The organism is Rhizobium sp. 05L419, assembly GCF_056397845.1.
In genome coordinates this window covers 1-110,464 of sequence record NZ_JBFTOF010000009.1, presented here as the reverse complement: position 1 = coordinate 110,464, position 110,464 = coordinate 1, and the positions used below count along the sequence as shown (strand labels likewise).

Below are 110,464 nucleotides of genomic sequence, written 5' to 3'. Positions count from 1 at the left end.
GCGGCACAAGCCAGTAGGTTGCAAAACCGGCGGTGCAGGTAACATTCAGTACGGCGCCGCGGGCTCGCGCCGTAATCGCCGCCGTCGCCTCCCGCACCAGACGGAAAGCTGCCCTCAGCGTCGTAAAGTAATCGGCGCCTTCCACCGTCAGCGCCAGCGCGCGGGTCTTGCGCTCGAAAAGCTTCACGCCGAGCGCCGCCTCGAGATCGCGGATCTGCAGGCTGACCGCTCCCGGCGTCACGTTGAGCTCCTTCGCCGCCAACGTCATGCTGAGATGCCGGGCCGCCGCTTCGAAAGCGCGCAACGCGGAGAGTGAAGGAAGATAATCGCTCATGATTTAGCTCAGCTAAAGCGTTTGTCGAAAAAGACTCGTTTGCCGAGACCCGCTTCTCGAAATAATATCAGCAGGAAAGCGATCCTCAAAGGGATTCTTGAATAGCGATGCAGCGAGAATAATTCGGCATTCGCGGTGAACGCCGCGCAGCAATCGGGTGGCGCTGCCAGTTGCCGCGACGTAAGCCGTTTGCCTGTTCAATAGGGAGAAGGGTCATGCAACAGAAACAGATGGGTCTTGCCGAGTGGGGAATGTTGCTGGTGCTCTCCCTGCTATGGGGCGGTTCGTTCCTCTTCAACGGCATTCTGGTGAAGAGCCTGCCGCCGTTCACGATCGTGACCGGCCGGGTGCTGATCGCGGCGATCGCCCTCAACGTCATCGTCCGCGCGACGGGCCAGGTCATGCCGCGCGATGGCAAGTCCTGGGCCGCCTTTTTCGGCATGGGTATCCTCAACAACATGATCCCCTTCTGCCTGATCGTTTGGGGCCAGACGCATATCGCCAGTGGGCTGGCGTCCATCCTCAACGCGACGACACCACTCTTTGCCGTCGTCGTTGCGCATATGCTGACGGCGGATGAGAAGATGACCGGCAACCGTCTGCTCGGCGTGCTCGTCGGCTTCGCCGGCGTGGCCTACATGATCGGTTTCGATGCCTTGCGGGATCTGGGCGCCAACGTTCTGGCGCAGCTCGCCGTGCTGGGTGCTGCGCTTTCCTATTCCTTTGCCGGCATCTTCGGTCGCCGCTTTCGCCAGATGGGGATGGCACCGCTCATTCCGGCCGCCGGGCAGGTGACTGCGTCCACTATCCTGATGCTGCCGGTCGCCCTGCTGATTGATCGCCCATGGATACTGGCTGCACCCTCTGCCGAGACCTGGATGGCTCTCTTCGGTCTCGCGCTGCTATCCACGGCGATCGCCTACGTGCTGTTTTTCCGCATCCTGGCGACGGCTGGCGCGACGAACCTGATGCTTGTCACCTTCCTCATCCCCGTCAGCGCCATCCTGCTCGGCGCCGCCGTTCTCGGCGAGCAATTGCAGGCCAAGCATCTGGTAGGCATGGCGATGATCGCGATCGGCCTTGCGGCCATCGATGGGCGCCTGTTCTCTCTGGGGAAGAAGCGAACCGCCTGATTCAGAGCAATTCCGGCAAAAGTGCATAGCGGTTTTGCGAAGAGCGGAACTCTAGCAGGCGAGATCGGCAACGACCGAATCGAGGATCAGCATGCCGGAGGGCGTGCAGCGAAGCCGGGAATTGCCGATCCGCTCGATGAAGCCGTGTTCCAGCAGGAATTCCTCGCGCTTCGGGTCGGGATCACGACCCGAAAGCTGCTGCCAACGGGCAAGATCCACGCCCTCCGTCAAGCGAAGCCCCATCAGCAGCAGCTCGTCGGCCTGTTCGTCATAGCCGAGCTGTTCCTGATCCAGAACGCCGTGGCCGTCTCGTTCCACGAGGTCCAGCCAAGCCTCCGGCTTGCGCTCGGTGGCGGTCGCGATCTTCGCGGATCCGCGCGTCAGCCGCCCATGCGCGCCGGGGCCGATCCCGGCATAGTCGCCGTAACGCCAGTAGGTAAGATTGTGACGGCTCTCTGCGCCGGGGCGGGCGTGATTGGACACCTCATAAGCCGGCATGCCCTCGCTGGCGGTGATTTCCTGCGTCGCCTCATAGAGCAGCGCCGATTGATCGTCATCCGGCACGACCAGCTTGCCCGCCTTGTGCAGGCCGAAGAAGGGCGTGCCCTCCTCAATCGTCAGCTGGTAGAGCGAGAGGTGGTCGACGGCGTAGGAGATCGCTTCTCTAAGCTCGCGCTCCCATTCCGCCACCGTCTGGTTCGGGCGGGCATAGATGAGGTCGAAGGACATGCGCGGGAAGATGTCGCGCGCCAGCTTGATCGCTTTCAGGGCATCGGCGACGTCGTGCAGGCGTCCGAGGAACTTCAGGTCGCGGTCGTTCAGCGCCTGCACTCCGAGCGAGACACGGTTGACGCCGGCCGCGCGATAGCCGCGGAAACGCTCTGCCTCGACGCTGGAAGGGTTGGCCTCCATGGTGATCTCGATGCCATCGGGCATGTGCCACTCTTTGGCGATGCCGTCGAGGATGGCGGAAACGGTGGACGGGTTCATCAGCGACGGCGTGCCGCCACCAAGAAAGACGCTGGTCACCGTCTTCGGTCCGCTCAGTTGCCGCATGCTCGCCATTTCCTTCAGGAAGGCGGCAGTGAAGCGCTCCTGATCGACGGGTTGATGGCGGACATGGCTGTTGAAGTCGCAATAGGGGCACTTGGCCGCGCAGAACGGCCAATGCACGTAGACGCCGAAGCCGGGCTCCCCGGTGTCGGGCAGCAGTACGGCATCACGCATCAGGCGAGGGGAATCTAGATTATCCACGAACGGGACCTTACGCTTCCAGGCAGGTTTCGACAAAGAGTTTGAAGGCACGTGCACGGTGCGAAAGCGCCTGCGGCTTGCCTATGTTCCAGCCGTGCTTCTCCTCGCCGCTCATCTCGCCGAAGGTGATGCCATACCCTTCTGGCTGAAAAACGGGATCGTATCCGAAGCCCTGTGTGCCGCGCGGCGGCCAGACGACGGTGCCTTCAACCTCGCCGCGGAAAAGCTCGGTACGCCCGTCCGGCCACGCAAGGCACAGCACGCTGATGAAGCGTGCGCTCCGCTGTTCCGGTTTGGTAGCGCCTGCATCCTGCAATGCCTTCTCTACCTTCTCCATCGCCATGGCGAAATCGCGCGTGCCGTCGGGGGTCTCGGCCCAGTTCGCCGTATAGACACCCGGATCGCCGCCCAGTGCGTCGATGACAAGCCCGGAGTCGTCCGAAAGCGCCGGCAGGCCGGAAGCCTCCGCCGAAGCGAGCGCCTTGATAGTAGCGTTTTCCTCGAAGGTGGTTCCCGTCTCGTCAGGCTCGGCGAAGTTCAGGTCGGCGGCAGACTTGGCGGTAAAACCGAAGGGACCGATCAGATCCTGGATTTCCTTGATCTTGCCTGCATTGTGGCTGGCGACGACGATGGTCTTGGTCTCAAGCTTGCGCATTGGGTGTCCTATTCAATGCCCCAGATTCTGGCTTCGGCGCATTCCAGGCTGTTGCCTGCCGGATCGCGAAAATAGATCGACCGGCCACCCTGAGGCCAGCTTACCTCGGATTCGATCTCGACGTTTGCCGCCTTGAGCTGCCGGGCAATCACGTCGAGGTTCTCGGCCGAGACACGGAAGCAGGCATGGCCCGCACCCGTCGTGCCGTGCGGCGGAACCTGCAGTGCCCGCGCCTCAGGTGACTTGGTGGTTTCCTGCGGATTGAAGATCAGCAGGACGCCTGGGCCGCAGCGGAAGAAAACATGCCGGTTTGCCGCCCGCGTGATCTTGGCAAGTCCGAGAACGCCTTCATAGAAAGCCTCAGCCTTGTCGAGGTCGTCCGCATAGAGCGCCGTCTCCAGCATGCCTTCCAGCATGTCATCCATTAGGCGATGGCCTGCTTTTGCATCTCGACCAGTTCAGCAATGCCGGTTTTCGCAAGCCCCATCAGGGAGGCGAACTCCTCGTCGGTGAAAGGTGTACCTTCGGCAGTGCCTTGGATTTCGACGATGCCGCCGCCACCCGTCATCACGAAGTTGGCGTCCGTTTCGGCAGAGGAGTCCTCGATATAGTCGAGGTCGATCACCGGCTGACTGGCGAAGATGCCGCAGGAGATGGCCGCGACGTGATCCTTCAGAACGCGCTCCACCTTGATCATGTTGCGGCTTTCCATCCACTTCAGGCAATCGTAGAGCGCGATCCAGGCACCGGTGATCGATGCCGTGCGGGTCCCGCCGTCGGCCTGGATGACGTCGCAGTCGAGCGTGATCTGACGCTCGCCGAGTTCCTTGAGATCGACGACGGCGCGGAGCGACCGGCCGATCAGCCGTTGGATTTCCTGCGTGCGGCCGCCCTGCTTGCCGGCGGCGGCCTCGCGCTTCATACGCTCGCCGGTGGCGCGCGGCAGCATGCCGTACTCGGCCGTGACCCAGCCCTTTCCGGTGTTGCGCAGCCAAGGCGGGGTCTTTTCTTCAAGGCTTGCCGTGCAAAGCACATGCGTGTCGCCGAACTTCACCAGACAGGAGCCTTCCGCATGTTTGGAAAAATTGCGCTCGAAGGAAACCTTGCGCATCTGGTCGGTTTTTCTGCCTGAAGGCCGCATTCTATTCTCCTGGGGCGTAGCGCCGAAAACGGGAAACGTGTCCGGGCAACATCACGCGTGCTTTATGTTGTTGACCGCTTCTACGATTGGCAGCGTTCATTTGCAATTTCCCTTTTGCCACGGCGGGGAGATTGGCTATATTTTGCAGGATCATCATCAGTACAGGTGCGCAAGACTTAATGGAATTCAGGTCGACGTCGATTTCGGATGCCGTGGCTGCGCTGGATGAACGCTCGAAGGAAATCTTTCGCCGCATCGTCGAAGGCTATCTGGAGACCGGCGAACCGCTCGGTTCCCGCAATCTGTCGCGCATTCTTCCCATGTCGCTGTCCCCGGCCTCCGTGCGCAACGTCATGAGCGACCTGGAGGAGCTAGGTCTCATCTATTCGCCCCATGTCAGTGCCGGCCGGCTGCCGACGCAGATAGGTCTGCGCTTCTTCGTGGACGCGTTCATGCAGGTCGGCGATCTCTCAGCCGAGGACCGCGCAAATATCGATCGTCAGGTGCGCGCCGAAAACCGCGACAATCCGATGGAATTGATGATGAACGAGGCAAGCCGGATGCTGTCGGGCATTTCGCGCGGTGCCGGCCTCGTCATTACCGCCAAGAGCGACCCTGTGCTGAAGCATGTCGAGTTCATCCGCCTGGAACCGACCAAGGCGCTCGCGGTCCTCGTCGGCGATCACGATCAGGTCGAGAACCGCATCATCGAGCTGCCGGCCGGCGTCACATCCTCCCAGCTAACGGAGGCCGCGAATTTCCTCAATGCTCACATGAGCGGTCAGACCCTGCCGGAACTGCGCAACCAACTCGGTCGCCTCAAGGAAAATGTTCGCCACGAACTCGATGCGCTGTCGCGGGATCTCGTCGAGCGCGGCATTGCCGTGTGGTCCGGGAGCGCGGACGAAGGCAAGCCCGCGCAGCTCATCATCCGCGGCCGCGCCAACCTGCTCGAGGGGCTTGCCGGTGCGGACGATCTCGATCGCCTGCGCATGCTGTTTGACGATCTGGAGAAGAAGGACAGTTTGATCGAGCTGCTGAACCTGGCCGAAAGCGGCTCGGGCGTGCGCATCTTCATAGGTTCGGAAAACAAGCTGTTTTCACTGTCCGGCTCTTCGCTGATCGTCGCGCCTTACCGCGACGAAGACGACCGTATCGTCGGTGCCGTCGGCGTCATCGGGCCGACGCGCCTGAATTATTCGCGCATTGTGCCGATGGTCGACTATACTGCGCAGCTGATGTCGAGGCTGTCGCGTCCCGCGAAGTGATGCCGCCAAAGCTACTCGGCCAGCAGATCGCCGGAACCGCCCATCTCCGCAGGCATGTCCTTGTATTTCGGCAGGCCATCTTTCATGCGGAGCACCGTCTCTGCATAGTTGACGTGCAGCGACGGCTGATAGCGAAGATCGGGGATAATGACGGCATAGACATCTGTGACGCCCCACAGGGGATGCTCGGTATAGAGGTGTCCGCCGCAGAGCTCGCAGAATTTGCGGACGCTCGTATCCGACTTCTGGTAGCCCTCGACGTGCTCCCCGCCTTTTGTGACGCGCACGCTTTGCGGAGGCCACAGGGTAAAGGCGTTGACCGGGCCAGCCGACCATTGTCGGCAGGAATCGCAATGACAATAGCCCATCGCGACAGGCTCGCCGGATACGGTGATTTCAACGGCGCCGCAAAAGCACTTTCCAGCATAGCTCGTCTGCTCGGCCATCGTGGTATCTCCCTGAGCCGTTCGGGATGAATTTGCCACATATTAGGAGTTTAAAAAGTAGAGGACTTTGTCGTGACGAAGTCAAGCTGCAGCTGTGCTGCGGCGCCAGACGCGCGGCCGTTACCTGCGTTTCATAGCTTCTTCGTCACGCAGACTTGATTTTTGGCGGTCAAAGTTCGATATCGGGCACATCCAAAAGACACCAATCACCGGAGAACGTCATGACCGACGAGACGACGAAGAACGGACCTGACGCTGCCGCGGCTGATGCCGCAGTGGACACCGCGGCAAACGTCGAGAACGAAGCAGCAGCCGAAGCCGCGCAGCAGCCCAATGCGTTGGAGTTGCTGAAGGCAGAAAACGGCGAGCTGCGCGATCGTTATCTGCGCCTTGCCGCCGACATGGACAACCTGCGCCGCCGCACCGAGCGCGAAGTCAAGGACGCCAAGTCTTATTCGGTCGCAGGCTTTGCCCGTGACATGCTTGCCGTTTCGGACAACCTACGCCGCGCCATTGATGCCATTCCTGATGATGTGCGAGCTTCCGCGGATGCAGGCCTCGCTACGTTGATTGAGGGCGTTGAGATGACCGAGCGCTCGATGCTGTCCGCTCTCGAGCGCCACGGCGTTCGCAAGCTGGAGCCGGTCGGCCAGAAGTTCGATCCGAACTTCCATCAGGCGATGTTCGAGGTTCCGAACCCTGACGTACCGAACAATACGGTCGTTCAGGTCGTGCAGGCGGGCTTCACCATCGGCGAGCGGGTTCTGCGCCCTGCCATGGTCGGCGTCGCAAAGGGCGGCCCGAAGATCGCCGAAACCGAAACCAATTCGATTTTCGACCAGAAGGACGCCTGATTCCTCAGGCGTCTTACGAGACGTTTGTTCAGATGCGGGCGAAGCGCTCGATCAGCAGATCGAAGAAGCCGTCCGCATCGACATCGCGCATGACCGTGGCATTGCGCTTGCGATCGGTCACATGCCACCAGTCGACAACTGTCATCCCCACCGTCAGTTCAGACTTCACCTCGATCTCGACATTGCAGTCCCGCCCCTTGAAGAGTTCGGGTTTCAGCAGATAGGCAACGACTGTCGGATCGTGCAGCGGGCCGCCGTCCGAGCCGTATTTCTCGATATCGAAGCGTTCGAAGAATTCCAGCATCTCCACCATCGCAATGGCCGGGCGCGTGCCCAGGTCCGCCATGCGCTTGACGCGATCCTTGCGGGTCAGGAGCTTGTGCGTCACGTCGAGCGGCATCATCACGATCGGCACGCCTGAGCGGAAAACGATGTCGGCTGCCTCGGGATCGACGTAGATGTTGAATTCCGCCGCCGGCGAGATGTTGCCGCCTTCGAAGAAGCCGCCGCCCATCATCACCAGTTCGCGGATGCGGGCAATGATGTCAGGCGCCTTCTGGAAGGCCATGCCGATATTCGTCAGCGGTCCGAGCGTGCAGAGCGTCACGGTGCCTTCCGGCTCGTTGCGCAGCGTCTCGATGATGAAATCGACGGAATGCTGCGGTTGAAGGGGCATGACCGGCTCGTCCAAAACAGGACCGTCGAGGCCGGTTTTGCCGTGCACATGTTCCGCAGTCACCAGCTTGCGGGCGATGGGCCTGTCGGCGCCTGCAAAGACTTTGGTGTCCGTCTTGCCGCACAGCTCGCAGACGATCCGGGCATTGCGGCTGGTGTAGGAGAGCGGCACGTTGCCAGCGACGGTGGTGATGCCGAGCACCTCCAGCTCCTCCGGGCTGCCGAATGCCAGCATGATTGCGGCTGCGTCGTCCTGACCAGGGTCGGTGTCGATAATGATCTTTCTCGGGTCTGCCATTCCGCTCGTTCCATCCTCGTGGTGCGCGACGTCGTGGCATGCACCGTTTTTGTTCATGATCCCGTCGCAAATCGGCACAGCCGGCGCGGGGCACGTTTTGATGCGAGGCGGCGCGCACTTTGTCAAGGCAGGCAGTGTTGTGCGATCAAGGCTGCGCCTTGCGGGGGGCTTTCGCAATTCCCATATTGTCAGTAACCGGATGCTGCAATTCAGGTCCGGCAAGGTCGCTTGTATCGAGGACTTCGAAAACGATGAGCCGCATTACGCCTTTCGCCAGCCCTCTTCTTCTGGGCTTCGACGCCATGGAAAAGACCCTCGAGCGGATTTCCAAGGCGAGCGATGGATATCCGCCCTACAATATCGAACGCGTTGCCGCCGACAGCCTCTCCGGAGATCCTGAACGGTTGCGCATCACGCTGGCGGTCGCCGGTTTCGGCGAAGACGACCTCGACGTCTCTATCGAAGAGAACCAGCTGGTCATACGTGGCCGGCAGGTTGATGCGGGAGACCGTGAATATCTCTATCGGGGGATCGCCGCACGGCAGTTCCAGCGAACCTTTGTTCTGGCCGATGGCATGCAGGTCCTTGGCGCCGGATTGAAAAATGGATTGCTGTCCGTCGATCTCATTCGGCCCGAGCCGGCCCGTATGGTGAAGAAAATTAACATTTCGGTCTCACAGTAGGACAACAGCTCACGTTGAGCCGTTGGTCCCTTCTCTCGGAGGTACAGGAATGTTGATGAAAGAAGCCAATTCTCACCTGACCAAAACCGAACTTGCCGGCATAGGCAACGGCGAGGTCGCATACATTAGGAAAATTAGGTCCGAAGAAGTGTCCAAGTGCTTCCCTGAAGCACCGGATATCGATCCGAGCGTCGACCTCTGGGCGCTGTTCGGCGCCGACGGCACGCCGATCCTTCTGACTGACAATCGTTCCAGCACCTTCTTCAAGGCTGCCGAGGACGAATTGAAGACGGTGAGCCTGCACTAGGCAGGCACGCCGGAACAGATCCCTTCGCGCCTCCTGTGCCCAATGCTTGCCTATTGCAGTCGCTATGCGGCGACCGCAAGGGCAATGGAGCTGAACGGAGAGCGCGGTTCTGCCGGATATCGGCCGACCGCAGCGCCCGGACAACCTATACGCGCTTGAAGGTCAGATAGGCCGAGGATCGTCCCTCGCGCCGGGCTTTCGCCTCGTAGCGCGTGCTCGGCCAGCCCTCGTAGGGCGTCAGCCAATCGGCGGAGTTGGTCGCCATCCAGTCGAAGCCGCAATGATCCCGACACTTGAGAAGCGTCCAGTTTACGTAGGTGTCGATGTCGGAAGCGAAACAGAACAGGCCGCCTGGCTTCAACACGCGATGGAAGCGATCGAGGTTTGTCTTGGAGACGAAGCGACGCTTCCAATGCTTCCGCTTTGGCCAAGGATCGGGATAGAGTAAGTCGATCTGGTCGATCGAGCCATCTGGCAGCCAATCCAGCAGTTGCGTCGCATCGTCATTGTAGACGCGGATATTTCTGGCACCGGCATTGTCGACGCTCGAAAGCAGCTTCTGCATGGAGTTGACGAAGGGCTCGACGCCGATGAAGCCCGTGGTGGGCGTTTCCACCGCCCGGTGGATCAGATGTTCGCCGCCGCCGAAGCCGATTTCTAGGCGTAGACGGTTCGTCGGCACCGGAAACAACTCGTTCAGCGACTCCGGCGGAGCCGCCAAGAGATCGATGAGGAACGCCGGCAGCAGGGTGTTGAGCTTTTCCGCCTGTTGTCCGCGTAGAGCTTTACCCTTGCGACGACCGAAGAAAGCTTCGGTCGCGCGGCCGCGACGTTCCATATCCGTCATCGTTCTGCCCTTAAGCCTTTACAGCTTCCTTGAGCGCCTTCACGAGATCCGTCCGCTCCCACGAGAACGAGCCGTCGCGGCCCGCTTTGCGGCCGAAATGGCCGTAGGCAGACGTCTTCGCGTAGATCGGCTTGTTCAGGTCCAGATGGCGGCGGATGCCGGTCGGCGACAGATCCATCGTCTTTCGGATCGCCGCTTCGACCTGATCCTCGGTCACCTTGCCGGTGCCGTGCAGGTCGACATAGATTGACAGCGGTTGAGCAACGCCGATCGCGTAGGAGATTTGGATCGTGCAGCGGTCGGCGAGGCCGGCAGCCACGACGTTCTTGGCGAGGTAGCGGGCGGCGTAAGCAGCCGAACGGTCGACCTTGGTCGTGTCCTTGCCGGAGAACGCGCCGCCGCCATGCGGAGCAGCACCACCGTAGGTGTCGACGATGATCTTGCGGCCGGTGAGGCCGGCGTCGCCGTCAGGGCCGCCGATGACGAACTTGCCGGTCGGGTTGATGTACCAATTGCAATCGTCAGCGATCGGCAGCTCGCCGAGGGCTTCGCGGATATAAGGCTCGACGACGGCGCGAACCTTGTTGCTATCCCAGCTGTCATCGAGATGCTGCGTGGAAAGAACGATCGAGGTAACCTCGGCCGGCTTGCCGTCAACGTAACGCACGGTGACCTGGCTCTTTGCATCCGGGCCTAGCTTGGCAACGTCACCGTCGCCCTTCTTGCGGGCGGTGGCCAGCAGCTGCAGAATCTTGTGGGAGTAGTAGATCGGCGCCGGCATGAGGTCCGGTGTTTCCGTGCAGGCATAACCGAACATGATGCCCTGGTCGCCCGCACCTTCGTCACCCTGCTGGTCGGCAGCGTTGTCGACCCCCTGCGCGATGTCGGCAGACTGCGAGTGCAGCAGCACGTCGATCTTGGCGGTCTTCCAGTGGAAGCCGGTTTGCTCGTAGCCGATGTCCTTGATAGCGCGGCGGGCGGCGGCCTTGAACTTCGAAGGGTTGATGACGTCATGGCCATCCTTGTCCTTCTTCATCAGGCTGGGCGGCAGGCGGACTTCGCCGGCGATGACCACTCGGTTTGTGGTTGCGAGAGTCTCGCAGGCGATGCGAACGCCCCAGGGGTTCACACCCGTCTTTGCCGCTTCGCGATAGACCAGATCCACGATCTCGTCGGAGATACGGTCACACACCTTGTCCGGGTGACCTTCGGCAACTGACTCGCTGGTGAAGAGGTAATTGGCGCGCATCTCGGGATTCCCCTCAAAGAATAAAAGCTGCGTAGTTGGTACCCATTTCGCGTCGGAAAAACAAGCGCAGAAGGACATAAATATATCTTTATATCTGCCATATGGTGGCAAATCATGCCCGAAAAACGCAAAAAAGCGGCCTATCCGACCGCTTTCCCGTGGAGTCAGGTTTTTAAGGGTGCTTACTCGCTGTCGGCTTCGGCAGCCAGCGCCTTCACGAGTTCGACCACCTTGCGGCGAACCTTCGGATCCGTGATCTTGACGAAGGCGCGGTTTAGCTGAAGACCTTCGGAGGAGGAGAGGAAATCCACCACGTAGTTGGAACTCGAAGCCTCGGCCATGCCGGACACCCCACCGGACTGATCGCCCGGCGCATCTTCGAAGAAGAAGGAAACCGGCACATTCAGAATGCTGGAGATATTCTGGAGCCGGCTTGCACCCACGCGGTTGGTGCCCTTTTCATATTTCTGGATCTGCTGGAAGGTAATGCCCAGGCTTTCCCCAAGCTTTTCCTGGCTCATTCCAAGCATGGTCCGTCGAAGGCGAATGCGACTGCCAACGTGGATGTCGATCGGGTTCGGCTTTTTCTTGTTTTCAATCATGGTGCTGCCCTAACTATAATTTCAACCCAGTTCAAACCGGCATGCCCGAACCCATCCCCAAAACGCCACGTTGCAAAGTTTCTGTCATTCACCTTGAACCATACGTTAAGAGCGCCGATCCCAACCACTATGCAATTTTAGGGGTTTTGGGTCAATTCTGCTTGAAAACAAAACCAGCGCGCGAACCGGCTGCAATTGCAAACAGAAGTATCTCGATCAACCAGAAGTACGTCTGGCGAGAATGGGCAGGATTGCCTGCGGGCTGAAATCCATCAAGGGTTGCATCAATAAAGCCCGTTTCATTGAGGGCCAGACCCGCAATAATTTCCCCGCGCGGGTTTACCAGCGCGGAAATCCCGCTATTGCCGTCGCGAATCAGCGGCAGGCCGGTTTCGACGGCTCGAACGCGCGCCTGCAGGAAATGTTGGTAAGGGCCGGGTGTCGCGCCGAACCAGGCATCGTTGGTGATATTCAGTATCGCCGAGGCCGCGCCGATATCGCCGGTCATCTCGTCAGGGAAGATGATTTCGTAGCAGACGAGCGGGTAGAGTTTCAGGCCGCTCGGAAGCGTCAGCAGTTGGCGCGTGGCGGCGGCGGAAAAGCCGCCCGGCATCTCCACCACATTCTGTATGCCGAACTGGTCCAGCAGGCTCTCGAACGGCATGTATTCGCCAAACGGCACGAGATGCACCTTGTCGGAAGCGGCAATGATCTGCCCATGTCCGTCGATGACGTAGATCGAATTGTAGTAGCGTGGTGGATTTCCGGGCCCCATGTCCTCCGCCCGGACGGCGCCGGCGATCAGGACCTGGTTATCGTCCAGCGTATCGGCGATCTGGGTGAGCGCATCCTGATTGTCCGTCAGGATGAAGGGGATCGCGGTCTCGGGCCAGACGATGATGTCTGGCTTCCGGCCGCCCTCCCTGGGCGCTTCGACAGATAGCCTGAGGTGTTTCTCGAAGATCGCTGCGCGGTCGCCATCGGTGTCCATCTTGGCTGTCTGGTCAATCATCGGCTGCACCAGGCGAACGACCGGGAGCTTGTCGGTGGCCGGCACGGCAGGCCCGGGGCTGCCATATAGCACGTAGGCTCCATAGCCAAGATGGGCCGCAAAGAGCAGCAGGGCGAGCGGGACGCCGACTCTCGCCCCCTGCTTGGTGCCGAGCAGGGCAGGTGCCGCAAAAATGAAGACGGAGAGCGCTGTGATCCCCATGATGCCGATGACATGTGCCGACTGCATCATAAGCGGCACCGGCGTCATCCCGTAGCCGATGGCGTTCCAAGGGAAGCCGGTAAAGAGGACGCTCCTTGCCCATTCCAAAAAGCCGAAGCTTGCCGCCAGTGCCGCAATCCGTCCGACGCCGTCAGACCAGACGATGCGGGCGAGCGTGGCCGCCGCTCCGTAGAAGATCGCAAGAACGGCCGGAAGACCGAAGATTGCCAGCGGCAGCGCCCAGGCAAACTCCTCGGCATCAATCATCAGGGCATGGCCGAGCCACCAGAGGCCGGCGACGAAGTAGCCGAAGCCGAACAGCCAACCGGTGAGGAAGGAGGGCCAGAGGCGCCCGACAATGCTGCTGTTTGGCGCGGCGGCGGCTCCATCGATAAGCCACACCAGCAGCGTGAAGGAAACGAACATCGCCGCAAAGAAGCCGATCGGCGGGAGAGCCAGAACGCCGAAGGCCCCCGCAAGGACAGTCAGCAGCACCCTCTTGAAACCCCAGGCCAGGATGATCCTGTCCGCAAGCCGCTCCATGCCCACTCCATCAAGCCGCGAATCAACTGAGGTCGCAGTCTTTCAAAAAAGCCGCCCCTTGTCGTGGTTTGCGGCGATCAGTTTGTCGTGGGGAGTTCGGCTTGCCGGTCGTCGCCATGGTCGGACCCGGATGCCCCGTCGCCGTCCGCCTTGACGCGGCGGCGGATCGCCTGGCGTTTGCGGGTAATGCGGACGCGCTTGATACGACGGGGGTCGGCGTCGAGAATGTGGAATTCGAAACCCGGGAGCGCCTGCACGACCTCGCCGCGCACCGGAATGCGCCCAAGTTCGGAGAAGATCAGTCCTCCCAGCGTATCGACCTCGTCGACCTGCTCGGCAATGTCGAAATCCGGCCCGATGGCTTCCGCGATCTCCTCGAGCTCGACGCGAGCATCGGCGACGAACATGTCTTCGGAGACCCGCTTGAACATCACTTCTTCGTCATCGTGCTCGTCGTCGATATCGCCGACGACCATCTCGACGATGTCCTCGTGCGAGGCAAGACCATCAGTGCCGCCGTATTCGTCGATGACAAGCGCCATCTGCGTCCGGTTCACCTGCATGCGGCGTAGCAAGTCAGAGGCGAGCATTGATGGCGGTACGAACAGGATCTTGCGGATGATCCCGGCCTCGGCGACCGTCTTCTGCAGGTCGACACGGGCAAGATCGAAATTCGGTTTGGCCGAACGCGGCATCTTCTGAAGGTGCTCCGGCGAAACCTCGACGATCGGCTGCGCCGCCTTGGCGGCCTTCGTGCTGCCTCGGCGCTTGTTGCGCGCCTGCTTGGCGACGTAGGAGAGAAGATCGCGGATATGCACCATACCGCGCGGGTCATCCAGCGTCTCGGCGTAGACAGGCATGCGAGAGCGGCCGGATTCCTCGAACAGGATCATCAGTTCACCGATGGTGATGTTCTGGTCCACTGCCTCGATATCGGCACGCGGCACCATGACGTCGGCGACGCGAACTTCGCGAAAGCGCAGGATGTTGTGCAGCATCGCCCGCTCATCGGGCGAAAAGACGTCGCCCTCGGCGGCGTCGGTCATGAGCGCATCGGCAAGGTCCTCACGAAGGCGCGAGCCTTGCTGCGGCCTCAGGATGCGTGCTGCGCGCGACCAGAAGGATTGGGATCGTCCGGACTGCCTGCTACTACTGCCACCTTCGTCTGAGGAGGATTGGTCGGCGGCGTCCTTGGCCTCGGTGGCCGGTCTCGTCGTAAAGTCGCTCATGGTTCCATTTTAAGGTCTTGACCCTCGTATGGGTCAGATAGGCCGAGTATCGCCAGAATGCGAGTCTCCAGCCCCTCCATTATCTCGGCTTCGGCATTATTATTATGATCGTAGCCGAATAGATGCAAGAATCCATGCACCAGAAGGTGCGTCAGGTGGTCGTCGACGCTCTTTTCAAGGTCGACAGCCTCACGCTCCACGGTTTCCCTGGCAATGATGATATCGCCGAGCATCGGTCCAGGCACCTTGCCCGGCCGAACCGGAAAGGCCGGAAACGAAAGCACATTGGTCGGTTTGTCCTTGCCGCGCCATTCCGCATTGATGTCCTGGATCGACGCATCGTCGGTGAAAACGATCGAGACTTCGGGCACCATTTTCGGAAAGGGTTGCTTCTCTGTCTCGCGAAGATAGGTCGCCGCCGTCTCCAGTACACGGTCCGCCAATGCGTGCAAGGCATCTTCGGAGGGCCAGTTGCCCTCTTCGATGCTGATCTGGATATCGAGTTCCGCCATCAGTCCTGCCGGATGACCTCTGCGGTTTCCGTCGCATAGGTGGCGTCGTAGGCCCTCACGATGCGCCCGACGAGCGGATGACGCACGACGTCGGTATCCTTAAAGCGGACGATCGAGATGCCCTCGACGCCGTTCAGCAGTTGCAGTGCCTCGACGAGACCGGATTTGACGCCGCGCGGCAGGTCGATCTGGCTCGGATCGCCGGTCACGATCATGCGCGAATTCTCGCCGAGACGCGTCAGAAACATCTTCATCTGCATCGACGTGGTGTTCTGCGCCTCATCGAGGATGACGGCAGCATTTGCCAGCGTACGACCGCGCATGAAGGCAAGCGGTGCGATTTCGATGACGCCGGCGGTAATCGCGCGGTCGACCTTGTCGGCCGGCATCATATCGTAGAGCGCGTCATAGAGCGGACGGAGATAGGGGTCGACCTTCTCCTTCATGTCGCCCGGCAGGAAGCCGAGGCGCTCGCCGGCTTCGACGGCCGGACGCGAAAGGATGATTTTCTCCACCACGCCACGTTCCAAAAGCTGGGCGGCGTGCGCAACGGCGAGATAGGTCTTGCCGGTACCGGCCGGACCGACGCCGAACACGAGCTCGGCCCGCTCGAGTGCCCTGAGATAGGCATCCTGGGTCGGCGTGCGGGCGATGATGGTCTTCTTGCGCGTAGAAACCTGGGCCATCGTCAGCTTGGCCTTCTTCTCCATCGTCGGCAGGCTCAGCTGATCGTCGGCGGCGACCGCCATGCGAATTGCGCCTTCGACGTCGGAACGTTCCACGCTGCCGCCCTTCTGGAGTTTCTCATAGAGATAGTCGAGCGTACGACGCGCCTGATTGGTGGTGACGATGTCCCCGGAGATGACAACGGAGTTGCCACGCGCTCGCGCGTCGATGTTCAGGCGCTCTTCGAGGAGCTTGAGGTTCTGGTCGAATTGACCAAACAGCTCGCTGGCGAACCGATTGTTCTCGAACGTCAGAATAAAGTGATTGGCGTCGCTCGCGATGCGTGGGTGGCGCGGTGAAGAAGAAACCAATTCTTGTCCGTTCAAGCGGTCGAGCTCCTTGGGTTAGACCTCAGCCTTTGCAATCTCGGCAAACAGGCTGTTGGTTCCGGTTCCGGTGATTCGCACTTTAATAATGTCACCGATTTGTGAGGCTTTTGCATCAACATTCACGGACTGAAGCCAAGGAGAACGGCCGATAAGTTGTTCTGGCATGCGGCCGGGCTTTTCAAGCAACAGTTCGATCGTCTTTCCGACGCAGGATTCGGCAAATTCCTGCTGCTGCTTCAGGAGAAGGGCCTGCAGGCGTTCGAGCCGTTCTGACTTGATCTCTTCCGGCACCTGATCCTTCAGTTCCGCACCGGGCGTACCCGGTCGAGTCGAGTATTTAAAGGAGAAAGCCTGTGCAAAGCGCACCTCTTCTACCAGGCGGAGTGTATCCTCAAAATCCTGCTCTGTCTCCCCCGGAAAGCCGACGATGAAATCGCCCGACAGTGCGATATCAGGACGAGCCGTCCGGATGCGCTCGATCAAGGTCAGGTATTCGGCTGCCGTGTGACGCCGGTTCATCGCTTTAAGGATACGGTCCGAACCCGCCTGAACCGGCAGGTGCAGATAAGGCATCAGCGCCCGCAGATCGCGATGCGCCTCAATCAGGCGATCGTCCATGTCGCGCGGATGACTGGTCGTATAGCGCAGGCGCGCAAGGCCGGGGATTTCGGCCAGCCGATAGAGCAAATCGCCAAGCGTCCACTCCTGGCCGTTGGACCCGGCGCCGTGCCAGGCATTAACGTTCTGGCCGAGCAACGTGATCTCGCGCACGCCGCCTTCGATGAGCCTCTCGGCTTCTTCGACGATCTGGCTCACCGGGCGCGACACTTCCGAGCCGCGCGTATAGGGCACGACACAGAAGGTGCAGAACTTGTCGCAGCCTTCCTGCACCGTCAGGAATGCGGTGACGCCGCGCGAGCGGATCCTGGTCCTGTCCGCGATCGGCAGATGCTCGAACTTGTCTTCGAGCGCATATTCGGTATCGACGATGCGCTGGCCTTCCTTGGCGCGGCGCAGCGCCTCTGGCAACCGGTGATACGTCTGTGGACCGATGACGACATCGACGGCTGGCGCGCGACGGAGAATTTCCTCGCCTTCGGCCTGCGCAACGCAACCGGCAACGCCGATCAAGAATTCGCGGCCCTCGCTGGTGCGCTTCTTTTTCATGTCGCGCAGGCGGCCGAGCGCCGAATAGACCTTCTCCGCCGCCTTCTCGCGGATATGACAGGTGTTGAGCAGTACGAGGTCGGCCTCCTCCATATCCTCGGTCGGCTCGTAGCCGTCGCGGGCAAGTGCATCGCTCATGCGCGTCGAGTCATAGACGTTCATCTGACAGCCGTAGGTCTTGATGAAAACCTTGCGGCTGTTGCTGCCATCGCGGAGATCGGTCTCCGGGGGCGAATGAAGGGCGCTGTCGTGGGTCATGGCGCGCTATTTAGTGGTTTTTGACGCGCGAGAAAAGGAAATCTTATCCCGCCTTCCAATGGCTTTCCATGTACATACGAAGAACGGCGTTCATCCGGGTCTGGTAGCCGCGTCCCTGCGATTTGAACCACTCCACGACATCAGCGTCGAATTTGGCGTTTACGGGGGCTTTTGGGGGCGGCATGCCAACGACAGCATCTGCCCATTCTGCCGCCGTATTGGAAGGATTTTCAGCGTCATGCTCTGCCATGCGCTCAATCTCGTCTTCCGTGAGGGCAGCCACACGCGCCCGATCCGTGCCCTTATTGATCGTGGATTTTGTCATAGTAGACTTTCCTTCCTTCACGACTTGCCTGGCGCACCGAGGCGAGGTTGTATTTTGCCGCCGCGTGGCGTGAAGGTGACGTTTGATCATACGATTCTTGAAATCGACCAGCGAATTATAACGCAATTCGCCATAGTCATGCGGACGGTCTTGGCGCGTGATCAGAAAACGATCGTCGAAGACCTCGTCGATATCCACAAAATCATAACCATGATTGGCGGCGTTCAATCCCTGTTTGCCATCGTCCCAGGTACATCTTGCAGTTTGTCCATCAACGAAACCTACACAATTATGTAGATTTCGCGATCCATGCTAGCTGGTAATTTTCCGCCCGCGCAGCGCCGCTGCCAGCATGCCGCGGATGCGCCGCGCGATCGCTGCGCTTGCGTGTTTGCGATTGGTATCCGGGCCGTATTCGACCGCCTCGCCAAAGCAGACATCCACCTCGAATGCGCCACATCGCAGCACATCCTTCAGGTGCGGCAACATCTCGACATCGCCGGGCCACGATGCCAGGGGGCGATGATACCGCCCCATCGGCAGGCCGTGGACGCCGGTATAGGCGACCGCAACGGGCTGAACGATGACGATGCCGGTTGGCGATGCCGGCACAGCCATCGCCGCCGCGCCGAAGAGCGAGGATTTGACGTCGAGTAGGCGGTTGCCGTCAGACGTCGTGCCTTCCGGAAAAAGCACGACGATCTCGCCATCCGCCATCCGGGCGGCGATCTCGTTTGCCTGGTGGCCGGTCCTGCGCTTTTCCTCGCGGACGACGAAGACGCTTTTCTGAAGCCTGGCAAGCGTCCCGAAGATCGGCCAGTCTCGGACCTCGACCTTGGCGATGAAAGCGACGTCGGCGACCGCCGAGAGCACCATGATGTCCATCCAGGAGGAGTGGTTGGCACACAACATCAAGGGTCTGTGCGTTTCCATCTTGCCGTGGACACGGATGCGGATGCCGAGACAGTAGCAGACGATGCGGTGCCAGATGCGCGGCAGCCGGCGCCGGAGCTTCCAATCGAAGCGCAGGGCCATCAGCTGCCAGGGCATGAGCAGGAGGCTGGCGACAAGGATGACGATACCGGCAAGGGCGACGCGCAGCCCGGCGATCAACTCGAACACTCCGCGGCGGCACTCATGAGCTCAGGGTTCGTCCTTCTTGAGCGGAATGCCGTAGAGCTCCAGCCGGTGGTCGACCAGCTTGAAGCCGTGCTCGCGGGCTATCCGCTCCTGGAGCGCTTCGATCTCGGGCGAGCGGAATTCGATGACGACTCCGGTCTTCAGATCGATCAGGTGGTCATGGTGTTCCTCCGGCACCGTCTCATAGCGCGAACGGCCGTCACGGAAGTCATGGCGGGCGATGATGCCGGCATCCTCGAACAGCTTGACCGTGCGGTAGACCGTGGAGATCGAGATCTTCGCATCGACCTTCACCGAGCGGCGATAGAGCTCTTCCACGTCGGGGTGATCTTCGGACTCTTCGAGAATGCGCGCGATGACGCGGCGCTGCTCGGTCATGCGCATGCCGCGTTCTGTGCAAAGCTCCTCAAGGGTCTTGGCCACGTCAGTCATGAGCCGCCTTCCGATCGTCAACGTTCCGCAACGGAACTAGCGAAGAACGCGCTTCATGACAAGCGCCGTGGAAACGGCGCCGTTCGCATCCTTGTAGTATCCACGACGTTCGCCCACCTTCTCGAAGCCGAGCTTGCGGTAGAGGCCGAGCGCGGCGGCGTTTCCGTCGTCGACCTCAAGGAACATGCTCTCGCCACCGCGCAGCTTCGCCTCGCGCATCGCTGCCTGCATCAGCCGCCAGCCGAGACCGGCCCGCGCCACCTTCGCCTGCACGGCGATCGCCAGGATTTCCGCCTCGCCGGCGACCTCGCGGGCAAGGACGAATCCCGGCAGCGGCTTCTTCAGGAAAGCATTGGTCTGGCGTGCCACGAAGCCGAAGACATTGCCTTGCGTCAGCAGGCTGTAGAACTCACCATCGCCCCACGGGCGGGCAAAGCGTTCGCCATGCAGGACCGCGACCGAGCGGCAGTCGTCGCTGTCCATCGCGACGATTTCGAATTCCGGCTTCAGCGTCAGATAGGATTCCAGCATGGTCATACTCGCGCAATCGCGAACCCGGCCTGCGGCTTGGCGTCAGGTCCGCGCAGATAAAGAGGTTTCGGCTTTCCGGAAGAGGTCTCGGCGGCAGCGCCGAGGCGCGCCACGATGGAAATCGGGCAGTGATTGGCGTGTTCGCCGGTCGCGTCCGGTTTGAGCAGTGGGGTCGCCGAGCCGGCAACAGCACCATCGAATTCCGCGGCAAACGCCTGCGCTTCCTCGATTGTCACGGCACGCGCCTCATCAATCGGGTTCCCGCCGGAATCGAAGGTTTGCAGATAGATCTCGTTGCGCTTGGCATCCATCGCAGCAAGCACCGGTTGGCCCGGCGACCGTTGCCGTTCCGCCTCCGCCATGACCGCGAGCGTCGTCACGCCAACGGCGGGAACAGCGAGGGACAGCGCAAACCCACGGGCAGCTGCCACGCCGACGCGAATGCCGGTGAAAGAGCCGGGTCCGACCGTGACGGCGATGCGCTCGACGGCGGAAAGAGTGATGCCCGCCTGGTCCAGCGCGCGATCTACGATCCCCATCAGATGCTCTGCATGCCCCTTGCCGATCATGTCCGATGCCTCCCCCAGCACCGTATCCCTGCCGCTGTCATAGAGAGCGGCAGCGCAATCCACACCTGCGGTGTCGAGCGCCAGTATGATCATGGCATCAATTTCCGAATAAAGCGTTCCTGACTGTCCATACATCGTGGCACCGCGTTTGCAAACGCTGCGCCATGGCGATTTCAGGTCCAGGTCGTCAGACGGCTTCGACTTCCTGCACTTCCGGAACGAAATGACGCAGCAAATTCTGTACGCCGTGCTTAAGCGTTGCCGTCGAGGACGGGCAGCCGGCGCACGAACCCTTCATGTTGAGGTAGACCTTGCCGTCCTTGAAGCCGCGGAAGGTGATGTCGCCGCCATCCTGGGCGACGGCCGGGCGGACCCGCGTTTCCAGCAGTTCCTTGATCGTCAGGACGATCGATTCATCGCCCTCATCGAAGAACTCGCCACCGGCATCGAGATCCTCGGAAAGGATGGATGCGTCACCCATGACCGGCTTGCCGGACATGAAGTGCTCCATGATCGAGCCGAGAATCGCTGGCTTCAGGTGCTGCCACTCCTGATCTTCCTTGGAAACGCTGATGAAGTCGTAGCCGAAGTAGACGCCGGTCACACCGGGGATTTCGAAAAGACGAGCGGCGAGCGGCGATGCCTGGGCCTCGTCAACGCTGAGGAACTCGGCAGTGCCGCTTTCCATGACGACCCGGCCCGGCAGGAACTTCTGCGTGGCGGGATTCGGCGTGGCTTCGGTCTGAATAAACATCTCGTTCTCCGTGCGGCAGGCATTTCGCCCGGGCCGTCTTTAGAATTCTTCAAAAGAGAAAATAAGCCGATTGGCGACTCTATTCAAGAGACCTGCACTCAAGAAAAGACGTCATGCCAGCGCGTCGAGTTCCTCGTCCGTCAATGTATCGGGAAGCACGGTGACGGGGATGGGAAAGGCAGCGCCACGACCGGCGACGGACGAAACCAGCGGTCCCGGCCCCTCCTTCGCGGAGCTGGCGGCAAGGACGAGGATCGCGATATCCCGGTCTTCCTCGATTTCGGCGTTGATCTGCTCGGCCGCACTTCCTTCGCGGATGACGATCTCCGGCTCGATGCCGATCGTCTCGCGCACCAGCTGCGCCGATTTCGCAACGACCGCCTCGGCTGCCTCCCGCGCCTCGGCCCGCATGATCTCTTCCACGCCCAGCCACTGCTGAAAGTCGCCTTCCGGGATCACGTAGACGAGCACGAGGCCGCCATTGGAGTTTTTCGCACGCCGGCCTGCATAATGGACGGCGCGCTGGCATTCGGGCGTGTCATCGATGACCGCCATGAATTTGCGGCGATGGCCTTCGAGCCGGGAGAGTCGTTTTGATACCATGGCGCAGACTCTGACACGCGATCCTGAGAATTTGCAAGTCCTCGTTTTGCCCCGATCGTTCGCCGGGAAAGCGAAGGGATCAGGCGGGCACGAGGCCATAAAGCAGCATGATTTCCTTTACATGCTCGATGTCGGGCTTGCCGACGACGTTCATCGCCGAGGCGATTTCTTCGAAGTAGCGACGGCCGATCAGTCCGGGTGTCATGGTGATGAGGACACGGGCGGTTTCAGCATGCAAATTCTCATGGATGTGTACGAAGCCGCGTGGAATGAACACCGTCTCACCCGGGTGCACCTCGTGCTTCTTCCCGTCGATGGTGGTCGTCATCGTTCCGGATATTCCGTAGATCACCTCGTCCACTTCGCGGTGGAAATGCGCAACCGGCACTCTGGCTTGCGATGGCACGACGAACTCGAACATCACGAGGCTCTCCGAACTCTGATCCTCGTCGATCAGGAACCGGACTTCCATGGTGCCGATTTGGATGAGCCTGCGATCACGCATCAGAGCCTCCAACGGGTGCGATGAGAGTACGCTGAGGTCCCCGGTTCGACAAGTGCGGGCGGCCTTGGCCGCCCGCACAAAGTATCAGTAGAGGAAGCCGACGATGTCGCGGACTTCCTTCATGGTGACTTCGGCGCGTGCCCTTGCGCGCTCGCCGCCGTTGCGCAGGATCGCGTCGATGTGGCTCGTATCGCTCATCAGGCGGCGCATCTCGGCGGTGATCGGTGAGAGAACGGTGACGGCCAGATCGATCAGTGCCGGCTTGAACACCGAAAACTGCTGGCCGCCGAATTCGGCGAGCACTTCCGCCTTCTTCCTGTCGGCGAGCGCTGCGTAGATGCCGACGAGATTGTCAGCCTCGGGGCGACCCTTCAGGCCGTCGAGCTCCCCAGGCAAGCCTTCCGGGTCGGTCTTGGCCTTGCGGATCTTCTTCGAAATCGCGTCCTCGTCGTCCATCAGGTTGATGCGCGATAGATCGGACGGATCGGACTTCGACATTTTCTTGGTGCCGTCGCGCAGCGACATGACGCGCGGGGCAGGACCATCGATGAGTGGCTCCACCATCGGGAAATACGCATGCACCGGTTCGTTGCCAACGGTGATGTCGATGCCGTAGCCTGCCTTGCGGATGTGCTCCGCATAGTCGAGGTTGAATTTCATCGCGATGTCGCGGGCAAGCTCCAGATGCTGCTTCTGGTCGTCGCCGACAGGAACATGGGTTCCGCGGTAGACCAGAATGTCGGCGGCCATCAGGCTCGGATAGGCGTAGAGGCCGAGCGAGGCCTGCTCGCGGTCCTTGCCGGCCTTGTCCTTGAACTGCGTCATCCGGTTCATCCAGCCGATGCGCGCGACGCAATTGAAGATCCAGGCCAGCTCCGCATGCTGCGGCACGGCCGATTGATTGAAAACGATATGCTTTTCCGGGTCGATGCCTGACGCGATGAAGGCGGCTGCGATCGAACGGATCTGGTTCGGCATGTCCTCGTGCACCAGCTGCGCCGTCAGCGCATGCATGTCGACGACGCAGTACATGCAGTCGTTGCCGTCCTGCAGCGCCACGAACTTGCGGATCGCGCCGAGATAATTGCCGAGATGGAGATTTCCTGTCGGCTGGACGCCGGAGAAGACGACTTTCTTGAATTCGCGCATTCTGTCCTCGATTAGGCTTGTGGAGGGCCCCAGGGCCAACGGCCCATGTTGCTAACGTCGCGGCTTATGCACGTGGGAGGGGCAGCAATCAAGGGGCTCTCAGTGGTTGCCTGTCAGCCGGGACATTGCTCCACGCGCACCTCATCCTTCACGCGGCCTCGTCGCCCGTCGTTTGACCATGCCTGCTTATTCGGACCGGCCGCTGAAAATTGCCGCGTAGGAGTAGAGTTATATGGCGCTTCCCCTGGGGACCTTTTGTGCCGCATTGGCACGTCCAGAGCTCAACTCGGCGAAGCACGCCTCCGTATCCGGAGGGAGACCAACTCCTGCGAACCCCGAGAGAACATACGTCGTTCTCCCACACCCAGCGCCGATCCCGCCTCGCCGCAACGCCTTGCGGTGTATCCGATGCCGGGACGGGGTGATTTTAGATGTGGGTTCGGCGAGCGGGGACAATCGCGGCAAATTTCCGCTAAGCCACTGACTTTGCTCATCTGCGCTAACATCTTCATCCCCTTGGTCGCTGAGATTGCTCATCTGCGCGAACACCAACATCCCACCTCCTTCCCGTCACAAGCACAGGAATGAGGGCAGGAAAGTGGAGGTGTCGCGGTGAAGGAGGGGCACCGGTGACGCCTAACGGTGTATCCGAAGACGGAGCGGAGAAGATCGGTTTGAATTTTTCTGTGAATTTTCTAATTCAATTTTAATTGTTCGGTAATTTATACTTCTTTTTAGGTATATTGAATTTATCAAATCGACGTAAATAAGGGGGTAGACGACTTGTAGTCGGTATTAAATTTCACAAAAAGGCCATTTTTTGGGAATGCGTTTCCGTCCGCAAATATGAGCATCGGACTTTGCCGATGCCGTTCTCGGGGGAAATAACCATGCACACTGCATTTTCCATCGCGATTGCCGGTCTTTTCAGCCTTTCCTGCTTTGACGGCGCTGGTGCCCAGAACGTGCGTAAACTTTCTATCGGACCTCTGAAAAATCCGCAGGCCGTTGCCTACACCTTGCAAACCGTCAGCGTGCGAGCGAGTTGCTTTCCGCCGCAACTGAGGGGAATTTTAGTCTATATCGCCATGAGGACAGGGCGCCGGCCGCTGGTCACATCGGGCTTCCGACCGCATTCGGGACGGTCGCATTCGCAGCACCGCAACTGCGCCGCCGCCGATATCCGCGTACCGGGGGTCTCCGATCGAACGATCGTCGCGATCGCTGCCGAGGCGCCGGGCATCGGCGGCATCGGCCGCTACTGCAACGGGATCGTTCATGTCGATGTCGGCCCGAAACGGCGGTGGGTTTACTGCTAGGGCAATTCCAGAAAAAGCGCGTAGCGGTTTTGCGTACGGGTATCCGGCTTTCGCGCTAAATCCAGCTATAAACTCATGATCTAGATCAGGATTCAGATGTCAGGTCGATCAGGCCTGACATCATCCTGTTCTAGCCGTCGGTCTTTACAGCGGGCTTGCGGTTGAGGTTGCGCCGGATCATGCCGAGGTTTGCGCCGCCGATCAGGAACGCGGTCGCGAAATAGACGACCATCGCAATGGCGATCAACAGGCCGAGCGTGCCGACCTTCGTCAAAAGCGATGCGCTGGAAGCGAGCGACGGTTCCCAGCGGTGCTGCAGATACATGATCACCCCGCCCATGACCGCTGCCGAAACGACGAGAAGGGCGGCGCGGCGCGCAAGCGCCCCTTCCCAGGCGAGGTGGCCGCGACGCAACAGCGTCCCGAACAGCAGTACGGTGCTGATCCAGCCTGCCGTCGCCTCGGCAACGGCGATGCCGGGTGCGCCCAGATGCGGAAACAGCGTCAGTGCCGTGGCGCAGTTGACGGCGACGGCGACGGCCGAAAACCGCATCGGCGTTTTGGTGTCCTCGCGGGCGTAGAAGCCCGGCTGCAATGCCTTGATCAGCACGAAAGCGGGCAGGCCGATACCGTATATCGCCAGAATGGAGCCGACGATCGCGGTGTTTTCCTGATGGAACGCGCCGCGCTCGTAGAGCACGCGGATGATTTCGTCGGAGAGAATCCAGAGCGCGAAGGCCGCCGGGATCGTCAGGAACAGGACGAACTCGATCGAGCGGTTCTGCAGGTTTCCCGCCTCGCGCAGATGGCCGCCCTTGAGCGCCCGGGCGAGTTCCGGCAAAAGCACCACGCCGACGGCCACGCCGACGACGCCGAGCGGAAGCTGATAGATGCGGTCGGCATACTGCAGCGCCGCAATGGCGCCCTCGCGGCTGGACGCGATTGCCTGGCCGATCATCTGGTTGATCTGCGTGATGCCGCCCGTGACAGCCGCCGGGATAGCGAGGATGAGCAGCCGTTTGACGTTGGGCGTGAAGCGCGGGAAGCGAAGCCCGATGCTCATGCCCGCGTGGAGGACGCCGAAATAGACGACCGCAAGCTGCAGCACGCCCGCTATGAGCACGCCCCAGGAGAGATACCACGCGGTCGCCAGCGGTTCCGCGCCGGTGTAGAGCGCATAGAACAGCGCGCCGATCATCACGACGTTGAGGAAAACAGGTGCAATCGCCGCTGCGAAGAAATGATGCAGCGAATTCAGCATACCGCTCATCATCGCCGTCAGCGACATGCACATGAGGTAGGGGAACATCACCGCCGCCATGCGCACGGTGATGTCGAACTTATCAGGATCGTTGGTGAAGCCCGGCGCGATGACAAAGCGCACCAGAAGCGGCATCGCCAACTCCATGACGATGGTGATGAGCAGCAGCACCGAAAACAGAACGCCGAAGACTTCCTCGGAAAACCGCTTGGCCCCGTCGATACCGTTCGCCTCGATTTCCTTGGCAAACAGCGGCACGAAGGCGGCGTTGAACGCGCCCTCGGCAAATAGCCGGCGGAACAGGTTCGGAAAACGGAAGGCGGCATAGAAGACGTCGGCCATCGGGCCGGTGCCGAGCGCGGCCGCCATCAGCGTTTCACGGGCAAAGCCGAAGATGCGGCTGCCGAGCGTGGCGCCGCCGACGGTGGCGAATTTCTTGACAAGGCTCATGCGTACAGGCTCATGCGGTTGAATCCGCTTTCTTTTCAGTCGGGTCGCCGCTGCGTTGCGTGGTCGCCGGCGCGATGATGCCGGAGGGCATGCGCTCGCGCAGCTCGTCCTGCTCCTCAGCCATGACGGCCTTCATCCGTGCGGTGATGTTGGATCGCTTGCTGTCGCCGGAAATCTTCTGGCCGACAAGGTCGGTGACGTAGAAGGTGTCGATCACCTTCTCGCCGAAGGTGGTAATGCGAGCCGACTGGATGTCGAGCGACAGGTCGGAAAGCACGGCGGTCACCTCGGACAGCAGGCCCGGCCGGTCGAGGCACTCGATCTCGATGACGGTGAACTTGTTCGACAGGCTGTTGGAGATGTTGACCGATGGCGGAATGACGAAGGCCTTGCTCTTCCTGCGGTTCTTTGCGCGGGTGGCAATCACCTCGGGCAGGCGCTTGCGGCCGGAAAGAACGTCCTCGATCATCCGCCCGATGGTGCCGGCCCGACGCAGCTCGTCGGCGTCGTCCTTGAACTCGCGGCTGACGTGGATCGTATCAAGCGCGCGCCCGTCCGAGGTCGTGAAGATCTGCGCATCGACGATGTTGGCACCGGCGGCAGCGCAGGCGCCGGCGATGACGGCAAGCAGGCGCGGATGGTCGGGCGAGAGCACGGTGATCTCGGTTATGGCATGGAAGCTGTCGGTGCGCACCATCGTCGCCAGCGCCTGGCCCGACTTGTCCGCCTGGCGGATGAAGCCGGCGTGACGCACCTGGTCTTCCAGCGGCACCGAAAGCAGGTAGGGCTGGTAGTGCAGCGCGCTGTAGGTCTTGCGGTCCTCCTGGCTCCAGTCGGACAGCGCGTTGAACAGCGCTTCGGCCGCGGAGTTGGCACGCTCCTTGCGGGAGACCTCGGAGAATCCGCCGGCGAGCAGTAGCTCGGTCTCGTAATAGAGCGTGCGCAGAAGCTGGCCCTTCCAGCCGTTCCAGACGCCTGGACCGACGGCGCGTATGTCGCAGATCGTCAGGATCAGCAGCATCTTCAGCCGGTCGAGCGACTGCACCCGGTCGGCGAAGTCGGTGATCGTCTTGCGGTCGGTGAGGTCGCGGGTCTGGGCGACCATGGACATCGTCAGATGTTCCTCGATCAGCCAGACGACCGTCTCCGTCTGTTTCTGCGACAGCCCGAAGCGGGCGCAGAGTTTGCGGGCGACGCGCGCACCGGCGATCGAATGATCCTCCTGGCGGCCCTTGGCGATATCATGCAGCAGGACGGCGACATAGAGTGCCTCGCGGTCTTCGATCCCGGGCATCAGCTTGTTGGCAAGCGGGTGCAGGTCGTCGGCATTGCCCTTGTCGATCTCCGACAGAACGTCGACCGTGCGGATCAGATGCTCGTCCACCGTATAGTGGTGGTACATGTTGAACTGCATCATGGCGACGATCTTGCCGAACTCGGGGATGAAGCGGCCGAGCACGCCGGCCTCGTTCATGCGCCTCAGGATCAGCGCCGGATCGCGCTTGGAGGTGAGGATCGACATGAAGAGGCGGTTTGCCTCCTCGCCTTCCCGAAGAGCACTGTCGATCAGGCTCAACGACCGCGTGACGCGCTTCAGCGCATCCGGGTGGAACTCCAGCCCGTTGATATCGGCAACATGGAACAGGCGGATGATGTTGACGGGATCGTGCTTGAACACGTCGGGGCTGGCGAGCGCGATGCGGCCGCGATCCTCCATGAAATCGGTGCTGCCGGCAATCTTGCGGCTGCGATGGGCAAAGCGGCTGATGACGCCCGACAGCCCAGGCGTCGACTTTGCCTGCTGGTCTTCGAGCGCCGCGCAGAGGATGCGGGTGAGATCGCCAACGTCCTTGGCCACCAGGAAGTAGTGTTTCATGAAGCGCTCGACGGCCGAAAGGCCGGGGCGCGAATGATAGCCGAGGGCTTCGGCGATCTCGCGCTGGATGTCGAAGGAGAGGCGTTCCTCCGCCTTGCCGGTCAGGAAATGCATGTGGCAGCGCACGGCCCAGAGGAAATCGTCGGCCTTTTCGAACAGCCGGTATTCATGCTTGGAGAGAACGCCGACAGCTACGAGCTCGGCCGTGTCGCGGACGTGGTAGTAGTATTTCGAGATCCAGAAAAGCGTGTGCAGGTCACGCAGTCCGCCCTTGCCCTCCTTGACGTTCGGCTCGACGAGATAGCGCGTGTCGCCAGCCTTGCGGTGGCGCTCGTCGCGCTCAGCAAGCTTGGCGGCGATGAATTCGGGGCCGGTGCCAGTGACGATTTCCTTGTCGAAGCGCGTTTCGAGGTCCGTCTCCAGCGACTTCAGGCCGCAGATGAAACGCATCTCCAGGATCGCAGTGCGGATCGTCATGTCGGACTTGGAAAGCGCGATGCATTCTTCCAGCGTGCGGGTCGCATGCCCGACCTTGAAGCCCATGTCCCAGAGGACATAGAGCATAAACTCGACAGCCTTGTGGGTTTCTTCCGCCGGCTTCGGCTGGAACAGGAAGAGAAGGTCGATGTCGGACCCGGGCGCCAGCGTATCGCGGCCGTAGCCGCCGACGGCTGTCACCGCGAACTTGTCTTTCTGTGCCGGAAAGACATACGCCGTCGCGAATCCGTAGAGAACGGTGATGATCTGGTCCTGCAGCCAGGAGATCCGGCGCGCACAATTGAGGCCGCTGCCGTCGACGGAGAGGAGTTCCCGCGCCTTGTCGCGACCTTCGCTGCTTGCCTTCTTGAGAATGGCGAGCAGATCCGAACGCATGACATCGGGCTGGTGCCGATTGGCCTCGGCCACGGCGTCGCACATCTGTCGCAGATAGGCCGCGTCGAGGATATCTGAGAAATCGATGGTGCTCGTCATCGCCATGCGCAGGGCGGCTTCCTGTTCGCGCGGCGCGACCGCGTTCTGGTCCGCCTCTCGTTTCGTCTGCATGCGCTATAGCCTCTTTACCCCGTGTTTGACACGGGCTTTCATACTGCAAGAACCTTTAATTTTGGCGAAAAGGTGGTGTCCTCCTCCGTCTCGGGGAGAAGGCGGCCACGTCACCGCGATCAGGCCGCGAATTGTGCCTTCATGGAATAGAGGACCTGGCGTGTTTCGCTGGCGATTTCGTCGAGGGTCTGCTTGTCGCATTCGCGGTATCCGGCCTTGGCAATCGCCAGCGCGAGATCGGAGATGACGGCGCAGCAACGGGTAATTTCCAGCATTCCACAGGGCGAGGCCCATCCGCGTGGATTGCCGTGCTCGTCTGCAAGCCGTAGCGCTTCGACGGCAGTGAAGATGTTGGCGAGAATCTGCGTCTCATGCAGGAGGCGGTCCAGGAACATCGTCTAACCCTGCTTCAGCTTCTTCTTCAGATCGTACAGCGCATCCAGCGCCTCGCGCGGCGTCATGTCATCCAGGCTCATGCTTTTCAGCGCTTCGTCGACTTTCGACGGCCCGCGTGCAGCGTCTTCGCGCCGCACCGCCACCTGGAACAGCGGCAGGTCGTCGATCAGCTGGCTCGCCGGGTTCTTGCGGTCAGCATCTTCGAGCCGGGTCAGCACATCGCGGGCGCGCGCCACGACCGAGGCCGGCAGACCGGCGAGACGGGCGACCTGGATGCCGTAGGAGCGGTCGGCCGCTCCGGGTCCGACCTCATGCAGGAAGATGACGTCGCCGTCCCACTCCTTCACGCGCATCGTCGCGTTCGACAGCCGCGCAAGCTTTTCCGAAAGTACGGTCAATTCATGGAAATGTGTGGCGAAAAGTCCGCGGCAGCGGTTCGCTTCGTGCAGATGCTCGACCGAGGCCCAGGCGATGGAAAGGCCGTCGAACGTCGCAGTCCCACGGCCGATTTCGTCGAGGATGACAAGCGACCGCTCGGTCGCCTGGTTGAGGATCGCCGCCGTCTCGACCATCTCGACCATGAAGGTCGAGCGCCCGCGCGCCAGATCGTCGGACGCGCCGACGCGCGAGAACAGTCGATCGACGATGCCGATATGGGCTGATGCCGCAGGCACGAAGGATCCCATCTGCGCGAGGATCGAGATCAGCGCGTTCTGCCGCAGGAACGTCGACTTGCCGCCCATGTTGGGACCGGTGAGCAGCCAGATTGCCCCGTCCTTGCCGTCGGCAACCGGCGAGAGGTCGCAATTGTTGGCAACGAACGGACCGGAGGACTGGCGACGCAATGCCTGCTCGACGACGGGATGCCGTCCGCCCTCGATCGCGAACATCTTTGAGCCGTCGACAACCGGGCGGCAGTAGGCTTGCTCGTCTGCCAGCAATGCGAGCCCGGCTGCGACATCGACGATGGCGAGTGCCCGGGCGCCTGTCTTGATCGCCTCCGCTTCGGCAACGACGGCCGACGTCATTCGGTCGAAGGCCGCGAGTTCGATGGAAAGCGCCCGATCGGCTGCATTGGCGATTCGGCTTTCGAGATCCGCAAGCTCGGTCGTCGTGAAGCGCATCGCATTCGCCATCGTCTGGCGATGGATGAAGCGGGCCTTGGCTTCCTGTGTATCCGTCATCGGCCCGGCATTGCCGGCGGTCACCTCGATGAAGTAGCCGAGCACATTGTTGTGCTTGATCTTCAGCGACTTGATGCCGGTCTCGTCGGCATACTGCAGCTGCAGGCCGGCGATCACCCGGCGCGATTGATCGCGCAGTGCCCTGACCTCGTCGAGCTCGGCGCTGGCGCCGTCGCGCAGAAAGCCGCCGTCGCGTTTGAGAAGCGGCAGCTCGTCGCCCAGCGTTTCAAAAAGCAGTTGCGACAGATCGGATGGCAAGGCGCGCAGCCCGCCCAGCGCCTGCGCCAGTTCCTCCGGCAGCAGCGCGCCGCCCAGCAGCTCGGCCACGTCGGCAGCGGCCATCAAGCCCTGGCGGATCGCCGCCAGATCGCGCGGTCCGCCGCGATCGAGCGCAAGGCGCGATAGCGCCCGCGGCATGTCGGGCACATGCTTCAGATGATCGCGCAGGTCGCCGCAGAGCGACGGCTCCTCGATGAGGAAGCCGATCGAATCCAGCCGCTCGTTGATGCGGGCGGGATCCGTCAGCGGCGACATCAGCCGCTCGGCGAGCAGCCGCGCCCCGCTGCCGGTGACGGTGCGGTCGATCGCCTTCAGCAGCGAGCCGTTGCGATCGCCGGACAGCGTCCGGGCAAGCTCGAGGTTCGCGCGCGTCGCCGGATCGATGAAGAGGGTCGAGGCCGCACTTTCCCGCTCCGGCTTGCCGAGCGGTGGCCGTTCAGCGATCTGCGTCTTCTCGACATAGGCGACGGCCGCGGCAGCCGCCGCGAGCTCGGCTCGCGAGAAAGTGCCGAAACCGTCTAGCGTCGAGACGCCGAAGTAGCGCGCAATGCGGCCCTCCGCCGTGGCGCTGTCGAACAACACGGAAGGCTGCGGAACGGCCGTGCGCCCGAGAACGTCGAAGACCGGCTTCAGCTCGGGATCGTGAAACATCGTGTCCGGCAGGATCAGCTCGCGCGGGTCGATCCGCAGGATATCGGCCAGCAGCCGCGACGCCTCGGTCTCTGCGAGGCGGAAGACGCCGGTGGAAATGTCGATCCAGGCCAGGGCCATCAGCGGCTCGGACGCGCCGCGAATCCGGGTAAGCGCCATCAGATAATTCGATTCCGAAGGCGAAAGCAGCTTTTCCTCGGTGATCGTGCCCGGCGTCACCAGCCGGACGACGTCGCGCTTGACGACCGATTTGGCGCCGCGCTTCCTGGCTTCCGCCGGGTCCTCGATCTGCTCGCAGACCGCGACGCGGAAGCCGAGCCCGATCAGCTTCTGCAGGTAGTCGTCGGCCGCGTGCACGGGAACGCCGCACATGGGGATGTCCTGCCCCATGTGCTGGCCGCGCTTGGTCAGCGTGATGCCGAGCGCGCGGGATGCTTCCAGTGCATCCTCGAAGAACAATTCGTAGAAGTCGCCCATGCGGTAGAACAGCAGCGAGTCAGGGTTGTTGGCCTTGATCTCGATGAATTGCTCCATCATCGGCGTCGCCGAGGCGCGACTTTCCTCCGTTGCGAGCTCGGCAGCCGAAAAGGCTTCGTGTCTGGAGTCCATTCGTTCGTTCACGGAGGTGCAGTTTTTCCCAAAAAAGAGGTGCCAACCCTATCCGCCCGCCGCTATAGATGACAACCGCGATTGAGGAAGAGCAACGCGTCACCCACAGGACGTTGGAGGAAAAATGCCCGATACCGAGAAGAAGCAACGGCCGCTGGCGTCCGTGACCGATAGCGAAGCGCTCGAATTTCATGCGATGGGACGGCCGGGGAAGCTTGAAATCACCCCGACCAAGCCGATGGCGACGCAGCGTGACCTGTCGCTTGCCTATTCGCCTGGCGTGGCCGTTCCGGTGAAGGCGATCGCCGCCGACCCGGCGACCGCCTACGACTATACGACGCGCGGCAACATGGTGGCGGTCATCTCGAACGGCACGGCGATCCTCGGCCTCGGCAATCTCGGGGCATTGGCGTCGAAGCCGGTCATGGAAGGCAAGTCGGTGCTCTTCAAGCGCTTTGCCGACGTCGATTCCATCGATCTCGAAGTTGATACGGAAAATGTCGACGAATTCATTAACTGCGTGCGCTTCCTCGGCCCGTCCTTCGGCGGCATTAATCTCGAAGACATCAGGGCGCCCGATTGCTTCATCATCGAGCAGCGCCTGCGCGAACTGATGGATATCCCGGTTTTCCACGACGACCAGCACGGGACCGCGATCATTGCCGCGGCCGGCCTTATCAACGCACTGGAATTGACCGGCCGCGACCTGAAGACGACCAGGCTCGTCTGCAACGGCGCAGGGGCCGCTGCAATCGCCTGCGTCGAACTCATCAAGGCATTGGGCTTTGCGTCCGAGAACATCACGCTCTGCGACACCAAGGGTGTGATCTATCAAGGCCGCACCGAAGGCATGAACCAGTGGAAGTCGGCGCATGCGGTCAAGACCAAGGCGCGGACCCTCGAGGAAGCCATGAAAGGCGCCGATGTCGTCTTCGGCCTCTCGCAGAAGGGTGCCTTCTCCGACACGATGATCCGCTCGATGGCCGAGCGGCCGATCATCTTTGCCATGGCCAATCCCGATCCGGAAATCACCCCTGAGGAAGTGGCCGGCATCCGCGACGATGCCATCATGGCGACGGGCCGATCCGACTATCCGAACCAGGTCAACAATGTCCTCGGTTTCCCCTATATCTTCCGCGGCGCGCTTGATGTCCGCGCCACGACGATCAACGACGAGATGAAGATCGCCGCCGTCAAGGCGCTGGCCAGCCTGGCGCGCGAGGACGTTCCCGACGATGTCGCAGCCGCCTACCAGGGCAATCGTCCGCGCTTCGGCGCGCAGTACATCATCCCGGTTCCCTTCGATCCGCGGCTGATTTCGGCGATCCCGGTCGCGGTTGCACAAGCTGCGATCGACAGCGGCGTTGCCCGCAAGGTGATCGCCGATATGGCCGGCTACGCCCGTGAACTCTCGGCCCGCCGCGATCCGATCGCCTCGACGCTGGCAAGCCTCTACGAGCGTGTGCGCCGCCGCCCCAAGCGGCTTGTGTTTGCCGAGGCGGAAGAAGAGCAGGTGATGCGCGCGGCGCTCTCCTATGCCAACCAGGAACTTGGCACGGCGATCCTGCTCGGCCGCGAGGACCTGATCCGCGCGACAGCCGAGCGCGCCGGCATCGATCTCAACCGCCCCGGCCTTGAGATCGTCAACGCCCGCATTTCGACCCGCGTCGAGGCCTATATCGATTATCTCTATGCACGCCTGCAACGCAAAGGCTACCTGCATCGAGATGCGCAGCGCCTGATCCATAACGACCGCAACCATTTCGCCGCCTGCATGGTGGCGCTCGGCGATGCGGATGGCATGGTCACCGGCATAACCCGCAACTATTCGACTGCGCTGGACGACGTCCGCCGCTGCATCGACATGAAGCCGGGGCATCGGGTGATTGGCGTTTCCATTGCGCTCTGCCGCGGCCGCACCGTCTTCGTTGCCGATACCGCCGTCCACGACATGCCGTCTGCTGAGGAGTTGGCCGATATCGCTGTCGAAGCTGCGGGTTTCGCGCGTCGCATGGGCTATCAGCCGCGCGTCGCCATGCTTGCCTACTCCACTTTCGGCCATCCGTCGGGTGAGCGCTCGGAGCGGGTGCGCGAGGCGGTCAACATCCTCGACAAGCGCCGGGTCGATTTCGAGTATGACGGCGAAATGGCGGCGGACGTGGCCTTGAACCGCAAGGTCATGGAGCAGTACCCGTTCTGCCGCCTGTCCGGCCCGGCAAACGTGCTCGTCATGCCGGCCTTCCATTCCGCATCGATCTCCACGAAGATGCTGCAGGAACTCGGCGGCTCGACCGTCATCGGCCCGATCCTCGTCGGTCTCGACAAGGCCGTGCAGATCACCTCGATGGGCGCGAAGGATTCCGACATCGTCAACATGGCGGCAATCGCAGCCTACACGGCGGGATCGTAATCGGGGTCGGGGGAACTAGCAATTCCCGCAAAACTGCATAGCGGTTTTTCGTTCGGAATTGCGTCAAAACAAAAGGTTAGAGCGTCTTCGCGATTCGGAGAAAAGCGGAAATGCCCTGCTGCCGGCACCTTCTCCCGGGTGGGGAGAATGGACAAGGGGCACCCGATCTAGCGGATGAGGCAACCTTCCTCTTCTCCCCAGCAGGGAGAAGGTGGCCCAAAGGGTCGCAGGAGGGAGCTGAACGGCAGAACATTGAAGAAGCGCGCATGCGCCGTCATCGCCAATTGGGGTGGCGTACCCACCTTGGCAAAATCAGAAAATCAGCTCGAGAACCGCCCGGCGTCTGCGCCATAGTAGTTCAGATATCGATCAGAGATGCTGGAGATCGGAAGAACGATCAACACGTCCGTCGTGTTGAACGCCTTGTCGACGACGGCGGTGGAGCCGACCATGGCGCCGAGGCGCAGGTAGCCCTTGATTAGCGGCGGCAGTGCCGCCAGCGCCCGCTTCGGGTTGATCGCCTCGACAGGCATCAGGTCCATGTCACGGGCAAGGTGCGGCAGCGCGCTGACCGCCCATTCGTCCTTGGCGACAACATTGTGATGAAGGAACGACAGCGCCAGAGCGTGGCTTTCCGGGTGAACGCCAGGGAATGAGGCGCAGCCGAACATCGCACTCATGCCATGCTTCAAGGCGTAGGCCCAGTTGCCCTGCCAAAGGAGCTCGACGATCCGCTTGGTCCGGTAGTCGGGCAAAACGCAGGAGCGGCCTAGCTCCATGAAGCGTTTATCCGGATGACGCGCAATCAGCTCGTCTATCGCGAATTCGGAAGCCGAGTAAAATCCGCCGTTCGCCATTGCGACGTCCTGTCGCAGCAAGCGGTAGGTGCCGACGATCTGGTCTTCGCTGTCGCCTTCAATCGAGCGGTCAAGCACCAGCAGATGGTCGCAGAAAGCGTCGTAGGCATCCACATCGCGCTTGCGTCGCATCGCCTCGGCAGGCAGTTGCGCCTGCATCTCCTCGACGAAGACGCGGTAGCGAACCGCCTGGGCCGCATCTACTTCGCTCGGCGTCCGGGCGAGGCGGGTTTCCAGATTGCCGATGCGGCCGAGCACATCGCTTTCCTTCGGCGCAGCCTGTCTCGATGGCCGGTGAGCCTCGGTGACGGTGTCACGGTTGAAGGTGTCTACGGACATGACGATTCTTTCATTGCCGGCTTTGAGACGCCATAGAACACTTATATGTTACATGAAAGTGACATTTTTAACCCCCTGATACGCAGGAAACGCACGGGCTGGTTGGACCGTTATAGCGCCTCTGCGCGGCGTGCAGAGAGAGCGGCGACAGCTTGAACTTCCGTCAGAAGCCTTATCGGATCGACAGGTTTCAGCATGACGCGGTTTGCGCCGTTCAGCAAGACTTGGCGACGCGATTCGTCGCGCTTGTCGGCGGTCAGGACGACGATAGGCACGGGAGGAACGTCGAGCCGGCGTTCATGGCCGCGTAGCCGGCCAAGCATTTCGATACCGTCGCCGCCAGGCATGGAAAGATCGCTGATGACGATGTCGGGACGCACGCTTCCTTCCGCCAGCGCCGCGTCGAGCAGCGCCTCGAAGTGATCGACGTGCTGCACGCTGTGTCCGGCCTTTTCGAGCATGGCACGGATCAGCATCGCGTTGATCGGATCGTCCTCGGCGAGCAAGATCTTGAGCCCGCTCTGAATGCCTGCTTCCGGAATGGCGGCGCTGAAGCCCGGCTGATTGTCGTTCAGCGCATCGCGCTTTTCCATGCCGCGCATGCGCCCGCGCAGGACGTCGATCAGCGACTGCTCGCGCAGCGGCCGGATGAGCCATGAATCGAAGAGATCGAGCGAATGGGCATTGCGCTCTTCCGGATTGACCAGGAAGATCTTGCGCAGGCCGAGTGCGGCGATATCCGCGCGGTCGGCAAGGTGTGTCGCGAACTCGCCGGACATGCGGTGATCGACGATGATATCGGTCGGGCGGCGGCCGCGGCGGGCTATATCGAGCAGTGTCCGCCGTGCGCTCTCGCCGTCCTCGACGAAATGGCAGCTGCCGCCAAGCGTTGCGATCGTTTCGGAAATGGCCGTGCGGGCGGCGCCCGCCGGCGCGAGCAACACCACAATGTTGCCGGCAAGCAGGCCGTCGCGCCGCGCCCGGGTGTGCTCGTCGTGTTCGATGCCGAAGCGGATACTGAATTCGCTGCCTGCTCCCTTTTCGCTGGCGACCGTCAGCGTGCCGCCGAATTCGCGCATGATGCGGGCTGAAATGGCAAGGCCGAGGCCGGTGCCGCCGCTCTTCTCCACCATGCCGCCGCCCTGCTCGAATTCGCCGAAGATGCGCGACTGCTCCTCTTCCGTCATGCCGGCTCCGGTATCGGTCACCGTGATCAGCAGGTCGTCGTCCTCAAGCGAGACGCGGATGAACACGCCGCCGAGCTGCGTGAACTTCACGGCATTGCCAATGACGTTGAACAGAACCTGGCGCAGGCGCGCCGGATCGAAGTTCATGACATCGGGAACGTCCGACGACACCGTCGCGCCGATCTCGATACCTTTTTCGTGCGCCCGGTGGGCCAGCATTTCGACAACGCTTTCCAGCAGCTTGCGCAGCGATTCGGAGCGGGGCCGCAGCTGGAATCGGCCGACTTCGATCGTTGAGAAGTCCAGGAGATCCTCGACGAGATGGGTCAAGGCATAGCCGGATTGATGGATGCCGGTCAGGTAGTTCTGCTGCTCCTGCGTCAGTCGCGTCTCGGTCAAAAGATGCGCCATGCCGAGGATGCCGGATAGCGGCGTGCGGATCTCATGGCTGACGGTGGCAAGCATCCGCGACTTGGCCGCGCTGTTGTCTTCGGCCTTCTGCCGGGCTTCCTCGCGCGCTTGGGCGGCAAGGCGTTCATCGGTGACGTCGCGGGCGATGCTGTGCAACAGAAGCCGCCCGCCGCTCGCGTCGCGCGTGATGACATCGCGCCAGAAGAAGATGCGCTGCCCCTCGGGCGTCGAGATCTCCACATCGTAGCAATGTGGTTCGGCACCGGGCCGGAAGGCGATACCGATCTCCTCGCAGGTCTGACGCTCGGGGGTGAGCCGACCGGTCAGTCGGCGAAACATGTCGTTTGCGCCGATGATCCGCCGATCCATGGTGCGGGTAACGGTGATGTCGCCAAGTGCGTCGTGGACGTTGGCAAAGAGGTCGGCACTCCCGCGTCGGCCGGCATTCTCGCGCTGCTCGTCAGCCGTGGGTGCGATACGCAGGCGCGCCGCAAGAACGGCCACGAAGAAAAGGGCGGCGACTGCGATGCTTCCAAGACCGATCGAAAGGATCAGCAGCCCGCCGCCATAACCGAGCGCCAAGAGCGCAAGCGAAGCGAGAAGACCGGCGCCGCCGAGCCAATAGGACAGCAGTCTGCCCCTCGCGACGAGGAAGGGCGATCTCCTGCCCGGCTCGGATGTCGAGGCAATCGTATCCTCCGCCTGCTCATCTTCTCGATGAGCAGGATGCCCGCCAAATGCGGTAGCCAGCTTTTCATGCAATTGACCCAGACCGTGCATGATGAACCAGCTAACATGCTGGCCGTTCCGAATGCCTTCAGCAAACCGGTAAAACTTTAGCGATCCGAGCTTTTAGGTTGCACCAGCTCGTCCAGAATCACGCATCCCGCGCCGATCGTGATGAAACTGTCGGCGAGGTTAAAGACCGCGAACGACCAGGTCTCCGTATGAAACAGGATGTAGTCGACCACGTGACCGTAAAGGAAGCGGTCGATCAGGTTGCCGAGCGCGCCGGCAATGATCAACGCGTAGCCGAGGTGTGCGAAGGTGCGCTGCTTTCCGGTACGTCGCCAGAGCCAGATGACGAAGCCGACGATGATCAGCCGCATGCCGACGATGAACCAGCCGTCCATGCCCGACAGCATCGAGAAGGCCACGCCGAGATTGTATGTGCGGTAGAGCGCCAGCATCGGGATGACGGGAACCATCTCCTGCAACGGCAATGTATGGTCAACGACGATCTTGACGATCTGGTCGAGGACGACGGCGATGACGATGAAGATCAGGATCGGGAGCGGGCGCGAAAAGAGCGCTGGTCGGTCTGGCGTCTGCTCTGTCATTTGGCCTCGGAGAGCGAGAGGAGATGGCGCCGCGCTTCGAACATCATGACGGCGCTGGCGACGGCAAGGTTGAGCGAGTCGGCGCGCCCCTGCTGCGGGATGCGGGCCAGCGCGTCGGCTTCCTTTGCCAGTGGCTCGGGCAGGCCGGACTGCTCGTTGCCCATCAGGATGACGACTGGCTTCTTTTTATAGTCGATCGTCCGGTAGTCGACGGACCCTGAAAGATGCGTGGCCACGACGGAGACGCCGGCGTGCTTCTTCCACGCGATGAATTCTTCCGTGGTGGCACGGGCGACCGGCACGGCAAAGACCGAACCCATCGTGGCGCGCACGGTCTCGAGCGAGAACGGATCGGTGGTTTCCCCGATCAGGATGACACCCGAGGCGCCGGCCGCGTCGGCGGTGCGGATGATCGTGCCGAGATTGCCGGGATCGCGGACACGGTCGAGCGCGATCCACGTTTCGCCCTGCTTGGGATGGATGTCCCGAAGCGTCTTCCAGCGGCTTTCAAAAATGCCGACCACCATCTGCGGATTGTCGCGTCGGGTGATCGAGGAGATCACCTTCTCGCTGACTTCGAGCACCAGTCCGCCGGAAGCGATGGTCTTGGCCGCCATCTGCTCGACCAGCGGCTTGCCTTTGGCGGCCTTGGCGTAAACGAGCGTGCGGATCGTCCAGCCGAGTTCGATCGCGTCGATCACCAGCTTTAGGCCTTCGGCCATGAAGGTGCCGCTCTCTTCCCGGGCCTTCTTGTTCGTCAGCCCCTTAATGTCCTTGATGATGGGATTGGCAAGCGAGGTGACCTCTTTCACCTGTCCGACCTTATGAGGGCCCGAGCCCCTGTGTTCATGGCTCATTTCGGCACCCAGCGGGAGAAGAGGGAGGTGGAGAGCGCGCGGCTCGGTGTCTTGCCGTCCAGCCCCGCCTCGCGGATCACGAGCTCGCCGGACTCGACCACGCCGCCGGCGCCGCGCATCGTCTCGCGCATCAGCTCGTGGATCGAATAGAAGCTGGCCCGGATCGAATAGGCCGTCAGCACGAGGCCGACCGCCTTCGGCGACAGGATCTCGCGGCAGACGTCGAGCATCAGCGGCAGATGGTCGAACAGATGCCAGACTTCGCCGTTCGGGCCGCGACCGAATTTCGGCGGGTCGGTGAGGATGATGTCGTAGCTATTGCCGCGGCGTTCCTCGCGCAGGATGAACTTCATCGCGTCTTCGCAGATCCAGCGGATCGGCGCCTTGTCCAGGCGGCTGAGCGACTGGTTTTCGCGCGCCCAGCCGATTGCCTTCTTGGAGGCGTCGACATGAGTGACCTCCGCGCCGGCCGCAGCCGCAACCAGCGACGCGACGCCGGTGTAGCCGAAGAGGTTCAGCACCTTGAGCGGGCGTCCGGCTGCCTCGACCTGTTGCTTCATCCACGTCCAGTGGACGATCTGCTCGGGAAATACCCCGACATGGCGGAAGGAGGTGAAACGCCCGAGAAAATCGACGCCGAGCAGATTGAGTGGCCAGGTCTCGCCGAGCGCTTCCTTGGGGAAGCGCCAGCGTCCCGTGCCCTCTTCGTCGGTATCGCCGGTAAAGGCGGCATCGACTTTTTCCCAGACATGCGCGGGCAGCGACGGCCGCCACAGCGCCTGGCCTTCCGGGCGAATGATGCGATAGGGGCCATACTGCTCCAGCTTCTCGCCATTGCCGCTGTCGATCAGATGGAAGTCGCCGGCGCCGAGCGATTCGAGGATAACGGGCACCCGTTCGGCCGGACGCTCTCCGGTTCGCACCACCAGCGGCCGTTCGCCTGCCGCCGGGGAGGCGGGTTCGCGCGGTGCGTCCCGCACGGCGGCGGGCTTGGCCACAGGCTTTAGCGGGCGGCTGGTGCCGCGATCGTCGCTGCGGCGTCCGCCGGAGGGACCGGCGGCGGACTTTTGGCCCGGCCGGCGTTCTTTCTGTCTCAACGTGGTCTTCCGCCTGCTGAATTCGATAGAGTTGGTGCAAATAGCATTCCGTTTCACCTTGGCAAAGCGCTTTCCCGCTGTGATAGTTTGAGGCAGGTCGAAATGGGAGGATTTCGGATGGACTTGACAGGTGAAGAACGGATCACCGCCCCGCGCGATGTCGTATGGGCTGCGTTGAACGACCCGGAGGTGCTGAGGCAGTGTATCCCCGGCTGTCAGAACCTCGAACTGAAGTCGCCGACGGAGCTCGCCGCAACCGTCAAAATCAAGATCGGCCCCGTTTCTGCCACCTTCAACGGCGAGGTCACGCTCTCCAATATCAACGCACCGGAAAGCTACTCGATCTCAGGTGAAGGCAAGGGTGGCATTGCTGGCTTTGCCAAGGGCGGCGCCGACGTGACGCTGAAGGAGGACGGCACCGATACGATCCTGCTGTACCGGGCAAACGCCCAGGTCGGCGGCAAGATCGCCCAGCTTGGGGCCCGGCTGATCGACTCCACCTCGCAGAAGCTGGCGCAGCAGTTTTTTTCGGATTTCAACGCTGCCGTCAGCGCAAAGGCCGCAGAATAAGGAGCACGAAGCAGTTGGCAGGCCCTGCGGCGTCGTCTAATCCGATATCCATGAAGTGGATCATCAGAGCGCCCGAGAGGCCGGACCGCGAAGAACTCGCCGATATCTATCACATGGTCCGCCGCGAGACCTTCACCTGGGTCGCAGCGTCCCAATTTCATCACGGGGATTTCTTCGCCCATACGCAGGGCGAGATCGTTTGGCTGGCGGAGACGCCGCGAGGCGAGATAGCCGGCTTCATGACGCTCTGGCCCCCCGACGAATTCATTCACATGCTCTACATCCGCAAGGAGTGGCAGGGGAAGGGCGCGGGCAACGCTCTCCTGAAAGCATTGCCGGACTGGCCGCGCCAAAGATACAGGCTGAAGTGCCTCGTCAACAACCGCCGCGCCAAGGCCTTCTATCTGGCCAACGGTTTCATCGTGACCGGCAGCGGTACTTCGGCCGAAGGCGACTATGAAGAGCTGAGCTTCATTCCACCAGAGTAGCGGCCGCCGGCCGGTGCCCTACTGCAGCTGCGGCTTTCTCAGAAAGGCGTTCCGGTCGGCTGACCGCACACGCAGCCAGGCTTCTCGGCCATCGCGCAGAACCCGAATGGGAATTTCGGCGCCCGCAGCACCGCTGCTCCAGACTTTCCGATAGAAGTCGGCGAGCCCGTCGACTTCTCCGTCGCGTATCTCCGAGATGATGTCGCCCTGCTGCAGGCCCGCCTGATCGGCGGGGCTTCCCTCCGCCACGCTCATCACGATAACGTCGCCGTTGCTCTCCGCTGAAAATGCCCCAAGCCATGGCCGCGGCGGCTTGTTGACCTGGCCGCGCGTCAGGAGGTCGTCGAGGATCGGCGGCAAAAGGTTGATCGGCACGACCATGTTGATGTCCGCGATCTCGCCGCTCTGGTTCATCTGCAGGCGCAGCGAGCCGATCCCCAGAAGCTTCCCATTCGAATCGACTAGCGCCGCGCCGCCCCAGGAGGGGTGGGCGGGTGTCGTGAAGATCGCTTCGTCAAGCAGGTATTCCCAGTAGCCGGCGAACTCCTGCTTGGCGACGATCTTCGCCTCGACGAACTGGCCGATGCCGTCTGCCAGCACGACAGGATCGCCGACGCCCGCTTTGGCCGCATCGCCGAAATCAAGCGCGGGAAGCCCGAGGTCGCCCAGAGCCTGCAGCAGACCAAAGCCGGTTTCCTGGTCGTAGGCAAGCGCGTGAGCGGCGACGACGCGTCCCTCGTTCGTCGTCAGCCAGACCTCTTCCGCTTCGGTGATCAGATAGCCGATCGTCAGCACCAGCCCGGACTCTTTGATGACGACGCCGCTGCCCTCGCGGCGGATGCCAAGCGCATCGGCCGTGAAGGCATCTTCCGGGATTGAGGTACGTACGGCCACGACGGACCGCAGGATTCTATCGATATTCATGGTTTCATCCTCTAAGGCGTGGCGCTGAGGCGGTGAAACTGCTGTGCATGGCAGGCGCGCAACGGATCTCTTGTGTATAGCTATGAAGGCACATCGCTCGCGGCAAGCCTTCGCCATCCGAATTTCTTGGTGATGGTGCGCGTCAGCGCGCTCCCGGCGTTATCGCGAGGGGAGCTGCCCTGCGATTTCCTCGGCGCGCGTCTTGTGCCGATCGGCTTCGCTCTGCCAGCGAATGGCTTCCTTCGCCTCGGAGCGGGCACGCTTGCGGTGTTTGCTCTGGGTGAGCCATGTGGCCGCCGAGCCGACGACCATGCCTATGATGAGCGCTATAAAGATGAAAACGAAGAAGGGAGCGGCGAGCGACAGCACCTGATCGTCTGGCCGGAAGGGGTTGAACGCCATCGAAACCGTCTGCCGATTGGCGACGCAGAAGACGATGAGGATGATGCCGAGAGGCAGAAAAATAAGAAGGTTGAGGATCTTCTTCGTCATGCTTCGGTCTCCATATGCCTCGGCCGCGCGATCGTTGTGCGGCACCGTCTTTCAGCCACAGGATAGTAAGGGCGGCGTGAAGTTCAAGTGCGTTTTCGTCGCGCGGCAGCGCCAGACTGAGATCAATCGTCCTGGTCGTTCTGTCCGGGATTCAGCCTTTCGCGCAGTTCCTTGCCGGTCTTGAAGAAGGGGACCCACTTCTCCTCGACAAAGACCGTATCGCCGGTGCGCGGGTTGCGGCCGGAGCGCGAGGGGCGGTTCTTCACCGAAAAGGCGCCAAAGCCGCGCAGCTCGACTCGATTGCCTGCCGCGAGCGCGTCCGTGATCTCGTCTAGGACCGCGTTGACGATATTTTCGACGTCGCGATGATAGAGATGCGGGTTGCGTGCCGCAACTATCTGCACCAGTTCGGACTTGATCACTGTCGCCCCCTTAAATTATTGATTTCTTATCAATCGCGGCCAACCTGCCAAACTGAAAGGAGCCCGTCAAGAAGCAACTTCTGCGGCAGAATTCCGCTAAGGTCTTCGCTTCTCGCAAGATCGCCGTAGCCGAGAAGAGTCAATACACGCGACGCCGCCCCGGCGAGCAGAAACGGCGTGCTGCTCTTCTTGTCCCAGTCGATTTCCGGCAGCTCCTTGTCGATTTTTCGCGTCGCCAGATAGGCGCGGATTTCGTCGTTGCCGCCGATCTGATCGATCAGCTTGACCTTGAGTGCCTGGCGCCCGGTGAAGATCGTGCCGTCGGCAAGTTTCAGCACCTCGTCACGCGGCAGCTTGCGTCGGTCGGCGACCAGATCGACGAACCAGCCGTAGCTGTCAACGACCATGCCGTTGATCATCGCCTTGGCTTCCTCGCTGGCGGGATGGAAGGGCGATGGCTCTGCCTTCAGCGGCGAGGACTTGATCTCTTCCATCGAGACGCCGAGCTTGTCGAGCAGCGGCTTGACCTGCGGATACTGGAATATGACGCCGATCGAGCCGGTGATCGAGCTGTCCCCGGCGATCACCATGTCGCCTGCCGTTGCGATCATGTAGCCCGCCGAGGCGGCAAGGGTGCGCACATCCGAGACGACAGGCTTCTTGGCGGAGATGGCGCGGATCGCCTTGAAGATTCGTTCGCCGCCGTAGGTGGTGCCTCCAGGCGAAGAAATGGACACGATGACGGCCTTGACCGCGTCGCTCTTCTCGATTGTGTCAAGCCGATCGAGAAGTTCGCTGTCATCGGTGATCAGCCCCGAAATGGTGACGTGGGCGACATGCGACCGCCTTGTTGCAGAATCGCCGAGAAGAAATCGATAAGCGGCAAGCCCGAGCGCCACGATCAAGAGCACGGCGACGATGCGCCAGAAGCCAAGCTTGCGGCGCAACCTGCGGCGATCCGCGATCATTGAACTGTCCATTCTTTCCTCCAGATCCGCAATGCTCGTGCAACTCCATCCATCTAGAGTTCCGCAGAGGTGCGGAAATGCCGCTTTGCCGGGTTTTGTGGTTTTCTTGCTTGTTGCAGAAAAAAATCCATATTGGCAAGCCAGTGTAATAATGCGAAACGAACTGTGATCGGGCGAGCAAATGCTTATATACGTTACCGATCGTCGACACGGACCGGATTTATGCTCAACACATTGAACAACGGCGGACAGGCTGCCTACGCGAATTCCGCGAGGAGCGCCTATGGCGACGCGCGGTTTCACTCGGCGCGGGTTCGCCGGCTGAAGGTGCTGCTTCCTGTCGCTGCCGTGATTGTTTCCCTGGTGTTCATCGGCGTTTCGGTGATCCGCACTTACTTGCCCGAGAACATCAAGATCGAAGGCGCAAGGATCGAAAACGGCAAGGTCGTGATGCAGAAGCCCGCGATCTCGGGCCGCAACGCCGCCGGGATCAACTATTCGATGCTTGCCGAACGCGCGCTGCAGGACATCAAGAACCCAAATCTCATCACGCTCGAAACTGTCAAGGCGGCGGTGCCGATCAAGGACGATCTGATTGCCCGCGTCGAGGCGACGACGGCCGACTACGACCGCGCAACGGACAATCTGGACGTCAAATCACCCTTCACCATCAACTTGAGCAACGGCCTGACAGCCAAGTTCCAGACCGCGCAGGTCGACGTCAAGGGGGGGAAGCTGACGACAAGCGATCCCGTTACGATAGAAAAAGATGGCGCATCGGTTGTTGCGCGCTCGCTCAAGATGACGGATAAGGGTCGAACGATCACATTCGAGGGGGATGTACGCATGAATGTTGATCCATCCGTCATTCGCAAACAGGGCACTTAACAAGCCGGGTCACTATGCCAAACGATTGTCGCATTTCTACCCGCAAGACGGGTGCAGTATTCTTCAACGGTGCGTTCGCGCTGCTGCTATTGGCCGGGGCCGCGTTGGCGCAGGCGACCACGAGCCAGATGAGCGGGCTAAAGCTCAACAAGGACGAACCGATCCAGATCGAGAGCGACAAGCTGGAGATCCATGATCAGGAGCACACCGCCGACTTCACCGGCAACGTCAAGGTCGTGCAGGGCACGACCACGTTGCAGGCGGGACATATGACGGTGTTCTACAAACCGAAGGGTGGCGATGCCAATGCCAATGGTGCCGCGACGAAGGCATCCGAGACCAAGGCAGCCGACAAGGAGGCTCCGGCTTCCATTGCCTCGGGCAATGCCGATATCGATCACATCATTGTCACCGACAAGGTTTTCTTGAGTTCGGGCACGCAGACCGCAACGGCTGACAACGGTTCGTTCGACATGGCCAAGCAGCTTTTCATCCTCAAGGGCGACAAGGTGGTGCTGTCCGACGGGCCGAACGTATTCACCGGTTGCCAGCTGACAGTGCACATGGCGACGGGAGAGGCCCAATTGGACAGTTGTGGGGGACGCGTCCAGATCCAGCTCGATCCTAAATCACAGAATAAGAACTGACCCCGGCCTCACCACGTGAAATTATTCTCGCTATCGACCAAGTTCGGCAAGGCCGGTTCGCACGCTGCGACCGATGGTGCTGCCTCGGATAAGAGCCGCTACCAGGGCACGCTTATTGCGCGTGGTCTGACCAAGACCTACAGCACCCGGCGTGTCGTGAACGGCGTCTCCCTGGTGGTCCGGCGTGGCGAGGCTGTTGGACTGCTCGGCCCGAATGGCGCGGGCAAGACGACCTGTTTCTATATGATCACGGGCCTGGTGCCGGTCGACGAAGGCACGATCGAGATCGACGGCAACGATGTGACATCGATGCCGATGTATCGCCGCTCGCGATTAGGCGTCGGCTATCTGCCGCAGGAAGCCTCGATCTTCCGCGGGCTGACGGTCGAGGAGAATATTCGCGCGGTCCTGGAAGTGCATGTCAAGGACAAGACAGCGCGCGAGAAGAAACTCGACGAGCTGCTGGACGAGTTTCACATCCGCAAGCTTCGCGAGAGCGCGGCGGTGTCCTTGTCGGGCGGCGAACGCCGCCGCCTGGAAATTGCCCGCGCGCTAGCCACCGACCCGACATTCATGCTTCTCGACGAGCCGTTTGCGGGCGTCGATCCGATCTCGGTTTCCGACATTCAGAATCTGGTCCACCACCTGACGGCGCGCGGCATCGGTGTTCTCATCACCGACCACAATGTGCGCGAGACGCTCGGTCTGATCGATCGCGCTTATATCATCCATGCGGGCGAAGTGCTGACGCATGGCAGGGCGAATGACATCGTCAACAACCCGGAAGTGCGCAGGCTCTATCTGGGCGACAACTTCAGCCTTTGATAGCGCCTGGATGCAGCGAGATTCACCTTCCTGTCACAACCCGCTTGACCAAGTAGAATAAAAAAGCAATTTTTGGGCCAACTTGGATTTCCGTGGCCTGAGCCCCGTTGTAGGACACGGTTTCCCGGAGGAAATGAACGGGAGTTTCGCGTCCGCTATGGCACTTTCGGCCAATCTCTTCCTACGCCAAAGCCAATCGCTGGTCATGACGCCCCAGCTGATGCAGTCGATTCAACTCCTGCAGATGACGCATTTCGAACTCACCCAGTTCATCGCGCAGGAAGTCGAAAAGAACCCGTTGCTCGATTTTCCGTCAAATGACGCGGAAACGGGCGGCGAGCGCAGCGCCGAGGAAGACGACGCCTATGCGCGCCAGACCGAAGAGGCAGGCTTGGACGGCGAGTACGACAGCCGCACGGAAGTTATGTCCGGCGATTGGTCGGATCGGACCGACAGTGCCGGCGCGGGCCGCATGAACGATGAACTGGATGCAAACTACTCCAATATGTTCCCCGACGATGGCGTTCCGCAGCGGGCCGATGCACCCGAACTGATCAGCCAGTGGAAATCGATGCCCGGCGGCGGGGACGGAACGGATTCCTACGATCTTGACGACTTCGTTGCGGGCCAGGTGTCGCTTCGCGACCATCTGGCGCAACAATTGCCCTTCCTTCTGTCCGACATGGCGGATCGCTTGATTGCTCAGTACCTTGGCGATCAGCTTGATGAAGCCGGTTATCTGCACGCCGATCTCGGCGAAGCCGCCGAGCGGCTCGGCACCACCCTAAACGACGTAGAACGCGTTCTTGCGTCGCTGCAGACCCTCGATCCGCCTGGCGTTTTTTCCCGCAACCTCTCGGAATGTCTTGCGATTCAACTTCGTCAGAAGGATCGCTATGATCCGGCGATGAAAGCTCTCGTGGGCAATCTCGAGCTTTTGGCGCGCCGCGACTTCGCGACGCTCAAGCGCATTTGCGGCGTGGACGAAGAGGATCTCCTCGACATGCTGAGCGAAATCCGCCAGCTCAATCCCAAGCCCGGCAGCGGTTTTGAGGCGAGCGTGTCGGAAGGCATCATGCCGGATGTGGTCGTCAGAGCCGCCTCTGACGGCAGCTGGCAGGTCGAGCTCAATCCCGACACGCTGCCGCGCGTCCTCGTCAGTCAGTCCTACTTCGCCAATGTCACGAAGAACGGCGACGATCATGCTTTCCTGTCGGACTGCCTGCAGAGCGCCAATTGGCTGACGCGCAGTCTCGATCAGCGAGCCAAGACGATCATGAAGGTCGCCAGCGAGATCGTCCGCCAGCAGGATGCCTTTCTTCTTCATGGCGTCGACCACCTGCGTCCGCTCAATCTCAAGACGGTGGCTGACGCGATCAAGATGCATGAGTCCACTGTCAGTCGCGTCACCTCCAACAAGTACATGCTGACGCCGCGGGGGCTCTTCGAGCTCAAATATTTCTTCACGGTGTCGATCGGCGCGGTGGAGGGAGGCGACAGCCATTCGGCCGAGGCCGTACGCCACAAGATCCGCGCGCTCATCATGCAGGAGAGGCCGGAGGCGGTTCTCTCCGATGACGATATCGTGGATATCCTCAACAAGGGTGGTATCGAGCTTGCCCGACGGACGGTTGCGAAGTATCGTGAGGCCATGAATATTGCTTCGTCCGTTCAGCGCCGACGGGAGAAGCGAGCCCTCGCCAAAGTCGCGGGCTTTTGAGGAGTAGGGTCGGTACGATCCGTGTGTGCATTTCCGCGTGAAACAGAGCTGTTGTTGACTTTTTGGTAACTTCTGGCTAGAAGCCGCCGCGATTGGCGCTGTGAATAGCGTCGGAGGTTATCCCCATCATCCTCAGGGCGCCCGCAGTCGAGAACTTCGGCCGATCTTGCTTGAGATCGAGCGAAGTGCTTGGATGCTGATGAGCCTTGGCGTAAACTGGTACTCGCAAACCACATAAGAAGGGAAACTCCATGAGTGTGCGTGTATCCGGTAAACATATGGAAATTGGTGACTCCTTCCGCCAGCGGATAGAGGACCAAATTGGTGTGGCCGTCACGAAATACTTCGACGGAGGGTATTCTAGTCAGGTCATCGTGCAGAAGGCCAACGCCCGCTTTTCCGCCGATTGCAAGGTTCATCTCGACAGCGGGGTCGTGTTGCACGCCGCAGGCGAGGCGATGGATCCGCAACTGGCTTTCGATGCCGCTTCCGCACGAATTGAGAAGCGGCTTCGCCGTTACAAGCGCAAGCTTAAGGATCATCATGCCGGGAATCATCTGAATGGTTTTGCCGAAGTCGCCTACACCGTCATGGACGGTATGCCGGATCACGACGAGGAGGTTGCCGACGACTTTGCTCCGGCGATCGTCGCAGAAAGCACGAAGCAACTGAAGACGATGTCCGTCGCGACCGCCGTCATGGCGCTCGACATGACGGACGAGCCGCTGCTGCTTTTCCGCAGCCCCGGCAAGGAAGAATTGAACATCGTTTACCGTCGGCAAGACGGCAACATTGGCTGGATAGACGCAGCCAACATCAAAGGCTGAGATCAAGGCGAGGGCGGCAGGTCACCTGCCGCTCCCTCAAGTCTCGGCACAGAAGGAAAAAGAAATGGCTTTGGCAGATTTGCTGCAGCAAAATGCGATCATTCCCGCTCTCAGGGTAAATTCCAAGAAACAGCTCTTGCAGGAATTGGCGGCCAAGGCGTCGAAAGTGACCGGGCTGTCCGAGCGGGAAATTTTCGACGTTGTTCTGCAGCGTGAACGCCTCGGTTCTACCGGTGTCGGCAATGGCATCGCCATCCCGCACGGCAAGCTCGCAAGCGTCCATTCCATCGTCGGCATCTTCGCGCGTCTGGACCAACCGGTGGATTTCGAAGCATTGGACGACCAGCCGGTCGATCTGGTGTTTCTGCTTCTGGCGCCGGAAGGTGCCGGCGCCGATCATTTGAAGGCCCTGTCGCGGATTGCCCGCGTCCTGCGCGACCACGATCTCGTGGCGAAGCTGCGAGCGACGGATTCCGCTTCGGCGATCTATGCGTTTTTGAACGAAGAGCAGACCTCCAACGCGGCCTGATCACTCTCGATACGAATACAGAAGAGGCGCCTGWTTGCTCAGGCGCCTCTTCTGTTTCCGGCCGTTGATTGGACTCAGAACTCTTCCCAGTTGTCCTGCGCAAGCGCTGCAGAACCATGCGACTGCGCAACGGCGCGCCGAGGTGCCGGAGTTGCAGCCTGGCGGTAGCTTGGCGCGGCTGGAGCGCGCATCTGCTGCGCGGTGGAGCGAAGCGCGGATGCGTGGCTGGAACCAGCGACCCGGAAGCGCATGACCAACTGCTTGAGCGTCTGGGCCTCGTCGTTCAATGTCACGCTCGCGGCGGTCGTTTCTTCGACCATCGCGGCGTTCTGCTGCGTCACCTGGTCCATCTGGTTCATGGCCTGGTTGATTTCCTTGAGGCCGATCGCCTGCTCGCTCGCCGATGCCGAAATCTCGCGGATCAGGCTGTTGATGCCCATCACCTGCTCGGAGATCTTGTGCAGCGTGTCGCCGGCGCGGCCGACGAGATCGACGCCTTCCTTGACCTGAACGGCCGAGGTGTTGATGAGCGTCTTGATCTCCTTGGCGGCATTTGCAGAACGTTGTGCGAGTTCGCGGACTTCCTGGGCGACGACGGCGAAGCCCTTGCCGGCTTCACCGGCGCGTGCCGCCTCGACGCCCGCGTTGAGCGCCAGGAGGTTCGTCTGGAACGCAATCTCGTCGATGACGCCGATGATGCGGGAGACTTCCGTCGAGGACTGCTCGATGCCGTGCATCGAGGAGATCGCCTTGCGCACGACTTCGCCGGATTTCTCGGCGTCCTCGCAGGCGTGGTTGACGTTGTCGGCCGCGGTGCGCGCATTCTCGGCGCTGGAATTGACCTGTGCCGTGAGCTCGTTGAGCGCCGCTGCCGTTTCCTCCAGGCTCGCCGCCTGCTGTTCGGTGCGCCTGGCGAGATCGGAGGCGCTGCCGCTGATTTCGCTGGTCCCAGAGCCGATGTTCACGACGCTGTGGTTCATCGTGTTGATGGTTTCCTCAAGGCTTGCGAGTGCTGCATTAAAGTCCTGTTTCAGTTTGTCGTACTCGCCCGGGAAATCGTCGGTGATGCGGTGACCGAGGTTGCCCTGCGACAGTTCCGAAAGGCCAGCACCGACGATGGACACGATGTGACGCTGCAGGCTGACCGACTGCTGGCGCTCGGTTTCCGAACGGCTGCGTTCGGTCTCTGCGGCGTCGCGCTGATTGTTCGCTTCGGCTTCGAGGCGCTGGGTATTGGCAAGTGCGAAGCGGAAGCCTTCCAGGGCCTTGGCAACGGAACCGATCTCGTCGGCGCGATCCTGGCCGGCGACCGGCTGCTCGTAGCGACCGTCGCTGAGCGCCTTGACGCTGGCCACGAGGCCGCTGATCGGACGCTGGACGAAGGAGCGGACAGCGAAGTAGAGGGCAAGCATGACAGCCCCCAGAACCAGAATGCCGGCGACGACCATCATGAAGGTCTGGTCCCTGACCGGCGCATTGATGGCGCTGTGCGGCACGTCGACAAGTACGACCCAGGTGGTGTTGATGTCAGGCAGGGCGAACGGGTAGACGACGCGATCGAAAGGCTCGTAGCCGTCGTAGGTCAGGTTGGGGACGACGGACGGCTTCAACGAGGAAAGTGCGCCCTGCACGGCATCCGTGCCCTCGCCGTCGTACGCCTTCATAGACAGATCGGCCTTCGGCGGAACGATCCACTTTCCGGTCTGCGAGAGCAGCGTAACGCGGCCGGAGCCGAATGGGTGGAGCTTCGAAAGTTTGTCCGCCAGAGACTTGAGCGAGATGTCGACACCGCTGACACCAATCATCTTGCCGCCAGACAAGACCGGATAGGCGATCGATGTCATGGCCGTGTTTTCGCCGGTGGTTGTCTCCGCATAGGGCGGCGAGAGCGCGCCCTTCTTGCTTGCCGCGGCAAGCGCGTACCAATCGGCCTTGTAGTCGGAATCGAAGGTCGAGAAGGCAAAGCCACCGTCCTTGCGCTTGGTCCAGTATGGATTGAAGGTCCCGTCCTTCGCGGCGCCGAAGTCGCTCTTGCCGGCCATGCTGGGCGACTGTCCGTCGAAGGCGTTCGGCTCTTCCGCGAACCAGCTGCCGAATGCGAAGGCGTTGCGCTCGACGTTGGCTTTCAGCATGTCCAGCACGGCCTTGCGGTCGAGGTATTTGCCTTCCTGGCCGCGGCCGATCGCGCCGGCCATCGAACGGGCAGCGCCTGCCAGTTCGCCGACCGACGAGGCGACTTCGTTGGCGATCGATTTCGCCTCGAGATTTGCCTGATCCATCGTCAGCGTCTGTACGCGGTCGCGGGTCTCGCCGATGAGGAAGAAGTTTGAAACGAGGAGAACGAGCGCGATGGCCACGCCCGTAATCAGGATAAGCTTGGCCGCAAGCGACTTCATGCGAAGGATGGACATGGATTCCTCGGGAGCAAGGATGTGCCGGACAATGCATTCATCGACACAGAGACAAAGGCATCGCTCCTTCATGGAGTAGCCGTGACGAAAGCCATTCCTTTGAGAGGGAGTCTGGCGCTCAAGCGAAAGATCGCCAGAAATCTCTTAAATTTGAGTGAAATACGATGAAGTTGCTGCGCCGCGACGACCAGGCGTCCCGAAATGTCGCGGGCAGGAACCCCTATAGTTTGTTTGCGACGTCGGCGCTGAGCGGGATGGATGGCTGGGCACCCTGCGTGAGGCACGCAAGGGACCCCGCGACCGCGGCCCGGCGGAGCGCCGCCTCGAAATCGAGCCCCTCGTCGAGGCTGGCGGCGAAATAGCCGCAGAAGGTATCGCCGGCCCCGACGGTATCCACCGGTTCGATCTTCAGCCCCTTGGCGCGCGAAAGGACACCATCGCGGATCGCGATAACGCCATCTGCGCCGAGCGTGACGATCAGCGTCTGCCCTGTTTCGCCGTTGAGACGCTTCAACGCAGCCTCGCGATCGTCCGGTCCCATGTTCTCCTGGCCCGCCAGACGTTCGAACTCCGTCTCGTTGGCGATGACAATATCGGCAAGACGCCCGAGCCGCGCCGCGTCTTCGATCAGCGGTGCAAGATTGAGAACGGTGATAACACCACCGGCGCGCGCCGCAGCCAGTGCCCGCTCGACGGCCGGACCCGGGATTTCAAGCTGGAGCATGAGGATGTCGCCCTTGCTCATGGCGCCAACGGCAAGCTCGGCGCCCGCCGCGGTCACGGTGCCGTTCGCACCCGGCACGACGGCGATCATGTTCTCGCCGTCGCCGCCGACCAGGATCAGGGCCGTTCCCGTCGGCTCGTCAACGTGCCGGACGGCGTCAAGCTGCGTGCCGGCTTCCTTCAGAAGTGCGAGCGCCGGCTCGGCGAAACCGTCTTTGCCGACAGCGCCCGCCAGGTGCACCGTGCGGCCGGCACGCCGGGCAGCGAGCGCCTGATTGGCACCCTTGCCGCCTGCGGCTGTCGAAAAGCTATTGCCGGCAACCGTTTCGCCCGGCTTTGGCAGCCGTTCGGTCGTGGCGATGAGGTCCATGTTGATGGAGCCGAAAACTGTGATCATGAAGGTATCCCGTCCAATGCATTTCTTTGGCGGGACACTGCCTGAAGGGCTTACTCGTCGTCAACCACTCTGAGCTTCAGAAGCCCCGTGCGGCTGTCCATGGATTTCGGCGGCGGATCGCTGTCGCGTCCGGATTTTCCGGTTTCGCCGCCCTCGAATTCAAGAGCCTCGATCCTTCCGCCTCGCTTGCTCAGCTTGTCGGCCGAGGTGACGATCATGTCGACGTCCTTCTGGGCCATGGCGAAATGGCCCTGCAGCTTGCGGACGCGCTCGTCCAGTCGGCCGAGGTCGTCCATGAGATTGGCAACCTCGCCTTGGATCACGTGCGCCTGCGCGCGCATCCGCTGGTCCTTCAGGACAGCTTGGATGACCTGTATCGACAGCATCAGCAGCGACGGCGAAACGATCACGATGCGGGCACGATGGGCCTTCTGCACCACCGCCTCGAAATTTTCGTGGATCTCGGCGAAGATGGATTCGGAAGGGACGAACAGGAATGCGGTCTCCTGTGTCTCGCCCTGGAGCAGGTATTTTTCCGAGATATCCCGGATGTGCGTTTCCATATCGCGACGGAACTGATGCGACGCAACCTTGGCAAGTTCCGGCCCGCCGGCGTCGCGGATCGCATTCCATGCTTCAAGCGGGAACTTCGCGTCTATGACCAGTGGCGGTGCGCCGTTCGGCATGCGGATGGTGCAGTCCGGGCGGGATCCGTTGGAAAGCGTCTGCTGGAAGGCAAAGGCGCCCATCGGCAGCCCATCGGCAACGATGGTCTCCATGCGCGACTGTCCGAAGGCGCCGCGCGTCTGCTTGTTGGAGAGGATTGCCTGCAGCCCGACGACGTCCTTCGCAAGAGACTGGATGTTATTCTGCGCGGCGTCGATGACCGCCAGCCGTTCCTGCAGCCGCTGCAGGTTCTCGTGCGTCGATCTGGTCTGCTCCGTGATCGTGCTGCTGACGCGCTGCGACATTCCGTCCAGGCGCTGGTTGATCGCCTGGTTGAGTTCCGCCTGCCGGGAGCCGAACACCTCGGCCATCGCAGACATGCGCCCATGCATCTCTGCCTGGATCTTCAGAAGCTCGGCCATACGGGCATCTGCTTCGGCAGCGTGGTCGCGTGCCTCCTCGGCCTGCTCCTGCCGCAGCTGGCTGCTGCGGACGAGTAGGACGATCATCAGGACGATCAGCGCGATCCCACCGCCGGCAAGCGCCAGCATCGGAGGGCTGATCTGTGAAAGGGTGGCGGAAAGCGAGTCGGAGGCAGCGTTCATCCTGCTAGCATAGCAAACTCGATCCAGTTGGCTAGATCAAAACGTGAACAAGGCACGCTTCACTTGCGTCGTCTGCGGCGACTGTCAACGAAGCGCTAGCCCACAAATCGAATCACCACTTAACCTTTGCTAAACTATATTGGGCAAAAGCTCTGCTCAAATTTCTCTTTCAGCATCAATTACAAAGCAGAGATATCATGACAGTTCAGCCATCCGACAACGCGCTCAAGCAACGTCTCGATTTCATCGAGCTGGACGACGGGGCGCGGGCGGCGTTGCGTGAAATGCGGCCGACGATCTCTGCACTGCTCGGCGGCGCGCTGGACAGATTCTACGGCAAACTGGCTAAAACGCCTGCCGTGGCGAGCTTCTTTGCCGACAAGTCGCACATGAACCACGCCAAGAAGCGCCAGGAAGATCACTGGGCAAATCTCGCCGGCGGAAATTTCGACGAAGCCTACGTCAAGGGCGTCATGGCCGTCGGCAAGACGCACGCCCGCATCGGCCTTGAGCCGCGCTGGTATATCGGCGGCTACGCACTGCTGATGAGCGATCTGATCAAGGGGCTGATGGACAAGCAGTGGCCTTCGATGTTTGCGCGCCAGCAGGGCAAGATGCTTGCCGAGAAGATTACGGCAGTCGTGAAGGCCGCCATGCTGGACATGGATTATTCCATTTCCGTCTATCTCGAAACGCTCGAGGAAAAGCGCCTGAAGCTGGAAGAGGAGCGCGCCAAGGCGGAATCCGATCAGACGATCGCACTCGATCATCTTCGCCGGGGGCTTGAGGCGCTGTCGAACGGCGATCTCGAAGCTACTCTGCCGGCCGATCTGCCCGGAAAGTTCAAGGATATGGGCGAGGACTACAACCGTGCAGTCGCCGCGTTGCGCACGTCCTTCGCGTCGGTCCGGGCAACCTCGGGCGAAATCCTGCAGGGCACCGCCGTGATCGCGAAGGGTTCGGACGATCTGGCGCTGCGCACCGCCCAGCAGGCGGCCGGCGTTGAGGAAAGCTCGGCCGCCCTGCAGCAGCTGTCCGTCAGCGTCGGCCAGACGGCTGCAAACGCCGAAAAGGCCTCCGATGCCGTGCGCGACACGCAGCAGAAAGCAAAGAACTCCGGCGAGCTCGTCAACAGCGCAGTCTCGGCAATGGCGGGGATCGAGAAATCCTCGACGGAGATTGCCAAGATCATCGGCGTCATCGACGAGATCGCGTTCCAGACCAACCTGCTGGCGTTGAACGCCGGCGTCGAGGCCGCCCGCGCCGGCGACGCGGGCAAGGGCTTCGCGGTTGTCGCGCAGGAAGTCCGCCAGCTTGCTCAGCGCACGGCAGATGCGGCCAAGGAGATCAAGAAGCTGATCTCCGAAAGCTCGGTCCAGGTCAACGAGGGTGTCGGTATCGTTAGCAGCACCGGCGAGGCACTGAGCGACATGATCACCCGCATCGACATCATCAACCGCTTCGTTGCCGATATCGCCGCCGCCGCCCGCGATCAGGCAACCGGCGTCAACGAGGTCAGCGTCGCAATCCGCAACATGGATACCATCACACAGCAGAACTCGGGCATGGTCGAACGCACCTCTTCCGAAACCCGACGCCTCCGAAGCGAAGTCGAAAGCCTCGTCGGTCTGCTGCAGCGCTTCCGCACCGGCGGCCACGAGCGCTCTATTCCGACAGCCTCGCGCCGCGCCGCCTGAGCCGAAATGCGTCAAAATTCGGGAGGCGACGCAAAAAAGCGCCGCCTCCGGCGTCCGGATAATTCCATCGGGCAAAAAGATGGGTTATGGGGAACACCATGACCATCAAGCCACTCATCATTCTCCCCGACCCGCTGCTCCGTCAGGTTTCCAAGCCGATCGAACGCGTGGACAGCGATCTTCAGCGTCTCGCAGACGACATGCTCGACACGATGTACGATGCACCAGGCATCGGCCTTGCTGCCGTCCAGATCGGCGTGCCGCGCCRCATGCTTGTCATCGACGTCTCGCGCGAGGGCGAAGAGAAGCAACCGCTCGTCGTCATCAACCCGGAAATCATAAAGTCTTCGGACGAGCGCTCGGTTTACGAAGAAGGCTGCCTGTCCATTCCGGACTACTATGCCGAAGTCGAGCGCCCTGCTACCGTCAGCATCAAGTATCTCGACCGTGACGGCAAGGAACAGATGGTCGAGGCCGACAGCCTGCTCGCGACCTGCCTTCAACACGAGATCGACCACCTGAACGGGGTGCTCTTCATCGACCATATATCGCGGCTCAAGCGCGAAATGGTGATTAAGAAGTTCACCAAGGCTGCGAAGTCTACCAAGGCACTCTGAGTTCTGTTGAACCGGCGGCTGTCGCATACTATGATATCAGCGATATCATAGTGGAGGTGCCGCATGGGCGATCTTCTGATCCGGGATGTTTCCGACGCGATGAAGCGAGAAATCGCCAGCCGTGCGGAGCGTAGCGGCAACAGCCTCTCCGATGAGGCCAAAGAATTGTTGCGCGAAGCGCTCTTGCGCAGGGCCGATCCGCAGCTTGAGGCGCAGTCGGCCTATGATCTGATCCGCGGGGCCTTCGACAGCGAAGGGGCGTCTGGTGACGAGTTCGCAGCCATCATGGACGAAATCGAAGCAGAACGTAAAAAGGATTTCGGCCGGCCGGTCGAGGATTTGGAATGATCGTCCTCGACACCAATGTCATTTCCGAACTGATCAGGTCCACGCCGCACGAGGGCGTGAAGGCGTGGCTCTTTCGCCAGGATCGCTCAAGGCTCTACCTCTGCACGGTTGTCTTGATGGAGCAGACGTACGGCGCAGAGAAGACAATGTTGAAAACCGGCTCCGATCGCTATTTCCGGGCGATCGACAATCTTCTGGCTGGCCAGTTCCGCGACCGCGTTTCCGTCTGGGATGCCGACGCCGCTTTCATGACCGGCCGTCTCCGAGCAAAGCGTGAGAGCATGGGACGTCCGATCTCGGTTCAAGACGCCATGATCGCCGCCATCTGCCTGACGCATGGTGCAACGCTGGCGACACGCAACACAAAAGACTTCGAAGGGCTTGATCTCAAGTTCGTAAACCCGTTTGAAGACGGCTGATCCTATAGACTGGCGAGAAAGAATGTCTCTTCGCATCATTTTCATGGGAACGCCCGAGTTCTCGGTCCCCACCTTGCGCATGCTGGTGGATGCCGGGCACACGATCCCGGCGGTCTATACGCAGCCGCCGCGTCCGGGCGGGCGGCGCGGGCTCGACTTGCAGAAGTCGCCGGTGCATCAGGCCGCTGAGCTTCTCGGCATTCCGGTCTTCACGCCCGTCAACTTCAAGGAGCCGGACGAGCGCACGCGTTTCGCAGACCACGGGGCCGATGTCGCCGTCGTTGTCGCCTACGGCCTGCTGCTGCCCGAAGCGATCCTCGGCGGCACGCGCTACGGCTGCTACAACGGCCACGCGTCGCTGCTGCCGCGCTGGCGCGGTGCCGCCCCCATCCAGCGCGCGATCATGGCCGGCGATGAAAAGACCGGCATGATGGTGATGAAGATGGACAAAGGGCTCGATACCGGGCCGGTGGCGCTCACCCGCGAGGTCGAGATCGGCCCAGACATGACCGGCGGCGAGCTGCACGACAAGCTCATGCATGCCGGCGCGAGAGCAATGGCCGAGGCGATGGTAAAGCTCGAAATGGGCGATCTGCCCCTGACGCAGCAGCCGGCAGAAGGCGTTCTCTACGCTGCGAAGATAGACAAGAGCGAGACGCGGATCGATTTTTCCAAGGATGCGGCCGACGTGCACAATCATATCCGCGGCCTGGCGCCTTTTCCTGGCGCATGGTTCGAGCTGACGGTCGGGACCAAGCCCGAGCGCGTGAAGGTGCTGGGCTCGGAGCGTGTGGAAGGCTCCGGCACCGCAGGCGAATTGCTGACGGACGATCTCGCGGTTGCCTGCGGCTTTGGCGCGGTCCGCCTGACCAAGCTGCAGAAAGCCGGCGGCAAGCCGATGGCGGCTGCCGATTTCCTGCACGGCATACCGCTTCCATCAGGCACGAGGCTCGCCTGATGCACCGCTATCGCATGACCGTCGAATATGACGGGGCGCTTTATGTCGGCTGGCAACGACAGGATAACGGCCCGTCCGTCCAAGCGGCGATAGAGAAGGCGATCCTGTCGGCCAGCGGCGAGACGGTATCGGTCCGCGGCGCGGGGCGCACCGATTCCGGTGTGCACGCGATGGGCCAGGTCATCCACGCCGATCTTGCCAGGGAGTGGGCGTCCTTCAAGCTGCAGAATGCGTTGAATGCCCATCTGAGGCTTGCAGGCGAGCGTGTCTCGATTGTTGAGGTTGACGCGGCCAGCGAATTCTTCGACGCACGCTTTTCAGCGCTGCGCCGCCACTATCTCTACCGCATCATCACCCGCCGCGCACCGCTGGCGATCGAAGCCGGCAAGGCATGGTGGGTGCCAAAGACGCTCGATCACGAGGTGATGCATGCCGCCGCGCAGACGCTGGTGGGCAGGCACGATTTCTCGACGTTCCGCTCGGCGCACTGCCAGGCTAACAGTCCCGTTCGTACGCTGGACCGGCTGGACGTGACCCGCAACGCCGAACTGATCGAAATTCGTGCCACGGCCCAAAGCTTCCTGCACAACCAGATCCGGTCATTCGCGGGAACGCTGAAGCTCGCGGGCGAGGGCAAATGGACGCCGGACGATGTCCGCGCCGCGTTGGACGCACGCGACCGCAAGGCCTGCGGCCCCGTGGCGCCGCCAGACGGGCTCTACTTCATGCAGGTCGACTATCCCGAGGTGATCATCGACCGCCGCAATGCCGGCCAGGCCGGTAACCAGGTTGATGATCCGTCATAAATCCCAGGTTGGCGGAAAACCTGCGGAATAGTGCGCAATACGCACTATTCCCTTTCATGAGTGCGTATGATGCACTGTATCCTATCCAAAAGCGGCGATCGGTATGCCGACAACCGTCATCATCGGGAAACTGAGGAACAGGATTTTCGCCGATGATCGCAATCCGCCGCATTTCCATATCGTGACACCCGAGCACGAGGCATTGGTACAGATTTCTGACTTTGCCATTCTGCGGGCTCGATCGATCGCCGTTCCTATGAGATTGCCCTGGCGTGGGCTTCCGACAACAAGGAGGTTTTGGAACATGAATGGCAGCGCCTCAACAAACGATGACATGATCTCTGTAGGCCCGCCTGTTCCGAAGATCGTCGAGGTAGAGCCACTGGATGCTCGCAAGGTCAGGATCACCTGGAAATCCGGAGAGAGCAAGATTGTGGATCTGGCGCCGGCGCTGGAGAGCCGGCGCATCTATATCCCGTTGCGCGGCGATGCCGCGTGACCGGCAGTGAGTACGGCGACGCCATCGAATGGCCCGCTGAGGACCTCGTGTTTTCGGCGGTATGGCGGCCGCCTTGGAGATATCGAGACGGCTGGTAGCAGATTATCGCAAGGGCAAGCCGATCCCGCGCCACATCGCGCTGGCAAACGCGCTATCTGATCGAGCACCATGTCAAATGATCGAACCTATATCGGGTAAATGCCGAGAAAACGCTGAAGATACTCCGATAGCAGCAGGGATGGTACGAGCAGCACCAGTGTCAGTGCCCCGACGATCAGGCCGTTGCCGTGGAGGATCATCCTGAGGATGCGGGCGATGGAGAAGACCTGCGCCAGCATGAAGGCAAGCAACAGCAGCGAGACGAGGCCCACAAGCCCCGGCAGGAAGAAGACGAGCGCGAGCAGCAGCCCGTTGATATAGGAGAGCGGTACGCCCAGCCAGTTGACGCTGACGATCAGTGCCGAGAAGCGTTCGCCCTTGTGAAATGCAAGCAGCAGCAGACCGGCCAGCACGAGCGGCACGAACCAGTTCGCGGCCTCCACGAGCCCCAGGCGGAAGTAGAAGAGCATGCCGACATCGGTGTGCGGCGGCATGGTCTGCAGGAACGCCTGGCGCCACCAGAGCCATGATATGCCCATGGGCGGCAGGCACCACAGGATCGCCCAGAAGGAGCGATTGACGCCGCGCTCGGACATGTCGAGAAACCGGAAGCCGCGCGGATCCATGCGGATCAGCAGCCACAGCCCTGCCAGATAGTATTGAACTTCCCTAATGCCCGGCATTCTCGAACCAGCGCTCGATGAAGGTTTCGTAGATGACGGTGAGGCGCTCGAGGTCGGAAACCGCGACGCGCTCGTCCACCATATGCATGGTCTGCCCGACGAGGCCGAACTCGACGACTGGGCAATAATCCTTGATGAACCGGGCGTCGGAGGTGCCGCCTGTCGTGGAAAGCTTGGGCGAATGACCGGTCACGCTTTCGATAGCCGAGGACATCGAGGCAATCAGCGCATTGTTGCGAGTCAGAAACACGTGGCTCGGACGCTCCGCCCAGACGATGTCGTACTTAAGCGGCGCGCGACCTGGACGCAGCACGCCGTCGCTGGCGGCGGCATCGAGGCGGCGCAGGATCTCCTCCTGCAGGCTCTCGGCCGTCCAGCTGTCGTTGAAGCGAATGTTGAAGCTTGCCGTCGCCTTGGCGGGAACGACGTTCGTCGCCGGGTTGCCGACGTCGACGGTCGTTACTTCGAGATTGGATGGCTGGAAATTGTCGGTGCCGGTGTCAAACGGCGGGTCCATCAGCGCCTGCGTCAGCTGCAGGATGCCGCGCACCGCATTGTCAGCAAGATGCGGATAGGCGGCATGGCCCTGGACGCCGTGAGCCGTAATCTTGCCGGAGAGCGAACCGCGGCGGCCGATCTTGATCATGTCGCCAAGCCTGTCCGGATTGGTCGGCTCGCCGACAAGGCAGGCATCCCAGCGCTCGCCGCGCTCGGCAGCCCACTTGAGCAGCTTGGTCGTGCCATTGATCGCAGGACCTTCCTCGTCGCCGGTGATCAGCAAGGAGACGGAGCCTTTCGGCGCGCCATGCTTCTCGATATGGCGGGCAACAGCTGCAACGAAGCAGGCGATGCCCCCTTTCATGTCGACGGCGCCGCGGCCGAAAAGGTCGCCGTCAGCGATCTCCGCTGCAAAAGGCGGATACGTCCAGGCGGCTTCGTCGCCGACCGGAACCACATCGGTGTGGCCGGCGAACATCAGGTGCGGGCCGGCATCGCCGAGGCGCGCATAGAGGTTCTCGATGTCGGGCGTGCCGGCCTCTGACGCCCTCACCTTGTCTACCTCGAAGCCAAGCGGCGACAGCATCGCGTCGAGTGCCGAAAGCGCACCGCCCTCAGCAGGCGTGACGGACGGGCAGCGAATCAGGGTCTGGAGATTGGCGACGGGATCGGTAGCGGTCATGGAAATGGAACTATCCGGCGGTAGTGGCAAAGAAAAGGCAAGGCGGCGTGGCCGCCCTGTGGAATGCGCCGTCCGTGTGCCGGATCGATGTCCGGCCGGCAACGTGGCGGCGACCCGCGCCTCGATAGACGCGCGGGTCGCCGGGAGGTTCGGATTGCATCAGTCGCGCAGCAGCTCGTTGATGCCGGTCTTCGAACGGGTCTTTTCATCGACGCGCTTGACGATGACCGCGCAGTAGAGATGCGGGGCCGGCAGGCCGTTGGCCATCGTCGCATTGCCCGACGGCATGGAGCCGGCGACGACCACGGAATAGGGAGGCACTTCGCCGTACATCACTTCGCCTGTCGCCCGGTCGACGATCTTGGTGGACTTGCCGATGTAGACGCCCATGCCGAGAACCGAGCCTTCGCGGATGATGCAGCCTTCGACCACTTCCGAGCGGGCGCCGATAAAGCAGTTGTCCTCGATGATCGTCGGGCCGGCCTGCATCGGCTCCAGAACGCCGCCGATGCCGACGCCGCCGGAGAGATGCACATGCTTGCCGATCTGGGCGCAGGAGCCGACGGTCGCCCAGGTGTCGACCATCGTGCCTTCATCGACGAAAGCGCCGAGATTGACGAAGGAGGGCATCAGAACGACGTTCTTGCCGATATGGGCAGAGCGCCGGACGACGCAGTTCGGCACGGCGCGGAAGCCGGCGGAGCGGTATTCGCTCTCGCCCCAGTTCTCGAACTTCGACGGCACCTTGTCCCACCAGGTTGAATTGCCCGAACCGCCCTTGACGACTTCCATGTCGTTGAGGCGGAAGGAAAGCAGCACAGCCTTCTTCAACCACTGATTGACCTTCCAGACGCCATCGGCGCCGCGTTCGGCAACACGCGCTTTGCCGCCGTCGAGAAGCTCGAGCGCGGCTTCGACAGCATCGCGCACTTCGCCCTTGGTCGAGGTGTTCACGTTGTCGCGATTGTCAAAGGCGGTCTCGAGGGTCTTTTCGAGGGACGAAAGGTCGGTGGCGCTCATGGGAATTCCTTAAACTTCGATCTTTATCGTGGAGACCAAAGCCTCCGGGAATTGTGATAGGCGGGATGCGATCTGCTCTATCGCATGCAGGGCTAAAATGGAATGATTTTTCGGGACAGGATCACTCTCCCGTTTGAAGGCATGAAACGACATGCCGGCAGTGGCTGCCGGCGGGACTGAAAGGCATTTCGATATGGCAAAGGGACGAAACGGCAGGCTGCGGCGCAAGGATGGCGTCTGGGACCCGTTGAAGACGAGCGAGACCGACAAGCAACGCGCCGAGGCCGTGCCGAAGACGCCGCAGACGCTGTCGCCGGCCTATCGCCTTGCCTATGCCGACGAGGAGTTCCTGTGCCGCGAGGAGCTGCGGCCGATCCGTCTGCAGCTGGAATTGATGAAGACGGAAATGATGCTGACGGAGCGCGGCATCAAATCGACAGTCGTCATGTTTGGCGGCGCCCGCATCCCCGCACCCGGCCAAAGCGCCTGGGCGGCGCGAAACGAGGTGCAGCGCGCCAATCTGGAGGCAGCTTCGGTCTATTACGACGAAGCGCGCAAGTTCGCCCGTCTCTGCTCGAAATATTCGGCCGGCTTCGATTTCCACGAGTATGTCATCGTCACCGGCGGCGGACCCGGGGTCATGGAGGCGGGTAATCGCGGCGCGGCAGACGAGGGCGCGCCGTCGATCGGCCTCAACATCGTGCTCCCGCACGAACAGGCGCCGAACGTCTACGTGACGCCTGAGCTCAGCTTCAATTTCCACTATTTCGCGATCCGTAAGATGCACTTCATGGTGCGCGCCAAGGCAATCGCCGTCTTCCCGGGCGGTTTCGGCACCCTCGATGAGTTTTTCGAGTGCCTGACGCTGATCCAGACCGGCCGCATGGAAAAGATGCCGCTCATTCTGTTCGGCGAGATGTTCTGGCGCAGCATCGTCAATTTCGAAGCGCTGGCGGAATTCGGCACGATCGCGCCCGATGACGTCGATCTGATCAGCTTCGTCGACACCGCCGACGCCGCCTGGAAGATCATCCAGGATTTCTACGAGCACCACGACTAGAGCAATTCCAACAAAAGTGCATCGTGGTCTGGGGTAATCGCGCCGCGATTACCCCATGTTTTGCGTTCGCAATTGCGTGAAAACAAAAGGTTAGAGCGTTTTCGCGATTCGGAGAAATGCGGAAACGCTCCTAGAAAAACCCGCCGCGAAGATCGCGGCGGGTTTCGCATTCCGTAAGCTGTTGATTACGGAAATGGGCGATCCGGCATGTCGGCAATCGAGATTGTGCCGTCCTTGTTGCGGTCCATCCAGGTGAAGAACTTGTCGAAGGCGGCTTCGGCTTCCTGCTTGGAAATCTGGCCGTTTTCGTCGGTGTCGATCCGCTGCATCATTATCATGCCGCGCATCATGCCTCCGCGCTCCATGCCGCCGCGATGCGGGCCGCCATTGGCGCCGCCTGCCGGTGGTGCGGGCTGCACGCTGTCGGCATCGGCCGGGGGTGCCATCGGCGCTCCGTTATCATCGGCCGTGTCGTCGGCCGGTGCCTTGGCCTTTGCCATCTGGGCTTCCCGGTATTTGCGGATCTCGCCCGGTGTCAGTGAGCCGTCCTTATCGGTATCGATCGCGACAAAGATCGCCTCCATCCCATCCTTGGCTTCCTGCTTGGAGATTTGGCCGTCCTTGTTTGCATCGAACTGCTGGAGCATTCGAACGAAGATGATCTCGCGCATGGCCGCCATGCGCGGTGCGCCCATCATTGTGCCCATCGCAGGGTGCGGGCCTGGCGGATGGTGCTTCTTGTCGTGAGGTGCGGCAAGGCTGGTGCCGGCTGCGGCGCCGACAATCAAGACGGAGGAAATTGCGGCCAGTATCAGCTTGTTCCGAGGCATCTTGTTTCCTTTCAGTGCGCGATCTCATTGGGATCACACGAGAAAAGTAGGGCCGGTGCTGCAAATTGCCCAATTAAAGATCGGTAAGCTGGATGAAACTTTCGTAACCTAGACGGTAATCTTCCCAAGAAAATCAGTAAGATCGTCGGTGACGAAATCGATGTGATCGTCATCGCCGCTGGTTTTTTCCCACCACTCGACGACCGTTTCCTCGAGGTTGTTAGGCACCAGCAGAACCGTCTGCATGCCGAGCGCCTTCGGAACCTTGAGATTGCGCGGCAGGTCCTCGAACATCGCCGCCTTGCCGGTTTCGACCCGCTTCAGCGCCGTGAATTTGTCGTAGGTCGCCTGCGCGGGCTTCGGCACGAAGTCGGCCGCGACGATATCGAAGATGTCATCGAAGTGCTCGAGGATACCGAGCGCGCCCGCAGTCATCTCGGCATGCCTGACGCTGCCATTGGTGAAAATGAACTTGCGGCCGGGAAGAGCCTTGATCGCTGCACCCAGGTCCGGCTGCGCCGTTAGGCTCGAATAGTCGATCGCATGCGCCTTCTCGAGAAAGTCGTTCGGATCGATGCCGTGATGGATCATCAGACCCTGCAGCGTCGTCCCGTGCTCCAGATAGTATTGCTTCTGCAGCTTGCGCGCCTCATCGCGCTCCATCTGTAGCAGCGTCGACACATAGGACGTCATGTTCTTGTCGATCTGCGCGAAGAGATTGACGTGATGCGGATAGAGCGTGTTGTCGAGGTCGAAGACCCACTCGGTCACGTGCGAAAAATCGGATCTGGTCGGGGTACGATCTATCTTGGTCATGGCGGCTTTATGGCACGGCTGGCGCGCCATGCCAAAGTTTTTCACTGCGATCCTCCGCAAAAAGGCCTTGGGAAATTCTCAGCTTTGAGGCTGCCTAGGCTGGTTTTTGCCGTCGTCCGGGTCTGTTCTGCGGGCTCTGCGACCGAGTGGGGCGCACCACAGGATGCGGAGGAGGAAACGATGCTGCTGATCCGCACGTTTGGCAGGCTGCCGCCTCGCGCCATCGATCCAGCCGAATGAAACAGGTGCCCGATGAAATAGGTGCCCGATTTTCGGCGGACGGAAAACGGCAGCAATGGTAGAACGCATCATGCTTTTCGACCTTCCCAGTGAAGACACGCTCTACAATGCGTTGATCGCCCGCAGTTCCGACTACGAGGGCCTTGCCTATGCCTGCGTGAAGACAACGGGTATTTTCTGCCGGTTGACCTGCCCGGCGCGCAAGCCAAGGCGGGAGAACACGCTCTTTTGCGATTCCATCGCCACCTGCATGCAATCAGGATTCCGGCCATGCCGGCGCTGCAAGCCGCTGGAGCAGCCCGGCAAGGAGCCGATAATCGACGAATTGCTGGCAGCGCTCGATCTTGATCCGGCGGCGCGATGGACGGAAGACGATCTGGTCCGAAAAGGCTACGACCCCTCCACCGTGCGTCGCGCATTCAAACGCTCGCTCGGCATGACCTTCCTCGATGTCGCACGCCATCGCCGCCTCGGCGCGGCGGCGAGGCAGCTTGCCGGAGGCGCGCGTGTCATTGATGCGCAGCTCGATGCGGGTTACCAGTCCGGCAGCGGTTTTCGCGCGGCGTTCCAGCGGCTCATCGGCGCGGCGCCTGCTATGTCGCAGAACCGCGAACTGCTGTTTGCCGACTGGTGCGAGACGCCGCTCGGGCCGATGGTGGCGGTGGCCGATCGGACGCATCTGCATCTCCTGGAGTTTCACGACCGCAAGGCGCTGCCGGCTGAGCTTGAGGGCCTACAGCGCAAGACGCGCTCGACGGTTGCCGCCGGGCGGACCCAGGCAATCGACCAGATCGAGGCCGAGCTCGGCGCCTATTTCGAAGGACGATCGGCCGATTTCAGAACGCCTCTCGCGTTCGGTGGCGGTACCGCCTTCGAGCGAGAGGTCTGGACGAAGCTCATGAACATCCCTGTCGGCGAGACGCGCGCCTATGGCGACATCGCCCGCGAGATGGATAACCCCCAGGTCGTGCGCGCTGTCGGCCGCGCCAACGGCGCAAACCAGATCGCCATCGTCATCCCCTGTCATCGCGTCATCGGTGCGGATGGATCGCTGACAGGCTATGGTGGCGGCCTATGGCGCAAAAAATGGCTTCTGCGGCATGAAGGAAAGATGAAGCCCAAGGGGCTGTTTGAGGAGGGAATGCAATGAATCAGGTAGAAAAGGCGAGGGCGTTCGGCGCACTGCATAGGAAGGGAACCCCCGTTGTTCTCTACAACATCTGGGACGCAGGGACCGCAAGGGCCGTCACCGAAGCAGGCGCCAAGGCGCTTGCGACCGGCAGCTGGTCGGTCGCGGCGGCGCAGGGCTACGGCGACGGCGAGAAGATCCCGCTGGACGCACTGGTGGCCGTGGCTCGCCAGATCACGGCAGTCAACGATTTGCCGCTATCCGTCGATGTCGAAGGCGCTTACTCGACTGAGCCCGCAGGTGCAGCTGCCAACGTCGCCAAGCTGATCGACGCGGGCGCTGTCGGGATCAATTTGGAGGATCGGGTGGTCGGCGGAAGCGGCCTGCACGCCGTTGAAAATCAGGCAGCCCGCATCCGTGCCATCCGCGAGATGGCCGAAGGCAGGGGCATCCCGTTCTTCATCAATGCGCGCACCGATCTCTTTCTCGCTGAGGGCGACCAGTCGAAGCATGCCGGCCTGGTCGATGAAGCGATCGAGCGCGGCAAGGCCTATGCGGCGGCCGGCGGCAGCGGGCTCTTCGTGCCGGGGCTGGTCGACAAAGGCTTGATCGAGAAAATCTGCCGTGCCTCGGCACTGCCGGTCAACGTCATGATGTGGCCCGGAACTCCCGATCAGAAGACGCTTGCAGAGCTCGGCGTCGGTCGCGTCAGCTACGGGCCGGGGCCATACCGGGCGATGATAGAAAAATTGAAGGAGGCAGCGGCGGGGGTGTTTGCCGCCGCCGCTGGCTAAAACAATCCCACAAAAGCGCGTAGCGGTTTTGCATCCGGAACTACGAAGAAAACAAAAGCGTTTCCGCGATTCGAAGAAAAGCGGAAATGCTCTATCGTCGGCTTAGGGAATGATCAGCGTTCCCGCGCCATGCTCGGTGAAGATTTCGAGCAGGACAGAATGGGCGGTCTTGCCGTTCAGGATGACGACGCCCTGGACGCCCGCCTTGATGGCGTCGATGCAGGTCTCTACCTTCGGGATCATGCCGCCGGAGATCGTACCGTCGGCGATCAGCGCATGCGCCTGGGAGACGGAGAGCTCCTTGATCAGGTTACCCTGCTTGTCGAGCACGCCGGGAACATCGGTCAGGAACAGCAGGCGCGTGGCGTTCAGCGCGCCGGCGATGGCGCCGGCAAACGTGTCGGCATTGATGTTGTAGGTCGCACCGTCGCGGCCGGGAGCAACCGGTGCGATGACGGGGATCATTTCCGAACGCGCAAGCAGGTCGATGAGCGTCCGGTCGACCTCGACGACTTCGCCGACGAAGCCGAGGTCCAGAACCCGCTCGATGTTGGAATCTGGGTCCTTGATGGTCTTGCGCGCCTTTTCGGCGAAGACCATGTTGCCATCCTTACCGCAAAGGCCGATCGCCCATTCGCCGGTCTGGTTGATGAGCGCCACGATCTCCTTGTTGATCGAGCCGGCGAGCACCATCTCGACGATCTCGACCGTCTTTGCGTCGGTGACGCGCAGCCCGCCCTCAAATTTCGATTCGATCCCCATCTTCGTCAGCATCGCGCCGATCTGCGGCCCGCCGCCGTGAACGACGATCGGATTGACGCCGGATTGCTTCAACAGCGCGATGTCGCTGGCAAAAGCCTTGCCGAGCTCGGGATTGCCCATGGCATGGCCGCCGTACTTCACGACGATCGTCTTGTTCTCGTAACGCTGCATGAACGGCAGTGCCTTGGCCAGGAGGCGTGCCTGAGTTTCGCTTTCGGTCTCGATCATGGGATACCCCGCGGGAATTGGTTGCGGCCTTTTATCTCAAGTTTTTGACAGATGGAATAATCCAGACTGCATTAGTTTACCGTATCTGCTCGCATTCGGGCGACTTGCCAAATGCTGGACAACGCCCTTACTTACGCCACAGCAAAGGGAAGAGGCGCGGCATGACGAGCGAGGAAATCGCAGGACTGATCGGCCGCGTCGCCATTGGCGACCGCAAAGCCTTCGAAGCGCTCTATCGCGAAACCGGTCCGAAACTTTTTTCCATCTGCCTGCGTATCTTGAAGGACCGAATGGAGGCGGAGGAAGCCCTGCAGGAGGTCTACATCAAGATCTGGCAGCGCGCTTCGGCTTTTGCGGCCACCACGGGCGCGCCGTCGTCCTGGCTGGCAGCGATTGCGCGCAACCAGGCGATCGACACGCTGCGCAGTCGCAAGCCCGTGGCCGACGAATTGGACAGCGCATACGACCTTGCCGACGGCGAACTCAATCCGGAGGAGCAGACAGTGATCCGGGATGTAGGAAGGCGGATTGACACCTGCATGGAAGAGTTGGAAGCTGATCGGGCGGTGGCAGTACGAAGGGCTTATGTCGAAGGACTGAGCTATCTCGAGCTGGCCGCTCAGTTCGGCGTACCTTTGAATACGATGCGCACATGGCTGCGGCGCAGCCTCCTGAAGCTGAGAGAGTGCATGGAACGATGACATCGTCGGATCAAAGCAAGGGCGGCCGTTCCCGCGACGAAGTGCTCGCAGGCGAGTATGTGCTCGGCGTTCTCTCCTTCAAGGACCGGCAGGTGGTGGAAGAACGCATGCGCCGCGACCGTCCGTTTGCTGCCATCGTCAGCCGGTGGGAGGCCAATCTCTCGACCTTCAACGACGACTATGATGTCGTCACCCCGAGCCAGGAAACCTTCAAGCAGGTCGAGGCGCGCCTGTTCGGCTCGCCCGACAGAGCCTCCGTGCCTGCGCGCGGCCTTTGGAATTCGGTGGTGTTCTGGCGGTCGCTAACCGCCGCATCCCTGCTGCTCACTACTGCCGCACTTGTGCTCGCCTTTGCGGCGGTCTCCCCGCCGAAACCTGGCGCGCCGCTCGTAGCCGAGCTTTCGGCGCCGGGCAGCCAGGTCAACCTCCTGGCATCCTATGAAGCCCAAACCGGCCGTATGAAAATCATCCCGGTTGCGGCGGGCAAACCCGAGGAGAAGTCCCTCGAACTCTGGATGGTGCCGACAAACGGCGCGCCGAAGTCGCTCGGCGTGTTCCCGCCGGGGCAGACCGGCGAGCTTGTCATTCCGCCCGACATGCGCGGCAGCATCGGCGATGGAACCACGTTTGCCGTCAGTCTGGAGCCCTTCGGCGGCTCGCCGACCGGCCGGGCCACCGGGCCGATCGTCGCCAGCGGCAGTGCGCACAGGCCATAGAAGTTTTCGCTGAAACTCTTTTTGCCGCCACCTCGTAGATCCTCATGTCCGGGCATCGCTTAGGCATTCGGCTAGCTATCTGCCAGCGGACGCAAGAGGAGAACAATCATGATCAAGTCCGCACTGCGCACCATCGCGCTTGCAACTGCTGTGTCCGCACTCGCTTTCGCCGCGCAGGCCAAGAACCCCATGGTTGGTGGCGCCGCAATGTATCCGACAAAGAACATCGTCGAGAATGCGGTGAACTCAAAGGATCACACGACGCTGGTTGCAGCCGTCAAGGCAGCCGGTCTCGTCTCGACGCTCGAGGGGAAAGGCCCGTTCACCGTCTTCGCACCGACCAACGAAGCATTCGCGGCACTCCCGGCCGGCACGGTCGATACGCTGCTGAAGCCGGAGAACAAGGCCAAGCTCACCAAGATCTTGACCTGCCACGTCGTTGCTGCCGATGCCATGTCCAAGACGGTCGCCAAGATGATCAAGGATGACGGCGGCGAACACGACATCAAGACGGTCGGCGGCTGCGTTCTGAAGGCCAAGGAAAGCATGGGCAAGATCACGCTCACCGACGAGAGCGGCGGCGTGGCGCATGTGACCATCGCCGACGTCAAGCAGTCGAACGGCGTCATCCACGTCGTCGACAAGGTTTTGCTGCCGAAGATGTAATCGAGTTCAGGCAGCCTTTAGGGGCGCCCTATTCCACCCCGGGGCGCTTCTTTCACTTCCAGTTGGCGGTGCCGACGGTCTGCGCGATCGCTTCGCGCAGATCATCCAGCCCCTCGCTCTTTTCGGACGAGGTGGCGATGATGCCGGGATAGGCAGCCGGCCGCTTTTTGATCTTTTCGGCGGTGTCGGCGAGCAGCTTCGTCACAGCCGGAGGCTTGATCTTGTCGGTCTTGGTCAGCACCACCTGATAGGACACGGCAGCCTTGTCGAGCAGGTCCAGCACCTCGTCGTCGTTCTTCTTGATCCCGTGGCGGCTGTCGATCAGCACGTAGACGCGCTTCAGCGTCGCGCGGCCTCGCAGGTAATCGAACACTAGCTTGGTCCACGCGTCCACATGCTCCTTCGGCGCCTTCGCATAGCCGTAGCCCGGCATATCGACCAGCGCCATCGGCGGTAGATCGCCGCCTTCGCCGGAATATCCCTCGGGCACGAAGTAGTTGAGCTCCTGCGTTCGCCCTGGCGTGTTGGAGGTGCGCGCCAGCCCCTTGTGGCTGACGAGCGCGTTGATCAACGACGACTTTCCGACATTCGAACGGCCGGCGAACGCGACTTCCAGCGGTCCTTCCGGCGGCAGGAATTTCAGGGAAGGCACGCCGCGGATGAAAATCCACGGACGCCCGAAGAGCGGCTTGTCGTTGTTGTCGGTCATTCGGCCTTTTCCAGCGCGTCCAAATCCAGTGAACGTATGGCATTCAGGTTTCGGTTGGTTTTGTCAACCGGTGGGCAGAAAGGAGAAAGCCCCGCGGAAGCGGGGCTTTCGTCATTTTTCAGTTGGCGCCGGCTTTCGCCGGAACAGGCCCTTCAGGTTGTCGAAGAGCTCGATCTTCACGCCATGTCGGCGCATGATCACGCCCTGCTGGATCACCGACAGCGTGTTGTTCCAGGCCCAGTAGATGACGAGGCCGGCCGGGAAGCTTGCCAGCATGAAGGTGAAGACCAGCGGCATCCAGTTGAAGATCATCGCCTGTGTCGGATCCGGCGGCGTCGGGTTCATGCGCATTTGTACGAACATCGTCACACCCATGATCAGCGGCCAGACACCGAGATGAAGGAAGGTCGGAGCCGCAAACGGCAGCAGGCCGAAGAGATTGATGAACGACGTCGGATCGGGCGCCGAAAGGTCCTGGATCCAGCCGAAGAACGGCGCGTGGCGCATCTCGATGGTGATGTAGATCACCTTGTAGAGCGAGAAGAAGATCGGGATCTGCAGCGCGATCGGCCAGCAGCCGGCGATCGGATTGATCTTCTCTTCCTTGTAAAGCTGCATTGTCGCCTGCTGCAGGGCCATGCGGTCGTCGCCGAATTTCGCCTTCAGCTCTTCCATCTTCGGCTGCACGCGCTTCATGTTCGCCATCGAAGCGTACTGCTTGCTGGCGAGCGGGAAGAACAGCGCCTTGACGACGATGGTCGTCATCAGGATCGCGACGCCGAAGTTGCCGAAGTAGCGGAAGAAGAAGTCCATCAGCTTGAACATCGGCTTCGTCAGGAAGTAGAACCAACCCCAGTCGATCAGGCGGTCGAACTTCGGGATCGAATAGGTCTTCTCGTAGCCGTCGATGACGGGAACTTCCTTGGCGCCGGCGAATACGAGGTTCTTGAGCTCGACCGACTGGCCCGGCGCAACGGTGACCGCGTTCTGCTTGTAGTCGGCCTGGAAGCGCGGCTGACCGTCGGTGAAGTGGCTGAAGCGCGCGTCATAGGCCGTCTGCTGCGGCGGAATGATCGTTGCTGCCCAGTATTTGTCGGTGATCCCGAGCCAGCCGCCTGTTGCCGTTGCCGGCGCGACAGCTTCCTTCTCGACAGCTGCGTACTTGCTCTCGATGAGGCTGTCGCCGATGACGCCGATGAAACCTTCGTGCAGGACGTAGGTGGAGGCCACCGCCGGCTTGTTGTAACGCGTCACGCGGCCGTAGGACGAAAGCGCCGCCGGAGCCTGACCGGCATTGGTGACCTTGTCCGTGACTGTGAACATGTAGTGTTCGTCGACGGAGATCGTGCGGGCAAAGGTAATACCCTTGTCGTTGGTGTAGGTCAGCGTGACCGGGGCCTTCTCGGTCAGCTTCGCGCCTTCCGGCGCCGTCCACACGGTGGACGGGCCTGGAACGCTGCCGGTGGCCTCGTCGCCGATGTAGCCGAGCTCCGCAAAGTAGCCATCCTTAGTTTCGGACGGGCTGAAGAGGGTGATGATCGGGCTCGAGTCGTCCACGGTCTCGTGGTAGCCCTTGAGCTTCAGGTCGTCGAGGCGAGCGCCGGCGAGGTTGATGGAGCCGGAAAGCGCCGGCGTATCGATCATTACGCGCGGGTTTTTGGCAAGTGCATCGGCAAGCGAGGTGGTGGCCGGAGCCTGGCCGGTCGGGGCCGCGCCGTTCGTCTGCGCGGTATTCGCGCCGCCGGCCGCTGGCGTCTGCGTTTGCTCGGTGTGCTGCTGCGCCTTCTGGGCAAGCTCGGCCTTGCGCTGAGCTTCGATGCGCGGATTCATATATAGGAATTGCCACCCGAGAACGATCAGCACGGAGAGAGCGATCGCAATGAAGTAGTTGCGGTTGTTTTGCATCATACGTTCCTGGGGCGGCCGTCTCCGGACCGCTTGTGTTTCGGCTTTGTCGCGACGCGAGCTTTGAGCTCTGCGGCTAATTCTGTGAAGGATGCTTTGAGCACGTCCCTTCGCGCGACAACCACATAGTCGTGTCCGGGCTGCATTGCAAACCCTGCATGAAGTCGCACCGCCTCTTTCAGGCGCCGTCTCATGCGGTTTCGTTCGACCGCGTTGCCGTGTTTCTTGGTGACGGTGAAGCCGACGCGGGCTTCGGTCCGGGGTTCCTTCCGATCGAGGACCTCGAGCAGGAAGAAGCCGCCTCTGCGTTTTTCGCCATTGCGAACAGCAAGAAACTGCGGGCGGCTTTTCAGCCGCCCGGCAGTGTTTTTGGGTTCTTTCGTCGTCAATTCGCCCGCCATCTTATCGGGCAATTCCGGCTTAAGCCGAAAGACGCTTGCGGCCGCGGCCGCGGCGAGCAACGATGACCTTGCGGCCGCCCTTGGTAGCCATACGCGCACGGAAACCGTGCCGGCGCTTGCGAACAAGCTTAGATGGTTGATAGGTACGCTTCATTTATTTTAAACACCGCGGAGTGCGGCCCTTCTTGAATTTGCATAAAGCAAGGAGCGTTGTTTTTCGAACGGGCGAGGCTATCAAAAGCCTTGTATGACCGGACGTGCGGCGGCTTATACGGATGAAGGTCGGGAAAGTCAATTATCGCCCGAAATTTCCGGATTTGCGATATTTGCAAGGCAAATTCCTGCTGGCCCGTTAAGGTTTGTGACTTCCGGCAAACCTTCCGCGTGCGTGATTTTTTCTCCTGCTTCAACCGATCCGCGCATTTTTCGGCGCCGGCCGGTCCGCTGAACGCAAAAAACGACGTGCTAATGACTAAGTACGGGTAATTTTTTGTAGTGCCGCGGCCAAGCATCCGAAATCGAACGTTAATTTATTTAGGCCAAATTTAGCTATCTGCCGGATAACGTTCCCGGCATGTCATCAGTTGCGGGGGGCCTTCCTTTGAAAATTCGCGGTAAGATCAATCTACTCGTCTCTGCCATGTGCGGCGTCGCGCTGCTTATCGGTGCGACGGCACTGTGGGCAGTGCATCAATACGATCAGAATCTCTCGGCCTATGAGGATGCCGCAGAGCGCGCCTATGCCGGCGAGCGGCTGAACCGTTTCGTGACCGCCACGGTCATGGAGGCTCGCGGTATCTATGGTGCGCCATCGACGAAGGAAGCGGGGGCTTTTGCCAAGGGTCTGCTGACGGACCTCGACCAGATTGACAAGGTTATCGCCTCCTGGGCGCCACTGGTCCCGGCAGAGCAGAAAGACGCCTTTACCAAGTTGACCGATCGGGCCAAGGAATTCCGCGCCTTCCGCGCAGAGACCGCGCGTCTTGGCACCGAGGTTAATCCTCAGGCTGCCAACGAGCAGGGTAACAACGACGCCAACCGCGCAAACCGCAAGGCGTTCCAGGCCGAGATCGATGCGGTCGTCGCAACCGATAAGGCGACGCTCGACGCGGTCAACGCGCTTGTCGAGAGCTCGCGCGCTTCGATCCTCTGGCTGGTCCTCGGCATCACCGCGGTCGGTATTGCCGTTGGCGTTGGCATGGGCTTCTACATCGGCACCATCCAGCTCAGCCGCCCGATCAAAAAGGTCACCGACGCGATCAAGGAAGTCGCCGATGGCAACTTCGATGCCGACGTGCCCTTTGCCGGCCGCCAGGATGAAATCGGCGAAATGGCCGCCGCCGTCGCCATCTTCAAGGAAAATGGTCTGGCCGTGCGCCGCATGAATGCGCAGGAAGCCGCCATGCGCGCCAAGAGCGACGATCTCCAATCCAGCATGTCGGTTGTCGTTGCCGCTGCCGCCGCAGGCGATTTCAGTCGCCGGATCGACAAGGACTACGGCGACGAAAACCTCAACCAGTTCGCCGGCAACATCAATCACCTGCTGTCGAGCGTCGATGGCGGCGTCGGCGAAACCCGTCGCGTTATCGCGAGCCTTTCGGAAGGCGATCTGACCCAGACGATGCGCGGCAATTTCCAGGGCGCCTTCGCCGAGCTGCAGCAGAACGTCAACAGCACCTTCGCGACGCTTCAGACGACGATGCGCGAGGTTCGCGAAACCGCCGAAGGGTTCCACGGCAACACCAACGAGCTGCGTGCGGCAAGTGACGATCTCTCCAAGCGTACCGAGCAGCAGGCCGCCGCTCTTGAGGAGACCTCCGCAGCGCTCGACGAGATTACTGCCGTCGTCAACAACTCGACGGAACGCGCCCAGGAAGCCAGCGTCATGGTCTCCGAAGCCAAGGACGATGCCGGCAAGTCGGGTATCGTCGTCCGCAATGCCGTCGATGCCATGGGCCGCATCGAGCAGGCGTCGCGTGAGATCAGCCAGATCATCAACGTGATCGACGAGATCGCCTTCCAGACCAACCTGCTGGCGCTGAATGCGGGCGTCGAGGCAGCACGCGCCGGCGAAGCCGGCAAGGGCTTTGCGGTCGTTGCCCAGGAAGTGCGCGAGCTGGCCCAGCGTTCCGCAACCGCCGCCAAGGATATCAAGGGTCTCATCACCAAGTCCGGCGACGAAGTGCAGGTCGGCGTCAAGCTGGTCCAGGCGACCGGCGAAGCGCTCTCGCAGATCGAACGGCGCGTCAACGCGATCAACGACCACATCCATTCGATCGCCACAGCCGCCAAGGAACAGGCGACCGGCCTCAAGGAAGTCAACACCGCCGTCAACCAGATGGACCAGGTGACCCAGCAGAACGCCGCGATGGTGGAGGAAACCTCCGCCGCGACGCACAAGCTCTCCGGCGAAGCCGATGGCCTCGTGCGCCTTATCTCCCGCTTCAAGGTGTCGAACGCGCCGGCAGCGCCTGTTGCCGTCGCTCGCCATCAGGAGCATCGCGCCGTCGCCTCTCCGGCCCGCCGCGCCATGGGCACGGTGGCGCGCGCGTTCAACGGCAACGCCGCCGTTGCCGATCAGAGCTGGGAAGAGTTCTGATCCCTCTCCATCGGACGCTGAAAACGCCGCCTCCGGGCGGCGTTTTTCGTTGCGGCGACTTGCCTCTGCTCGCGGAGATTTGAAAGCGCACTTTTATGGTCTAGTATAGAGACTTGGCATGGCGCCCGGCGCCGAGCGGACAAGAGACGATGCAAGCCCAAGATCAAGGCGACAATGCTGCTGAAAACCCCATGCCGGCCGCCTCCAGGGCCGGCGCAGCCACGTGCAGCGGCTCGGGCAAGTTCAGTGGGCTCTCGGGCAAGCTTCTCTGGCTGACGGTCGTTTGCATCATGCTTGCCGAAGTGCTGATCTTTTTTCCATCGGTCGCCAGCATGCGCCTGCGCTGGCTGGACGAGAGATTGAACGCCGCCGCCGCCGCCGCGATCGTCATCGATGGGCTGCAGCCGGTCGAACTGCCGCGCGCCCTGCAGAAGGAAACGCTGGAGGCAACCGGCACCAAGGCGATCGTGCTGCGCAAGGACGGCACTTCGCGGCTGCTGGCAACTGCCGACATGCCGACCTCCGTTGACGAGCAGTACGACCTCACCGACGTGCCGGCGCACACCGCGATCCGCGACGCCCTCGACACCCTCATCTTCGGTGGCAACCGGATGATCCGTGTCTACGGCCCCGTGCAGGATACCAATACCGGCGTCGAAGTGGTGATGAAGGACAAGTATCTGCGCAATGCGATGCTCGTCTATTCGCGCAATGTGTTTCTGCTGTCGATCCTGATTTCGCTCTTCACCGCCACGCTCGTGTTCTTCGCCATCAACCGTATTCTGATCCGCCCGATCCGCAGGCTGACCGGCAGCATGCAGCAATTCTCCGGCGACCCCGAAAACCCGGACCACGTTTTCGTCGATGATGGCGGGCGCGATGAGCTCGCCGTTGCCGGGAGGCATCTGACCGCCATGCAGACGGAGCTCCAGAAAACGCTGAAGCAGCAGAAGAATCTTGCCGCCCTTGGTCTGGCCGTTTCCAAGATCAATCACGACATGAGAAACATCCTCGCCTCGGCGCAACTGATGTCGGACAGGCTTGTCGACGTCGACGACCCCTTGGTCAAGCGCTTCGCGCCGAAGCTTCTGCGTACGATCGACCGTGCCGTCGGCTATACGACGGAGGTGTTGTCCTACGGTCAGGCAAGCGAATCGGCGCCGCGCCGGCGCAGGCTGCAAGTTTCCGCACTGGTCGAGGACGTCAAGGACATGCTGGCTATCGACGCGCAAAGCGGTGTCGAGTTCGTCGAGCAGATCGGGCCCGAAATCGAGGTCGATGCCGACAACGAGCAGCTCTTCCGCGTTATCCACAATCTCTGCCGCAATGCGCTGCAGGCCCTGACGGCGACGACCGGGCCAGGCGATCCCGAAGGCGCCAAGCGCATCACCATATCTGCCCAGCGGGTGGGCAGCGTCGTCAGCATAACGGTCGACGACACAGGCCCCGGCATGCCTGAGAAGGCCAGGCAGAACCTCTTTGCCGCCTTCCGCGGCTCGGCGCGTTCGGGCGGCACGGGGCTGGGGCTGGCGATCGCGCGCGAGTTGGTGCTTGCCCACGGCGGAACGATCGCGCTTGTGGAAAAACCCTCTGTCGGGACGCAGTTTCGAATCGAAATTCCGGATCGCCCTGTTTCGCTGGACGACTACCGCAGCCGCAGCCACCTTGAAAAGTGATGTAGTTTCCGCAACTCGGCGGCTCCGGCATCAATCTCGCGATTTTTTCAGAAACCCTATTGCATTCCCCCAAAGGACCCTTTAGAGAACCGCCAACCAAGCGGTACAGCCGCTTCCGGTTACGCACCCGTAGCTCAGCTGGATAGAGCACCAGACTACGAATCTGGGGGTCGGGCGTTCGAATCGCTCCGGGTGCGCCATCATTTCCCACTAGATTAGCCCTCAGGGCAGCCACCTAAATTTGCTCGGTAGGCCGCGCTAATCCGCGTTCATGCCGCCTCTCCCGCGACAACGACAAGCAGTTGGCGTTCCCAAGGCCCACGATTACTGTTGAGTGGAAGTCCAGAGGAACCGGGCCGCGGGAACCGCAGCGGCCGTCGGCTGGAATCCCATACGCCTCCCCAAAGCACCAAATGCGTGCGTGAAAGGCGACGTCCGCAGGTGCGGCCGGCGTAGGAGCCATGGCGAAGATTGATCGCAGTGGCCCTTGGCTTCACGATCGCCCTATGCAATTCGCAGCGACGCAGCATGTGCGACCGCAAACAGGCGCTTGGTGGCCTGTTGCCACGATCCCGTCAGCAACGCTCGTAAATCGACCGGTTCAATCGCCGTACTGCACCGGCGTTAGCCTGGCGCAATGTTGCGCGGTGATGGTGGCGCCTCGCTGTCCGCTGGGCAGGCAACGTCGTGGCGCAGGGCCGGAGGGAATGCATGCTGAGTAAGATGGTTCGGGCGCTTGCACTCGGCGCGGGGCTCGCTGCGCTTGCCGGCTGCGTCGATCACGCCAACGCGCCCATCCTTGTCCCGGTTGCACTGACCGATCCGCCGCTCAATCCGCCGGGTATTGCCCACAATATCTGCACCGGGGACGGAAATTTCATGTACCGCGAAGCCCGCAAGCAATACGAGTTGCGGGCCCAGATGGCCCGATATCCGGTCGACGCCGCCAACGAGGAGGCGCAGGCGAGAGCGGCCGCCCGCCGCCAGTACGTGACCTGCATCTCCAGCCAGGGCTACCGGGCCATCTACGACCAGTAGGCGCTTTGCCGTCTGTTCCCATCACGCGCAATCGCCACTGATCACGAGTCTTGGATCTCGCGTGTGATCGTGGAACTTTGCAAGCTGAGACAGCATTTTCCTTCTGTAAATCCGGAAGGAAGGTCTATCATGAAAATGTTCAGCTTTGCTTCGACTACCTTGCCGCTCGGGGCTCTCGTCGCCCTTTCCTGCATCGTTCCAGCGCAGGCTGCGCCCGTGCAGCTCTCAACCTCCGCGAACATAGAAATGGTGCAGTACAAGCCTCATGCCGCCTTTTGGCATGGATATCAGGGGTCGCGCACCGAGCGCCCGGGAATGCGCCGTCACTCTGACGGCTACTGGTACCCGCTCGCAGCCTTTGGCATCGATACTGGCACCACCGGTTCGATCGGCGCGCGCCCGGCGACCGCAGTACCGATGCATAGGCAGACCTACTGCCAAAGCACGTTCGGCGGCACCAATGGCGACGGCAGTATGCCGTGCGACAACGGGTTCTGATCGCGCCGCCCTATCCGCGACGAGAGGCGGCTTCGGCCGCCTCTCTTGCGCCTGCGCGTTCACCCGCACGTTCAATTGCCGGGGACCGTCTCGTTGGCATGTCATGGTTGTGATCCACTTGATACGCATGAACAGCGGGGGTGGGCTAGGGGATTCCCTTCGAAGAGAATGATCGCGATGCTGCCGGTTGCGCCGGCCGAGACAGCGCCTGTGATCGCCGAGGTCGCGAGGCCTGATCCGCCGTCAGCTTTGCACCGTCGAGCAACTCCCGCCCGCCGCGTTGGCCCGCTATTGATGCGGGTGGCTATGCCGGGTGCCGGAGGGCGCCATCTTTCGAGCGAGGTCGACGAAGGCACGCAGCGCCGCCGGCACATGTCGGTGGCCGGAATAATAGAGACAAAGGCCGGGGAAGGGCGGTGTCCAGTCTTCGAGCACGCTGATGAGGCGCCCGGCGGCCAATGCGGCGGCGACGTTGCGCTCGGTCATATAGGCGAGCCCCGCGCCTTCCAGCACGGCCTCCAGCATCAGATCGCTGCTTTGCAGGGTCAGGGACCCCTTGACATCGAGGCGGATCTCCTCGCCATGCCGTTCGAATTCCCAGCGATAGACAGTTCCGCTCGGTAGCCGCAGACGCAGGCATGCGTGGTTCGCCAGATCGTGGGGCGAAGCAGGGATGCCGTGCCTATTGAAGTAATCGGACGAGCCGACGACAAGAAAGCGCTCTTCAGCCCGCAGCGGAATGGCGATCATGTCTTGCGGTACGGTCTCGATCAGCCTCACGCCGAGGTCGAACCCCTCGCTGACGATATCGACCAGCCGCCCGTCGACCGCAATGTCGACGTTGACCAGGGGATAGCGGCGCTGGAATTCGAGAACGATGGGGATGAGGAGGTTGCGGGCGCCGCCTTCGGAACTGTTGATCCTAAGGGTTCCGGACGGTGTCGTCTGAAATTCGCCTGCCTCTTCCATCGCTGCCGAGATGGTCTTCAGCGCGGGTCCGATCTTGTCTAGGAACCGCTCGCCCGCTTCCGTCAGCGAGACGCTGCGGGTCGTCCGGTTGAACAGGCGGACACCGAGCCGGCCTTCGAGCGACGCGACGGAGTGGCTCAGCGCCGACGCCGACATGCCGAGTTCCAGCGCCGCCGCGCGAAAGCTCCGGGCGGCGGCCACGGCGACGGCGGCATTGAGCTCCACGAGGCCCGTGATTTTCATTGTTCGAAATCCTGCATGATCGCATGCAGTAATATGTGGCTTATCGGTACAATTCCAGCCGCCTATCTACAGCCGGTGACCAATCTCCAAGACATGTGAGGCAGGCAATGAAGAAAACCGTTCTGATTTCGGGAACATCGTCCGGCATCGGCCAGGCATCGGCAAAACTGTTTCAGGCAAATGGCTGGAACGTTGTTGCCACCATGCGCGATCCGCAAAAGGCCGCCGAGCTGGACGGCATGCCGGATGTGCTGGTCACCAGGCTCGACGTGCAGGATCGGCAGAGCATTGCGCACGCCGTCGAGGCTGGTATCGAGAGGTTCGGGCGCATCGACCTTCTGGTGAACAATGCGGGCTACGGCCAGAACGGCATCTTCGAAGCGACGTCCCGCGAGAAGATACAGGAACAGTTCGACGTCAACGTGTTTGGCGTTATGGACGTCACCCGGGCGATCCTCCCGCACTTTCGCGCCGCCGAGGGCGGGGCAATCATCAACGTCAGTTCCGGGGCGGGCCTGTTCACGCTGCCGACCTTGTCGATCTACTGTGCGAGCAAGTTTGCGCTGGAAGGCTTCACGGAAGCCCTCTCGTACGAGATGCGGGCCCTGAACGTCAGCGTGAAATCGGTGATCCCGCATGGCGGGGTGAGCGCTACGAGCTTCCAGCAGCGCGCCGCCGCAACCTTCGCCGCCGACCCGGCACTCTCTGCCTATGACGCTTTCCTCGAGCGCTCGATGCAGGCCTTTGCGGGCATGGTGGCTGCAAGGATGATGAGTTCAGGCGAGGTCGCCGAGGTCATCTATCGCGCCGCAACCGATGGCAGCGACCGCTTGCGCTATCTCGTCGGCGACGATGCGCGTGGCTTCGTCAAAGCGCGGCATGGAATGGCCGATCAGGAGTATGTCGACTTCATGCGGGCGCATTTTGCCTGATTCCTTGATCGGTTGATCAAAATTGCTGCAAAATGAGGCTCCAATGAAAAATTTGAAAGCAGAGCTATGCGTAGAAAGCATTGCTGCATTGCGGTAATTTCCCTATTCCTGATCGAAACAATTGGCTATTAATGATCTCGAAGGCAGCGCACTCCTCCTCCCAGCGCTCCTTCGTCGGACTGGCAACACTCCTCCTCCCAGTTGCCAGTCAGGATCAAGAGCCCGGTGCACCTCCTCCCGCACCGGGCTTTTTTCTGTTCTGCCCCAATGTTCAGTTGTTGCCGAGCCGCGCCACGCCGGTCTCCCCGTTGTCTCTCGTCGAGATCCTCCGGGATTTGACTCCGTCGCAGCAGGCAGACTATTGGACGGTCATGGCGCAGTTGGACAAGACATGATCGATCGACCCTCTGCCGCGCGCAGGGCGTTTGCTGGCGTTTTGATTGCGGCGTTCATTCTGACCGGCTGCGGCGGGCGGCTTATCGGCGTGATGCAGCCTGCCGGCGTGGTTGCGCAGGGCGCGTCCCCTGGCACATCCAACGTCGGTCTGCTGGTCGCGACGACGCGCGCCCCTTCCAGCGATCCGGCGGTGCTGTTTTCCGGCGAACGCGGCACCGGCCTCACCGTCAACGCCGTCGACGTCTCCATTCCGCCGGACGCCAACCGCAAGGTCGGTCAGGTCCAGTGGCCGAGCCGCCTGCCGGCCGACCCCCAGAAGGACTTCGTGACCGTTGCCGTCGATCCCCTGCGGGATGAGCGTGCGGGCGAGCAGTGGCTCAGGACACACATGCCGAAGAGCCGCCGTGCTCTGATTTTCGTGCACGGTTTCAACAATCTCTACGAGGATGCGGTTTATCGCTTTGCGCAGATCGTCCACGATTCGCACGCCGATGTCGCCCCGGTTGTCTTCACCTGGCCATCCCGCGGCAGCATCTTCGACTACAATTACGACAAGGAAAGCACCAACTACTCGCGCGACGCGCTGGAGGAATTGCTGCGCCGCACCGCCGCCAATCCCGCGGTCGATGACATCACCATCATGGCTCACTCGATGGGCACGTGGCTGACCGTCGAAGCCTTACGCCAGATGGCGATCCGAAACGGCCACGTGGCGCCGAAGATCAACAACGTCATACTTGCATCTCCAGATCTCGATGTCGACGTCTTCAGCAGGCAGTTCGCGAGCCTGGGGAAGGATCGGCCACATTTCACCATCTTCGTGTCGCGCGACGACCGCGCCCTTGCATTGTCGCGGCGCATCTCCGGCAATGTCGATCGCCTCGGCCAGATCGACCCCTCTGTCGAACCTTATCGCAGCAAGCTGGAGGCCGCCGGCATCACGGTTCTCGACCTGACCAAGCTCAAAGGCGGCGATCGGCTGAACCACGGCAAGTTTGCCGAAAGCCCGGAGGTCGTGCGGCTGATCGGCGACCGTTTGGTCGCCGGACAGGCGATCACCGATTCTCAGGTCGGCATCGGCGAGGCCGTCGGCGCCGTCGCAATGGGAGCGGCGCAGACGGTCGGCAGTGCGGCCAGCGTCGCCGTCAGCACGCCGATTGCGATCTTCGACCCGCGCACAAGACGCAACTACGACGCCCAATTGAAGCGTCTCGGTCAGTCGGTCGAGAACACGGCGGGCTCGGTTGGCGACAGCGTCGGGGCGGGGCTGCCGAGCCAGTAAGATTCCGGTAGGCAACGACCGTCAATCTGATATATCAGAGTTCGAGATGGCGGGGGAGGCTCCGCCGCGATGGGCGATGATATGGTGGAAGAGAAGAAACAGACGGCCGCGGTTGTCGGCGCAGGCGTGGTCGGGGCGGCAATCGCCTTCGAACTTCAGCGCCGGGGCTTGCAGGTGACCCTGATCGACAAGGGGGAACCCGGGCGCGGCACCTCCTACGGCAACATGGCGAGCATCGCTCTCGATTTTGCCGCGGGCTCTGGCCCTACGACGTGGCGCAAGCTTCCCGGCTGGTTGTGCGATCCCGAAGGCCCTGTCTGGCTGCGTCCCACCTATGCCATCAAGATTCTGCCCTGGTTCCTGCGATTTATTGCTGCCGGCAGGCCGTCCCGGCTGCGCGAGATCGAGGATGCTGGCATGAGCCTCTCCCGCAACGCGCTTGCCGACTTTCGCACCATGCTGTCGGCGGTCGGCGCTCCGGAGCTGATGACCGAAGAAGGTTGCCTCGCAATCTATGAGACCGAGGCCGAATTCGCGGGCGACCGCGGCCATATCGACATGATGCGGCGTTACGGCTTCAACTTCGACGTGGTGAGCGGCGGCGACATTCGAGCACTGGAACCGGCGCTTGCGCCGTCGATCTCCAAGGCTGTGCTGCTGCCCGACAACAAGTCGATCCGCAATCCCTACGAGCTCGTCGTCAAGCTCGCCGATTGCGCTCGCGCACATGGCACGAGCTTCGTGTCGGGTGCTGTCCGCAACATCGAGAAAAGCGGCGATGGCACTGCGGTCGTGCTGCTCGACAATGGACAGCGCATCACCGCCGACAGCGTGATCCTCGCGGCCGGCGTGCATACCCGAGCCCTGGCCGAGAAGCTCGGGGAACCGATTCCGCTGGAGACCGAGCGTGGCTACCACACGCAGATCATGAAGCCCGGCGTATCTATGCGCTATTCGGTGATCTGGCCGCATCGCGCCTTTATGATCACGCCGACGGCCGGCGGGATCAGGGTTGGCGGCAACGTCGAGCTCGCAGGCCTTGACGCCGCGCCTGATTTCCGGCGTCCGCGCGTGCTTGTTCGCCATGCGCAGCGCGCCATACCCGGTTTGAAGGTCGAGGAGACGACGGAGTGGATGGGCCATCGCCCGGCGCTGCCTGATACGATCCCGATCATCTCGCCGTCGTCGAAAATGCAGAGTGTCTGGTATGCGACCGGCCACGGACATCTCGGCCTAACCTTTTCGGCGACGACAGCGCTGCTGATCGCCGATATGGTCACAGGCAAGAGACCTGCCGTCGATATGAAGCCCTTTCGCATCGACCGCTACTAGGAGGCCCCGCACGTGTCCTGTTTCGGAAGCGCGGAGTTCCTGCATGACGCGCAACATATGCCCGGAGTTAGTCGATGAGATGGAAACGCACGATCCAACTGCTGGATGTTCATGCCGAAGGTGAAATCGGAAAGGTCGCGATCGGCGGCGTTCCGAAGATTCCCGGCAATACGGTCGCAGAACAGCTGCACTGGTTGAACACCGATCCGAAAGGCCAGGAGCTGCGTCGCTTCCTTTGCCTGGAGCCGCGCGGCGCGCCGATCGGCTCCGTCAATCTTGTGCTTCCGCCGAAGCACCCGGATGCCGACGCGGCCTTCATCATCCTGCAGCCGGATCAGGCGCATGCGAGCTCAGGGTCGAATTCGATCTGCGTGACCACGGCCCTGCTGGAGGCAGGTATCGTCGAGATGCAGGAGCCTGAAACCATCGTCACGCTGGAAACCGCGGCCGGCCTGGTCAAGGCTACTGCAACCTGCCGCGACGGGCGCTGCGAGAAGGTGAAGCTCGCCATGGTCCCGTCCTTCGTGCACGAACTGGACGTCGAAATCGATACGCCGCAATGGGGAAAGATCAAGGCTGACCTTTGCTACGGCGGTATTTTCTACGCTCTGGTCGACGTCCGCCAGATCAACCTGACGATCGAGAAGGCGAATGCCGCCGCACTCGTCCAGGCCGGCATGATCCTGAAGGAACAGATCAATCGCAGCACCAAGGTCGCGCATCCCGAGATTCCGGCGATTTCGGGTGTGGCCTATGTCATGTTCCGCGACGTCGAAGCGGATGGGACCGTGCGAACCTGCACGACCATGTGGCCCGGCCGGGCAGATCGCTCGCCCTGCGGCACGGGCAATTCCGCCAATCTCGCGGCGCTGCATGCGCGTGGCAAGGCAAAGGTCGGCGACGTCTTCAAGTCGCGGTCGATCATCGATTCCGAATTCGAGGTCGGCCTGCTGGCGGAGACGACGGTCGCGGGACGGCCTGCTGTCGTTCCGACGATCACCGGTCGCGGCTTCACCTTCGGTCTCTCGCAGGTCGCACTCGATCCCTTCGACCCGCATCCCGGCGGCTTTGCCCTGACCGACGTCTGGGGTCCGTCCGCGGGTGAGATCTGAGGCTTAGTAGACGAACGGGTCGACCTCGCCCTTGGACTGGGCATGGTCGCCCGTCCGTGGGTAGATCACGCCCTTGCGCAAGATGATGTTGGCGTAGAGCCGCGGTTCGCTGGTCTGGATGAGGGCATGGGCGGCGCGCACGCGACCGTAGAAGTCCTGGCCGACGAGCGGCACCACCTGCCGATGCGGCTCGTGCCGGGCACAGCAGTCGATCATCTCTTCATGCACCGGGTCGAGCTTGTCCCGGTCTGCCTTCACCGTGGAGCGGAAGATCGCGTCCTGCACGAAATCGTCGATCGGCAGCACGCTGAGAACGGCATCGAGAACGGCTATGATGCCATGGCCGTCCAGCCGGATCAGCCGCCGCGCATGCTCGACGCCGGGATAGTTGCCGTCGACGATGGCAATTTCGTCGCCATGCCCCATACCGCGCAATGTCGAAAGCAGCTCCGGACTGAGCAGCGGGTTAAGTCCCTTCAGCATTCTCGACCTCCTTGAAGAGTACATTCTGATCGGTGAGGTAGCGTGCGAAGATCGGCAGGCTTGCGCCGCCAATGGCACGCGCTTGCGAGCCGACCGCCCCTTCGATAATGTCGGGCATGACCACGCCCTGAAGATCGAGCTTGTCGGCCTCGGCGATCGTCGCCTTGACCAGCCGTTCGCGCACCCAGTCAGGAAAGCCGCCGTCGATCACGGCTGCGCTGAAGTCGATGATGGAGGCGGCGGCAACGATGGCCTGCGCCAGTGCTTTGGCCGTGTCCTGTATCCATTCCTCGAGTGGCTCTCCGAAGTCGATCCACTCGTCGGCGGAATACCACAGCGGCTGCGGGTCGATCCCGCGCTCGCGCAGCATGTTCTCAAGAACGAAGATGGAGGCGACCTCCAGAAGCTGCAGGGTCTCGCCGTTCTTGCCGCGGACGGGAAGAGGACCTATTGCGCCAGCCGTTCCGGTGCGTCCGGAAAAGATGGCGGAGTTGAGTACGATGCCGCCGCCGATGAAGGAGCCGATGAAGAAATAGACGAAATCGGGATAGGACGGCCCGACCCCGAATACCAGTTCCGCGCCGCAAGCGCTGGTCGCATCGTTCTGCAGGAACACGGGGTAGGATACGCGCGCTGCCACCTCGGTCTGCAGATCGACATCGCGCCAGACGTCCATGGCCCCCTTTGGCGATCCGACCTCTTCCTCCCAGTTCCAGAGTTCGAAGGGCGCGGCGATCCCTATGCCCGCAATGCGGCTGCGCTGTTCGGCATCGAGGCGGCCTTCCAGTTCATTGATGCCTGACGTGATGAAATCGAGAAATTCCTCCGGCAGCGGATAGGCGTAGATTTGTCGCTTCTGCATGCGGATGCGGCCGACAAAGTCCATCAGGACGAGATCGGCACTGCGCCGGCCCATTTTCACGCCGAAGGAGTATACCGCATCGGGATTGAGCCGCATCGGGATCGATGGCTGGCCGACGCGCCCGCGCACCGGCTCTCCCCGCGAGAGCAGCCCCTCCTTCTCAAGAGCCCGCATGATGACCGAGACCGTCTGTGCAGAAAGGCCGGTACGGCGGGCGATATCCGCCCTCGACTGTGAATCGTAGAGGCGTACCAGCGACAGTACCAACCGTTCGTTGTAGGCGCGCACCCTGATCTGGTTTGCGCCACCCGCAGGACTGAGAATCGGCAGTTGGGCCGGCGCTTGAACCGGACCCGCTATGGACGACATTGGCCACTCCTCCCGTTTATCGGCCTATGCCCTATTTTCCATGAGCATGCCACAGCGAATTAATAATTCAATTGGATTTATTTATTGACAAGCCAAAATCTTTTGCTGTTAATTAGGGCTGTCAACGGCACGAAACGGCATCGGCAACCTCCGAATACCGACCTTCGTGTCAGTCAATTCCGGTCTTGTCATCAGGCAGGCCGGCCACACTCTGGGAGGAGTAAATGAAGAAATCCGTACTTTCTGCAGCGCTCGGCGCGCTGGCGCTCGGTGTCGCCTTCGCGGCTCCGGCAACGGCCGCGGACGTGTCCGCCTGCCTCATCACCAAGACCGATACGAACCCGTTCTTCGTTAAGATGAAGGAAGGTGCGACGGCCAAGGCGAAAGAACTCGGCGTCACGCTGAAATCCTACGCCGGCAAGATCGACGGCGATAGCGAGAGCCAGGTTGCAGCGATCGAAAGCTGCATCGCCGACGGTGCCAAGGGAATTCTGATCACGGCATCCGACACCAAGGGTATCGTGCCGACTGTCAAGAAAGCGCGCGACGCCGGCCTGCTCGTCATCGCGCTCGATACGCCGCTCGATCCTGCTGATGCCGCCGATGCAACCTTTGCCACGGACAATCTGCTCGCCGGTAAGCTGATCGGTCAGTGGGCCAAGGAAACGATGGGCGACAAGGCGAAAGATGCCAAGATCGGCTTCCTTGATCTGACACCATCACAGCCGACCGTCGATGTTCTGCGCGACCAGGGCTTCATGATCGGCTTTGGTATCGACCCCAAGGACCCGAACAAGATCGGCGACGAGGACGATGCGCGCATCGTCGGTCACGACGTGACCAACGGCAACGAAGAAGGCGGCCGCAAGGCCATGGAGAACCTTCTCCAGAAGGATCCTAGCATCAACGTCATCCACACGATCAACGAACCGGCTGCCGTTGGTGCCTACCAGGCGCTCAAGGCCGTCGGCATGGAAAAGAACGTGCTGATCGTCTCTGTTGACGGCGGTTGCCCGGGCGTCAAATCGGTTACCGAAGGCGTCATCGGCGCAACCTCGCAGCAGTACCCGCTGATGATGGCCGCTCTCGGCGTTGAGGCCATCAAGAAGTTCGCGGACGGCGGTGAGAAGCCTAAGCCGACCGAAGGCAAGTCCTTCTTCGACACCGGTGTCTCGCTCGTCACCGACAAGCCGGTTTCCGGCGTCAAGTCGATCGACACCAAGCAAGGCACCGACAAGTGCTGGGGCTAAGCCTCGCGATTTAACCAGAAGACCGGCCGGGGGTTGATCCCCGGCCGTTTTCGACGGACGATGAGCTGTTGCCTGACGAACCGGCGTGCGAAGACCGGAATGAGATCGGCAGTGGCTTACGCGCGCAGTTCGGCGCGAAGGCTGAGGAGGAAAAAGTGACTGGAGCACAGGAATTCGAACAGGTCCTTGATGGCAGCGACAAGAGTGTTGCGTCGTTCGAGCACCAGAATGTCTCGCTTTTGAAGCGGGCGCAGCATTTCCTGCATTCGACCCCGGCGGCCATACCGCTGATCGTGCTGGTGCTGGCTATCATCATTTTCGGCCTCGCGATCGGCGGACGGTTCTTCTCGTCTTACACGCTGACGCTCATCCTGCAGCAGATCGCCATTGTCGGCATCCTCGGCGCAGCCCAGACGCTGGTCATTCTGACCGCCGGCATCGACCTCTCGATCGGCGTTATCATGGTCATTTCCGCTGTCGTGATGGGCAATGTCGCRGTCACCTACGGGATACCGACTCCACTCGCAGTGCTTGTGGGTCTGGTCGTCGGCGGTCTCTGCGGTCTTCTCAACGGTTTCCTCGTCGCCTACATGCGGCTGCCGCCGTTCATCGTGACGCTCGGCACCTGGAATATCGTCATGGCGACGAACTTCATTTACTCGGCAAACGAGACGATCCGCGATACCGACGTCGATGCGCAGGCGCCGCTGCTGCATTTGTTCGCGTTCAGCTTCAGGGTCGGCAGCGCCGTCTTGACGCTCGGCGTCATCGCCATGGTGCTGCTGGTGCTGGTGCTCTGGTACATCCTCAATCACACGGCCTGGGGCCGGCACGTGTATGCGGTCGGCGACGACCCGGAAGCTGCAAAGCTCTCGGGTATCCAGACCAAGAAGGTGCTGTTGACCGTCTATGCGATCTCCGGCGTCATCGCTGCCTTTGCCGCCTGGGTGTCGATCGGCCGCAATGGCTCGATCTCACCCTCCTCTGCCGTGACCGACTACAACCTTCAGGCCATCACTGCGACCGTAATCGGCGGCATCTCGCTCTTCGGCGGTCGCGGCTCCATCCTCGGCACCCTGTTCGGCGCGATGATCGTCGGCGTCGTATCGATGGGCCTCAATATGCTGGGGGCGGATCCGCAATGGAAGGTGCTGCTCACCGGCGTCCTCATCATCGCAGCAGTCGCAATCGACCAGTGGATCAGAAAGGTGTCGGTGTAACCATGGCAAACGAACCCATTCTCTTCGCACGTGGTCTGGTTAAGCGCTACGGACGCGTCACGGCACTGGATAACGCGGATTTCGACCTTTATCCCGGCGAAATCCTGGCCGTCATTGGCGACAATGGCGCCGGCAAGTCATCGCTGATCAAGGCAATATCGGGCGCGGTCACGCCGGACGAAGGCGAGATCAGCCTTGAGGGCAAGCAGGTCAATTTCCGCTCCCCCATGGAAGCGCGGGAAGCCGGCATCGAAACCGTATACCAGAACCTCGCGCTCTCTCCGGCGCTCTCGATCGCGGACAACATGTTCCTCGGTCGCGAGATCAGGAAACCCGGCGTGCTTGGCAGCGTGTTCCGAATGCTGGATCGGCCGACAATGGAAAAGCGAGCGCGAACCAAGCTGACCGAACTCGGCCTGATGACCATCCAGAACATCAACCAGGCCGTCGAAACCCTCTCCGGCGGCCAGCGGCAGGGTGTCGCGGTGGCGCGGGCTGCCGCGTTCGGCTCCAAGGTCATCATCCTTGATGAACCGACGGCCGCTCTCGGTGTGAAGGAAAGCCGCAAGGTTCTGGAACTGATCCTCGACGTGCGCTCTCGCGGCATTCCGATCGTGCTGATCTCGCACAACATGCCGCATGTCTTCGAAGTGGCGGACCGCATCCACATCCACCGCCTCGGACGCCGTCTGACGGTGATCGATCCGAAGGAATATACGATGTCGGATGCCGTCGCGTTCATGACCGGCGCCAAAGCCGTTCCCACGGAGACGGTTGCCGCATGAGCGAGAGGACGAGGGAAATCGCCGGCGAGGCTATCGACCGCGCCGGCGACGCCAAGCGCTTTCTGGTGGCGATTGCCGGTCCGCCCGGTTCCGGCAAGTCCACCATGGCCGACAACCTCGCAGACAATCTGCGGGAACGCGGCCAGACCGCCGAAGTCCTGCCGATGGACGGCTTTCACATGGACAATGCCATCCTCATTGAGCGCGGCATGCTGGCGCGCAAGGGCATCCCGGAGAGCTTCGACGTCCGCGGCTTCCTGGACATCATTCGTGCCGTGCGGCTTGCGGACCAGGAAGTGCTGGTTCCTGTTTTCGACCGTTCGCGCGAAATCGCCATCGCGTCTGCTCGGGCCGTTTCCCCGGATCACCGCTTCATCATCGTCGAGGGCAACTACCTGCTCTTCAATCAGGGCAAGTGGGCGGAACTGGATGGCGTGTTCGACTACTCGATCATGCTTGCGCCCCCCATCGAGGTACTTGAGGAGCGCCTCTGGGCGCGTTGGCGCGGTTACAAGCTGACAGAAGAAGCCGCGAGCGCCAAGGTCTACGGCAACGATCTTCCGAATGGGCGATTGATCCTCGGCAATCGCCGCCCGGCCGATGTGACCCTGGACAGCGCTTAGCGATTGTTTTTGCCGCGCGGTTGGTGGTATCGACACCCGGAACACATCGCTCCGGAGGCCGCCATGCAATCGATCACCATCCGCCGACCCGATGACTGGCACCTGCACCTGCGCGACGGCGCCATGCTGGAAGGCGTCATCGGCGATACCAGCCGCGATTTCGCCCGCGCCATCATCATGCCGAATCTCGTGCCACCCGTCGTGACTACGGCGGACGCGGAGGCCTATCGCTCACACATCACGGCGGCTCTGCCGAAGGGCGATCGGTTCCAGCCGCTGATGACGCTCTACCTCACGGAGCATACCGATCCCGACGATGTCGAAGCAGGAAAGAGAAGCGGGTTGATCACCGCGGTCAAGCTTTATCCCGCCGGCGCCACCACCAATTCGCATGGCGGCGTTCGCGATATCGATAAGGCGATGCCGGTGCTGGAGCGCATGGCGAAGATCGGCCTTCCGCTCTGCGTTCATGGGGAAGTCACGGCGCCTGAGGTCGATATCTTCGACCGGGAAGCGGTCTTCATCGAGGCGGTTCTCGATCCGCTGCGCAAGCGCCTGCCGGAGCTGAAGGTGACGATGGAGCATGTGACCACCAGCGATGGTATCGACTACATCAAGTCGGCCAAGGCCAACCTCGCCGGTTCGATCACCACCCATCACTTGATCATCAACCGCAACGCCATTCTCGTCGGCGGCATCCGGCCGCACTATTATTGCCTGCCTGTCGCCAAGCGCGAGAACCACCGGCTGGTCCTACGTGCCGCTGCCACCAGCGGCGATCCCCGCTTCTTCCTCGGGACCGATTCTGCACCGCATGTCGATCCGCTGAAGGAATGCGCCTGTGGCTGCGCCGGCATCTATACGTCGATCAACACGATGAGCTGCCTGGCCCATGTCTTCGAGCAGGACAATGCGCTCGACAAACTTGAAGCCTTCACATCCCTGAATGGTCCCGCCTGGTACGGCCTTCCTGTCAATGAAGAGACAGTAACGCTGGTCAAACGACCAGATCCAGTTTCGTTTCCGGCCAAGATTGAAACAGGAGCGGGGTCCGTAACTGTTTTTGATCCAATGTTCCCGCTGCATTGGGATGTCCAACGTTAAGAGATATCTTGCGAGTTTCTAATTTATATTGTCGCGTCAACTTGACGCGGCAGGTCACTTTCATTGATGTTGCGTATTTTGCTTCGAAACCGTCATTTTTAACGAAACGGGTAAGACATTCGTCATACCCCCGCAGCTAGGCTGTGGGCCGGTTGAGGCTGCGGCAGAAGCCGCTGGGTTTTGAAGCATGACGCTTGATTATAACTCCCTTTTGATAGCGCTTGCGGTTTCGGCAGGTTGCCTTGCAGCAACGCTGTTCGGTAGCTGGTTCGGGCGTCGCACCGAGACCTTCCTGCTGAGCTGCGCTCTCGCTTTGCTGCTGATCGTGGGCGGCATAATCGTTTATGGCCTGTATGTCGAAAAGCCGGCCATATGGCTCGGCGTTGTTGCCTATGTCCTGTTGCATTCGGGCTTAGCCATGGGGTGGGGCGCGGGATACCAGTTTCGCACCGGCCGCTTCCCGGCCTTGGCTACGATGGTCTGCGCTTTTGCCGCCATATTGCTGTCCGTTCCGCCAATGATCGCCGGCTACGATGGCGCTGCCTTCATCGCTGAGAACACGGTGATTGCCGCTGTCCTTTTTGCGGTTGCCTACCAGTATTGGCTGGCGCGCGACGAGGCGCCTGCGCCGCTCACCGCAATTGCCTTTCTCTATACGCTCACGGCCCTGTCCTTCGTGTTCTGCGCGGTGGTCCTGATCGCCGGCGGCAAGCTTGTTCTGGGCGCAGCGCCGAAAAACTGGGCAGAGGACCTAAGCATTGCCATATGCATCGCCAGCATGACCGGCATCGGTGCGCTTTCGCTGGCGCTGCACCAGTGGCGCGTCGCTGCCCGGCACCGGCTGGATGCGATAACCGATCCGCTCACCGGACTGCTCAACCGCCGCGCGCTGTTCGACCGCTATGGCGCTGGCGCGATGGACACAACGACCGCGATCGTGGTCTTCGACATCGACCACTTCAAATCCATCAACGACACCTATGGCCACGGCGTGGGCGATCATATGTTGAAAGTCTTCGCCGCACTCCTGGAGGCGAGCTGCAGAACCGGCGACACTGCCGCGCGGCTCGGTGGCGAGGAGTTCGCGCTGGTGTTGAAGGAAGTGATGCCAGGGCGTGCCGAGGTGGTGGCTGAACGCATACGGAGAGCCTTGGAAGACTACGAGACACGCCTCGACGGGAGCGTGGTACGATGCACTGTCAGTGCTGGCGTCGCGGTGGGGCGGCCGATTCCGACGCATTTCGACGCATTGCTAAGTGCTGCGGACAAGGCCCTCTACGCGGCCAAACGTACCGGCCGCAATCGTGTCGAGCTGTCCGGCCATCTCCACGCGGTCCCGGTCGAGGCCGTGCGGACAGGCTCTTGATCGAACGCCTCTGCTCCCATAAGGCTGCCGTCGGCCGGTGGCCGGCCGCCCCGCGGCGCGAAAGCGCGATGGTGAACGCATCCAGATACATCCTTCACATCCCTTGCCGTTTGGCGATCGATGGCGAACGGGTCAGCAGACGCGGGCACTGATCGTCCGGTTTGCCGCCAACGGAAGGAATGTACCATGCGCGATTTTCGCGACGCCAAGCTCATGGCGAAAACACTGCGGCAGGCTCTTGCCGGCCGTCAGATTGATCTCACCCACAGCGGAACCCTCGAAATCGTTGCCCGGCAGTTCGGCGTCGATCAGTGGAATATCCTCTCGGCAAAGCTCGATGAGGAAGAGGCGGCACCGCCCGCCATCGCCATTCAGCCGCCGATCCCGATCTTTCGGATCTTCAACGTCGACAAGGCGAAGGAGTTCTATTGCAGCTTTCTCGGCTTCGCGCTGGATTGGGAACATCGCTTCGGGGACCATTTCCCCCTTTATTGTCAGGTCTCCCGCAGCGGCATGCTGCTGCACTTGAGCGAGCATTCGGGAGACGCCAGTCCCGGTGCGAGAGCCTTTGTGCCCGTCACGGGCGTGCGTGCCTTCCAGGCCGAGCTGGCCGGAAAACAGTATCGCTATATGAAGCCAGGCATCAGGGAAGCGCCCTGGGGGCTCGAGATGGAAGTCATCGATCCGTTCAACAACCGCGTAACCTTTTGCCAACGACCGTAAGCGGATTTGCGGGAGGGGTCGTGCCCTCCGGCCTTTCCGTCAAAGGGTCGCCAGGGCGCGGACGAAGGCTATCGAGGCGAGGAGAGAGGCGGTCGTGCGAACGTGGTTCCACCACGTCCAATCCTTCAGGTAGGTCGCCCATATCGCCGTGGCCTCCGGCCCGCTGCCGCCGACTTTCGCAAGTGCATCGTTCATCGGTACGTTGAAGACTATGGTCGAAGCGAATGAGGCGATCAGATAGAGTGCCGCACCTGCGAGCATCCAGAGGCTTGTGACTTCACGCCAGTTCAGGAAGGCAAGCGCGGCGATCACGAGGCATAGGATTGCAGTCGGAACAAAAAGCAGCATGAAGGGCGAGCGGACGATTGTCACGTTGATCGAGTTCATTGCAGCAATACCCTGTTCGGCCGGAATGCGCGCAAACGCCGTCATCACAAAGGTCGAAAAAGCGAAGAAAATTCCGGCAATGAGGCCGCTGCCGATTGCGGCAGCTGTGAGAACGATGATGAGAACGGTCGTCATGATCATGCCCTCCAGGTGCCGGCCGCTGCGGCTTGTTCAGCGAACAGGCTGAAGTCCCTGGGCGGGCGGCCCAGAATCCGTGTAATATCGTTCACGACATCGGAGTTGCGTCCATCGAGCACCTGGCTGAAGAGCTCTCCAAGCAGGTCGATTGTTCCCTGCGCCAGACCGGCTGCGACCAGGCCCGCCTTGAAATCAGCGATCGATATCTGCCGGTAAGCGACGCTCCTGCCGGATGCTTTGGCGATCTCGGCGGCTGCCTCCCGGAAGGTTAGTGAGCGAGGGCCTGTCAACTCGTAGGTCATTCCGACATGTCGTCGATCGGTCAATGCGGCAACTGCGGCGTCGGCAATATCGTCGGCATCGACGAACGGTTCCTTCACCTCGCCTGCCGGGAGGGCAAGCTCCCCGGCCGCGATCGACTCTGCAAAGGCGCCTTCGCTGAAATTCTGGCAGAACCAGGAGGCGCGCAGGATCGTGTAGCCGATGCCCGATGCCTTCAGGGTTTCCTCGCTGCGTTGCGCTCCTTCCTCGCCGCGACCGGACAGCAGCACAATGTGCTGTAGCCTGCAGTCAACTGCTGTACGGGCAAGGGCGTCGATCGCCTCCGCGGCCCACGCGACGGCAAGGTCTGGCTGAAAGGTGACATAGGCGCCGGTGGCCCCGGCGAGAGTGCTGCGCCATGACGCCCGGTCCTGCCAATCGAAAGGGCGGCTGCTTGAGCGGGAGGCGAAGCGATGCCTGATACCGCGCTCCGCCAGGCGCACTGCGACACGGTTGCCGGTCTTTCCGGCGCCACCGACAAGGATGATTTCGGAATTCTGCATCTGAGTACTCCCTTTGTCGAAACAAGAGAAAATCTCTCATTTGCAAAATGAGATAAACTCTCTTATTTTCTTCGTCAACAGGAAAATGGAGTGTCGGATGCCGGAGCGGGTCGCAGGCGGGCGAAAAAAACAGGCGGAAGCGACAGGTCAACCGCGGCGGATCCCGAAGCAGCAGCGTGGCCGCGACCGCTTCGAGAAGATTCTTTCGGTCGCAACAGAGCTCATCGAGAAGAATGGCAGCGACGCGCTGAAGATGAGCGAAATCGTCGAGAGGGCTGGATTGTCCTTCGGCGCGCTCTATCAGTATTTCCCGGACAAGAGCTCGATCATCCGCACGCTGGCGGAGCGGTTCAACGAGCAGGGGAGGCGCTGCGTCGAGGCAGAGCTGGCCAACGTGGCGAGCGCCGAGATGCTGCGCCAGGCGCTCGGCAACATCGTCGACCAGTACTATGACTTTTTCCGCAGCGAACCAGTCATGCGAGACATCTGGCATGCGACCCAGGCCGACAAGCTGCTGCAACAGGTCGATGCAGAGGACATGGAGTTCCATTCCCAAAAACTGTTCGAGGTGCTGGTGAAGCTATGGCCGCAGCGGATTCCGGACGAGTTGCTGTCGATCGCCCGGCTGACGATGCAGCTGCTTGCAGCGGCTGTGCGGTATTCAATCTTGCTGGGCGAGGAAGACGGACAGGCAGCAATAGCGCTCTACAAGAAAATGCTGCCCGTCGATATCGGTCACCTCATGGCTACGCCATGATGCGGGCGCCGAAGCAAGGCAGAATGCCGGTCCGGCAAGTGTCGCGGCGAGCACTGTCAGCAGCAACGGCAAGGCCTCGCTTCTGGAAGCTGGTCACGAGGTAGGCGACCAAAGCCTGAAGCGGAACGTGCGTCGATACAAAGCAGATCGAGAAGATCCTGGCGGTAAGCGAGGTGTTGAACTTCCGAAAAACCATGGATGTCGTCTGGCGCATTGCGGACTCCTTCGTGGGTGTCTTTGGCGCCGCGAAAATCGAGGGACCCGCTACTCCAATCATACGAAAATCATTCTAAATTGAACGTTTTTCTCGAGGAGAGCACGCCCGAGCGCCCACAATGCTTGCCGAGCAATGCATGTCAGGCAATTCTAAAATTACGCGGTAGTGAGAAAAGTCGAATGCTGGAAGCAATTTAAACGAGTCATGGTTCGAGGCATTCCGCCGCTCGCGCGAAAGGCGAACAAAGCCGAGTCGGGCCGCACCTCGCAGCCTATCCCGGCAGGAAGGCAAGGAAGGACACGTAGCCGATCGCCCCGAGTGCCGCCGAGATGGCAGAGGCTTGCGCCAGTGCAAGCCCGTAGCCCCGGCTGCCCGCAGTGAGCGCCAGGGCCACCTTTGTCACCATGTTGACGGCGACGGCAAGCAGAATGACGCTTGCGGCAGTCCTGACATCTATGGTCGTGCCGGCAAGCCGGGCGGTCGACAGTGTGATCGCGTCCACGTCCACCAGGCCCGAAATCGCGGCCACCGCGAAAAGTGCCGAAGCTCCCAGGTAGACGATTGCGATCTTCGATAGCAGGCTGATGAGCCCGAGCAGGAGCCCGAAGGAAAGGACGGTCTGTATTTCGAACGGGTTCTTCACCGTGACCTCGGGCACATCGGTTGATGGCCCGGGCACATCGGTTGATGGCCCGGGACGAAAAACCCTGAGAAAGCCTAACGCGAGAAATCCGACGATGGCCGGCACTAGGCCTGCGGCGAGCGGGACGAGCAAATCCGGCGCCAACGCGCTGCCAATGGCGAGCACGCGCGCGAAGGACAGGGCGCCGGCGATGGCAGCTCCGGCTGCCAGGTGGCGCGACCCCTGCGGCGCCTCTCTGGAGTATCGGGCAAAGGAAAGCGTCAGCGCGGTCGAGGAGACAAGACCACCTGCAGCGCCCGCGAGCAACACGCCGCGGTTTGTGCCCATCAGCCTGATGGCAACGTAGCCGGCAAAGGAGAGTGCTGCGATCGTGATGGTCAGCAGCCAGAGCGAAAAGGGATTGATTGCTCCCCAAGGGTCTAGCGTCCTGTCCGGCAACAGCGGCAGCACGACCATCGTCATGGCGAGCAGCATAAGTGCCGAGCGCAATTCCGGCCATGTCAGCCACTGGACGAAGCCGTGAAGGCTGTGTCGCGCGGCCAGCACCACCGTCATCGCCACGGCACCAGCCGCGGCTGTGATGATATCGCCGACGGCAGCAAGCACGCCGAGCGCAAAGACCAGGAGAGCGGCGACGATCGACGTCACGCCATAATCCTTGTCTTCCTCAGCTTCGCGCCACTTGCCAGCGATGTAGACGACGCCGAGGAGGGCCGCGATCGTTGCGGGCAGAAAAGGGCCGGTCATGGGCTGCAGTGTTCCGACGACGCCGCCGAGGAAGCCAGTCAGGCCGAAAGTCCTGATGCCGGCCGTTCTGCCGCCGTCCCGGATATCGCGTTCCTGCCACCCTCGCTCGACGCCGACGAGCAGGCCTATTGGAAGCGCCACGCCGAGGCGGTGGAAGACGTCTATATGTTCCATCCGGTCACGATATCCCTGCCGCACCGCCGCGCAAGTGCAACGATTTGAAAAAGCTGAAACATTTGCTCGCTGTGCGCTTTTAAACCACCGCCGGGCCACTGGTCCTAGGCGCCAAGCGGAAACATCGGCGCGCTACCGCATCGTTTTTGCCCGCATTCTCGACCTCAAAACCGCTCGCCGTTCTGGAATCTTTCCGCACTTGCTGCTATTGGCCCATAAATTTGACAAATGGAGAGAACGATGATCCAGGCGACATTCACCGACCGTGCAGTCATGGCAGAACTGGTGGCGAAGATGCTCTGGGAGATCAAGGCGGTGCACTTCAATGCCGCGCAGCCCTACAAGTTCGCCTCCGGCATGGCGAGCCCGGTCTATATCGATTGCCGCAAGCTTCTCTCATTCCCGCGCATCCGGTCCACGGTCATGGATTTCGCAGCAAGCGTCGTGCTGAACGATGCAGGCTTCGAACAGTTCGATTGCATTGCCGGCGGCGAAACGGCCGGTATTCCCTTTGCAGCCCTACTTGCCGATCGCCTCAGCCTGCCGATGATCTACGTCCGCAAGCAGCCAAAGGGCCACGGCCGCAATGCGCAGATCGAAGGCAATATGCCGGAAGGTTCGCGCGTTCTCGTCATCGAGGACCTAACGACGGCCGGCGGCAGCATGTTCAAGTTCATCGACGCGATCCGGGCCGCCGGCGGCATCGTAGATCACGGCATCGCGCTCTTCTACTACGGCATCTTTGACGAGGGTGCGCTGCGCTTTGCCGACGGCAAGGTGAAGCTGCACTACATCGCCACATGGCGCGATGTGCTCGCCGTTGCCAAGGCGCAGAAGCTGTTCGACGACAACACCCTGAACGAGGTCGAGTCTTTCCTTGATGCACCTCTCGCCTGGTCGGGCCGCAATGGCGGCATTTCATCTCTGTGACACCGAATGCGTGACGCGGCGCTTTGCTTTTGCCACGAAATTATCTAATCGATTAGAACATCTAAATCAGTGAATGCACTGGGAGGTCGGAATGATTTTATGCTGTGGCGAAGCGCTGATTGACATGCTGCCGCGGGAGACCACTCTCGGCGAGAAGGGCTTTGCCCCCTACGCCGGCGGCGCGATCTTCAATACGGCGATTGCGCTCGGCAGGCTGGGCATTCCCACCTCGTTTTTTACGGGCCTCGCCGACGATATGATGGGCGAAATCCTGCGCGACACGCTGAGGGCCAGCAATGTCGACTTCAGCCTTTGTGCCATCACGCAGCGCCCCTCTACGGTTGCCTTCGTCAAGCTGGTGAATGGTCAGGCGACCTATGCCTTCTACGACGAAGGCACGGCCGGCCGCATGATCACCACAGATGACTTGCCTGCGCTTGGCGACGACTGCGAAGCCCTGCATTTCGGCGCGATCAGTCTGATCCCGAGCCCCTGCGGCGAAACCTACGAAGCGCTGCTCGACCGCGAAGCCGACAAGCGCGTCATCTCGCTCGATCCGAACATCCGCCCCGGCTTCATTAGGAACAAGGATGCCCACATGGCGCGGATCAAGCGCATGGCGGCCAAGTCCGACATCCTGAAGTTTTCCGACGAGGACCTGGAATGGTTCGGCCTCCAGGGCAGCCATGATGATCTGGCGGCCTACTGGCTGAAGCACGGTGCCAAGCTGGTCGTGATCACCAAGGGCGCCGAAGGGGCTACGGGCTATACCACCAGCCAGAAGGTATCGGTGCCGAGCCAGCGCGTGACCGTGGTCGACACCGTGGGGGCGGGGGATACCTTCGACGCCGGCGTGCTGGCCTCGCTGAAGCGCCAGGACCTGCTGACCAAGGCCAAGGTCGCGGCCCTTGACGAGGCCGCCATACGCGATGCCTTGGAACTGGGCGCAAGGGCCGCCGCAGTCACCGTCTCACGCGCCGGAGCAAACCCGCCCTTCGCCCAAGAGATCGGGCTCTGATCGCGGCTCCAACGACCGGGGCGGCGATCACGTCGCCTCGCGGAATTCGAGGATATCGCCGGGCTGGCATTCCAGCGCCCGGCAGATATTCTCCAGCGTATCGAAGCGCACGCCTTTGACCTTGCCGGATTTCGGCAGCGATATGTTCTGCTCGGTGATCCCGACGCGCTCGGCCAGTTCCTTCGACCGCATCTTGCGCTTCGCCAGCATCACGTCGAGATTGGCGATTATGGCCATCGGTTGCACGAAGCTCCGATAGTGCTGTGAGGCCGGACATGCCCTGAAGCAAGAAACGGCCGCTGCTGAGGTTCAGGCTATCCGGTCCAGAAACCCGAGTACTTCGCGGTTGAAGGACTCGGGCCGCTGCAGCGGCGCAAAATGGCTGACATCGGCTAGCGCAATGAATTCCGCACCCGGAATGCTGCGCATGAGATAGGCGGCATGCTCCGGCTTGATGAACTCGTCACCGTTGCCCAGTACGATGGCGACCGGCACGCTTAGCCGGCCGAGGTCCTGTGCGGAGTAGTTGGGTTCCGTCGCCATCATTCGGCTAACATCGTCCACGAAGGCCCCGAATTGATCCGGGGTGGCCGAGAGAGCCCTATAGTCCTTCTTGTGGCGACTGAAGCAGCGATCGATTACCGGCGTTGCCACGAACGGCTTGGTGCCGCTCGGGTCCATGCTGCATGCAAAGAAGAAGACGCCGGAGACGCGGTGCGGCTCCCGGTCTGCGAGAATAAGGGCGGTGCAGGCTCCGTCGCTCCAGCCGACGAGGGCAGCCCTGCCGATCTCAAGCCGGTTCATGACCGCGAGAACATCCGATGCCATCAACTCATACTTGAAAGGCCGTTCATCACGGGTGCTGCGGCCGTGCCCGCGGCTGTCGATGACAACGACCTGGCGGCCCGATGCAACAAGCGCCGGGACCTGGTATCCCCAGTTGCCGCCGTTGCCGAGCCCGCCATGGAGAAGGATCACCGCCGGGCCGGATCCTGAGGTGGCATACCAGATCCGCGCGCCGTCGTTGTCGACGAAGCCTTCGCTGCGGGCCGCAGGCAAAGGTATGACGCCATGCGCCTCGAAATCAACAAGTTCGTCGTCGGTTGTGTTCATGCAAGTTCTCCAAGGGAATGTATGCGATGACGATCGGCGACGTCGCGTTTCTACATCGAGCATACAAAAACGCCGTTCGGCCGCAACCTTGGGCTCGAACTTGGGCGGCGCTCAACCCAACTTCCTTGAGAAAATCATTAGTGTTGACTATTTGATGAGTATCGGCTAATTGTTTCTGCATGATAGAAACTACTGAAATTTCCTCCCTCATGCGTGCGCTCGCCGATCCCACCCGGCGGGCAGTCTATGAGCGGATCGTCGGCGCCCGGGAGATTACGGTTGTCGAGCTGACGCGCGGGAGCGGCGTGACTCAGGGTGCCATTTCACAGCATCTCAAGTCCCTTAAACAGGCACGGCTCGTCGCCGAGCGACCCGAGGGCCGGAACGTCTACTACCGAGCGGAGCCGGATGGACTTGCCCCGCTGTTCGACTGGATGAGCCACTACGGCCTGTTCTGGCAGGAACGCTTCGACAGCCTGCGAACCCTATTGAAAGAGATCGATCCATGAACAAGGCAATACTGCAATCCAACATTCAGGACATTGTCGTCGACGAGGTCTTTCCGCATGCCGCGGAGACGATCTGGAAGACCTTGACCTCTGGCGACATGATAGCGCGCTTCCTGATGAAGCCGACAGGATTCGAGCCGGTGGTTGGCAATCGCTTCACCTTTCAGACGAACCCGGCCGGCGAATGGGACGGCATCATTCATTGCCAAGTGACCGATGTGGTGCCGAACGAACGTTTTGCCTACACCTGGAAAGGCGGGCATCCGGCGAACCCGGGATACGGCTCGTTGCTTGATACGGTCGTTACGTGGTCGCTCAGCGAAGCGGTAGGTGGAACGCGAGTCCGCCTTGTCCATTCCGGCTTCGTCACGCCGAAGAACGACACGGCCTTCGCAAACATGAGCGAAGGTTGGAAAAAGGTTGTTCCTAGCCTGGGTCCCGTCATGGACGAGCAGGGCTGAGCCCGACAAACCCCGAATATCAGCGTTATTTCTTAGAGGAGGATCACATGAGTGGACCCTATACTGGCGGCTGTGCGTGTGGCGCGATCCGTTACAGGATCGCTGGTGAGCCAGTGGTGATGCTTGACTGCCAATGCCGGCAATGTCAGCGCGAGAGCGGTACCGGGCACGCATCGCATCTGACGTTCCAATGCGACAACATCGTTGTCGAGGGAGAAGCATCGCATTGGCAATTGGTCGGTGACGGCGGACTTGTCAAGAAGCGAGCCTTTTGCCCCACTTGCGGCTCGCCTGTCTACATGACGTTTCCGGCCATGCCTGAGTATTTCGTCGTTCGTGCCGCGAGCTTGGACGACCCCGCCCGGTACAAGCCGCAGCTGATCTGCTGGGCGGCCAGCAACCAGCCATGGGACCACGTCGATCCACAATTGCCAAAATTCGATAGGATGCCCCCGAGCTGATTCAGCGGCAAGGCGGCAGGTCGCGAGACGGTTTCGGCAGTTGCAGGCGTGGGCCAGCAGTGCTACCTAACGTCGTCCGACAATGGAGGTAAGCATGCGCTGTCACATGTTCGAAGGAAACGGAGCTACTCCCGAAGCCACGAACATGATGTGCTATGCGAACACTCAATCTTGGAATTCTGGCGCATGTCGACGCCGGCAAAACTAGCCTAACCGAACGCCTGCTATTTCATGCCGGGGTCATCAAGACCCTGGGCGGCGTTGATACCGGTGACACCCAGACCGACACGCTGCAATTGGAGCGTGAGCGTGGAATAACCATCAAGGCTGCCGTCGCGTCCTTCGTATACAACGACACGCGTGTAAATCTGCTGGACACTCCCGGCCATCCCGACTTCATCGCAGAGGTGGAGCGGGTGCTTGGCATACTGGATGGCGCGGTCCTTGTCGTATCTGCGGTCGAAGGAGTGCAGGCGCAGACCCGTGTGCTCATGCGGGCGCTGGCGCGGCTGAAAGTGCCTACCGTCGTCTTCGTCAACAAGATCGATCGCCGGGGAGCTGATGGACGAGGTGCGCTCGAGAACCTGCGGTCCCGTCTCTCGGACGCGATCGTGCCCATGGGATACGCGACAGCAACGGGAACGCCGGACGCAGCATTTGCCGTTGGTTCCTGGCGGGATCGTCATTTCCGTTCGGCTGTTGTCCAGGCTCTGGCAGAGCATGATGACGAGCTGTTCGAAGCATTCGCCGAGGACGCCGATGTACCTGGCGACGCGCTCTTGTCCGCGCTGGTCATGCGGACCGCCGACGGCATGGTCTATCCTGTGTATTTTGGCTCAGCGATCACAGGCGCAGGGATCCGGGAATTGATGGACGGGATCACTGCCTTGCTTCCCGCATCCATGCCGGAAACCGACAGACCAGCTTCAGCCATGGTCTTCAAGGTCGACCGCAACGGAGGCGGGGAGAAACTAGCCTATCTCAGGATGTTTGCCGGATCGATCCGCGTTCGCGACCGTCTCGCAATTGACGGCAAGGACAATCGCATCACGGAAATCGAGGTATTTTCGCAAGGTCGCACCGGGCGGCGGGACTTTGCTCACGCGGGGGACATCGCCAAGGTCAGAGGGCTTTCAGACGTCCGTATCGGAGACTGGATTGGCGAGCGGTCTGTCCAGGCGCAGCGCCAGTTTCCCCCTCCTATGCTTGAATCGGTCGTCGTCCCGGCGGATCCGAACGAGGCGCCGTTGCTGTGGAAGGCGCTGCTGCAAATGGCAGAGCAGGACCCCCTCATCAATTTGAGGCAGGGCAACGGCCAGGCCGCCATATCGATTTCCCTCTACGGCGAGGTGCAGAAGGAGATTATCGAGCATACCTTGAGGGTCGACTATGGCCTCAGGGTGCATTTCCTCGAGACTTCACCGATATACGTCGAGCGCGTCGTTGGGACAGGCCGGGCTGTTGAACATGCACCCGACCCTTTTATCGCGACGGTGGGTTTGATCGTTGAACCTGGTGACTGCCAAGGTCGTCACCGGTTTCGGTCTCTGATCGACCCAGGATCGTCGCCACACTTTGCACTGAAGGCCATTGTCGAGGCGGTCGAGGAAACGCTGAAGCAGGGTGTTTTCGGGTGGCGGGTTACCGACTGCGTTGTCTCGCTGGCGGAGGCGACCAGAATGCGAAAGTGGGCGACAAGTACCCCTGCCGATCATCGAAACCTGACGCCACTGGTCCTCGCGGCGGCGCTTAAAGCCGCCGGAACGGAAGTATGCGAGCCCGTCGACCGGATCACCATCGAAATGCCCCGCGAATATCTGCCGGGTCTGCAAAGCCTTCTTGCGCGCCTGGGGGCGTCGCTTGAACCGCCAACCTCAGATGGCGCCACATTGCTGCTGGTTGGCGTCATTGCAGCCATCGACGTACACTCGGTGCAACGTGCCTTGCCGTCCTTGACCGGTGGGCTTGGCACTATGGATACGGAGTTTTTTGGCTATCGCCCACTTAGCGGCCCACCACCCATTCGAAAGCACGCCGGGCCGAACTATTTCTCCCGCAGCGAATATCTGGCCCAGATGAGGGGGGCGAGGCGGTCGTGACGGTCGCAGACAACGATCACCAGAAGAAAAGCTCCCGAGACGTCGCGGGAGCTCTTTTAGTTTCGCTCGCTCCTATCCGGCGAGCTTGGCCAGCGCCGCGACGAGGCCCTGTGTAGAGGAATCGTGGCCCGCCGCACTCTCCTTGCCTTCGATCACAGGCAGCAAGCCGGTCGCCAGTTCCTTGCCGAGCTCGACGCCCCACTGGTCGAAGGAGTTGATGCGGAAAAGCACGCCTTCGACGAAGACGCGGTGTTCGTAAAGCGCGATGAGGCGGCCGAGCGCATAAGGCGTCAGCTTATCGTAGACGAAGGTGATCGACGGGCGGTTCCCGGTGAAGACGCGGTGCGGGGCGATGAAATCGGCCTTTTTGTCCTCCATCCCCTTGTCGGTGAGCTGCCTCTTGGCTTCGTCGAAGGTGCGGCCCTTCATCAGCGCTTCCGACTGGGCGATGACGTTGGCCATCAGTAGTTGGTGCTGGTGGCGTAGCTCCGGTTCGAAGGCGTTCGCCGCGATCATGAACTCGGCCGGAATGACGCTCGTGCCTTGGTGGATCAGCTGGTAGAAGGCGTGCTGGCCGTTGGTGCCGGGCTCGCCCCAGACGACCGGGCCGGAATTGACCTCGACCGGCGTGCCGTCGATTGTCACGCCCTTGCCGTTCGATTCCATGTCGAGCTGCTGCAGATAGGCTGGGAAACGCGACAGGCGCTGGTCGTAAGGCAGGATCGCGCGGGTGGCGTAGCCCAGCACGTTGCGATGGTAGAAGCCGATCAGGCCGAGCAGCATCGGGAGGTTCTTGGCAACAGGCGCCTGACGGAAGTGGTTGTCGACAGCATGCGCGCCGTCGAGGAACTTGCCGAAATTCTCCGGCCCGACAGCGATCATCAGCGGCAGGCCGATCGCCGACCAGATTGAGTAGCGTCCGCCGACCCAATCCCAGAAGCCGAAGACCCGCTCGCTGTCGATGCCGAAGGTCGCGACCTTGTCGAGCGCCGTCGAAACGGCGGCGAAATGATGCTGTACGGCCGTTTCGCCGAGCGCATCGGCGATGAATTTGCGCGCCGTCTGCGCGTTGGTCATGGTTTCGATGGTCGTGAAGGTCTTGGACGCGACGATGAAGAGTGTCGTTTCTGCCTTCAGCAGCTTGAGGATGTCGGAAATATGCGCGCTGTCGATGTTGGAGACGAAATGCGCTCGCGGGCCGTCATGGAAGGGAGCCAGCGCCAAGGTCGCCATGACGGGGCCGAGGTCCGAGCCGCCGATGCCGATATTGACGACGTCGGTGATTGCATGGCCGGTCGCCCCCTTCAGGGCGCCGGACCGGATGCCGTCGGCGAATTTGCCCATTGCGGCCAGTACGCCGTTGACTTCGGGCATCACATCCTTGCCGTCGACGAGCACGGGTGTGTTGGAACGATTGCGTAGCGCCGTGTGCAGAACGGCACGATCCTCCGTGAAGTTGATCGCCTTGCCGGAGAACATCTCGTCGCGCTTGGCCTCGACACCGCCGGTTTCGGCCAGCTTCACCAGGAGAGCCAGAACCTCGTCGTTCACGGCTGTCTTGGAATAGTCCATCAGCAGATCGTCGAGCGACGCGGTAAAGCGGGAGAAGCGCTGTGGATCAGCCGCAAAGGCGGCGCGGATGTCGGTCGCCTTGGTGGCGGACGCAGTGCTCTTCAGTTGTTCAACGATGGCATTCATGGGAGGCTCCTTTGCAGGGCGAGAGGGTCGCGGAAACTATTCGCTTTGTAGGGCGCAAATCAAGTTCGGCGACCTGCCGAAACGCAAAAAAGCCACCTGCGTCGGCGGGTGGCTTTTTGGTTCGGAGCATCGAAATCTAGCCGCGCAGATCCTTCCGCAGGATCTTCCCGACCGGCGACTTGGGCAATTCGGGGCGGAATTCGATGAAGCGCGGTCGCTTGTAGTTGGTCAAGTTCGTAGCGCAGTGGGCCTTCACGTCTGCTTCCGTCAGCGCCGGATCCTTCTTGACGACGAACAGCTTCACGGCTTCGCCGGAGTGTCCGTCCGCAACGCCGATCGCCGCGGCCTCAAGGATGCCCGGGTGCATGGCGGCCACCTCCTCAATTTCGTTCGGGTAGACGTTGAAGCCGGAAACAAGGATCATATCCTTCTTGCGGTCGACGATCTTGGTGTAGCCGCGTGCATCCATGAAACCCATGTCGCCCGTGCGGAAATAGCCGTCCGGCGTCATCGCGCGGGCTGTCTCCTCCGGCTTGTTCCAATAGCCCGCCATCACCTGCGGTCCGTGAATACAGATTTCACCGATCTCCCCGAGCGGCAGTGATTTGCCGTCCTCGTCTCGGATGTCGACGTCGGTGGAAGGGATCGGCAGGCCGATCGAGCCGGTAAATTCGGGCGAATCGAAACGGTTGGCGGTCGCAACCGGCGAGGTCTCGGACAGGCCGTAGCCTTCGGTAATGTGAGACCCGGTGACTTTAAGCCAGCGCTCTGCGACCGGCCGCTGCACGGCCATGCCGCCGCCGAGCGATATGACCAGCGCCGAGAAATCGACCTTGGCGAATTCGGCATTGTTCATCAGGGCGTTGAAGAGCGTGTTGAGGCCGGGGAAAACATGCACGTTGGACTTGGCGAATTCCCTGACCAGTGCCGGAATATCGCGCGGGTTGGCGACCAGAATGTTGTGCGCCCCAAGCGACATGCCCATCAGCGAATTCACCGTCAGCGCGAAGATATGATAGAGGGGCAGGGCGCAGAGGAAGTTCAGCACGTCAGGCCGCTGCCTGTTCTCGAAAGCCGATTTCAGCCAGAGTTCCAGCTGAAGCTTGTTTGACAGCAGGTTTTGGTGGCTGAGGACCGCGCCCTTGGCAACCCCTGTCGTGCCGCCGGTATACTGCAGGAAGGCGATGTCGTTGCCGGTCAGTGCAGCCGGCTTGAAGGCCTTCCCGGCCCCTTCGCTGAGTACCTGCTTGAAGGTTTTGTGCTGCGGGATGGACCAAGAGGGAACGAGTTTCTTCACCTTGCGAACAAGCAGGTTCACGATCAGGCCCTTCGTACCCAGCATTTCGCCGAGCGAACTGACGACGACATGGCGTACGTCGGTCTTGGCGAGCACCTGCTCGACCGTTCGCGCGAAATTCTCGAGCACGAATATTGCCTTGGCGCCTGAGTCCCGCAGCTGGTGCTCCAGCTCGCGCGGCGTGTAGAGCGGGTTGACGTTCACGACGACCAGGCCGGCGCGCAGGATGCCGTAAACGGCAACAGGATTCTGCAGCACGTTCGGCATCATCACGGCGACGCGGTCGCCCTTCTGCAGACCTGTATTCTGCAGCCACGCGGCGATTTTGCGCGTCTGGCTTTCCAGTTCCCGATACGTCAGTCGCTTTCCCATGCTGGAGAATGCGACGCGGTCGGCATAGCGCGCGCAGGATCTATCGAGCAGTTCCGCCAATGAGGCATATTCGAGAGGCGGAAGCTCCGCCGGGACGATCTCGGGATAGGTGGCAAGCCAAGGCTTTCCCGGCTTAGCGCCGCCTGGTTGGGCGGAAATGCTGTTCATCGTGTCTCTCTCCCTATCGCTGCCGACCGGTTCCACCGGCAAGCCGATTGGATGATCCTCCATCTTCCAATACGGCAGCTTATGTCATTGCCTGAATGGTTCAAGCCGAGATTAGAGTTACACTAACCTTGACGTAAACGTCAATATTGTCGCGGGGCGCAGCCGCACGGGAAATTTGGAACCTTGAGCGCTGGTCGACGTTTTTGAACCGTAGACCAAGCCAGCGGAAACCAAGAAAAAGGAGGTGCACCATGCTGCATCAGGACGCTGACAACAACCGCCGAGACCCCAATGTAAAGGACACGCCGACGTTGATCGCAAGTGACCGCGTCGAAGGTACGCGCGTCTACGGTGCCGATGGCAAGCACATCGGCTCGATCGAGCGGCTGATCCTCGGCAAGCAGGATGGCCGCGTCGCCTACGCCGTCCTGAGCTTCGGTGGCTTCATGGGGATCGGCCACGATCGCTACCCGCTGCCGTGGGAAAAGTTGAGCTACGATACCCAACTGGACGGCTATCGCATCGACCTGACGAAGGAGCAGATCGAAGGCGCGCCGAGCTACGCGGATGATGACGACAACTGGTACAACGACAATGGCCGCCGGGTCTATGACTACTATGGCGTGCCGCCCTACTGGATGTAACGCCGTCCGCAGGCGCGATCACGCGCTTCTGCACCACGCCGCGCGTAAGTTCTCCTGGGGCGTGGTGCGGTAACATGACCTTGATGGGCTCAGTCGATGACGGGGCCTTTTCAATGGTGCGCCAGGCATGGCGCGTTGTGCGTAAGCACTGTTTGACCGGGATGGTATCCGGTCGACGACTTGGAGGTGCAAGTCCTCTACGGGCCCTGGTGATGGGAACCGTTAGCCAAACAGCAAGGGCGTTATCGCGAGATAAGGTCTG

The 110,464-nt window shown here is 61.3% G+C and carries 112 protein-coding genes, 1 tRNA gene and 1 pseudogene (1 of these 114 cut by a window edge); 52 read left to right on the top strand and 62 right to left on the bottom strand.

Annotation, left to right across the window (positions count from 1 at the left end):
• Nucleotides 1-334 carry the 5' end (the start) of a transcriptional regulator GcvA gene (gene gcvA / locus AC1DMK_RS14270; RefSeq protein WP_037065628.1) on the bottom strand. It extends 578 nt beyond the left edge of the window, so 334 of the gene's 912 nt are visible here — the first part of the coding sequence; the start codon lies at nt 332-334; the stop codon falls past the left edge of the window.
• Nucleotides 335-549: 215 nt separating this feature from the next.
• Here gcvA and AC1DMK_RS14265 point away from each other — a divergent pair, with 215 nt between their 5' ends.
• Nucleotides 550-1,467 (top strand): DMT family transporter, encoded by a 918-nt coding sequence (locus AC1DMK_RS14265; protein WP_037065630.1) that lies wholly within the window; start codon nt 550-552, stop codon nt 1,465-1,467.
• A 51-nt stretch (nt 1,468-1,518) separates the two neighbouring features.
• On the opposite strand, the gene hemW is transcribed toward AC1DMK_RS14265, so the two are convergent.
• From hemW to rph, 4 genes are read right to left on the bottom strand one after another with little or no spacing between them, the layout of a single operon-like run.
• Complete coding sequence (gene hemW / locus AC1DMK_RS14260; RefSeq protein WP_477859900.1) at nt 1,519-2,694, bottom strand: radical SAM family heme chaperone HemW; 1,176 nt, start codon at nt 2,692-2,694, stop codon at nt 1,519-1,521.
• Between the two features lie 37 nt (nt 2,695-2,731).
• On the bottom strand, nt 2,732-3,376 hold the full coding sequence (gene rdgB / locus AC1DMK_RS14255) for an RdgB/HAM1 family non-canonical purine NTP pyrophosphatase (RefSeq protein WP_037065634.1): 645 nt from the start codon (nt 3,374-3,376) through the stop codon (nt 2,732-2,734).
• A gap of 8 nt (nt 3,377-3,384) precedes the next feature.
• The gene (locus tag AC1DMK_RS14250) at nt 3,385-3,801 is read right to left on the bottom strand and encodes a VOC family protein (protein ID WP_477859782.1); all 417 of its coding nucleotides are present in this window, start codon (nt 3,799-3,801) and stop codon (nt 3,385-3,387) included.
• Nucleotides 3,801-4,517 (bottom strand): ribonuclease PH, encoded by a 717-nt coding sequence (gene rph, locus AC1DMK_RS14245; RefSeq protein ID WP_037065638.1) that lies wholly within the window; start codon nt 4,515-4,517, stop codon nt 3,801-3,803. Before rph ends, AC1DMK_RS14250 begins: the two co-directional genes overlap by 1 nt.
• A gap of 179 nt (nt 4,518-4,696) precedes the next feature.
• Between rph and hrcA the strand changes: the two genes are divergently transcribed.
• Entirely contained in the window at nt 4,697-5,785 is a 1,089-nt protein-coding gene (gene hrcA / locus AC1DMK_RS14240; RefSeq protein WP_037065640.1) for a heat-inducible transcriptional repressor HrcA, read from the top strand.
• Between the two features lie 11 nt (nt 5,786-5,796).
• On the opposite strand, the gene AC1DMK_RS14235 is transcribed toward hrcA, so the two are convergent.
• Nucleotides 5,797-6,231: a GFA family protein gene (locus AC1DMK_RS14235; RefSeq protein ID WP_037065642.1), complete on the bottom strand. Its 435-nt coding sequence runs from the start codon at nt 6,229-6,231 to the stop codon at nt 5,797-5,799.
• Between the two features lie 221 nt (nt 6,232-6,452).
• On the opposite strand from AC1DMK_RS14235, the gene grpE reads away from it, so the two are divergent.
• On the top strand, nt 6,453-7,085 hold the full coding sequence (gene grpE, locus AC1DMK_RS14230) for a nucleotide exchange factor GrpE (protein WP_037065644.1): 633 nt from the start codon (nt 6,453-6,455) through the stop codon (nt 7,083-7,085).
• 28 nt (nt 7,086-7,113) lie between these two features.
• Here grpE and AC1DMK_RS14225 read toward each other — a convergent pair whose 3' ends face one another.
• A complete protein-coding gene (locus AC1DMK_RS14225; RefSeq protein WP_477859778.1) occupies nt 7,114-8,058 on the bottom strand; it encodes a nucleoside hydrolase in 945 nt (314 codons plus the stop codon).
• Nucleotides 8,059-8,309: 251 nt separating this feature from the next.
• Between AC1DMK_RS14225 and AC1DMK_RS14220 the strand changes: the two genes are divergently transcribed.
• Together AC1DMK_RS14220 and AC1DMK_RS14215 are read left to right on the top strand one after the other, a co-directional pair.
• Nucleotides 8,310-8,741, top strand: a complete 432-nt coding sequence (locus AC1DMK_RS14220; RefSeq protein WP_037065648.1) for an Hsp20 family protein — start codon at nt 8,310-8,312, stop codon at nt 8,739-8,741.
• A gap of 49 nt (nt 8,742-8,790) precedes the next feature.
• Nucleotides 8,791-9,048, top strand: coding sequence for a BQ00720 family protein (locus AC1DMK_RS14215; protein WP_037065650.1), 258 nt, complete (start codon nt 8,791-8,793; stop codon nt 9,046-9,048).
• A 145-nt stretch (nt 9,049-9,193) separates the two neighbouring features.
• Here AC1DMK_RS14215 and trmB read toward each other — a convergent pair whose 3' ends face one another.
• From trmB to trpS, 18 genes and pseudogenes are all read right to left on the bottom strand, one after another.
• A complete protein-coding gene (trmB, locus tag AC1DMK_RS14210; protein WP_037065652.1) occupies nt 9,194-9,895 on the bottom strand; it encodes a tRNA (guanine(46)-N(7))-methyltransferase TrmB in 702 nt (233 codons plus the stop codon).
• A 10-nt stretch (nt 9,896-9,905) separates the two neighbouring features.
• Nucleotides 9,906-11,144, bottom strand: a complete 1,239-nt coding sequence (gene metK, locus AC1DMK_RS14205) for a methionine adenosyltransferase (RefSeq protein WP_037065653.1) — start codon at nt 11,142-11,144, stop codon at nt 9,906-9,908.
• A gap of 182 nt (nt 11,145-11,326) precedes the next feature.
• The gene (locus AC1DMK_RS14200) at nt 11,327-11,746 is read right to left on the bottom strand and encodes a helix-turn-helix domain-containing protein (protein WP_037065654.1); all 420 of its coding nucleotides are present in this window, start codon (nt 11,744-11,746) and stop codon (nt 11,327-11,329) included.
• A gap of 151 nt (nt 11,747-11,897) precedes the next feature.
• A complete protein-coding gene (gene lnt, locus AC1DMK_RS14195) occupies nt 11,898-13,502 on the bottom strand; it encodes an apolipoprotein N-acyltransferase (RefSeq protein ID WP_477859775.1) in 1,605 nt (534 codons plus the stop codon).
• Between the two features lie 77 nt (nt 13,503-13,579).
• On the bottom strand, nt 13,580-14,731 hold the full coding sequence (locus tag AC1DMK_RS14190; RefSeq protein ID WP_477859774.1) for a hemolysin family protein: 1,152 nt from the start codon (nt 14,729-14,731) through the stop codon (nt 13,580-13,582).
• A complete protein-coding gene (ybeY, locus tag AC1DMK_RS14185) occupies nt 14,728-15,243 on the bottom strand; it encodes an rRNA maturation RNase YbeY (RefSeq protein WP_477859772.1) in 516 nt (171 codons plus the stop codon). Before ybeY ends, AC1DMK_RS14190 begins: the two co-directional genes overlap by 4 nt.
• Nucleotides 15,243-16,295: a PhoH family protein gene (locus AC1DMK_RS14180; RefSeq protein WP_037065662.1), complete on the bottom strand. Its 1,053-nt coding sequence runs from the start codon at nt 16,293-16,295 to the stop codon at nt 15,243-15,245. The genes ybeY and AC1DMK_RS14180 overlap by 1 nt, the downstream gene beginning before the upstream one ends.
• Before the next feature lie 18 nt (nt 16,296-16,313).
• The gene (gene miaB / locus AC1DMK_RS14175) at nt 16,314-17,723 is read right to left on the bottom strand and encodes a tRNA (N6-isopentenyl adenosine(37)-C2)-methylthiotransferase MiaB (RefSeq protein ID WP_477859769.1); all 1,410 of its coding nucleotides are present in this window, start codon (nt 17,721-17,723) and stop codon (nt 16,314-16,316) included.
• 43 nt (nt 17,724-17,766) lie between these two features.
• Nucleotides 17,767-17,907, bottom strand: a complete 141-nt coding sequence (locus tag AC1DMK_RS14170; RefSeq protein WP_477859898.1) for a BrnA antitoxin family protein — start codon at nt 17,905-17,907, stop codon at nt 17,767-17,769.
• A gap of 237 nt (nt 17,908-18,144) precedes the next feature.
• Nucleotides 18,145-18,285: pseudogene (locus AC1DMK_RS14165) on the bottom strand (BrnT family toxin); the annotation flags it as partial.
• A gap of 75 nt (nt 18,286-18,360) precedes the next feature.
• Entirely contained in the window at nt 18,361-19,161 is an 801-nt protein-coding gene (gene olsA / locus AC1DMK_RS14160) for a lyso-ornithine lipid O-acyltransferase (protein WP_037065697.1), read from the bottom strand.
• 30 nt (nt 19,162-19,191) lie between these two features.
• A complete protein-coding gene (locus AC1DMK_RS14155; protein WP_477859767.1) occupies nt 19,192-19,620 on the bottom strand; it encodes a Fur family transcriptional regulator in 429 nt (142 codons plus the stop codon).
• Nucleotides 19,621-19,656: 36 nt separating this feature from the next.
• The gene (locus AC1DMK_RS14150) at nt 19,657-20,157 is read right to left on the bottom strand and encodes a GNAT family N-acetyltransferase (protein WP_196246796.1); all 501 of its coding nucleotides are present in this window, start codon (nt 20,155-20,157) and stop codon (nt 19,657-19,659) included.
• Complete coding sequence (gene tsaB / locus AC1DMK_RS14145) at nt 20,154-20,813, bottom strand: tRNA (adenosine(37)-N6)-threonylcarbamoyltransferase complex dimerization subunit type 1 TsaB (RefSeq protein WP_037065671.1); 660 nt, start codon at nt 20,811-20,813, stop codon at nt 20,154-20,156. Before tsaB ends, AC1DMK_RS14150 begins: the two co-directional genes overlap by 4 nt.
• A gap of 94 nt (nt 20,814-20,907) precedes the next feature.
• Nucleotides 20,908-21,474 (bottom strand): NifU family protein, encoded by a 567-nt coding sequence (locus AC1DMK_RS14140; protein WP_037065673.1) that lies wholly within the window; start codon nt 21,472-21,474, stop codon nt 20,908-20,910.
• Between the two features lie 111 nt (nt 21,475-21,585).
• Entirely contained in the window at nt 21,586-22,077 is a 492-nt protein-coding gene (locus tag AC1DMK_RS14135) for a universal stress protein (protein ID WP_037065675.1), read from the bottom strand.
• 79 nt (nt 22,078-22,156) lie between these two features.
• A complete protein-coding gene (locus AC1DMK_RS14130; protein ID WP_037065677.1) occupies nt 22,157-22,582 on the bottom strand; it encodes a cupin domain-containing protein in 426 nt (141 codons plus the stop codon).
• Nucleotides 22,583-22,666: 84 nt separating this feature from the next.
• Nucleotides 22,667-23,731: a tryptophan--tRNA ligase gene (gene trpS, locus AC1DMK_RS14125; protein WP_477859762.1), complete on the bottom strand. Its 1,065-nt coding sequence runs from the start codon at nt 23,729-23,731 to the stop codon at nt 22,667-22,669.
• An 890-nt stretch (nt 23,732-24,621) separates the two neighbouring features.
• Here trpS and AC1DMK_RS14120 point away from each other — a divergent pair.
• Nucleotides 24,622-25,050, top strand: coding sequence for a peptidoglycan L,D-endopeptidase MepK (locus AC1DMK_RS14120; protein WP_037065682.1), 429 nt, complete (start codon nt 24,622-24,624; stop codon nt 25,048-25,050).
• A gap of 130 nt (nt 25,051-25,180) precedes the next feature.
• On the opposite strand, the gene murJ is transcribed toward AC1DMK_RS14120, so the two are convergent.
• The 4 genes from murJ to mutS form a co-directional block, all read right to left on the bottom strand.
• Nucleotides 25,181-26,761, bottom strand: coding sequence for a murein biosynthesis integral membrane protein MurJ (gene murJ, locus AC1DMK_RS14115; RefSeq protein ID WP_477859760.1), 1,581 nt, complete (start codon nt 26,759-26,761; stop codon nt 25,181-25,183).
• A gap of 10 nt (nt 26,762-26,771) precedes the next feature.
• Nucleotides 26,772-29,681 carry a [protein-PII] uridylyltransferase gene (locus AC1DMK_RS14110; RefSeq protein WP_477859758.1) on the bottom strand — a complete coding sequence of 970 codons (2,910 nt, stop codon included), beginning with the start codon at nt 29,679-29,681 and terminating at the stop codon, nt 26,772-26,774.
• A gap of 119 nt (nt 29,682-29,800) precedes the next feature.
• Complete coding sequence (locus tag AC1DMK_RS14105) at nt 29,801-30,076, bottom strand: hypothetical protein (RefSeq protein WP_037060520.1); 276 nt, start codon at nt 30,074-30,076, stop codon at nt 29,801-29,803.
• A gap of 3 nt (nt 30,077-30,079) precedes the next feature.
• Nucleotides 30,080-32,800, bottom strand: coding sequence for a DNA mismatch repair protein MutS (gene mutS / locus AC1DMK_RS14100; protein ID WP_477859755.1), 2,721 nt, complete (start codon nt 32,798-32,800; stop codon nt 30,080-30,082).
• A 124-nt stretch (nt 32,801-32,924) separates the two neighbouring features.
• Between mutS and AC1DMK_RS14095 the strand changes: the two genes are divergently transcribed.
• Nucleotides 32,925-35,210: an NADP-dependent malic enzyme gene (locus AC1DMK_RS14095; protein ID WP_477859754.1), complete on the top strand. Its 2,286-nt coding sequence runs from the start codon at nt 32,925-32,927 to the stop codon at nt 35,208-35,210.
• 320 nt (nt 35,211-35,530) lie between these two features.
• Here AC1DMK_RS14095 and olsB read toward each other — a convergent pair whose 3' ends face one another.
• The 5 genes from olsB to AC1DMK_RS14070 all read right to left on the bottom strand — a co-directional run bounded on the left by olsB (nt 35,531) and on the right by AC1DMK_RS14070 (nt 41,298).
• Entirely contained in the window at nt 35,531-36,406 is an 876-nt protein-coding gene (gene olsB / locus AC1DMK_RS14090) for a l-ornithine N(alpha)-acyltransferase (RefSeq protein ID WP_037060528.1), read from the bottom strand.
• A gap of 110 nt (nt 36,407-36,516) precedes the next feature.
• Nucleotides 36,517-38,784 carry a hybrid sensor histidine kinase/response regulator gene (locus tag AC1DMK_RS14085; RefSeq protein WP_477859751.1) on the bottom strand — a complete coding sequence of 756 codons (2,268 nt, stop codon included), beginning with the start codon at nt 38,782-38,784 and terminating at the stop codon, nt 36,517-36,519.
• 56 nt (nt 38,785-38,840) lie between these two features.
• A complete protein-coding gene (gene lspA / locus AC1DMK_RS14080; protein WP_477859749.1) occupies nt 38,841-39,344 on the bottom strand; it encodes a signal peptidase II in 504 nt (167 codons plus the stop codon).
• A complete protein-coding gene (locus tag AC1DMK_RS14075) occupies nt 39,341-40,201 on the bottom strand; it encodes a TrmH family RNA methyltransferase (RefSeq protein ID WP_037060532.1) in 861 nt (286 codons plus the stop codon). Before AC1DMK_RS14075 ends, lspA begins: the two co-directional genes overlap by 4 nt.
• Nucleotides 40,198-41,298, bottom strand: coding sequence for a class I SAM-dependent methyltransferase (locus AC1DMK_RS14070; RefSeq protein ID WP_037060533.1), 1,101 nt, complete (start codon nt 41,296-41,298; stop codon nt 40,198-40,200). The genes AC1DMK_RS14075 and AC1DMK_RS14070 overlap by 4 nt, the downstream gene beginning before the upstream one ends.
• Nucleotides 41,299-41,415: 117 nt before the next feature.
• Here AC1DMK_RS14070 and AC1DMK_RS14065 point away from each other — a divergent pair, with 117 nt between their 5' ends.
• Together AC1DMK_RS14065 and AC1DMK_RS14060 are read left to right on the top strand one after the other, a co-directional pair.
• Entirely contained in the window at nt 41,416-41,868 is a 453-nt protein-coding gene (locus AC1DMK_RS14065; protein ID WP_477859748.1) for an SRPBCC family protein, read from the top strand.
• A 50-nt stretch (nt 41,869-41,918) separates the two neighbouring features.
• Nucleotides 41,919-42,356, top strand: a complete 438-nt coding sequence (locus AC1DMK_RS14060; RefSeq protein WP_037060535.1) for a GNAT family N-acetyltransferase — start codon at nt 41,919-41,921, stop codon at nt 42,354-42,356.
• An 18-nt stretch (nt 42,357-42,374) separates the two neighbouring features.
• Here the strand turns inward: AC1DMK_RS14060 and AC1DMK_RS14055 are convergent, their stop codons facing one another.
• The 4 genes from AC1DMK_RS14055 to sppA all read right to left on the bottom strand — a co-directional run bounded on the left by AC1DMK_RS14055 (nt 42,375) and on the right by sppA (nt 45,174).
• Nucleotides 42,375-43,280: a S1C family serine protease gene (locus AC1DMK_RS14055; protein ID WP_037060536.1), complete on the bottom strand. Its 906-nt coding sequence runs from the start codon at nt 43,278-43,280 to the stop codon at nt 42,375-42,377.
• Nucleotides 43,281-43,439: 159 nt separating this feature from the next.
• Nucleotides 43,440-43,772: a lipopolysaccharide assembly protein LapA domain-containing protein gene (locus AC1DMK_RS14050; RefSeq protein WP_037060936.1), complete on the bottom strand. Its 333-nt coding sequence runs from the start codon at nt 43,770-43,772 to the stop codon at nt 43,440-43,442.
• 122 nt (nt 43,773-43,894) lie between these two features.
• Nucleotides 43,895-44,194, bottom strand: a complete 300-nt coding sequence (locus tag AC1DMK_RS14045) for an integration host factor subunit beta (RefSeq protein WP_037060539.1) — start codon at nt 44,192-44,194, stop codon at nt 43,895-43,897.
• A 29-nt stretch (nt 44,195-44,223) separates the two neighbouring features.
• Nucleotides 44,224-45,174, bottom strand: a complete 951-nt coding sequence (gene sppA, locus AC1DMK_RS14040; RefSeq protein WP_037060540.1) for a signal peptide peptidase SppA — start codon at nt 45,172-45,174, stop codon at nt 44,224-44,226.
• A 210-nt stretch (nt 45,175-45,384) separates the two neighbouring features.
• On the opposite strand from sppA, the gene lptC reads away from it, so the two are divergent.
• The 6 genes from lptC to ptsN all read left to right on the top strand — a co-directional run bounded on the left by lptC (nt 45,385) and on the right by ptsN (nt 50,598).
• The gene (lptC, locus tag AC1DMK_RS14035; RefSeq protein ID WP_037060542.1) at nt 45,385-46,050 is read left to right on the top strand and encodes an LPS export ABC transporter periplasmic protein LptC; all 666 of its coding nucleotides are present in this window, start codon (nt 45,385-45,387) and stop codon (nt 46,048-46,050) included.
• Nucleotides 46,051-46,064: 14 nt separating this feature from the next.
• Nucleotides 46,065-46,697: an LptA/OstA family protein gene (locus AC1DMK_RS14030; RefSeq protein ID WP_037060543.1), complete on the top strand. Its 633-nt coding sequence runs from the start codon at nt 46,065-46,067 to the stop codon at nt 46,695-46,697.
• A 15-nt stretch (nt 46,698-46,712) separates the two neighbouring features.
• Nucleotides 46,713-47,522 carry an LPS export ABC transporter ATP-binding protein gene (gene lptB / locus AC1DMK_RS14025; RefSeq protein ID WP_477859743.1) on the top strand — a complete coding sequence of 270 codons (810 nt, stop codon included), beginning with the start codon at nt 46,713-46,715 and terminating at the stop codon, nt 47,520-47,522.
• A gap of 157 nt (nt 47,523-47,679) precedes the next feature.
• Entirely contained in the window at nt 47,680-49,242 is a 1,563-nt protein-coding gene (rpoN, locus tag AC1DMK_RS14020; RefSeq protein ID WP_477859896.1) for an RNA polymerase factor sigma-54, read from the top strand.
• Between the two features lie 251 nt (nt 49,243-49,493).
• The gene (gene hpf, locus AC1DMK_RS14015) at nt 49,494-50,069 is read left to right on the top strand and encodes a ribosome hibernation-promoting factor, HPF/YfiA family (protein WP_037060549.1); all 576 of its coding nucleotides are present in this window, start codon (nt 49,494-49,496) and stop codon (nt 50,067-50,069) included.
• Nucleotides 50,070-50,133: 64 nt separating this feature from the next.
• On the top strand, nt 50,134-50,598 hold the full coding sequence (gene ptsN, locus AC1DMK_RS14010; protein ID WP_007529605.1) for a PTS IIA-like nitrogen regulatory protein PtsN: 465 nt from the start codon (nt 50,134-50,136) through the stop codon (nt 50,596-50,598).
• A 74-nt stretch (nt 50,599-50,672) separates the two neighbouring features.
• Here the strand turns inward: ptsN and AC1DMK_RS14005 are convergent, their stop codons facing one another.
• The 3 genes from AC1DMK_RS14005 to AC1DMK_RS13995 all read right to left on the bottom strand — a co-directional run bounded on the left by AC1DMK_RS14005 (nt 50,673) and on the right by AC1DMK_RS13995 (nt 55,400).
• Nucleotides 50,673-53,009 (bottom strand): methyl-accepting chemotaxis protein, encoded by a 2,337-nt coding sequence (locus AC1DMK_RS14005; RefSeq protein ID WP_477859741.1) that lies wholly within the window; start codon nt 53,007-53,009, stop codon nt 50,673-50,675.
• A gap of 220 nt (nt 53,010-53,229) precedes the next feature.
• Complete coding sequence (locus AC1DMK_RS14000) at nt 53,230-54,129, bottom strand: ribokinase (RefSeq protein WP_037060555.1); 900 nt, start codon at nt 54,127-54,129, stop codon at nt 53,230-53,232.
• A 50-nt stretch (nt 54,130-54,179) separates the two neighbouring features.
• Nucleotides 54,180-55,400, bottom strand: coding sequence for a DNA recombination protein RmuC (locus tag AC1DMK_RS13995; protein WP_037060557.1), 1,221 nt, complete (start codon nt 55,398-55,400; stop codon nt 54,180-54,182).
• A 197-nt stretch (nt 55,401-55,597) separates the two neighbouring features.
• Here AC1DMK_RS13995 and AC1DMK_RS13990 point away from each other — a divergent pair, with 197 nt between their 5' ends.
• From AC1DMK_RS13990 to AC1DMK_RS13960, 7 genes are all read left to right on the top strand, one after another.
• Complete coding sequence (locus tag AC1DMK_RS13990; RefSeq protein WP_477859738.1) at nt 55,598-57,097, top strand: methyl-accepting chemotaxis protein; 1,500 nt, start codon at nt 55,598-55,600, stop codon at nt 57,095-57,097.
• Between the two features lie 98 nt (nt 57,098-57,195).
• Entirely contained in the window at nt 57,196-57,714 is a 519-nt protein-coding gene (def, locus tag AC1DMK_RS13985; RefSeq protein WP_477859736.1) for a peptide deformylase, read from the top strand.
• Between the two features lie 63 nt (nt 57,715-57,777).
• Nucleotides 57,778-58,062, top strand: coding sequence for a FitA-like ribbon-helix-helix domain-containing protein (locus AC1DMK_RS13980; RefSeq protein ID WP_037060562.1), 285 nt, complete (start codon nt 57,778-57,780; stop codon nt 58,060-58,062).
• Nucleotides 58,059-58,481: a type II toxin-antitoxin system VapC family toxin gene (locus AC1DMK_RS13975; protein ID WP_037060565.1), complete on the top strand. Its 423-nt coding sequence runs from the start codon at nt 58,059-58,061 to the stop codon at nt 58,479-58,481. The genes AC1DMK_RS13980 and AC1DMK_RS13975 overlap by 4 nt, the downstream gene beginning before the upstream one ends.
• A gap of 22 nt (nt 58,482-58,503) precedes the next feature.
• Nucleotides 58,504-59,439: a methionyl-tRNA formyltransferase gene (gene fmt, locus AC1DMK_RS13970; RefSeq protein WP_037060568.1), complete on the top strand. Its 936-nt coding sequence runs from the start codon at nt 58,504-58,506 to the stop codon at nt 59,437-59,439.
• Nucleotides 59,439-60,245, top strand: coding sequence for a tRNA pseudouridine(38-40) synthase TruA (gene truA, locus AC1DMK_RS13965; protein ID WP_037060572.1), 807 nt, complete (start codon nt 59,439-59,441; stop codon nt 60,243-60,245). Before fmt ends, truA begins: the two co-directional genes overlap by 1 nt.
• Nucleotides 60,246-60,549: 304 nt before the next feature.
• Entirely contained in the window at nt 60,550-60,744 is a 195-nt protein-coding gene (locus AC1DMK_RS13960; RefSeq protein ID WP_477859732.1) for a DUF2442 domain-containing protein, read from the top strand.
• Nucleotides 60,745-60,929: 185 nt separating this feature from the next.
• On the opposite strand, the gene AC1DMK_RS13955 is transcribed toward AC1DMK_RS13960, so the two are convergent.
• The 3 genes from AC1DMK_RS13955 to dapD form a co-directional block, all read right to left on the bottom strand.
• Nucleotides 60,930-61,526, bottom strand: coding sequence for a hypothetical protein (locus AC1DMK_RS13955; protein WP_037060575.1), 597 nt, complete (start codon nt 61,524-61,526; stop codon nt 60,930-60,932).
• Nucleotides 61,513-62,706 (bottom strand): succinyl-diaminopimelate desuccinylase, encoded by a 1,194-nt coding sequence (dapE, locus tag AC1DMK_RS13950; RefSeq protein WP_477859730.1) that lies wholly within the window; start codon nt 62,704-62,706, stop codon nt 61,513-61,515. Before dapE ends, AC1DMK_RS13955 begins: the two co-directional genes overlap by 14 nt.
• Before the next feature lie 159 nt (nt 62,707-62,865).
• A complete protein-coding gene (gene dapD / locus AC1DMK_RS13945; protein ID WP_037060579.1) occupies nt 62,866-63,726 on the bottom strand; it encodes a 2,3,4,5-tetrahydropyridine-2,6-dicarboxylate N-succinyltransferase in 861 nt (286 codons plus the stop codon).
• Nucleotides 63,727-63,919: 193 nt separating this feature from the next.
• Here dapD and AC1DMK_RS13940 point away from each other — a divergent pair, with 193 nt between their 5' ends.
• A complete protein-coding gene (locus tag AC1DMK_RS13940; RefSeq protein ID WP_037060940.1) occupies nt 63,920-64,786 on the top strand; it encodes an LOG family protein in 867 nt (288 codons plus the stop codon).
• 185 nt (nt 64,787-64,971) lie between these two features.
• Here the strand turns inward: AC1DMK_RS13940 and AC1DMK_RS13935 are convergent, their stop codons facing one another.
• The gene (locus AC1DMK_RS13935) at nt 64,972-65,616 is read right to left on the bottom strand and encodes an EF-hand domain-containing protein (protein WP_037060581.1); all 645 of its coding nucleotides are present in this window, start codon (nt 65,614-65,616) and stop codon (nt 64,972-64,974) included.
• Between the two features lie 108 nt (nt 65,617-65,724).
• Nucleotides 65,725-66,432 carry a pyrimidine 5'-nucleotidase gene (locus tag AC1DMK_RS13930; RefSeq protein WP_037060941.1) on the bottom strand — a complete coding sequence of 236 codons (708 nt, stop codon included), beginning with the start codon at nt 66,430-66,432 and terminating at the stop codon, nt 65,725-65,727.
• 310 nt (nt 66,433-66,742) lie between these two features.
• Here AC1DMK_RS13930 and AC1DMK_RS13925 point away from each other — a divergent pair, with 310 nt between their 5' ends.
• Nucleotides 66,743-67,822, top strand: a complete 1,080-nt coding sequence (locus AC1DMK_RS13925) for a bifunctional transcriptional activator/DNA repair enzyme AdaA (protein ID WP_477859894.1) — start codon at nt 66,743-66,745, stop codon at nt 67,820-67,822.
• Entirely contained in the window at nt 67,819-68,595 is a 777-nt protein-coding gene (locus AC1DMK_RS13920; protein WP_037060582.1) for an isocitrate lyase/PEP mutase family protein, read from the top strand. The genes AC1DMK_RS13925 and AC1DMK_RS13920 overlap by 4 nt, the downstream gene beginning before the upstream one ends.
• A gap of 102 nt (nt 68,596-68,697) precedes the next feature.
• Here the strand turns inward: AC1DMK_RS13920 and argB are convergent, their stop codons facing one another.
• Nucleotides 68,698-69,585, bottom strand: a complete 888-nt coding sequence (gene argB / locus AC1DMK_RS13915; RefSeq protein ID WP_037060583.1) for an acetylglutamate kinase — start codon at nt 69,583-69,585, stop codon at nt 68,698-68,700.
• 161 nt (nt 69,586-69,746) lie between these two features.
• On the opposite strand from argB, the gene AC1DMK_RS13910 reads away from it, so the two are divergent.
• The 3 genes from AC1DMK_RS13910 (at nt 69,747) to AC1DMK_RS13900 (ending at nt 71,668) form a co-directional block, all read left to right on the top strand.
• Entirely contained in the window at nt 69,747-70,286 is a 540-nt protein-coding gene (locus AC1DMK_RS13910) for a sigma-70 family RNA polymerase sigma factor (RefSeq protein ID WP_037060586.1), read from the top strand.
• Nucleotides 70,283-71,002: an anti-sigma factor domain-containing protein gene (locus AC1DMK_RS13905; RefSeq protein ID WP_037060588.1), complete on the top strand. Its 720-nt coding sequence runs from the start codon at nt 70,283-70,285 to the stop codon at nt 71,000-71,002. Before AC1DMK_RS13910 ends, AC1DMK_RS13905 begins: the two co-directional genes overlap by 4 nt.
• A gap of 108 nt (nt 71,003-71,110) precedes the next feature.
• A complete protein-coding gene (locus AC1DMK_RS13900) occupies nt 71,111-71,668 on the top strand; it encodes a fasciclin domain-containing protein (protein WP_037060590.1) in 558 nt (185 codons plus the stop codon).
• A gap of 52 nt (nt 71,669-71,720) precedes the next feature.
• Here the strand turns inward: AC1DMK_RS13900 and yihA are convergent, their stop codons facing one another.
• The 4 genes from yihA to rpmH form a co-directional block, all read right to left on the bottom strand.
• The gene (gene yihA, locus AC1DMK_RS13895) at nt 71,721-72,377 is read right to left on the bottom strand and encodes a ribosome biogenesis GTP-binding protein YihA/YsxC (protein ID WP_477859725.1); all 657 of its coding nucleotides are present in this window, start codon (nt 72,375-72,377) and stop codon (nt 71,721-71,723) included.
• 111 nt (nt 72,378-72,488) lie between these two features.
• Entirely contained in the window at nt 72,489-74,282 is a 1,794-nt protein-coding gene (gene yidC, locus AC1DMK_RS13890) for a membrane protein insertase YidC (RefSeq protein ID WP_037060593.1), read from the bottom strand.
• Nucleotides 74,282-74,683 carry a ribonuclease P protein component gene (gene rnpA, locus AC1DMK_RS13885; protein ID WP_037060945.1) on the bottom strand — a complete coding sequence of 134 codons (402 nt, stop codon included), beginning with the start codon at nt 74,681-74,683 and terminating at the stop codon, nt 74,282-74,284. Before rnpA ends, yidC begins: the two co-directional genes overlap by 1 nt.
• Nucleotides 74,684-74,702: 19 nt before the next feature.
• Entirely contained in the window at nt 74,703-74,837 is a 135-nt protein-coding gene (gene rpmH / locus AC1DMK_RS13880; RefSeq protein WP_065689331.1) for a 50S ribosomal protein L34, read from the bottom strand.
• A 447-nt stretch (nt 74,838-75,284) separates the two neighbouring features.
• Between rpmH and AC1DMK_RS13875 the strand changes: the two genes are divergently transcribed.
• The 5 genes from AC1DMK_RS13875 to AC1DMK_RS13855 all read left to right on the top strand — a co-directional run bounded on the left by AC1DMK_RS13875 (nt 75,285) and on the right by AC1DMK_RS13855 (nt 80,494).
• Nucleotides 75,285-77,282 (top strand): methyl-accepting chemotaxis protein, encoded by a 1,998-nt coding sequence (locus tag AC1DMK_RS13875; RefSeq protein WP_196246741.1) that lies wholly within the window; start codon nt 75,285-75,287, stop codon nt 77,280-77,282.
• Nucleotides 77,283-77,431: 149 nt separating this feature from the next.
• Complete coding sequence (locus tag AC1DMK_RS13870; RefSeq protein WP_037060947.1) at nt 77,432-78,958, top strand: sensor histidine kinase; 1,527 nt, start codon at nt 77,432-77,434, stop codon at nt 78,956-78,958.
• A 123-nt stretch (nt 78,959-79,081) separates the two neighbouring features.
• Nucleotides 79,082-79,158, top strand: a tRNA-Arg gene (locus AC1DMK_RS13865).
• Nucleotides 79,159-79,669: 511 nt separating this feature from the next.
• On the top strand, nt 79,670-79,996 hold the full coding sequence (locus tag AC1DMK_RS13860; protein ID WP_477859721.1) for a hypothetical protein: 327 nt from the start codon (nt 79,670-79,672) through the stop codon (nt 79,994-79,996).
• Between the two features lie 129 nt (nt 79,997-80,125).
• A complete protein-coding gene (locus tag AC1DMK_RS13855) occupies nt 80,126-80,494 on the top strand; it encodes a hypothetical protein (protein WP_037060599.1) in 369 nt (122 codons plus the stop codon).
• A 288-nt stretch (nt 80,495-80,782) separates the two neighbouring features.
• Here AC1DMK_RS13855 and AC1DMK_RS13850 read toward each other — a convergent pair whose 3' ends face one another.
• Nucleotides 80,783-81,706 (bottom strand): LysR family transcriptional regulator, encoded by a 924-nt coding sequence (locus tag AC1DMK_RS13850; protein WP_037060601.1) that lies wholly within the window; start codon nt 81,704-81,706, stop codon nt 80,783-80,785.
• Between the two features lie 107 nt (nt 81,707-81,813).
• Between AC1DMK_RS13850 and AC1DMK_RS13845 the strand changes: the two genes are divergently transcribed.
• The 4 genes from AC1DMK_RS13845 (at nt 81,814) to AC1DMK_RS13830 (ending at nt 86,760) form a co-directional block, all read left to right on the top strand.
• Nucleotides 81,814-82,638: an SDR family oxidoreductase gene (locus AC1DMK_RS13845; protein ID WP_477859718.1), complete on the top strand. Its 825-nt coding sequence runs from the start codon at nt 81,814-81,816 to the stop codon at nt 82,636-82,638.
• Nucleotides 82,639-83,029: 391 nt separating this feature from the next.
• Entirely contained in the window at nt 83,030-84,316 is a 1,287-nt protein-coding gene (locus AC1DMK_RS13840) for an alpha/beta hydrolase (RefSeq protein ID WP_037060605.1), read from the top strand.
• A gap of 81 nt (nt 84,317-84,397) precedes the next feature.
• Nucleotides 84,398-85,648 (top strand): NAD(P)/FAD-dependent oxidoreductase, encoded by a 1,251-nt coding sequence (locus tag AC1DMK_RS13835; RefSeq protein WP_477859892.1) that lies wholly within the window; start codon nt 84,398-84,400, stop codon nt 85,646-85,648.
• A 74-nt stretch (nt 85,649-85,722) separates the two neighbouring features.
• A complete protein-coding gene (locus AC1DMK_RS13830) occupies nt 85,723-86,760 on the top strand; it encodes a 4-hydroxyproline epimerase (protein WP_037060607.1) in 1,038 nt (345 codons plus the stop codon).
• A gap of 3 nt (nt 86,761-86,763) precedes the next feature.
• Here AC1DMK_RS13830 and AC1DMK_RS13825 read toward each other — a convergent pair whose 3' ends face one another.
• Nucleotides 86,764-87,243 (bottom strand): RbsD/FucU domain-containing protein, encoded by a 480-nt coding sequence (locus AC1DMK_RS13825; protein WP_037060609.1) that lies wholly within the window; start codon nt 87,241-87,243, stop codon nt 86,764-86,766.
• Nucleotides 87,227-88,474: an ROK family transcriptional regulator gene (locus AC1DMK_RS13820; protein WP_037060612.1), complete on the bottom strand. Its 1,248-nt coding sequence runs from the start codon at nt 88,472-88,474 to the stop codon at nt 87,227-87,229. Before AC1DMK_RS13820 ends, AC1DMK_RS13825 begins: the two co-directional genes overlap by 17 nt.
• A gap of 224 nt (nt 88,475-88,698) precedes the next feature.
• Here AC1DMK_RS13820 and AC1DMK_RS13815 point away from each other — a divergent pair, with 224 nt between their 5' ends.
• The 7 genes from AC1DMK_RS13815 to AC1DMK_RS13785 all read left to right on the top strand — a co-directional run bounded on the left by AC1DMK_RS13815 (nt 88,699) and on the right by AC1DMK_RS13785 (nt 95,545).
• Nucleotides 88,699-89,724, top strand: coding sequence for a sugar ABC transporter substrate-binding protein (locus AC1DMK_RS13815; protein ID WP_037060615.1), 1,026 nt, complete (start codon nt 88,699-88,701; stop codon nt 89,722-89,724).
• Nucleotides 89,725-89,879: 155 nt separating this feature from the next.
• A complete protein-coding gene (locus tag AC1DMK_RS13810) occupies nt 89,880-90,944 on the top strand; it encodes an ABC transporter permease (RefSeq protein WP_037060952.1) in 1,065 nt (354 codons plus the stop codon).
• Between the two features lie 2 nt (nt 90,945-90,946).
• Nucleotides 90,947-91,729, top strand: a complete 783-nt coding sequence (locus tag AC1DMK_RS13805) for an ATP-binding cassette domain-containing protein (RefSeq protein ID WP_477859714.1) — start codon at nt 90,947-90,949, stop codon at nt 91,727-91,729.
• Nucleotides 91,726-92,352 (top strand): nucleoside triphosphate hydrolase, encoded by a 627-nt coding sequence (locus AC1DMK_RS13800; RefSeq protein ID WP_037060620.1) that lies wholly within the window; start codon nt 91,726-91,728, stop codon nt 92,350-92,352. The genes AC1DMK_RS13805 and AC1DMK_RS13800 overlap by 4 nt, the downstream gene beginning before the upstream one ends.
• 63 nt (nt 92,353-92,415) lie before the next feature.
• Nucleotides 92,416-93,456 carry a dihydroorotase gene (gene pyrC, locus AC1DMK_RS13795; protein ID WP_037060622.1) on the top strand — a complete coding sequence of 347 codons (1,041 nt, stop codon included), beginning with the start codon at nt 92,416-92,418 and terminating at the stop codon, nt 93,454-93,456.
• A 187-nt stretch (nt 93,457-93,643) separates the two neighbouring features.
• Nucleotides 93,644-94,822 carry a GGDEF domain-containing protein gene (locus AC1DMK_RS13790; protein ID WP_477859710.1) on the top strand — a complete coding sequence of 393 codons (1,179 nt, stop codon included), beginning with the start codon at nt 93,644-93,646 and terminating at the stop codon, nt 94,820-94,822.
• Nucleotides 94,823-95,008: 186 nt separating this feature from the next.
• Nucleotides 95,009-95,545 (top strand): glyoxalase superfamily protein, encoded by a 537-nt coding sequence (locus AC1DMK_RS13785; protein ID WP_477859708.1) that lies wholly within the window; start codon nt 95,009-95,011, stop codon nt 95,543-95,545.
• 39 nt (nt 95,546-95,584) lie between these two features.
• Here the strand turns inward: AC1DMK_RS13785 and AC1DMK_RS13780 are convergent, their stop codons facing one another.
• Together AC1DMK_RS13780 and AC1DMK_RS13775 are read right to left on the bottom strand one after the other, a co-directional pair.
• Complete coding sequence (locus tag AC1DMK_RS13780; protein WP_037060955.1) at nt 95,585-96,067, bottom strand: anthrone oxygenase family protein; 483 nt, start codon at nt 96,065-96,067, stop codon at nt 95,585-95,587.
• A gap of 2 nt (nt 96,068-96,069) precedes the next feature.
• Complete coding sequence (locus AC1DMK_RS13775; RefSeq protein ID WP_477859706.1) at nt 96,070-96,894, bottom strand: NmrA family NAD(P)-binding protein; 825 nt, start codon at nt 96,892-96,894, stop codon at nt 96,070-96,072.
• Between the two features lie 97 nt (nt 96,895-96,991).
• Between AC1DMK_RS13775 and AC1DMK_RS13770 the strand changes: the two genes are divergently transcribed.
• A complete protein-coding gene (locus tag AC1DMK_RS13770; RefSeq protein ID WP_037060628.1) occupies nt 96,992-97,651 on the top strand; it encodes a TetR family transcriptional regulator in 660 nt (219 codons plus the stop codon).
• On the opposite strand, the gene AC1DMK_RS13765 is transcribed toward AC1DMK_RS13770, so the two are convergent.
• Nucleotides 97,641-97,865, bottom strand: a complete 225-nt coding sequence (locus tag AC1DMK_RS13765) for a hypothetical protein (protein WP_477859705.1) — start codon at nt 97,863-97,865, stop codon at nt 97,641-97,643. The two genes, AC1DMK_RS13770 and AC1DMK_RS13765, sit on opposite strands and share 11 nt — an antisense overlap.
• 274 nt (nt 97,866-98,139) lie before the next feature.
• Nucleotides 98,140-99,432, bottom strand: coding sequence for an MgtC/SapB family protein (locus AC1DMK_RS13760; RefSeq protein WP_477859703.1), 1,293 nt, complete (start codon nt 99,430-99,432; stop codon nt 98,140-98,142).
• A gap of 240 nt (nt 99,433-99,672) precedes the next feature.
• Here AC1DMK_RS13760 and AC1DMK_RS13755 point away from each other — a divergent pair, with 240 nt between their 5' ends.
• Both AC1DMK_RS13755 and AC1DMK_RS13750 read left to right on the top strand, forming a co-directional pair.
• Nucleotides 99,673-100,362, top strand: a complete 690-nt coding sequence (locus AC1DMK_RS13755; protein ID WP_477859701.1) for an orotate phosphoribosyltransferase — start codon at nt 99,673-99,675, stop codon at nt 100,360-100,362.
• A 91-nt stretch (nt 100,363-100,453) separates the two neighbouring features.
• Nucleotides 100,454-101,380 carry a carbohydrate kinase family protein gene (locus AC1DMK_RS13750; RefSeq protein ID WP_477859700.1) on the top strand — a complete coding sequence of 309 codons (927 nt, stop codon included), beginning with the start codon at nt 100,454-100,456 and terminating at the stop codon, nt 101,378-101,380.
• 27 nt (nt 101,381-101,407) lie between these two features.
• Here AC1DMK_RS13750 and AC1DMK_RS13745 read toward each other — a convergent pair whose 3' ends face one another.
• Both AC1DMK_RS13745 and AC1DMK_RS13740 read right to left on the bottom strand, forming a co-directional pair.
• The gene (locus tag AC1DMK_RS13745; RefSeq protein ID WP_477859698.1) at nt 101,408-101,617 is read right to left on the bottom strand and encodes a helix-turn-helix domain-containing protein; all 210 of its coding nucleotides are present in this window, start codon (nt 101,615-101,617) and stop codon (nt 101,408-101,410) included.
• Between the two features lie 72 nt (nt 101,618-101,689).
• Nucleotides 101,690-102,493 carry an alpha/beta fold hydrolase gene (locus tag AC1DMK_RS13740; protein WP_477859697.1) on the bottom strand — a complete coding sequence of 268 codons (804 nt, stop codon included), beginning with the start codon at nt 102,491-102,493 and terminating at the stop codon, nt 101,690-101,692.
• A 179-nt stretch (nt 102,494-102,672) separates the two neighbouring features.
• On the opposite strand from AC1DMK_RS13740, the gene AC1DMK_RS13735 reads away from it, so the two are divergent.
• The 4 genes from AC1DMK_RS13735 to AC1DMK_RS13720 all read left to right on the top strand — a co-directional run bounded on the left by AC1DMK_RS13735 (nt 102,673) and on the right by AC1DMK_RS13720 (nt 106,023).
• Nucleotides 102,673-103,002, top strand: coding sequence for a metalloregulator ArsR/SmtB family transcription factor (locus AC1DMK_RS13735; RefSeq protein ID WP_037060636.1), 330 nt, complete (start codon nt 102,673-102,675; stop codon nt 103,000-103,002).
• Complete coding sequence (locus AC1DMK_RS13730) at nt 102,999-103,463, top strand: SRPBCC family protein (protein WP_477859694.1); 465 nt, start codon at nt 102,999-103,001, stop codon at nt 103,461-103,463. The genes AC1DMK_RS13735 and AC1DMK_RS13730 overlap by 4 nt, the downstream gene beginning before the upstream one ends.
• 47 nt (nt 103,464-103,510) lie before the next feature.
• Nucleotides 103,511-103,924: a GFA family protein gene (locus tag AC1DMK_RS13725; protein ID WP_037060638.1), complete on the top strand. Its 414-nt coding sequence runs from the start codon at nt 103,511-103,513 to the stop codon at nt 103,922-103,924.
• Nucleotides 103,925-104,079: 155 nt separating this feature from the next.
• Entirely contained in the window at nt 104,080-106,023 is a 1,944-nt protein-coding gene (locus AC1DMK_RS13720) for a GTP-binding protein (protein WP_477859692.1), read from the top strand.
• 72 nt (nt 106,024-106,095) lie between these two features.
• Here AC1DMK_RS13720 and pgi read toward each other — a convergent pair whose 3' ends face one another.
• Nucleotides 106,096-107,721, bottom strand: a complete 1,626-nt coding sequence (pgi, locus tag AC1DMK_RS13715) for a glucose-6-phosphate isomerase (RefSeq protein ID WP_037060641.1) — start codon at nt 107,719-107,721, stop codon at nt 106,096-106,098.
• Between the two features lie 136 nt (nt 107,722-107,857).
• Nucleotides 107,858-109,558, bottom strand: a complete 1,701-nt coding sequence (locus AC1DMK_RS13710; protein WP_477859690.1) for a long-chain-fatty-acid--CoA ligase — start codon at nt 109,556-109,558, stop codon at nt 107,858-107,860.
• 251 nt (nt 109,559-109,809) lie between these two features.
• Here AC1DMK_RS13710 and AC1DMK_RS13705 point away from each other — a divergent pair, with 251 nt between their 5' ends.
• Nucleotides 109,810-110,202, top strand: a complete 393-nt coding sequence (locus AC1DMK_RS13705) for a PRC-barrel domain-containing protein (protein WP_477859688.1) — start codon at nt 109,810-109,812, stop codon at nt 110,200-110,202.
• The last annotated feature ends 262 nt before the right edge of the window (nt 110,203-110,464 follow it).

What these genes read in the sequence shown, in the direction of transcription:
- AC1DMK_RS14030 (WP_037060543.1), top strand. Translation starts at nt 46,065, where the DNA reads ATGCCAAACGATTGTCGCATTTCTACCCGCAAGACGGGTGCAGTATTC.
- AC1DMK_RS13960 (WP_477859732.1), top strand. Translation starts at nt 60,550, where the DNA reads ATGAATGGCAGCGCCTCAACAAACGATGACATGATCTCTGTAGGCCCG.
- AC1DMK_RS13835 (WP_477859892.1), top strand. Translation starts at nt 84,398, where the DNA reads ATGGTGGAAGAGAAGAAACAGACGGCCGCGGTTGTCGGCGCAGGCGTG.
- AC1DMK_RS13755 (WP_477859701.1), top strand. Translation starts at nt 99,673, where the DNA reads ATGATCCAGGCGACATTCACCGACCGTGCAGTCATGGCAGAACTGGTG.
- AC1DMK_RS13850 (WP_037060601.1), bottom strand. Translation starts at nt 81,706, where the DNA reads ATGAAAATCACGGGCCTCGTGGAGCTCAATGCCGCCGTCGCCGTGGCC.
- AC1DMK_RS13765 (WP_477859705.1), bottom strand. Translation starts at nt 97,865, where the DNA reads ATGCGCCAGACGACATCCATGGTTTTTCGGAAGTTCAACACCTCGCTT.
- AC1DMK_RS14140 (WP_037065673.1), bottom strand. Translation starts at nt 21,474, where the DNA reads ATGTTTATTCAGACCGAAGCCACGCCGAATCCCGCCACGCAGAAGTTC.
- AC1DMK_RS14155 (WP_477859767.1), bottom strand. Translation starts at nt 19,620, where the DNA reads ATGACTGACGTGGCCAAGACCCTTGAGGAGCTTTGCACAGAACGCGGC.
- AC1DMK_RS14055 (WP_037060536.1), bottom strand. Translation starts at nt 43,280, where the DNA reads ATGAATATCGATAGAATCCTGCGGTCCGTCGTGGCCGTACGTACCTCA.
- trmB (WP_037065652.1), bottom strand. Translation starts at nt 9,895, where the DNA reads ATGACGGATATGGAACGTCGCGGCCGCGCGACCGAAGCTTTCTTCGGT.
- AC1DMK_RS13815 (WP_037060615.1), top strand. Translation starts at nt 88,699, where the DNA reads ATGAAGAAATCCGTACTTTCTGCAGCGCTCGGCGCGCTGGCGCTCGGT.
- AC1DMK_RS13720 (WP_477859692.1), top strand. Translation starts at nt 104,080, where the DNA reads ATGCGAACACTCAATCTTGGAATTCTGGCGCATGTCGACGCCGGCAAA.
- AC1DMK_RS14200 (WP_037065654.1), bottom strand. Translation starts at nt 11,746, where the DNA reads ATGATTGAAAACAAGAAAAAGCCGAACCCGATCGACATCCACGTTGGC.
- AC1DMK_RS13750 (WP_477859700.1), top strand. Translation starts at nt 100,454, where the DNA reads ATGATTTTATGCTGTGGCGAAGCGCTGATTGACATGCTGCCGCGGGAG.
- rpmH (WP_065689331.1), bottom strand. Translation starts at nt 74,837, where the DNA reads ATGAAGCGTACCTATCAACCATCTAAGCTTGTTCGCAAGCGCCGGCAC.
- AC1DMK_RS14250 (WP_477859782.1), bottom strand. Translation starts at nt 3,801, where the DNA reads ATGGATGACATGCTGGAAGGCATGCTGGAGACGGCGCTCTATGCGGAC.
- AC1DMK_RS13820 (WP_037060612.1), bottom strand. Translation starts at nt 88,474, where the DNA reads ATGTCGTCCATAGCGGGTCCGGTTCAAGCGCCGGCCCAACTGCCGATT.
- pyrC (WP_037060622.1), top strand. Translation starts at nt 92,416, where the DNA reads ATGCAATCGATCACCATCCGCCGACCCGATGACTGGCACCTGCACCTG.
- AC1DMK_RS14220 (WP_037065648.1), top strand. Translation starts at nt 8,310, where the DNA reads ATGAGCCGCATTACGCCTTTCGCCAGCCCTCTTCTTCTGGGCTTCGAC.
- ybeY (WP_477859772.1), bottom strand. Translation starts at nt 15,243, where the DNA reads ATGGCGGAACTCGATATCCAGATCAGCATCGAAGAGGGCAACTGGCCC.
- AC1DMK_RS14050 (WP_037060936.1), bottom strand. Translation starts at nt 43,772, where the DNA reads ATGACGAAGAAGATCCTCAACCTTCTTATTTTTCTGCCTCTCGGCATC.
- AC1DMK_RS14120 (WP_037065682.1), top strand. Translation starts at nt 24,622, where the DNA reads ATGCACACTGCATTTTCCATCGCGATTGCCGGTCTTTTCAGCCTTTCC.
- AC1DMK_RS13990 (WP_477859738.1), top strand. Translation starts at nt 55,598, where the DNA reads ATGACAGTTCAGCCATCCGACAACGCGCTCAAGCAACGTCTCGATTTC.
- AC1DMK_RS14265 (WP_037065630.1), top strand. Translation starts at nt 550, where the DNA reads ATGCAACAGAAACAGATGGGTCTTGCCGAGTGGGGAATGTTGCTGGTG.
- AC1DMK_RS14105 (WP_037060520.1), bottom strand. Translation starts at nt 30,076, where the DNA reads ATGTTCCTGGACCGCCTCCTGCATGAGACGCAGATTCTCGCCAACATC.
- AC1DMK_RS13800 (WP_037060620.1), top strand. Translation starts at nt 91,726, where the DNA reads ATGAGCGAGAGGACGAGGGAAATCGCCGGCGAGGCTATCGACCGCGCC.
- yihA (WP_477859725.1), bottom strand. Translation starts at nt 72,377, where the DNA reads ATGACCGACAACAACGACAAGCCGCTCTTCGGGCGTCCGTGGATTTTC.
- AC1DMK_RS14170 (WP_477859898.1), bottom strand. Translation starts at nt 17,907, where the DNA reads ATGCCGCCCCCAAAAGCCCCCGTAAACGCCAAATTCGACGCTGATGTC.
- AC1DMK_RS14135 (WP_037065675.1), bottom strand. Translation starts at nt 22,077, where the DNA reads ATGGTATCAAAACGACTCTCCCGGCTCGAAGGCCATCGCCGCAAATTC.
- argB (WP_037060583.1), bottom strand. Translation starts at nt 69,585, where the DNA reads ATGATCGAGACCGAAAGCGAAACTCAGGCACGCCTCCTGGCCAAGGCA.
- fmt (WP_037060568.1), top strand. Translation starts at nt 58,504, where the DNA reads ATGTCTCTTCGCATCATTTTCATGGGAACGCCCGAGTTCTCGGTCCCC.
- AC1DMK_RS13940 (WP_037060940.1), top strand. Translation starts at nt 63,920, where the DNA reads ATGGCAAAGGGACGAAACGGCAGGCTGCGGCGCAAGGATGGCGTCTGG.
- AC1DMK_RS13845 (WP_477859718.1), top strand. Translation starts at nt 81,814, where the DNA reads ATGAAGAAAACCGTTCTGATTTCGGGAACATCGTCCGGCATCGGCCAG.
- rph (WP_037065638.1), bottom strand. Translation starts at nt 4,517, where the DNA reads ATGCGGCCTTCAGGCAGAAAAACCGACCAGATGCGCAAGGTTTCCTTC.
- truA (WP_037060572.1), top strand. Translation starts at nt 59,439, where the DNA reads ATGCACCGCTATCGCATGACCGTCGAATATGACGGGGCGCTTTATGTC.
- AC1DMK_RS14110 (WP_477859758.1), bottom strand. Translation starts at nt 29,681, where the DNA reads ATGCAGACGAAACGAGAGGCGGACCAGAACGCGGTCGCGCCGCGCGAA.
- AC1DMK_RS13995 (WP_037060557.1), bottom strand. Translation starts at nt 55,400, where the DNA reads ATGAACGCTGCCTCCGACTCGCTTTCCGCCACCCTTTCACAGATCAGC.
- AC1DMK_RS14225 (WP_477859778.1), bottom strand. Translation starts at nt 8,058, where the DNA reads ATGGCAGACCCGAGAAAGATCATTATCGACACCGACCCTGGTCAGGAC.
- rpoN (WP_477859896.1), top strand. Translation starts at nt 47,680, where the DNA reads ATGGCACTTTCGGCCAATCTCTTCCTACGCCAAAGCCAATCGCTGGTC.
- AC1DMK_RS13930 (WP_037060941.1), bottom strand. Translation starts at nt 66,432, where the DNA reads ATGACCAAGATAGATCGTACCCCGACCAGATCCGATTTTTCGCACGTG.
- AC1DMK_RS13825 (WP_037060609.1), bottom strand. Translation starts at nt 87,243, where the DNA reads ATGCTGAAGGGACTTAACCCGCTGCTCAGTCCGGAGCTGCTTTCGACA.
- AC1DMK_RS14085 (WP_477859751.1), bottom strand. Translation starts at nt 38,784, where the DNA reads ATGCACGGTCTGGGTCAATTGCATGAAAAGCTGGCTACCGCATTTGGC.
- AC1DMK_RS13955 (WP_037060575.1), bottom strand. Translation starts at nt 61,526, where the DNA reads ATGCCGGGCATTAGGGAAGTTCAATACTATCTGGCAGGGCTGTGGCTG.
- AC1DMK_RS13725 (WP_037060638.1), top strand. Translation starts at nt 103,511, where the DNA reads ATGAGTGGACCCTATACTGGCGGCTGTGCGTGTGGCGCGATCCGTTAC.
- AC1DMK_RS14060 (WP_037060535.1), top strand. Translation starts at nt 41,919, where the DNA reads ATGAAGTGGATCATCAGAGCGCCCGAGAGGCCGGACCGCGAAGAACTC.
- AC1DMK_RS13775 (WP_477859706.1), bottom strand. Translation starts at nt 96,894, where the DNA reads ATGCAGAATTCCGAAATCATCCTTGTCGGTGGCGCCGGAAAGACCGGC.
- AC1DMK_RS13805 (WP_477859714.1), top strand. Translation starts at nt 90,947, where the DNA reads ATGGCAAACGAACCCATTCTCTTCGCACGTGGTCTGGTTAAGCGCTAC.
- AC1DMK_RS14215 (WP_037065650.1), top strand. Translation starts at nt 8,791, where the DNA reads ATGTTGATGAAAGAAGCCAATTCTCACCTGACCAAAACCGAACTTGCC.
- AC1DMK_RS13870 (WP_037060947.1), top strand. Translation starts at nt 77,432, where the DNA reads ATGCAAGCCCAAGATCAAGGCGACAATGCTGCTGAAAACCCCATGCCG.
- AC1DMK_RS14075 (WP_037060532.1), bottom strand. Translation starts at nt 40,201, where the DNA reads ATGAGCCATGAACACAGGGGCTCGGGCCCTCATAAGGTCGGACAGGTG.
- hemW (WP_477859900.1), bottom strand. Translation starts at nt 2,694, where the DNA reads ATGCGTGATGCCGTACTGCTGCCCGACACCGGGGAGCCCGGCTTCGGC.
- AC1DMK_RS14235 (WP_037065642.1), bottom strand. Translation starts at nt 6,231, where the DNA reads ATGGCCGAGCAGACGAGCTATGCTGGAAAGTGCTTTTGCGGCGCCGTT.
- AC1DMK_RS14000 (WP_037060555.1), bottom strand. Translation starts at nt 54,129, where the DNA reads ATGATCACAGTTTTCGGCTCCATCAACATGGACCTCATCGCCACGACC.
- AC1DMK_RS13980 (WP_037060562.1), top strand. Translation starts at nt 57,778, where the DNA reads ATGGGCGATCTTCTGATCCGGGATGTTTCCGACGCGATGAAGCGAGAA.
- AC1DMK_RS13745 (WP_477859698.1), bottom strand. Translation starts at nt 101,617, where the DNA reads ATGGCCATAATCGCCAATCTCGACGTGATGCTGGCGAAGCGCAAGATG.
- AC1DMK_RS13830 (WP_037060607.1), top strand. Translation starts at nt 85,723, where the DNA reads ATGAGATGGAAACGCACGATCCAACTGCTGGATGTTCATGCCGAAGGT.
- lnt (WP_477859775.1), bottom strand. Translation starts at nt 13,502, where the DNA reads ATGGAGCGGCTTGCGGACAGGATCATCCTGGCCTGGGGTTTCAAGAGG.
- AC1DMK_RS13735 (WP_037060636.1), top strand. Translation starts at nt 102,673, where the DNA reads ATGATAGAAACTACTGAAATTTCCTCCCTCATGCGTGCGCTCGCCGAT.
- mutS (WP_477859755.1), bottom strand. Translation starts at nt 32,800, where the DNA reads ATGGACTCCAGACACGAAGCCTTTTCGGCTGCCGAGCTCGCAACGGAG.
- AC1DMK_RS13785 (WP_477859708.1), top strand. Translation starts at nt 95,009, where the DNA reads ATGCGCGATTTTCGCGACGCCAAGCTCATGGCGAAAACACTGCGGCAG.
- AC1DMK_RS14005 (WP_477859741.1), bottom strand. Translation starts at nt 53,009, where the DNA reads ATGTCCATCCTTCGCATGAAGTCGCTTGCGGCCAAGCTTATCCTGATT.
- AC1DMK_RS13770 (WP_037060628.1), top strand. Translation starts at nt 96,992, where the DNA reads ATGCCGGAGCGGGTCGCAGGCGGGCGAAAAAAACAGGCGGAAGCGACA.
- dapD (WP_037060579.1), bottom strand. Translation starts at nt 63,726, where the DNA reads ATGAGCGCCACCGACCTTTCGTCCCTCGAAAAGACCCTCGAGACCGCC.
- pgi (WP_037060641.1), bottom strand. Translation starts at nt 107,721, where the DNA reads ATGAATGCCATCGTTGAACAACTGAAGAGCACTGCGTCCGCCACCAAG.
- rdgB (WP_037065634.1), bottom strand. Translation starts at nt 3,376, where the DNA reads ATGCGCAAGCTTGAGACCAAGACCATCGTCGTCGCCAGCCACAATGCA.
- hrcA (WP_037065640.1), top strand. Translation starts at nt 4,697, where the DNA reads ATGGAATTCAGGTCGACGTCGATTTCGGATGCCGTGGCTGCGCTGGAT.
- AC1DMK_RS13780 (WP_037060955.1), bottom strand. Translation starts at nt 96,067, where the DNA reads ATGACGACCGTTCTCATCATCGTTCTCACAGCTGCCGCAATCGGCAGC.
- AC1DMK_RS13860 (WP_477859721.1), top strand. Translation starts at nt 79,670, where the DNA reads ATGCTGAGTAAGATGGTTCGGGCGCTTGCACTCGGCGCGGGGCTCGCT.
- rnpA (WP_037060945.1), bottom strand. Translation starts at nt 74,683, where the DNA reads ATGGCGGGCGAATTGACGACGAAAGAACCCAAAAACACTGCCGGGCGG.
- AC1DMK_RS13710 (WP_477859690.1), bottom strand. Translation starts at nt 109,558, where the DNA reads ATGAACAGCATTTCCGCCCAACCAGGCGGCGCTAAGCCGGGAAAGCCT.
- AC1DMK_RS13975 (WP_037060565.1), top strand. Translation starts at nt 58,059, where the DNA reads ATGATCGTCCTCGACACCAATGTCATTTCCGAACTGATCAGGTCCACG.
- AC1DMK_RS13790 (WP_477859710.1), top strand. Translation starts at nt 93,644, where the DNA reads ATGACGCTTGATTATAACTCCCTTTTGATAGCGCTTGCGGTTTCGGCA.
- AC1DMK_RS13925 (WP_477859894.1), top strand. Translation starts at nt 66,743, where the DNA reads ATGCTTTTCGACCTTCCCAGTGAAGACACGCTCTACAATGCGTTGATC.
- lptC (WP_037060542.1), top strand. Translation starts at nt 45,385, where the DNA reads ATGCTCAACACATTGAACAACGGCGGACAGGCTGCCTACGCGAATTCC.
- metK (WP_037065653.1), bottom strand. Translation starts at nt 11,144, where the DNA reads ATGCGCGCCAATTACCTCTTCACCAGCGAGTCAGTTGCCGAAGGTCAC.
- AC1DMK_RS13730 (WP_477859694.1), top strand. Translation starts at nt 102,999, where the DNA reads ATGAACAAGGCAATACTGCAATCCAACATTCAGGACATTGTCGTCGAC.
- dapE (WP_477859730.1), bottom strand. Translation starts at nt 62,706, where the DNA reads ATGACCGCTACCGATCCCGTCGCCAATCTCCAGACCCTGATTCGCTGC.
- hpf (WP_037060549.1), top strand. Translation starts at nt 49,494, where the DNA reads ATGAGTGTGCGTGTATCCGGTAAACATATGGAAATTGGTGACTCCTTC.
- AC1DMK_RS14095 (WP_477859754.1), top strand. Translation starts at nt 32,925, where the DNA reads ATGCCCGATACCGAGAAGAAGCAACGGCCGCTGGCGTCCGTGACCGAT.
- AC1DMK_RS14065 (WP_477859748.1), top strand. Translation starts at nt 41,416, where the DNA reads ATGGACTTGACAGGTGAAGAACGGATCACCGCCCCGCGCGATGTCGTA.
- grpE (WP_037065644.1), top strand. Translation starts at nt 6,453, where the DNA reads ATGACCGACGAGACGACGAAGAACGGACCTGACGCTGCCGCGGCTGAT.
- tsaB (WP_037065671.1), bottom strand. Translation starts at nt 20,813, where the DNA reads ATGATCATACTGGCGCTCGACACCGCAGGTGTGGATTGCGCTGCCGCT.
- AC1DMK_RS13855 (WP_037060599.1), top strand. Translation starts at nt 80,126, where the DNA reads ATGAAAATGTTCAGCTTTGCTTCGACTACCTTGCCGCTCGGGGCTCTC.
- AC1DMK_RS13905 (WP_037060588.1), top strand. Translation starts at nt 70,283, where the DNA reads ATGACATCGTCGGATCAAAGCAAGGGCGGCCGTTCCCGCGACGAAGTG.
- AC1DMK_RS13935 (WP_037060581.1), bottom strand. Translation starts at nt 65,616, where the DNA reads ATGCCTCGGAACAAGCTGATACTGGCCGCAATTTCCTCCGTCTTGATT.
- AC1DMK_RS13920 (WP_037060582.1), top strand. Translation starts at nt 67,819, where the DNA reads ATGAATCAGGTAGAAAAGGCGAGGGCGTTCGGCGCACTGCATAGGAAG.
- lspA (WP_477859749.1), bottom strand. Translation starts at nt 39,344, where the DNA reads ATGACAGAGCAGACGCCAGACCGACCAGCGCTCTTTTCGCGCCCGCTC.
- AC1DMK_RS13910 (WP_037060586.1), top strand. Translation starts at nt 69,747, where the DNA reads ATGACGAGCGAGGAAATCGCAGGACTGATCGGCCGCGTCGCCATTGGC.
- AC1DMK_RS13705 (WP_477859688.1), top strand. Translation starts at nt 109,810, where the DNA reads ATGCTGCATCAGGACGCTGACAACAACCGCCGAGACCCCAATGTAAAG.
- trpS (WP_477859762.1), bottom strand. Translation starts at nt 23,731, where the DNA reads ATGCGCGAATTCAAGAAAGTCGTCTTCTCCGGCGTCCAGCCGACAGGA.
- yidC (WP_037060593.1), bottom strand. Translation starts at nt 74,282, where the DNA reads ATGCAAAACAACCGCAACTACTTCATTGCGATCGCTCTCTCCGTGCTG.
- AC1DMK_RS13760 (WP_477859703.1), bottom strand. Translation starts at nt 99,432, where the DNA reads ATGGAACATATAGACGTCTTCCACCGCCTCGGCGTGGCGCTTCCAATA.
- olsB (WP_037060528.1), bottom strand. Translation starts at nt 36,406, where the DNA reads ATGTCCGTAGACACCTTCAACCGTGACACCGTCACCGAGGCTCACCGG.
- AC1DMK_RS13840 (WP_037060605.1), top strand. Translation starts at nt 83,030, where the DNA reads ATGATCGATCGACCCTCTGCCGCGCGCAGGGCGTTTGCTGGCGTTTTG.
- ptsN (WP_007529605.1), top strand. Translation starts at nt 50,134, where the DNA reads ATGGCTTTGGCAGATTTGCTGCAGCAAAATGCGATCATTCCCGCTCTC.
- AC1DMK_RS14130 (WP_037065677.1), bottom strand. Translation starts at nt 22,582, where the DNA reads ATGCGTGATCGCAGGCTCATCCAAATCGGCACCATGGAAGTCCGGTTC.
- murJ (WP_477859760.1), bottom strand. Translation starts at nt 26,761, where the DNA reads ATGAGCCTTGTCAAGAAATTCGCCACCGTCGGCGGCGCCACGCTCGGC.
- AC1DMK_RS14150 (WP_196246796.1), bottom strand. Translation starts at nt 20,157, where the DNA reads ATGACCATGCTGGAATCCTATCTGACGCTGAAGCCGGAATTCGAAATC.
- AC1DMK_RS13740 (WP_477859697.1), bottom strand. Translation starts at nt 102,493, where the DNA reads ATGAACACAACCGACGACGAACTTGTTGATTTCGAGGCGCATGGCGTC.
- AC1DMK_RS13900 (WP_037060590.1), top strand. Translation starts at nt 71,111, where the DNA reads ATGATCAAGTCCGCACTGCGCACCATCGCGCTTGCAACTGCTGTGTCC.
- AC1DMK_RS14190 (WP_477859774.1), bottom strand. Translation starts at nt 14,731, where the DNA reads ATGAGCGACTTTACGACGAGACCGGCCACCGAGGCCAAGGACGCCGCC.
- sppA (WP_037060540.1), bottom strand. Translation starts at nt 45,174, where the DNA reads ATGGACAGTTCAATGATCGCGGATCGCCGCAGGTTGCGCCGCAAGCTT.
- miaB (WP_477859769.1), bottom strand. Translation starts at nt 17,723, where the DNA reads ATGACCCACGACAGCGCCCTTCATTCGCCCCCGGAGACCGATCTCCGC.